Origin of the sequence: Allosphingosinicella sp., from assembly GCF_036403745.1 — a bacterium.
GTDB lineage: Bacteria > Pseudomonadota > Alphaproteobacteria > Sphingomonadales > Sphingomonadaceae > Allosphingosinicella.
This window is the reverse complement of sequence record NZ_DASWQI010000037.1, coordinates 1-110689: the sequence shown is the minus strand read 5'-3', so window position 1 is coordinate 110689 and position 110689 is coordinate 1. Positions and strand designations below refer to the sequence as shown.

Below are 110689 nucleotides of genomic sequence, written 5' to 3'. Positions count from 1 at the left end.
GCCGATATTGGCGAGGTCGTTGGGGCAGACGTCGGGGCAATGGGTGTAGCCGAAATAGACGATCCGGTATTTCCCGGCGAAATCCGTGTCGCGCACCACCCGCCCGTCTGGGCCGGCGAGCGCGAACGGGCCGCCGACTCGCGCGCCCTTCATCGGCGGGTCGGCCGCGCCCGGCGAGCAGGCGGCGGCAAGCGCCGCGAGAAGCAGCGAAAGCAGCAGCGGAATGAGGCGCTTGGGGGTTGTTTCGTTCATGGTGCTGGCAGCAGCCCTTTGCTACAGAGCGGCCACCAAGTCGAGACTATGGGGGTTGAAGGTGAGCAACGCGTCCGGCCGTATCGCACTGGCATTGGCATTGGCGGGCATCGTCGCCGCCCCGGCCGCGCCCGCCGCGGCGCAGAGCTATTCCGACGGCTACCTGTTCCTGAAGGCGGTGAGAGAAAAGGACGCCGACAAGGTCAACCAGCTCGTCGCCAGCTCGGCCAACGTCGTCCTCAATATCCGCGATCAGTCGGACGGCGAAGGCGCGCTCCACTACGTCACCCGCGAGCGGGAGATCGTCTGGCTCAACTTCCTGCTCAACAAGGGGGCCAAGGCGGACATCCAGAACAACAAGGGCGAGACTCCGCTCAGCCTTGCCGCGCAGATCGGCTGGGAGGAGGGCGCAAGCTTCCTGATTGGCAAAGGCGCCACCGTCGATCTCGGCAACCAGCGCGGCGAGACCCCGCTGATGCTGGCGGTGCAGCATCGCGACCTGCAGATGGTTCAGCTGCTCCTCGCCCACGGCGCAAACCCGAACAAGAACGACCGCGTCAGCGGCTATTCCGCCCTAGAATTCGCCAAGCGCGACCCGCGGGCCACCGCGATCGTCAAGGCCCTGACCGACAAGGCCGGACCGCCCAAGGCTGCGGCAGGACCGAAGCCCTAGCTTCACCTGCCCGCGCGGCTGAGATCCTAGCCGAATCCCGACAGCGTCGGATCGAGATCGCCGACCAGCCGCCGCGCCGCCCGGCGGGCGAAGCGCAGGGTCTCGGCCTTGCGGCGGGGCGGGGGGAGCTTGCGGAGCGGGGCCTCGCGAATCACCGCCGCCTCATAGCGGTCGGCCACCAGGAGTCCGCACAGCTCGGGGTGAAAGGCGTCGGTCTCGAACGGCGTCAGGTCGAAGCCGCCCGGCACCGCCCAGAAGAAGCGGTCGCAATAGCCGAGATAATCGAGCCACTTGCAGTCGCCCATCAGATCGGCGCGCGACACCTTGATCTCGACGATGGTGATGAGGCCGTCCGAATCGATCCCCATCATGTCTGCCCGCCGCCCGTTGGGCAGCGGAACTTCGCACAAGGCAAAGGTGTCGCGGTGGAAGAACAGCCGAGTCACCCCGCGCGCCACGTCCTGCGCCGCCGGCGGCGCGTCAGTGAAGCAGAGCTGCGGCTGGAGACTCGGGGACGCGGCCATCCGGCCAGCTAGAATGAAAAGGGAACGGGAGACAAGCCCCCGATTACGCGATCAGCGATAGAAGACGTGATTCCCGATCGCCGCGACGCGGACGAGGTGCCAGCCCGGCGAAACGCTGCGCGCATGGAAGAACAGCGCCTTGGGCGCCGGCGCCGGCGCATGGCCGGAGAGGGCGATGTCGGCGATCGCCACCGCGGTCTTCCACTGGCTGCCGCCATGGGCGATCGCCGGCAGATGGCCGCCATGGACGAACGAGAATTGGCCCGGCTGCTTGACGACGCCGCAGACGCTGTGGGCGAAGCGGCCCGAATGCACCCGGTTGAGGATGACGTGGGCGACCCCCAGCTGGCCCTTCAAGGGTTCGCCCTTGGCTTCGAAATAGACGGCGGTGGCGAGGCAGGCGCGCTCGGCATCGGCCGGCGATGCGCTGGCGCGCTCGGCGACCATTTCGCCAAGGCCCTGGTGGACGACGGCCTCCTTGGCGGCGGGAGCGACTGGTGCCGCGACCGGCTGGTCGAGTGCCGGATCCGGCAGCGCCGGCGTCTGCGCAGCGGGCGCGGCAGGCGCGGGAAGATTGGTGGTGGTGACGATTGCGGGCGTGAGCGCCGCGGGGTCGATCTGCCAGGCCCGGGACGGGGTGGCGTGGACGGTACCGAAAACGGCAAAAACAATGGCTGCGGCAATGCCCGCAGCGCCTTTGGTGCGACTCATTCAAACTTTTCATCAGTGCGGCAGGCGGTCGAAACTGGACGCACGACGAAAGAAATTCGCGTCCCTGACCGCCTTCCGACTCGCGTGGCCGACCTCCCCTTACCCCGGTTCGGACCAGCCCTCCGCTACTCGCATGAAGTGCGAGGCGGGGGCTAGGTTGTGCGGCGCAGCAGAGTCAACCGAACCCGTTCATTCCAGCGGCGAACCGTTCTGTCGACGGGATATCCAGTTCCAGCACCCACAAATCCGGGTCGGACCGCCTGCGTCGTGCGATGAGTGCCGGAACTTCCTCCGCCTTTCCACATACTTGCGGGCCCGCCGAAGCCCATTCATAGTCTCCCGAAGGCTGCAGCATGCGCTCGTAAACGACTGGATTCGCGCCCTTTTCCGTCAGCACCACGAGCACCGCGCCGGCCGTCGAATCGCCCTTGGCGAGCACCGCCGCGAATCCCCCTTCCGCCTCGGCCCGCCGCACCAGCGCGCTGACCAGCACCGAAGTGGCGAGCCGCGGCTCCATCAGCTCCGGTAGCCCGGGAGGCCCGAGAGCGGGATGTGCGACCGCATGAAGGTCCCGGTGCCCCGCCCCGCCTCCTCACCCGACGAATCGACGATCCGCGCCTCGCCGACGAACACCCGCCGCCGCCCGCTCGCCCAACGGCCTTCCGCGACAACTTCGCCAACTTTCAGCGGCCGCGTGAATAAGAGGTTGAAGGCGGTGGTGAGGAGGAAGCGGTCGGTCACCAGGCTGTTGCAGGCGTAGAAGGCCGCATCGTCCATCATCTTGAAATAGAGCGTGCCATGCGCGGCATGGGCGGCGTGGAAATGGTCCTCGCGCACTTCGAACCGGATGCGGGCAAAGCCTTCCTCGACGATCTCGAGCCGCGATTCGAACAGGCGGTTGATGGGCGCGGCGCGATAGAGCGATTCGAGCGCCCGGTAGTGGGCCGAGGCGCCGGCCTCAGGCGGCATTGAGGGTTTCGACCCCGGCGAGCAGGGCGAACATCGCATCCCGCGACCGCGCGCCGCGCAGCTTCGCCACCGTCTCCCGGTCCCGCAGCAGGCGGCTGACGCTGGCCAGCGCCTTCAAATGGTCCGCCCCTGCGTCGGGCGGCGACAGGAGCAGGAAGACGAGGTCGACCGGCATGCCGTCGACGGACTGGAAATCGATCGGCTGCGTCAGCCGGGCGAAATAACCGAACACCCGCGACAGCCCGTCGATCTTGGCGTGCGGGATCGCGGCGCCGCCGCCGAAGCCGGTAGAGCCGTGCTTCTCCCGCTCGGCCAGCGCCGTGACGATCGCTTTTGGCGGGATGCCGAGCCGGCGGCCGGCGACGGCGCCGAGCTGCTGGAACAGCCCCTTCTTGTTGGCGACGCTCAGCCCCGCGTCCACGCGCTCGATCGTCAGCAGGTCGTTCAAGTCGTTCATCGCTCACCAGATGGGGAGCGCCCCGCGCTCCCGCCAGAGGAGATTGGTCCGGAGTGCCGGAGGGAGCCTTTGGCCGAGGCCCGCGCCCGCTCAGCCGGCCCCTCGTCGCTCTGTCCCCGGCGCAGCATCCGCGAGCAGGTCGATCTCCCCGGCGCCGTGATGATCCTTGTTGCGGCCGGTGCTGCGGCGCATCTGCTTGGCGACCTTGTCGCAGGCGGTGTCGAACGCGGCGCGGGCGTCGGCGGAGCGCTCGATCGCCTTCAGGACCTGGCCGGGCGGCGCGTAGACGATGATCTCGCAGGTGAAGCCGTGATCGTGCGCGCCCTTGCCGAAGGTCACCTGCGCCGAAGTCGCGCGGACGTGGTACTTCGCGTCCGCCGCGGCGAGGCAGTCGGTGGCGTGGCCACGCAGCGCTTCGCCGACTTCCACCTGGTGACCGGAAACGCGGATATCCATGAGAGTCTCCGAGTGAAAGGCGCGCGCCGCGATTAGGCGCGGCCTCTTTGTAAGGTCAACCGCGCCCGTCGAGCCGGGCCCATATGGGGTCGGCGATGCCGGTGAGGAAGTGGGCGTGGGCGGCAAGTTCTTCCTCGGTCGGCGCGTGCGCCCGCGGCGGCCGCACTTCGATGGTGATCCGCGCCGGCTCCGCCTCGACCAGTTCGACGTCGATCGGCTCGGCGACGATGGTGTCGAGTCCGAAGCCGATCTGGCGACCGCCGGTCAGCTCGACATAGCATTGGGCGAGAAGCTGCGCGTCGATCAGCGCGCCGTGCTTGATCCGAAGGCTGCGGTCGACGCCGAAGCGGGTGCACAGCGCGTCGAGGCTGTGCTTGGCGCCCGGATGCCGCGCCCGCGCCAGCTGGAGCGTATCGACCATCCGCGTCATGCAGACCAGCGGTCGCCCGCAATTGTTCAGCTCATGGTTGAGGAACCCGAAATCGAAGCCGGCATTGTGGGCGACGAGCGGGCATTCGCCGAGGAACTCAATGAGATCCTCGACTATTTCGTGGAAGCGCGGCTTGTCGGCGAGGAAGGCATCGGAGAGGCCGTGCACCGCCTCCGCGCCCGCCGGCATGAACCGGTCCGGGTTGAAATAGGAATGGAAGGTGCGGCCGGTCTCGACGCGGTTGACCAGCTCGATGCAGCCGATTTCGACCATACGATCGCCGGCGAGCGGGCTCAGGCCCGTGGTTTCCGTGTCGAAGACGATTTCCCGCATGCGGGCGACTATGAATCCGCGCCGCCGGTGAGGCAAGCGAGGATGCGCCGAACCGCTTGTCGCGTTTCCTCGAGACTGCCGCCGGTGGGGATGACGAAGTCGGCCCGCGCGCGCTTCTCCGCATCGGGCAACTGTCGCGCGAGGATGCGGTCGAGCTTCTCTTCGCTCATGCCGGGCCGCGCAAGGACCCTGGCCCGCTGAACCTCCTCGGCCGCGGAGACGACGGCGATCTTGTCGACCTGCGCGGCACCGCCCGCCTCGAACAGCAGCGGGATGTCGAGCACTACAACCGGAGCTCCCGCGTGGTCCGCGAGAAACGCCTCCCGCTCCCGCGCCACCGCCGGGTGGACCAAGGCTTCCAGGCGCCGCAGCTTTTCGGGCTCGGCGAGCACCCGTTCCGACAGCGCTGTGCGATCCACCCCTTTGCGGCCGGTCGTGCCGGGAAACTGCGCCTCGATCTGTGCGACCAGCGCCCCGTCCGGACCCTGCAGGCGGTGGACGGCCGCATCGGCGTCGAACACCGGCACGCCTTCCGCGGCGAACATTGCCGCGACGGTCGACTTGCCCATGCCGATCGAGCCGGTGAGGCCGAGGCGGATCATCGCGTTAGGAGCTCCCGAAGGTCGGCATCGTACCCAGTCGGAGCTTCGATCCCGAAAAAGAGCCGAAATCCATGGCGGGCCTGGCCAACCAGAAGAGAAAGCCCGTCGACCGTCCTCAGGCCCTTGTCTTTCGCGGCGCGCAGCAGAGCTGTGTCTACAGGATCATAGACCATGTCGAAGATCACGGGAGCACAATCTCCCATGCTGCGGACGATGTTAAGCACGCCTTCCGGCATTGGAGGCCCACCCTGCATCCCTAACGGGCTCGCGTTGACGACGAGATACGGTGTCACGAGATTGTGCTCGTTATCCACCTCACCGACGGCGCCGCCGAAGCCCCATTCCTCCAGCAGGGCGAAACCTTTCATGCGGTCGCGGACGTTGAAGAAAACGAGAGACGTATTCAGCCGGCGGCATGCTTCGAGCATGGCGCGAGCGGCTCCGCCGGCTCCTATGATGCAGGTCTCGGGAACTGCCTCGCCAACGAAGCAATCGGCGGGCAGGATATCCAGAATGCCCAACACATCGGTATTTGCACCCAAGAGGGCGCCTTCGGACCGGTATATCGTGTTGACGGCGCCGATCTTCGCCGTTTCCGGCTGCACCGTCACACAGCCGCTCACCTTTTCTTTCAGCGGCATCGTGACGTTGCAGCCGCGCCAATCGGCATCCGCCGCTCGTTCGACGAGATACGCGCCAAGCTCATTCACTGAGACCCGGCAGCGGCGGTAACCGCCCTCCAGGCCCAGCTTCTCCAGCCAGAATTCATGGATGAGCGGCGACTTGGAATGGGCGATCGGATCGCCGATCACCTCCGCATACGGAATGCCCATCAGGCCGCGTCCGGTGTCATGGCGTCACCACATCGCGCTGACGCAGGTAGTCGAGCAGCGGCAGGAGGGGGAGGCCGAGGATGGCGAAGTGGCTGCCTTCGATCCTGTCGAACAGCTGCACGCCGGGGCCTTCGATCCGATAGCCGCCGACGCTCCAGCGGATCGCTTCCCATTCGCGCCGCAAATAGTCGTCGAGGAAGGCGTCGCTGAATGGGCGCATCGTCAGGCGGACGGTCTCACTGCCCCACCAGATTGGCTTACCGTCCTCGACGATCACCGCCGCCGAATGCAGGCTGTGGGTGGCGCCGCGGAGCGAGAGGAGCTGGTCACGCGCCTCTTGATTCGACTCCGGCTTCGAGAGCATCGAGCCGTCGTCGCGCTCCAGGACCTGGTCGGCGCCGAGGATCAGGTCGCCGGGGTTGCCCGTCGCCGAGAGCGCCTTGAGCTGCGCCAGCTCCTCGGCGACGCTGTGCGGATCGAATCCGGCGCCGCACAGACCGGCCTTGGCCTGCTCCTCCTCGAGCTCCGCCTCTGCGAGGCCGAACGGCACACCCGCCGCCTCGAGCATCGCCCGCCGCGCCGCGCTCTTCGAGGCGAGCAGCAGCCTCATGCCGGCATCTCCCGCGCCGCATCGATCCGCTCGTTGCAGAGTCGGACGATCGCGAAGGCGGTCTCCTCGATCGAGCGGCGGGTAACGTCTATCACCGGCCAGTCATTGTCGGCGAACAGGCGGCGCGCGAAGGCGAGCTCGGCATTGACCGCCTCTAGGTCGACATAGTCGGTCTCCGGTGCCTGGTTGAGCGCGAGCAGCCGGTTGCGGCGGATCTGGATCAGCCGGTCGGGGTTGGTGGTGAGGCCCACCACCATCGGATGCTTCACCCTGAAGAGGACGGGCGGCGGCGGCGCCTCCGGCACGAGCGGGATATTGGCGACCTTGTAGCCGCGGTTGGCGAGATAGATGGCGGTCGGCGTCTTGGAGGTGCGGGAGACGCCGGCGAGGAGGATGTCCGCTTCCTCCCAATTTTCGGAGCCGATGCCGTCGTCATGGGCGATGGTGAACTGGATAGCGTCGACCCGCGCGAAATAAGCCGCGTCGAGGGCATGCTGGCGCCCCGGCCGGCCCTTCGCCTCCTGGCCGAGCACCGCAGAGAGGGCGTGTACCACCGGATCGAGCACAGAGACGGCATGGATGCCGCGCCGCCGCGTCTTCTGCTCGAGTTCGCGGCGGATGTTGCTGTTGACCAGCGTGTAGAGGACGAGGCCGGGCCGCCGCTCGATATCGTCCAGCACCCGGTCGAGGTGACCTTCCGAGCGCACCATCGGCCAGAAGTGGCGGAGCACGTCGACATGCTCGAACTGGGCGAGGCAGGCCTTCGCGATCACCTCCAGCGTCTCGCCGGTCGAATCCGAGAGGAGGTGGAGGTGGAGCGGCTCCGGCATCAGAACGCGCTGTGGATAAGCATGTGGGAAGCGCTACCGTAACCCTCGGGGCGCTTGCAAGCGCGAGGCCCGTCCCCGTTACCCGTTATACCATCCACAGACTTGCAAAGGTTAACAAATGGTTGCCCACAGCCTGTGGATTCCGGGGATGGACGACGCGACTCGGCGGACTTCTGCGGGCCGCGCGGGCGTCAAGCTGTTTGCAAAATCGGGTGGAGCCAATAAACCCCCCTTTCCGCCGCCCAACAACCTTCAACTACCCTCTTCTATAAGATTCTAAATAGGAGAAGAGGGGGAGAGCCAATCGTCCTTATGCCCTCGCCGGACAAGCCTCTGCTCCGCGTCCTCAAGGGGGAAGTGCTTGAAATACCTCCCGTTTGGCTGATGCGCCAGGCGGGGCGCTATCTTCCCGAATATCGTGCGCTGAGGGCCGAGAAGGGTGGCTTCCTCGATCTCGCCACCGATCCGGAGTGCGCGGCGGAGGTGACGCTTCAGCCGATCCGCCGCTTCGGCTTCGACGGCGCAATCCTGTTCTCCGACATCCTGATGGTGCCGTTCGCGCTCGGCCAGGACCTCGCCTTCGAGGCCGGCGAGGGGCCGCGCCTGTCGCCGTCGCTGGTCGACGCGGCGCTCGGCTCTCTGGAGCGCATTCCGACTCGGCTGGAGCCGGTCTACGCCACTGTGGAGAAAGTTGCCGCCGCCCTTCCGCCACAGACCACCTTCCTGGGCTTCGCAGGAAGCCCGTGGACGGTCGCGACCTACATGGTGGCAGGCAGGGGCAGCCGCGACCAAGGCGACGCCAGGCGGTACGCGTACGGCGATCCTGAAGGGTTTCAGGCGATCATCGACGCCATCGCGGGGATGACCGTCGACTACCTCTCCCGCCAGATCGAGGCGGGCGTCGAAGCCGTGCAATTGTTCGACAGCTGGTCGGGCAGCCTCTCGCCTGCCCAGTTCGAGCGCTGGGTGATCGCGCCGACGGCCGGCATTGTCTCGGCCCTGAAGGCGCGCCACCCCGAAACGCCGATCATCGGTTTCCCGAAGGGTGCCGGCGGGAAGCTCCCTGCCTATGCGCGGGAGACGGGGGTGGACGCCCTCGGCCTCGATGAGACCGTCGATCCGGCCTGGGCCAGCGCCAATCTCCCACAGGGCCTGCCCGTGCAGGGCAATCTCGACCCGCTCGCGCTCATCGCCGGCGGCGGGGCGCTTGAAAGCGCGGTGGGGCACATCCTATCTGTGTTCCGGGGGCGGCCGCACATCTTCAACCTGGGGCATGGGATCTTGCCGGATACGCCGATCGCGCATGTCGAGCAGCTGCTGGCCCTGGTGCGCCGGTGATCTATGCGCTGCAGACGGCCCTCAGCTTGACCTACGCCTGGATCAAGGCCGGCCATGTCATCTTCGTCATCTTCTGGATGGCGGGGCTGTTCCTGCTGCCGCGCTACTACATCTACCACCAGGAGAGCGCGCCTGGATCGGCCGAGGAGAAGAAGTGGATCGAGCGCGAGCGCAAGCTGCGCAACATCATCATCACCCCGGCGATGATCCTCGTCTGGCTGTTCGGCCTGTCCTTGATGTGGACGATCCAGGCCTGGACGATGCACTGGTTCCAGGCGAAGTTCCTGATCGTGCTGGCTCTGTCCGGCTATCACGCCTTGATGGTGAGCTACGGCAAGCGGTTGGCGCGCGGCGAGCGGCCGGTCAGCGGCAAGGCCTTGAGGATCATGAACGAGATACCCGGCCTCGCCGCTGTCCTCATCGTCATCCTTGTGATCGTGAAGCCTTTCTGACGTAGAGCGTTGACTTGATTCACCCCGGAGCTTAACGCCGGTCCAGTCGTTCGCCCGCCATCCGTGTGGGCATCCAGCCGCACATTCCCCGCCTCCCCCGCGCGACCGGACGACCATCCAAAATCCGAGTATTTTCCCCATGCATCTCAAAGACCTCAAGCTGAAATCCCCCGCCGAGCTCGTTGCCATGGCCGAAGAGCTGGGCATCGAGAGCGCCTCCACGCTCCGCAAGCAGGAGCTGATGTTCTCCATCCTCAAGATCCAGGCCGAAAATGGCGAGGAGATCATGGGCATGGGGACCATCGAGGTCCTCCAGGACGGCTTCGGCTTCCTGCGGTCCCCCGAGGCGAATTATCTCGCCGGCCCCGACGACATCTACGTGGCGCCGAATCAGGTCCGCAAGTTCGGCCTGCGCACCGGCGACACGGTCGAAGGCGAGATCCGCGGGCCGAAGGACGGCGAGCGCTATTTCGCCCTGACCCGCCTCGCCAAGGTCAATTACGACGACCCCGACGCCGTCCGTCACCGCGTCAATTTCGACAACCTCACGCCGCTCTATCCGGACGAGAAGCTCACCCTCGACAGCGCCGATCCGACCCAGAAGGACAAGTCCGCGCGGGTCATCGACATCGTCTCGCCGCAGGGCAAGGGCCAGCGCGCTTTGATCGTGGCGCCGCCCCGCGTCGGTAAGACCGTGCTGCTTCAGAACATCGCCAAGGCGATCACCGATAACCATCCCGAGGTGTTCCTCATCGTGCTGCTTATCGACGAGCGGCCGGAGGAAGTGACCGATATGCAGCGCTCGGTGAAGGGCGAGGTCGTCTCCTCGACCTTCGACGAGCCGGCGCAGCGCCACGTCCAGGTCGCCGAGATGGTGATCGAAAAGGCCAAGCGCCTCGTCGAGCACAAGAAGGATGTCGTGATCCTGCTCGATTCGATCACCCGGCTCGGCCGCGCCTACAACACGGTGGTGCCGTCGTCCGGCAAGGTCCTGACCGGCGGCGTCGATGCCAACGCGCTGCAGCGTCCGAAGCGCTTCTTCGGTGCGGCGCGCAACATCGAGGAGGGCGGCTCGCTCTCGATCATCGCCACCGCCCTGATCGACACCGGGTCGAAGATGGACGAGGTGATCTTCGAGGAGTTCAAGGGCACCGGCAATTCGGAAATCGTCCTGGACCGCAAGGTCGCCGACAAGCGCATCTTCCCGGCGCTTGACGTCGGCAAGTCCGGCACCCGCAAGGAGGAGCTGCTCGTCGACCAGGCGACGCTCGCCAAGATGTGGGTGCTGCGCCGCATCCTCATGCAGATGGGCACGGTCGATGCGATGCAGTTCCTTCTCGACAAGATGAAGGACGCCAAGTCGAATGCGGATTTCTTCGCCTCGATGAACTCCTAGGCGCCGGCGGGCGTTCGCCCAGCGATGCTCGATTTCGCCGACATCTTCACCGCGGCCGGGCTGCTGACGCTCGGCCAGGTGATCCTGATCGACCTCACCATGGCGGGCGACAATGTCGTCATCATGGGTACGCTCACCTCCGGACTCCCCGGCAAGGAGCGGCGCAAGGTGATCATGCTCGGCGTCGGCATGGCGCTCATCTTCCTGATCGCCTTCGCCCTGGTCGCGACGCAGCTGCTCCGCATCACCGGCCTGCTGCTCGCCGGCGGGCTGCTGCTGCTCTGGGTGGCGTTCAACATGTACCGCGAGCTGCGGCCGCGGAGGGCGGTCGTCGAAGCGGACGATCCCGACACGGCGGCCGTGGAGGGGCCGCCGCGGAGCAAGACCTTCCTCCAGGCGGCGATCCAGGTCACCCTCGCCGACCTTTCGATGAGCCTCGACAACGTCCTCGCCGTCGCCGCCGCGGCGCGCGACCACCCGGCGGTCCTGTTCATCGGCCTCGCTTTATCGGTAACGATGATGGGGCTCGCGGCCAATCTCGTCGCCAAGCTGGTCCAGCGCTACCACTGGATCGCCTGGGGCGGCCTGCTGATGATCCTCTATGTCGCCGGCAAGATGATATGGGAGGGCCTCCACCAGTTCGGCCCCACCGCGGCGTTGCTCGCTTGACCAAGATCGTTTCAGGCTGACTCAGCCTGAAACGTGAATCTTGGTCTCACCATGAGTCGAGAGCCTGATTCACGCCATCGGCCGAAGCGCGAAGCGCTTCGACCTCAGACGATCAGGCTCTAGGGAATCAGCACCGTCGAGCCGGTGGTGGCACGCGATTCAATCGCCCGGTGCGCTTCGGCAGCGTCGCGGAGGGGGAAGCGGGCGCCGATGCGGATCTTGATGACGCCCTTCTCGATCAGTTCGAACAGTCGTGCGGCGGACGCGCGGATTTCTTCCGGGGTGCGGCAATAATCGGCGAGCGTCGGCCGGGTGACGAAGATCGAGCCGGCGCTGAGCAGGTCGAGCGGGGTGAACGGCGGGACGGGGCCCGACGCGTTGCCGTAGGTGACGATGAGGCCGCGGCGAGCCACCGAGCTTAGTGAGGCGGTCCAGCTGGCTTTGCCGACTCCATCTAGGACGATCGGCACGCCTTTGCCGTCAGTCAGCGCGCGGACTTCGGCGGCGAGCTCTTCCATCGGGCAGCAGAGGGCATGGTCGGCCCCCAATTCCTTCGCCAGTGCCGCCTTGCGGCTGTCGCCGGCATGGGCAATGACGACGGCGCCGAGATGCTTCAGCCACGGCACCAGGATCGAGCCGACACCTCCGGCCGCAGCGTGCACGAGCACCGTCTCATCGGGCTGCACGCGTGCGCAGCGTTCGACGAGATACTCCGCGGTGCAACCCTTCAGCATGGCCGCAGCAGCATCCTCGAAGGAGATCGCCTCCGGCAGCTTCACCAGCCGTTCGGCGTCCACCAGCCTGTGTGTCGCATAGGCTCCGAGAGAGCCCGAGAAGTAACCGACCCGGCCGCCGACACGAAACTCGTCGGCGCCCTCGCCGACGGCCTCGACCACACCGGCGCCTTCATTGCCGAGGCCGGTCGGAAGCGGCACCTTGTACAAGCCTGAACGGTGATAGGTATCGATGAAATTGAGCCCGATCGCTTCGTTTCGCACCAGCACTTGGCGCGGGCCTGGCGCTGGAATGGCGATCGGTTCCGACTGGAGGACCTCTGGTCCCCCGGTTTCGTGGAGGAGGAAGGCGTAAGGCTCCCTCACCCGATATGCTCCGCGAAAAACGCGTCGGTTCGCTCGTCCGCCAGCCGTGCCGCGGCGTCGCTCCTGCGCTTGCCGATCTCGGTGGCGAAGCCGTGGTCCTCGCCGGGATAGTCGTAGAGGGTGACGCGCGGATGCCCGTCGAGCGCTTCGTGCATCGCCTGCTGCTGCTCGGGGGGAACGAAATGGTCGGCCCCAGCGATGTGGAGGAGGAGCGGCTTGGCGATGGCGTTCTTCTCGTGGATGATGTTCGGCAGGCCTACGGCGTAATAGCCGACGCTGGCGTCAACGTCGGTGCGCGCCGCTGTCATGTAGGCGAGGCGGCCGCCGAGGCAGTAGCCGACCACCCCGACCTTGCCCGCTCTGTTAGCGTCGGCCGCGCTCAGCCGGCCACGGGCGGCGCGGATCGTCGCCTCGATGTCCTTCACGCCTTGGTCCTGGTCGAAGCGGCCCATCAGGTCGAGCGCGCACTTGAACTCAGGCTCGACGTCGGGATCCAGCTGGATGCCTGGCTCGAGGCGCCAGAAGAGGTCCGGCGCGATGGCGAGATAACCTTCCGCGGCGAACCGGTCGCACTTGCGGCGTATGCCTTGGTTGATCCCGAATATCTCCTGGATCACGACGATCGCGCCGCGGGGCGCTCCCTCCGGCTCTGCGACATAGGCATCGAAGCTGCCGTCGCCGTCGAGGGTTTCGATCCGCATCGTCGCCATGGGCTTCTCCTTGTCTCGGGCCGCGCTTCTATACAGATAGGGAGCGACCGCAACGCCTGAGGGAGACGAGCGCCATGAAAGTCACGATGGATGTCGATTGCACGCCGGAGGAGGCCCGCCGCTTCCTCGGCCTTCCCGATTTGACGCCGGTGCACCAGGCCTATGTTGAGCGGATGACGAAGGCGGTGACGGACGGCGTATCGCCGGAAGCCTATGCCGAACTCGCCCGCAGCTGGGGCCCGATGACCGAGACGGGAATGCAGATGTGGAAGTCGATGCTCGAGGGGATGAGCGGCCGGCGTGACGGCTGACACCATCTACGCTTTGTCCTCGGGCAGCCCGCCGGCGGCGATCGCCGTCGTCCGCATCAGTGGGCCGCGCGCGGAGGCGGCGTTGGTGGCGCTCGCCGGAAAGCTGCCGGAGCCACGGGTGGCGTCCCTGGCCCGCCTGAAGGACCCGGGCAGCGGCGAGGCTTTGGACAACGCGCTCCTGCTCCGTTTCCCCGGCCCGGCGAGCGCGACTGGCGAAGATGTCGCCGAGCTCCACCTCCATGGCGGGCGCGCCGTCGTCGCGGCCGTCTTGCGCGCTCTCGCCCGTCTGGAAGGCCTCCGTGAAGCGGTGCCCGGGGAATTCACCCGTCGGGCATTCGAGAATGGCCGCATTGACCTCGCCGAGGCCGAGGGCCTGGCCGACCTCCTTTCAGCCGAGACCGAGTCGCAGCGCCGCAATGCCATGGCCCTCGCCGGCGGTATCCTCAGCCGCCGCGTGGCAGGGTGGCAGGAGCGGCTGCTCATGCTCTCGGCGGAGATCGAAGCCGTTATCGACTTCTCCGACGAGGGCGAGGTTGGCGAAGGCATGCCGGAGGGCTGCGCTGCCGCGGCCGCAGCACTCGTCGCCGAGATGGAGGCGGCGCTGGCACGACCCCCTGCCGAGCGCCTGCGCGACGGCATCCGTCTGGTCATCGCCGGGCCGCCGAACGCTGGAAAGTCTAGCCTCCTCAACTGGTTGGCGGGGCGCCAGGCAGCGATCACATCGGCGATCGCCGGTACGACACGCGATTTGGTCGAGGCGCCAACGGCCATTGCCGGCACCCCCTTCCTGCTGGTCGACACCGCCGGCTTGCGCGACGCAGACAACGAAGTCGAGCGGATCGGCGTCGCACGGGCCCGCGAGACCCTGGGGGCTGCCGATCTCATTCTCTGGCTCGGCGCGCCGGCGGCGGCGCCGGACCCGGCGCGCGCTCTATGCGTCCAATCGAAAATCGACCTCGATCCAATCGACCCGGCGGCGGACGCCCATGTCTCGGCGGAGACAGGGGAGGGCATGGACGCCCTCGTCGCGCTGCTGATTGAACGCGCTCGCAATCTCCTGCCTACGGAAGGCGAGGTCTCCCTCAACACCCGCCAAGCCGCTGCCGTTACTGACGCCGCGGCTTCCCTGTCTGAGGCCGTCACCGGCGAAGATCCGATCATCGTCGCGGAGGCGCTCCGGCAAGCACGCCTGTCGCTGGACCGCGTGACGGGCCGCAGCGGCGTGGAGGAGATGCTCGACGCGCTGTTCGGGCGCTTCTGCATCGGCAAGTGACATGTTCCACGTGAAACATGTAAAGGCGCCGGCGTGAACGCGAACTTCGATATCATTGTTGTAGGCGGTGGCCACGCCGGCTGCGAGGCCGCGGCGGCCGCTGCGCGGATGGGCGCGAAGGTCGCCTTGGTGAGCTTCTCCCGCGAGCAGATCGGTGCGATGTCGTGCAACCCGGCCATTGGCGGCCTCGGCAAGGGACACCTCGTCCGGGAGGTCGACGCGTTTGACGGCCTCATCGCCCGCGCGGCCGATCACGCGGCGATCCACTACCGCATGCTCAATGCGAGCAAAGGCGCCGCCGTGCGTGGTCCCCGCGCTCAAGCGGACCGTCGGCGATACAAGGCGGCAGTCCGCGCAATCCTCGAGGCTGAGCCCGGCCTTACGATTGTCGAGGGCGAGGTCGGCGCGCTGCGTTTACGCGGCCGTTGCGTCGAAGGCGTTGAACTCGCCGACGGGCGGAGCGTCTCCGCCAGGGCGGTGATCCTCGCCACCGGGACCTTTCTCGGCGGGAAGCTTCACTTCGGTCTGAGCAGCTGTGCGGGCGGACGGGTAGGCGAGCGTGCGGCCACCAAGCTCGCCCATCAGCTCCGGTCCCTGGATCTGCCGCTGGCACGGCTGAAGACCGGCACGCCGCCGCGGATCGATGGCCGCACAATCGATTGGGCCGCTCTCGACCGCCAGGAGAGCGACGCGGCCCCCTGGACGATGTCGCCGGTGACGGCTGCACGGCCCGCGCCACAACTCTTCTGTGCCATCACGCGGACCAATGCGCGGACCCATGACCTTATCCGCGCCAGCCTGGACCGGTCCCCCCTCTTCGCCGGCGAGATCATGGGGACCGGGCCGCGCTATTGCCCTTCGATCGAGGACAAGGTTCATCGCTTTGGCGACCGGGACGGGCACCAGGTCTTCCTCGAGCCTGAGGGTCTCGACGATGTGGCCGTCTACCCCAACGGCATCTCCACCTCGCTGCCGGAAGACGTTCAGCGCGCCTTCGTACGGACGATGGCGGGGCTCGAGAGAGCGGAAATCCTCCAGCCCGGCTACGCGGTGGAATACGACCATGTCGACCCGCGGATCCTCGACGCCACGCTCGCCGTGCGGGATGTGGAGGGGCTGTACCTCGCAGGTCAGATCAACGGCACGACCGGCTATGAAGAGGCGGCGGCGCAAGGCCTCGTCGCAGGCCTCAACGCTGCCGCTTGGGCGGCTGGTCAGGCTCCGATCCTGCTCGACCGCAGCGAGAGCTATATCGGGGTGATGATCGACGACTTGGTCCTGCAGGGCGTCACCGAGCCTTATCGGATGCTCACCTCGCGCGCCGAGTTCCGCCTCCGCCTCCGCGCCGACAATGCCGAAGCCCGCCTGACTCCAAAGGCGATCGTGGCCGGCTGCGTCTCGCCGAAACGGAGGCGCCACTACGCTGAGCGTACGGGGGGGCGGGGGCGTATTGAGGCCCTGCTGGCTTCACCCTTCACGGCGGCGGAATTGAAGGCGCACGGTGTCTCCGCACGTGATGACGGCATCCGCCGACCCGCGGCGGAGTGGCTGCGCTTTCCGGAACTGGACCAACCGGCGTTGATCCGCGTCCTCCCCGAATTGGCGGCCGCACCCACCGCTCTGCTGGAGGAGGCGATCGAGGATCATCGCTATGCGCCCTACGTGGAGCGGCAGCAGGCGGAGGTGTCACGCCTGCGCAGCGACGACGCGGTGCGCCTTCCGGCCGGGCTCGATTATGCCGCCATACCGGGTCTCTCCAACGAAATGGTCGAGCGACTTTCGCGGGCGCTGCCGGACACCCTGGGAGCGGCGGGTCGGATTCGTGGCGTTACGCCCGCGGCGCTGGCGGCGGTACTGGTGCATGCCCGGCGCAGGGCTGCCTGATGACGGAGGACGAGGCGCGGGACGCGCTGGATGTTCCACGTGAAACAATCGCTCGGCTTGAGGCTTTCGCGGCCCTGCTGCGTGAGGAGAATGAACGGCAGAACCTCGTGTCGCGGGCCTCTCTCGACCATTTGTGGGACCGCCATATTCTCGACTCAGCTCAGCTCCTACGGTTTGTGCCGGGAGATGCTGAGACCTGGCTCGACCTCGGCACGGGGGCCGGGTTCCCGGGGCTGATCGCCGCGCTGCTTCACCCGGCGCGGGTGACCCTGATCGAGGCGCGGAAGTTGCGTACCGAGTTCCTGGTGCGCGCTGCGGCTGTGCTGGGCGTGACGCAGAAGGTGGAGATCGTCTGCGGAAGGGCAGAGGCCCTTCCGGAGCAGCGTTTCGATGTGATCAGCGCCCGGGCCTTCGCCCCGTTGGAAAAGCTGCTCTCCATCGGGAGTCGGTTTTCCACGGATGAGACTTTGTGGGTGCTGCCGAAGGGCCGAAACGCAAAGACGGAACTGGAAGCGGCCCGTGCTTCATGGCAGGGTGTGTTTCGTATCGAGCACAGCCTCACCGACCCGGATGCCGGCATCCTCGTCGCGACGGGCGTCCACCGCCGAGGGAAGGGAAACAGGCGCCGATGATCCGGATCGCCGTGGCGAACCAGAAAGGCGGCGTCGGCAAGACGACGACGGCGATCAACCTCGCCACCGCGCTTGCCGCCACCGGGTGGCGGGTGCTGCTGATCGACCTCGACCCCCAGGGCAATGCCTCGACGGGCCTGGGCATCACCCATGCGCAGCGGGGGCTCTCAAGTTACGACGTGCTGACCGGCCAGTGCGGGGCGGAGGAAGCCGTCATCCCGACGCGGGTGCCGCGGCTCGACCTCGTCCCGGCGACCGTCGATCTCTCCGGGGCCGAGATCGAATTGGTGGCGCTGGAGGAGCGGACGCACCGGCTGGACCACGCTTTGGCCGCGGTTGCCGCGCGATGGGACGTGTGTCTTATCGATTGCCCGCCGAGCCTCGGCCTTCTCACCATTAACGCGCTGGTCGCCGCGGAGTCGATCCTAGTCCCGCTGCAGACGGAATTCTTTGCGCTGGAAGGACTTAGTCAGCTCCTCCAGACGATCGAGCGGATCCGGGCGCGCTTCAATCCGGAGCTGTCGATCCTCGGCGTCGCGCTCACCATGTTCGACCGTCGCAACAACCTCTCCTCACAGGTCGCCGACGATGTCCGCGCCTGCCTGGGCAAGGTCGTGTTCGAGACGGTGATCCCGCGCAACGTCCGCCTTTCGGAGGCGCCCAGCCATGGCATTCCGGCTTTGATCTACGACCATCGCTGCCCGGGCTCCGAAGCTTATATGCAGCTGGCGCGTGAGCTGATCGGGCGGCTGCCCAAACCGGCGGCGGCGGCATGAGCGACGACGCACCCGCCGCCCGCAAGCGCCCCTCCGGCCTCGGCCGCGGCCTCTCGTCCCTCTTGGGCGAGGTGGCACAGGAGGCGCCCGTTTCGACCGGAGGCAGCGCGGCCGCCGCGCCGCGCGGCGGCATCCAGATGATGCCAGTCTCCTCGATCGAGCCGCACCTCGGCCAGCCGCGCCGCCATTTCGACGAGGCGGCGCTGGCGGAGCTCGCCGAGTCCATCCAGGTGCGCGGGCTCATCCAGCCGATCGTCGTGCGCCCGCACGGCCATCGCTTCCAGATCGTCGCCGGCGAGCGGCGGTGGCGGGCGGCCCAGCGGGCGCGGCTGCACGAAGTGCCGGTCATCGTACGCGAATTCTCGGATTCCGAGACGCTCGAGGTGGCGCTGCTGGAGAACATCCAGCGCCGGGACTTGAATGCGATCGAGGAGGCGGAAGCCTATAGCCGCCTGATGGCCGAGTTCGGCCACACCCAGGAGGATCTGGCGAAGCTCGTCCACAAGTCGCGCAGCCACATCGCCAACCTTTTGAGATTGCTCGACCTTCCGGACAGCGTACGGGCGCTGGTGGTCACTGGCGAACTCAGCATGGGACATGCGCGGGCGCTGGTGACGGCACTCGATCCGGAGGCGGTGGCGAAGGACGTCGTCGCCCGCGGCCTCTCCGTTCGCGAGACTGAGAAGCGCGCCAAGTTCGGCAAGCCCGGCCGCGAGCGCCAGCCCAAGCTCGAATATAAGGGCGCCAGCGCCGACATCGACGCGCTCGAGCGGCAATTGGGCGATATGCTCGGCCTCAAGGTCCAGATCGCGCACAAGCCCACCGGCGGCACGGTGGCGCTGCATTATTCGACGCTCGACCAGCTCGACATGATCTGCCAGCGGCTCAGCGGCGAGAAGATCTAGCTCCCGCCCTCATAAGCGGCGGCGCTGTCAGCGGAGGCGCGCGGCCTGGCGGCAGATGGCGAAGAGTTCCTCGTCGACCGCGGTCGGACCTAGGCCGCCGGACGCCTTGAGCTGGCGTTCGGCGTCCACGAGGCGGGCCACGCTCTTGGCGAGAAGGTCCGAACGCCAACGGCCCAGTTGCCGCGTCACCGCCGGCTTTTCCTTCCAGAACAAGGACTTGCCATGTGACGCCATGACGGCGTCGGCGCTCGATCCCACCTCCACCTGCGCGCGCATGCGGGCGAGGAGGCTCATCCGGCGCAGGACGGCGCGGATCAGCGGCACGCCTTCTATGCCCTGGCTCGACAGGCGGAGGAGCTCGGCCTGCAACAGGGTCGCGTCGCCGCTGCCGACGCTGTCGACGAGGCGGCTGAGATCGCCTTCCTCGGCGGCGGCACCGAGTGCGTCCAGTGCGTCATGGTCGAGTTCGCGCGGCCGCTCGGGCGCTGCGTCGAGATAGGCGGCGAACTTCGCCAGTTCCTGGGCAAGGACGGCGCGGTTGCCGGCGCAGGCGTCGGCGAGGCGGCGGGCGACGTCGGGGCGGACGATGAGCCCCTCGCTGCGCGCCAGATCCGCCGCCAGCCGCTCCGCATCCTGCCCCTCCGGCGCGTAGCTGGCGAAGGCGAGGGCGTCAGGCCGCGCCAGCGCAAGCTTGAGAAGCTTCGACGCCGGCTTCAGCGCCCCCGCAACCAGCACCACCGGATTGCCGGCTGCGGGCGCTTCGAGCAGCGCCTCGACGGCGGCGAGGGTCTCGTCCCCCGCGGGATCGACGAAGATGTAGCGGGCGCCGCCGAACAGCGAGATCGACGCCGCCTCGTCGGCGAGGCGGGCGGGATCCCCGCGCAGCTCGGAGCCCGCCAGGTCCACCCGCTCCGCCTCAGCCCCCATGGCGTTCGCGAGAAGCTTCGCCAGCGCCCGCGAGCCGCTGTCGTCGGGGCCGTAGACAAGGAAGAAGCGCTGCTCGCCGGGGTTGCGGAGGGCGCGCTCGATCTGCGCCCGGTTCGCCTTCACTGCGCCGGGCCGCCTTGGTTGCGGGCGTAGAGGGCGAGGCGGGTGACGATCTGGTCGGCGATCAACGGCGCCAGCCGCTCCAGCGCAGTCTGCTCGGCGGCGACGGTGGCATATTCGGAGGAGACCACGTCGATGCCGACGTCGGAGCCGGCGGTGGCGTCGAGGACGACCGTGCCCCGCGCCTGCTCGATCAGCTTGTAGCGCGCCCGCAGCGTCCGCCGCTCCCGCGTCGGGGCGTCGTCGGCGCGGATGCCGAAGGCGGTGATATTGTCGTCGAGCAGCACTTCCAGCCGGTAGCGCGCGCTCCCGCCCGGGCGGCCGCCGAGACGGTCCTCCAAGGCGGTGCGGACGAGCCAGCCGGTCTTGCCCTCGATCGGCGCCACCGCCACCGAGCGGAGCGACTGCGCAATCGGACCGGCGCCGCCGCCGGCGTAGAGCGGGCGCAGGCCGCAGCCGGGCAGCGCGAGGACGAGGCTCAAGGCGAGGAGCCGCTTCATGCGACGATGTTCACGAGCCGGTCGGGCACGACGATCACCTTGCGCGGCGCCTTGCCTTCGAGCTGGCGGACGATCTTGTCGGAGCTCAAGGCCATCGCTTCGAGCCGTTCCTTCCCGGCCCCCTTGGGCGCGGTGAGCGTGTCGCGCAGCTTGCCGTTGACCTGCACGGCGATGGTCACCTCGTCCTCGATGAGCAAGGCCGGATCCGCGTCCGGCCAGGGCGCATCGGCAACCAGGCCTTCCTTGCCCATCCCCGCCCAAGCCTGCTCGGCGAGGTGCGGGACCATTGGCGCGGCGAGCCGGACCATCGCCTCGACCGCCGCGCTCCGCGCCGGCGACGGCGCCGCCTTCTCGACGGCGCTGGCGAGTTCGTAGAGGTTGGCCACGGCCTTGTTGAACGACAGGCTCTCGATATTGGTCCCGACCGCCGCGATCGTCTGGTGGAGCTTGCGGGTCAGCGGCTTGTCGTCGCCGGTCTCTTCCTCGCGGCCCAGCCACGAGGAGGCGCCGCGGCCCGATTCCTCGTCGGCGAGCCGCCACAGCCGCTGGACGAAGCGCCACGCCCCCTGGATTCCGGCCTCGCTCCATTCGAGGTCGCGCTCCGGCGGGCTGTCGGACAGCATGAACCACCGCACCGCGTCGGCGCCGTACTGGTCGACGATCGGCTCCGGATCGACCGTGTTGCGCTTCGACTTGGACATCTTCTCGATGCGGCCGAGCTCGACTGGCGCGCCCGTGGCGGCGACGACGAAGCCGCCGTCTTTTTTCTCGACCTCCTCCGGCGACAGCCAGCCGTCCGGCCCGCGATAGGTTTCGTGCGTGACCATCCCTTGCGTGAACAGCCCCTGGAACGGCTCGGCGATGTCGAGACGGCCGATCCGCTGCAGAGCGCGGGTCCAGAAGCGGGCATAGAGGAGGTGGAGAATGGCGTGCTCGACGCCGCCGATATATTGGCCGACGGGCAGCCACCGCTCCGCCTCGGCGCGATCGAACGGCTTGTCCTTGGGCTGGCTGGCGAAGCGGATGAAATACCAGCTGCTGTCGACGAACGTGTCGAGCGTATCGGTCTCCCGCCGCCCCGGCCCGCCGCAGCTTGGGCAGTCGACATGCGCCCAGGTCGGATGCCGGTCGAGCGGGTTGCCGGGTATGTCGAAGCTGACGTCGTCGGGAAGCACCACCGGCAGCTGCTCGCGCGGGACCGGCACGGCGCCGCATGCCTCGCAATGGACGATCGGGATCGGCGTTCCCCAATAACGCTGGCGGGAGACGCCCCAGTCGCGCAGCCGCCAGACCGTCGTGCCCTGGCCCCAATCCTCGTCCTCGGCTCGGGCGATCACGGCGCGGATGCCCTCCTCGGCGGTCAGCCCGTCGAGAAAGTCCGAATTCACCAGGCGACCGGGCCCAGTATAGGCCTCCTCGCCGACCGGCTCGGCAGCTTCCTCGGGCGTCGGCGCGACGACACGGGTGACGGGGAGGCCGTATTTGCGGGCGAAATCGAGGTCGCGCTGATCGTGCGCCGGGCAGCCGAAGATGGCGCCGGTGCCATAGTCCATCAGCACGAAGTTCGCGACGTAGAGCGGCAGCTTCCACGAGGCGTCGAACGGGTGGAGGACCTTGAGGCCGGTATCGAAGCCCTTCTTCTCCGCCGTCTCCAGCTCCGCCGCCGTGGTGCCGCCTCGCTTGCACTCGTCGATGAAGGCGGCGAGCGCCGGGTCGTGCTCGGCAAGCTCCGTCGCGATCGGATGGTCGGCCGCAATCGCCGCGAAGCTCGCGCCGAAGATCGTGTCCGGCCGGGTGGTGAACACGTCGAAGCCGGTCATCCCGGGCAGATGGGAGGCGAGTTCGAAGCGGAAGCGCAGGCCTTGGCTCTTGCCGATCCAGTTCTCCTGCATCAGCCGCACCTTGTCCGGCCATTGGTCGAGCGTGCCGAGGCCGTCGAGAAGCTCCTCGGCGAAATCGGTGATCTTGAGGAACCACTGGCTGAGCTTGCGCCGCTCGACCAGGGCGCCCGAGCGCCAGCCGCGGCCGTCGATGACCTGCTCGTTGGCGAGCACGGTCATGTCGACCGGGTCCCAATTCACCTCGCTCTGCTTGCGGTAGACCAAACCCGCCTCGAACAGATCGAGGAACAGCGCCTGCTCATGGCCGTAATAAGCCGGATCGCAGGTCGCCAGCTCGCGGCTCCAGTCCAGCGCGAAGCCAAGCCGCTTCAGCTGCGCCCGCATCGTGTCGATGTTCGACCAGGTCCAGGCGCCGGGATGGACCTTCTTCTCCATCGCCGCATTCTCGGCCGGCATGCCGAAGGCGTCCCAGCCCATCGGGTGGAGGACCTCGAATCCCTTCATCCGCCGGTAGCGGGCGAGCACGTCGCCCATCGTGTAGTTGCGGACGTGGCCCATGTGGATGCGCCCCGACGGATAGGGGAACATCTCCAGGACGTAGGAGCGGGGCTTGGCGCTGGTGTCGGAGGCGTGGAAGGTCCCCCGATCCTCCCAGACCTTCTGCCAGTGCGCGTCGGCCTCCAGCGGGTTGAAGCGCGCAGCCATGCGGGAAAACCTCTCCTTAGCCGGCGGCGGCGGCTCGCCTGAGGTCGCGAGCGCGGGTCAGGATGATGTCCTCGAGCCGCTGGACGGTCGCCGCCGTCACCGGCGCATCGACCCACACGCCGTTGGTCAGCACCTGCCGCGAGGCGGCGACGCGCAGCGCATCGGCGCGAAGATCGCGGTCGAGGATGGTAGCGGTGACCTTTACCCGCTCGTTCGGCGTCTTGGGGCTGGCATACCAGTCGGTGACGATGACGCCGCCGTTCCCGTCCGCCTGCAGCAGCGGGGCGAAGGAGAGCGTGTCGAGGGCCGCGTGCCAGAGATAGGCGTTGACGCCGATCGTGGTGACCTGGCTGGCGGCGAGATCGGCCTGGCGGGTATTGTCCCGCTTGCCGTGGCCGAACGTCCTGCTGATGTCGTTGCGGACGAAGTTGCACCCGGAAAGGGTGACGGCGCTGGCGAGGGCGAGGCCGAGAACGGCGGGGCGGAGCATAAGGGGGTCCTTGCGACGACAGGGGATCGGGGCCGTTATAGGCAAGCAGGCGCAGGCGGCAAGCCGTCTGTGGGGGCGAAAGCGGCCGTGGAGCGCCTCTTTTGCCGCGTCCGTGGATCGGAAGCGCGGCGGCGTCGTTCCGGCGAGTTGTGGAAAAGATGCAACATGCGGCGAGGATTCACCCATCTTCATGCGGCGCTTCTGGCACATCGGCGTTCAAGCGCCTAAATCAGCATCGTTTCGGGAGTCGAATGTGCTGCGGGTGGGTTCGAAGACGGGAGTGAGCTTGACGGCCCTGGCCGCGCTTTCGCTCGTCCTCACGCCGGCCACCGCTGCCAACAATAATAACCAGCGCCTTACTCCGGTTCGTTCGGTGGCGCTGCGCGGATCGAGCTTCACGCCCGCCATCGCGGATCCGCGGCTCGCGGCCGAGCTTGCCCGCCGCGGCGTGCAGCCGAGCCTATTCCGTCTCACCCCGTCCGTTGCCCCGGGCAGCAGCAAGAGCGTGCGCGTCGCGTTGCGCGGCCGTGTCGCGACGCCGGTCGCGGCGAACCGCCGCGTCGTCGAAGCTTCGGCGAGCCAGGTCACCGCCATCACGCCCACCGTCTACAGCCTCGGCGCTTCGGTCGGCTGGAACCGCTTCGCGCTCACGGGCGACGTAGACCGGGTCGAGGGCGGCGCTGTCCGCGGCGGCCACGAGCAGGCGCAGGTCGGCGTCAGCTACAATCTGAAGCGCTTCACCGCCCGCGCCGAAGCCGGCCTCGCCCGCAGCGACACGAATACGCCGAGCGTCGTCGCCGATCCCGATTCCTACGTCGTCGGCGTCGGCGGCTCCTACCGCATCGCCCGCAACTTCGATGTGACCGGCGGCGTCCGCTACAAGATCCAGCGCGATCGCCTCGAGCCGATCGTCACCGATCAGCGCCGCGACAGCCAGTCGGTCTATATCGGCACCGCCTTCCGCTTCTAAGCGGACCAGGCGTCGATCCCCGCCCAGCCGTAAGCGCCGCGCAGCGAGCGGAAGCGCGTCTCGTTCATTCCGCCCAATGCGACCACCGGTAGCTGCGTCCGCCGGGCGAGGCTGGCGAAGCGAAGGGGTCCGAGCGGCTGCGCGTCGGCGTGCGAGCGGGTCGCGAAGACCGGCGAGAGGAAGATGAGGTCGGCACCTCTCCGCTCAGCGCGGCGGATTTCTCCGAGGCCGTGCGCGGAAGCTGTGCGGATCCCGGCGCCATGACCGTTGTGAACGCCGTCGGCGCCAGGAAACTGCGTCCCGGCGGAGAGCACCACCAGACCTCTCTCTCGCGCCGTGTGCCGGACGTCCTCGAACAGCGCCCGCCGTTCGGGTTCCGCCAGGGAATAGTGGCGGAACACGACGCCTGCCCCCTCCGGCAGGCGCGCGAGGGCGTCCCACAGGCCCTCGCCTTGCCGGTCGTCGGTCATCAGCCAGAGGCGCGGCAGAGGGTGGCGGGCTCGCATCGCCCTTCCTATAGCAGCCGCGATGAGCGCCGCATCCGCCGCAGAGAGGCTCGACGAGGTCCGCACCGCCATCGCCAGCGCCGCCGCCCTGGCGGGGCGGGCGCGCGAGGCGGTGACGCTGATCGCCGTCTCGAAGACGCATCCGACGGAGGCCATTCGCCCGCTCCTGGAGGCGGGGCAGCGCGTGTTCGGCGAGAATCGGGTGCAGGAAGCGCAGGAGAAATGGCCGGCGCTCAAGGCCGAATATCCGGGCGTGGAGCTCCACCTTATCGGCAGCCTGCAATCCAACAAGGCCGCGGAGGCGGTCGCCCTCTTCGACGTGATCCACTCCGTCGACCGCGCATCGCTCGTCGAGGCGCTGGCGGTCGCGATGGCGAAGCAGGACCGGCGGCCCGCCTGCTTCCTCCAGGTCAATATCGGCGATGAGCCCCAGAAAGGCGGCTGCGCCGTCGCCGAGCTGCCGGGGCTGATCGAGGCCGCCCGCGCGGCCGAGCTTCGGGTGGCCGGCCTGATGTGCATCCCGCCGGCCGACGTCGAGCCGGCGCCGTATTTCGCCCTGCTGGCCAAGCTCGCCCGGCGCCACGGCGTTGAAGGGCTCAGCATGGGGATGTCGGCGGATTATCCGACGGCGGTGACGATCGGCGCCACGCACGTTCGTGTCGGCACCGCCCTGTTCGGAGAGCGGCGCTGAGGTTCGGCGGTCTGATCTTCGATTTCGACGGTGTGCTGCTGGAAAGCGAATGGGCCGGCAACGCCCAGATCGCCGAGTTCCTGACCCGCAGCGGCCACCCCACCAGCGTCGCGGAATCGATGCATCATTTCATGGGCCTTGCCGGCCGTGACTTCACCGACGCGATCGAACGCTGGATCGGTCGCACGTTGCCTGAAGGATTCGCCGAGGCGCGGGCGGAGGAGGACCGGCGTGCTCTCGCGGAGGGCATCGCGGAGGTGGTGGGTGCCGTCGCCTTCGTGCGGGCCCTGCCGGCGGAACTGCCCCGCGCAGTCGCTTCGTCGAGTTCGTCCTTGTGGGTGCGCACCCACCTGCGCCACCTCGGCATCGAGGGTGCTTTCGGCGAGAATGTCTTCAGCGGCCGTGAGCACGTCGCGCGCGGCAAGCCGGAGCCGGATCTCTACCTGCATGCCGCCGAGGCCATGGGCGTTGCCATCGGCGACTGCGCAATCATCGAGGATTCACCCGTTGGGGTGCGCGGCGCGCTCGCGTCGGGCGCGACGGTGATCGGCTTCGTCGGCGGCCGCCACTGCCTCGACGGCCATGAGGAGCGGCTCCGCGCTCTGGGAGTGCGGCAGATCGCCCATGACTTCGACGAGGTGGCGGCGCTGCTCGCCTGAGCCGACGCCTAGTCCCGCCGCTCCGCGAGGAAGCGGCGCGCTCGCGACAGATCGTCCTCGTCGACCATCAGCCGGACCGGGATTGCGAAGCCGCCCCCCTCCCAGGTCATGTTGATGTCGAAGATGAAGCTCTCGACGCCTTCGGACGTGAGGAAGGATTGGACGGCGCCCGCCTCGAAGCTGTTGTAGAATTTGGCGAGCTCGACGAGCGCCATCACCAGGGGACCGGATTGCCCGCCGCGGCCTCGTCGGCGCGCGGTGGGCGGCCGAGTATCGCATTGCGATGCGGGAACCGGCCGAAGCGGGCGACGATGTCGTGATGCTGGCGGGCGTAGCCGAGAAGGTTGTCGTCGCCGAGCGCGGTGAAGAGGAGGAGCGAGCGCTCCTGGTCGGCGAGCACTTCGCTATGCTGGAACGGCATGTAGAGGAACGGCCGCCGGTCCGGCGGCAGCTGCGCATCCAGCCTGCGATCCACCGCGCCCTTCGCGACCGCCAGCGCCAGCGGATCCGTGGAGAATTGGTCGGCATGGCCGCGGAACATGTTGCGCGGGAACTGGTCGAACAGGATGACGGCGGCGAGAGCGTCGTCGGCGGTCCCCAGGAAAGCCTGCGGCACATTCTCCCGCTGTGTCTCCCACAGCGCCTCGAACCGCTCGCGGATCGCCGCGTCTAGCGCGGGATCGCTCGTCCACCATTGCTCGGGCGCGAGGCCGAACCAGAAGTCCAGCACCTCGTCCCGCCAGTCGCTCACGCGGCGGTGCCGCCGACCGTAAGGCCCTCGACCAGCAAGGTCGGCTGGCCGACGCCGGCAGGGACGGACTGGCCACCCTTGCCGCAGATGCCCACACCTTCGTCGAGCGCCATGTCGTTGCCGATCGCCGCCACCTTGGTGAGCACGGTGGGGCCGTCTCCGATCAGGGTCGCGCCCTTGATCGGCGCGCCCAGCTTGCCGTTCTCGATCCGATAGGCCTCGGTGCAGGAGAAGACGAACTTGCCCGACGTGATGTCGACCTGGCCGCCTCCGAAGCTCTTGGCGAAGATGCCGTTCTTCGCCCGCGCCAGGATCTCCGCCGGATCGTCCCTGCCGCCGAGCATGAAGGTGTTGGTCATCCGCGGCATCGGCGCGTGGGCGAAACTTTCGCGGCGACCGTTGCCGGTGGCGGCGACGCCCATCAGCCGCGCGTTCAGCCGGTCCTGCAAATAGCCTTTGAGGATGCCGTCCTCGATCAGAATGGTGCGCTGGGTCGGCGTCCCCTCGTCGTCGATGGTGAGGGAGCCGCGCCGCGCGTCCATGGCACCGTCGTCGACCACGGTGACGCCCGGCGCCCCCACGCGCTCGCCGATCCGTCCGGAGAAGGCGGACGTGCCCTTGCGGTTGAAATCGCCCTCCAGCCCGTGGCCGATCGCCTCGTGGAGCAGGACGCCGGGCCAGCCGGGGCCGAGCACCACGGTCATCTCCCCGGCCGGCGCCGCGACAGAATCGAGGTTCACCAGCGCCTGGTCGAGCGCGATGTCGATCGCCCGCTGCCAGGCGCCTTCCTCGAACAGGCTGTCGTAGAGGTAGCGGCCGCCGATGCCGTGGAAGCCGCTCTCGCGCCGGCCGTTCTGCTCGACGACGATGGTGACGTTGAGGCGGACGAGGGGCCGTACGTCATGCGCGACGAAGCCGTCGGCGCGGACGATCTCGACCACCGACCAGGATCCGGAAAGCCCGACCGTCACCTGCGCCACCCGCGGGTCGCGCGCCCGCGCGGCGGCGTCGATCTGCTGGCAGAGCGCCACCTTCTTCGCGAACGGGATCAGGCTCAGCGGATCGGCGTCGGTGTAGAGCTTGGCGTTGGTCCCCCGCGGCGGCGCCGGCCGCGCGCCCCTGGACGGGTCGAGCACCGTCATCGTCTCCGCGGCGCGGCGAATCGCGGCCTCGGACAGTTCATTGGCGTGGGCGAAAGCGGTGGTCTCGCCCGAGACACCGCGCAGGCCGAAGCCCGCATGGGTGTTGAAATCGGCGCTTTTCAGCCGCCCGTCGTCGAAGCCGAACGCCTCCGACGCCGTATATTGGAGGTAGAGCTCGCCATCGTCGAGCCCGCGCAGGGCGTCGGCGGTCAGGCGGAGCGCGGCGTCGGGCGAGAGGGCATCGTCGCGATAGAGGAAGCGGCGCGGATCGGCTGTGAAGGTCATCGCTCCGATATAGGCGCCTTCGCCGCCCCCGCCACCCCGCCGGGCTTCGCATTCGTGACTGGTGCGGCGGCGCGGCGGTTCAGAGCTTGTCGAACGCGATCGCGTGCCAGCCCCAGCCGGCGCCGTGGGCAGCCGCGATGAGGGGCGCCTTCATCTCGCTTGTATCGAATTTATAGCTGTAGACCTCGCCGAAGGAGCCGTCCTCGCGGAAAGCATAGACGGATTCGAAGCTCTTCTTCCATTTCCGGCCACGGAACCCGCCAGCGCTGAGCGAAAGTGTGGGGAACCCGTCCTGCCATGCCACCTCCCACTCCTGGTCCACCGCCCGAACCTCGCCTGCTTCCTCGTCCACCTTCATCAGCACCTTGAAGACGCGCTTGATGCCGGCCTCGGCGAAGATTTCATGCCACCTGGCGTCGACGATCTTCCATTCGGCGACGAGGTCTACCCCCTCCGGCTTCCCGTCGCGGACGTGAAACGGCGCGGTCTTGCGGTTGACGCCGAGCAGCGCCGTCCGCAGCGCCTTTTCGCTCAGCCGCTTGCGGCCGGCGGGGGCGGGCTTGATGCCCTTGATCCAGTTGAGCAGGCCCATGGCGTGCGGCCGCCGATCAGGGCCGCGGCAGGGCGTGGTCGGCGCCGCACTGCTTGAGGGGCTTGGGGCGGGCGGCTGCGATGCGCGTCACCTGGCGAGTCGCCGGATCGTGGGTCAGCGTCATGCAGGCGCAGCCATAGCCGTAGGCGCCGTTGCGCGCCTGCCACCCGGCCGTCGTCATGTCGGGCATGCGGTCGACGCCCGGTGCCTGGTAGCCGCCCTGCGCGCCGAGGAGCCACTCGCCATTGCGGTCGAACAGCTCCCAATTGCCGGGCGTCGGATTGGAGAGCCACCCGCACCGGCGCGCGGTGATGCGCGCCGCGGGGCGGCTGGAAGGCGCGGCCGGAGCGGCGGCGAGGGCGCGGCGCTGCATCTCTCCCGAGCTCATCGGCGGCGCCGCGCTGGAGATGCAGGCGCAGCCAAGGATCAAGGCTGCGTGGCGCAAGTTCCAAGACAAGACCCGTTCTCCCCTTCGCCGGACGCAAGGGGTGGAGGAGATCGGTTTCCGAGGCAAACGGTTAAACGGCCTGTTGACCAAGCGTGCGTCGCTCAGGCCTCGTCGGCCGGGCCGCCCTTCAGCACGAAGCGCTTGTCGCAATAGCCGCAGTCGACATAGCCCTTTTCGTCGATCTGCAGGTAAACGCGCGGGTGGCCGAGCGCAGCGTGGGTTTCGCTGGCGCCGTCGCAGGCGACGCGGGGGGTCGTCACAAAGGCGATTTCGGGCGTGAAGCGGTCGGTCTGCATGGCCGCGCCCTTAGCAACGGGCGCGGCCACCGCCAAGCGTCAGGTGCGGGGGGTGCGCCTGACCATCGGTCCAGTGGGCTTCACTTCGGCGGAGATGCGGTCCGCGTCGGCGGCAGACAGCCCGCTGCGGACCAGGGCCTCGGCCAGTGCCTTGTCCGCCGGGACCGCGACGTCGGGCTCGATGCCGGAGCCTTCCCAGCCCTTGCCGGTGTCCGGATCGAAGGTGCGGCCGACCGGGATGAACACCACGAACTTGTCGCCGATCGTCTCCTGGCCGCCGTAATTGCCGGCGCCCGCGGTCGCCGCGCCGACGATGGTGGCGCGGTGGGTGCGCTTGAGGGCCAGCGTCATATGCTCGGCGGCGGACGCGGTGGCGCCGGAGGTCAGGACGAAGACCTTGGCACCGAACAGCCTCTTCTCGCTTGGGTTAGGCTCGACATAATGTTCGCGGCGGACGACGTCCTCCTTCACCGGCACCAGCCGCAGCTTGGCGTCGCCCAGCGGGCTGCCGCGGGCGCGGTCGACCGAGGCGCGGGTGTCCATCGTCACCAGTGTCGTGGGCCTGGCGAACAGGTAAGGGAACATCGCGTCCATCTCGGCAAGGCCGCCGCCATGGTGGGTGCGATTGTCGAAGATGATCGTCTTCGCCTCGAGATGGTCCGCCATGAACTTGCGCACGGCCGCCACCGTCTCGGCGTCGCCCGGGAAGACGTTGAAGCGGATATAGGCGATGCCGGGGGCAAGCCAGCGCTGCTCCTCGATCGGCGTCAGCGGCACCATGCGGCGGATCGGCCCGGCTTCCGCGGAGGCGCCGGGGCGCGGCGGCGCCTCGGGCGGGCGGACGCGGACGCGCAGGTGATTGTCGGGGGAAACCGTGCGGAGGTGCGCGGTCAGCTTCTCGGCCAGCGCCTTGCCGGAGGTGAGGCCGTCATAGGCGCCGCTCCCCGCATTGGCGCGCAGCATCGCCGCATAGCGGGCCGCGACGTCCGGGAAGGCGTAGCTCTCCTGCAGCATCTGGGCGAGGTCGATCGCGGTCTTGCGCGCCTCGGCCGGGGTGACCGCGACGTCCGGGATCGGCGTCGGCGCAGGCGCCGCTGCGGGGGCCGGCGCGGGCTGGGCGGCGGCAGGCGCGGCGGCGGACGCCAGCATCAGCAGCAAAGCGGTACGAATTCTGGACATCTTCTCTTCCCCACTTTCACGTCGTCGTCCCTCGTTATGGGCAAGTCGTTGCGCCTTGTGCGGCTTTTTCTCGCCTCGGCCGTGCCAAATTTTGGCACGTGTCGTATGAGGCGACGATGCCCCGCTCGCTCGACCGCTTCGACATCGCGCTCCTCAACCGCGTGCAGGAGGATGTGCTCGCCACGGCCGAGAGGCTGGCGCGGTCGGTGCCGCTGTCGCCGTCGGCGATCGCGCGGCGTTTGCGGGGCCTGCGCAAGGCGGGGCTGATCGCCGCCGACGTCGCCATCCTCGCGCCCGCGGCGACCGCCGACCGGCTCCGCGCCATCGTCCAGGTCCAGGTCCACGAGCATGCCGAGGAGAAAGGCATTGCGGCCCTGCGCGCCCGGCTCGCCGCGGCGCCGGAGGTGCAGCTGCTCCTCAACATCGCGGGACCGGTCGACCTGATGGTGCTCGTCGTCACGCGCACGATGCGCGAGTTCAACGCCTTTGCGGATACCTATTTCGCGGCCGATCCGGCGGTGCGGCGCTACGAGACCAGCTTCGTCAAGTCCGAGGTCAAGAACCGGCCGGCGGTGCGGCTGGACGAGGGGGACGTCGCCCGCTGAGCGGCGCCGTCTCCGGCAGCGTCAGCAGCAGGGGCAGGACCGCTACCGCGACGATTGCGATCATGATGCCGGGCACGAGCGGCGATCCGGTGCGGGTGATGAGGAGCTGGGCGAGCCACGGCGTGAGGCCGCCGAAGATGGCGGTGGCGCCGGTGGCTCCGAAGGCGAGGCCGCTGACCCGCCCCTCGCCGCTGAACTGCTCGGCGGTGGCGACGGCGCCGACCGCGCTGACGCCGCCCGCGACGCAGGCCAGTACCACGGCGCCGATAAGCGCGCGGCCGCCCGAGCCGCTGGCCATCAGCGAGAAGAGCAGGATCGGCAGCAGGGCGCTCAACCCCGCGAGGACCAGCAGGACGGGCTTGCGTCCGTAGCGGTCGGCGAGGAGGCCGGTGAACGGGGTGACGAGGATTACCGCCACCGCCGCCACCGTCGACAGCCACAGCGAATCGCGCTCGATGGTCGCGCCGGTCGAGGTCAAGAAGGCGGGGACGTAGGTGATGCCGACATAATAAGTGATCGAGCCGAGGGCGGAGATGGCGAAGGCGCGGACGACGCCCTTGCGCTGCACCGTCATTGCGTGGGCGAGCGGGTTCGCGGGGATCGTCCCCTCGGCGCGCTGGCGTTGGAAATCGGGCGATTCCTCCATCGTCCGCCGGGCGATCCAGACGCTGCCCGCCAGCAGCGCGCCAACCAGGAAGGGAATGCGCCAGCCCCAGGAGTCCAGCGCCGCCGGTGCGAAGGCGCTGACGGTGATCGCCGAGACGGCGACGGCGAGGAGTGCCCCGACCTCGCTCGCCGCCGCGGCCATCGAGGTGACGAACCCGCGACGGTCCGGCCGCGCGCCTTCGACCAGATAGGCGACCACGCCGGTATATTCGCCGCCGACGGAGAAGCTCATCACGCAGCGCAACGCGAAGAGCAGCCAGCCCGCCGCCGGGCCGATCTGCGCGCCGGTCGGCAGCAAGGCGATGGCGAGCATCGCGGCGGTCATCAGCGCCATCGACAGGAGCATCATCGGCCGGCGGCCCCGCCGGTCGCCGATATGTCCGAAGACGACGGCCCCCAGCGGCCGCATCAGGTACGAGACCGCAAACCCCGCCAGCGTCGCCCCGAGCGCCCCGCCGCCGCCGCCGTAGAAGACGCGCGAGAGGGTGGTCGCGAAATAGAGGTACAGCGTGAAGTCGTACCATTCGACGATGGTCGAGAAGGCGGCGACGGCCGTGGAGCCGCGCGACACCGGCCGGTGCGGCGCGCTGGGCTCGGCCGTCGCCGCCATTCCCTCAGCTCCGCTTCTTGGCGGCGATCCAGTCGTCGATCTTGCGCTCCAGCACCTCCATCGGCAGCGCGCCGGACATCAAGACTTGGGCATGGAAGTCGCGCACGTCGAACTTCGGCCCCAGCGCCTGCTCCGCCTTGGTGCGCAGGCGGCGGATGGTGAGCTGGCCGACCTTGTAGGCGAGCGCCTGGCCCGGAATGGCGATGTAGCGCTCGACCTCGGCGGTTGCGTCGGTCGGGCTCATCGCCGAATTTTCGAGCATGTACTTGATCGCCTGGTCGCGGCCCCAGCCCATCGAATGGATGCCGGTATCGACCACCAGCCGCATCGCGCGCAGGATCTCGTCGTTGAGGTGCCCGTAATTCTGGTACGGATCAGTGAAGAAGCCGAGCTCGTAGCCCAGGCTCTCCGAGTAGAGCGCCCAGCCCTCCACATAGGCGGTGTTGCCCCCGAAGCGCTGGAAGGCGGGGAGATTCGTATTCTCCTGCGCGAGGCTGATCTGGAAGTGGTGGCCGGGCCGCCCCTCGTGGAGGAACAGCGTCTCGTAGCCCCAAGTGTAGCGCGAGGGGAGGTCGTAGCTGTTGTAATAGAAGATGCCGGGGCGAGAGCCGTCGGGGGTCCCGCTATTATATTCGCCGCCTGCCGACGTCTTCTCGCGGTACGGCGGGTCGGCGCGGACCTCTAGCGGGGTCTTGGGAATGACGGAAAAGTCGCGGCCGACAACGACGCCGACGCGGCGGTCGATGTCGATGAAGGCGTCGCGCATCGCCGCTGCCGTCGCGGGCTTGAAGCGCGGGTCGGTGCGCAGGAAGTCGGCGAACTGGTGGAGGTCGCCCTTGAAGCCGACCGCGTTCTTCACCTTCTCCATCTCGCCGTGGATGCGGTCCACTTCGCGCAGGCCGAGCGCGTGGATCTCCTGCGGCGTCATCTGCGTCGTCGTGTTCTGCTCGACGAGGTAGCGGTAGAGTGCGGGGCCGCCCTTCATCTGGCCGAGCCCCACGCTGTCGCGGGCGTGGGGGAGATATTCGGCCTTGATGAAGTCGCGCAGGTGCGCGTGGGCCGGGTTCAGCCGGTCGCGGATGAAGGCGGCATATTGGGCCTTGAGCCGCGCCTGCTCGGCGGCCGGGATGGCGGCGGGGAAGTGGGTGACGGGCTTGTAGAAGGTCGAGCCCTCGACGCCCTGGGCGACGATGCCGTCCAATTGGTCGACGACGTTCTTCATCACCAGCTTCGGATTGACGATGCCGTCGGCGAGGCCCTGCCGCATCCGCGCCGTCGCACGGTCCAGATAGACGATATAGCCTTCGAGCCGCTTCAGATTGTTCTCATAATCGGCGACCGTCTTGAACGGCGCGGCGCCTTCGCCGGAGCTCAGGTCCGGAACGAACACCTGGAAGCCCGAGAAATGGTCGATCGGCCGCTCGATCTGCACCTTGAGCAGGTCCGGGCGGTACCCCTTGAGCGTCAGCTCGGTCTGCCATTTGAACACGTCGTAAGAGATGCGGTCGTCGGCGTGGAGCTTCGCGCGGTCGATGCGGGCGAGCGCGGCGAGGTCCGCGACGCCCGCCGCCTTTTCCGCCGCCTGGTAGCGGTCGGTGATATAGTCGCCGAACTCCGGCGCGTACCGCATGTCACCCCGGAACAGCGCCTGGATGGGGTTGCGGCGCAGCTGCGACTCGTCGCTCTCGCGAAACAGGTTCGCCAGTCTCTGGCCTTCCGACGCAGCCGGCGCGGTGGCGTTATGCACCGGCGCGGGCGCGGCGAGGGCCGGCGCGGCGGCGAGCGCCGTGGCGGCGAGGAACAGGGCGCGGATCATGGGCAACTCCGAATGTTCGGGGAGGAAAAATCAATAGGGACCGGCGGGCGTCGGCGCTCCGGGCTGCGCCCCCCACGGCCGCTCCCGGTACCATTTGGTGATGATGTACTTCACCCCGGCGCCGACCGGCATGCCGGTGTGGAGCGAATAGGGGTTGGGCTGACCGTGCTCGTCCAAATTGTTCCAGGCGAGGAGGTTGCCGGTGCGCGGCGTCACCCTGACGTTCGCCTTGGTGAACCAGGTCTGCCCGCCCGCCTCGGGCTCGTTCAAAAAGATCATCGCAGTCCAGGTGCGCTGGCCGCCCATCTTCTCCTGCTCCGGCCAGTAAGGCTCCGAGACGAAGAAGAAATCGTGATGCTCCTTGAACTGCTGCCCCGCCGCGTAACGCTGGCCCTGGATGGTTTCTCCGTGGCTCGGCTGGATCCCCATCAGCCCATCGATCTTCGCCTGCACCTTGAGGTTGACGGGGTCGCTCAGCCGCAGATTGCAGCTCTCGCTGGTGCGAAATTCCGGGTCCGCGCTCGGCGCGAGCAGGCCGGACGGCACGCGGTCCTTGTCGATCAGCCCGATCAGCTGCTGGCATTCCTTGGCGCTCAGGAAGTCCCGCACGACGAACAGGTCGAGCCCCATGGCGGGGATTTTGAGGGCGTTGGGCGTCCGCGACAGCCGGTCGCGGACGGTATCGCCCACTTCGACGCGGTAGGCGAGCGACGGGTCCCAGCTTCGCGTGCTCACGGGATCGGGCGGCCTCTCACCATCACATAGTCGACATGCTCGAGGACGCGCACGTTCTTCAGCGGATCGCCCGAGACGGCGATGAGGTCGCCCGAATAGCCCGGCGCGATGCGGCCGATCTCGCGCTCGAGGCCGAGCAGCTTCGCCGCGCCGGTGGTCGCGGAGGCGATGGCCTCCGCCGGGCTCATCCCGACCAGCTCGACATATTGGGCGAATTCGCCGGCGTTGCGGCCGTGCTCGTAGACGCCTTCGTCGGTGCCGAAGATCACCGGCACGCCGGCGGCGCGGGCGAGGCGGGCGGCCTTGCCGACCTCATTGAGCGTCATCCGCACCTTTTCCTCGACGACCGGTGTGTAGACGCCCTTGCCGATGCGCTCGCGGATGCCGGTAAAGGCCATGAGCGTGGGGACGAGGACAGTGCCGCGCTGCTTCATCAGCTGGACGGTGGCGGCGCTGGCGAAGGTGCCGTGCTCAATCGAATCGACGCCAGCGCGCACCGCGGCGGCGATGCCGGCGTCGGCATGGGCGTGGGCGGCGACCTTGAGGCCGAGATTGTGGGCGGTCGAGACGATCGCCCGCATCTCCTCGTCGGTGAAGGCCTGGCCGAGGCCCTTGTCGCCCTGGCTGAGCACGCCGCCGGTGGCGTGGAACTTGATGACGTCGGCGCCGAGCTTCGCCGCCTCGCGCACCTTCGCGGCGCATTGGTCGGCGCCGGTGCAGGTGTTGTGGCCGTCGAGCGCCTCGGCCACCTCCGGCCGGAAGCCCGAGACGTCGCCATGGCCGCCGATGGTGGAGAGCGCCTGTCCCGCCGCGAGCATGCGGGGGCCGGGGATAAGGCCCTGGGCGATGCCGTCGCGCAGCGCGAAGCCGCCGAGGCGGGTCGAGCCCAAGTCGCGCACGGTGGTGAAGCCAGCGCGGGCGGTGACCAGCGCGTTGCGGGCGCCGACCAGCGCCATCCACTCGTCCGACAGCGTCGCTTCCTGCCAGAAGGGCGCGCCGGGGACGGACATGAAGTGGACGTGGGTGTCGATGAGGCCGGGAAGGACGGTCTTGTCGCCGAGCTCGACGACGCGCACGCCGGCGGGGGCGGGGGTCGTGCCGTCGGTCACCGACTGGATGCGGCCGTCGACGATAATGATGGTCGAGGGCCCGCGTGCCGGCTGGGCGGGGTCGACGATCAGACGGCCGGCGTGGACGACCACCGTGTCCGCGGCGGCCGGAGAAGCGACCAGCGCTGCGAGCAGGAGGAGAAAGCGTTTCAGCATCGACAGTGTCAGCATCGACAGGGCCCCTCGAATGAGCGGGTGTCATGCTGCCGCGACACGCACTTTGACAAGAGAAAAGCCCAGGCATCGCGCGCCGTGCCGGTCGGTGCTTCCCCGAAACCGTTGGCCCAGCCTTGCGCCGCCGCGCAGGCGGTGGGACAGGAAGGCGTGGCGCTCCTCAACCCACAGGCGAAGATCGAGACGGTCCGGCAGGGGCGCGAGGCCCAGCCGGTGATGGTGGTCGACGATCTTCTCGCGGCGCCGGGCGACTGGCGGGACCTCGCGGCAGGGCTGCCCTACGGCCGCATCGGCCCCTTCTACCCTGGGCTGCGCGCCCACCTTCCCGCCGATGCCGCCGCGGCGATACGCGGCGCGCTCGCCGCCCCGATCGGCGAGGCGTTCGGCCTCGACCCGGTGCCGCCGCTGCTCGAATGCTTCTTTTCGATCGTAACGACCCCGCCAGAACAGCTGGCGCCGATCCAGCGGCTGCCGCATTTCGACGGGCTGGAGCCGGAGCGGATCGCGATCCTCGTCTACCTCTCCGGGGCGGACCTGGGCGGCACCGCCTTCTACCGCCAGCGCGCCACCGGCTTCGAGACGGTCGATACGGCGCGCTTCCCAGCCTTCGAAGCGGCGCTCAAGGCCGGGGTGGCGGAGCACGGCCTGCCGCCGGCGGCCTACATAGACGGCGACACGCCGCTTTATGAGGAAATCGCCCGCTACGATGCGCGGCCGAACCGCGCGCTCGTTTATCGCGGCCACAGCCTTCACTGCGCCGCCATTCCGAACGGCGCCGACCTTCCCGCCGATCCCGCGCGGGGCCGCCTCAGCATCAACGCCTTCCTGTTCGATCCGGCCGGGGGCTAGAGCGGCGGGCATGATTCGCGCCCTGCACTTCCTCCCGCTCCTAGCGCTGGCCGGCTGCGGCGGTGCGCCTTCGGGCAACCAGGCCGCTCCCGCCACCAACGCGGCGACGAACACCGCGGTGAGCCGGCCGTCTTTCGATCCGCCGGTGCCGAAGAACCTGCCGGACAATGTGCGCATGCGGATCGAGACGAGCCTCGGCGCCATCGTCGTCGCGCTCGACCATCGCCACGCGCCGATCACCGTCACCAACTTCGTGCGCTATGCCGACGACCACCGCTTCGACGGCACGGCCTTCTACCGCAGCGTCCACACGCGCGGCGCGCCGCAGGAGGGGTTCGTCCAGGGGGGCATCGCCCACAGCGCCCGGCTGCTGCTGCCGCCGATCCGGCTCGAGCCGACCAGCGAGACGGGGCTGCACCATGTCGGCGGCACCATCTCGATGGCGCATTCGACCCCCGACACGGCGATGGGCGACTTCGTCCTGTGCCTCGCCGATCAGCCGGGCCTCGACGCCCACCCCGCCAAGGGAGACAAGGGCTATGCCGCGTTCGGCCGGGTGGTCGAGGGCATGGACGTCGTCCGCCGCATCCACGACGTGCCGACCGTCGCGGTGGGCGGCAAGCCGAGCGAGCGCATCGCCGCGCCGGTGCGGATCCTGAAGGTGAGCCGCGCCGGCTGACCGCCGCTCTCGCCAATCCGCGCCAGGCGGTGTAGTGACCGAGCCTCTTCCGGGGGGGAGGATCGGCAAATGAACGAAGCGACGAGAATGCGCGCGCCGTGGCACCTTTGGGTCGTCGGTGCCCTCAGCCTGTTGTGGAACGCCGGCGGGGCGGTCGACTATGTGATGACGCAGACTCACAATGCCCGCTACCTCGCCGCCTTCACGGCCGAGCAGAAAGCGTGGTTCGACAGCTTTCCGCTGTGGATGACGGCCGCCTGGGCCCTCGGCGTCTGGGGCGCGATCCTCGGCTCGCTGCTGCTCCTGCTGCGCAGCCGCTGGGCGGTTCACGCCTTCGCGGTGTCGCTGGCGGGGCTGGTCGTCGGGACGGTCTACCAATATTTCATCGGCGCGATGCCGGAGAGCCTCAAGACCAATGGCGGCATGGGCTTCACCTTCGTCCTGTGGATCGTGGCGGCTTTGCTCCTCTGGTACGCGGTCCGACAACGGGCGGCGGGGGTGCTCCGCTAAGCGGGTATTCTCTTTCGGATTTAGGGAGCCGGCCGAACGGCACGCGCCCGTTACGTCGTACCGACGAACGGCTCCAGTTGGTCGAGATGGCTGAGGCGCCGAGGACAATAGAGGCTCAAGAACGCCCAACCGACCGCGCCGCCGGCGATCAGCACGATGACCGGGAGGGTGAGCACGACCCACAAGGGCTCCCCTTCGCGCACGCTCTGGACCGTCGCCCAGGCGGTGTAGCCGAGGACCCCCAGGACGAACCCGGCGTAGACGATCGCAAATACCCAGCCGAGCCCGCCCTCGACGGCGCCGATGCCTCGCGGGCGGCGACGGCGGCGGCAAGGCCGCGGGCGACCGCAGCATAGCCCCCCATGCTATAGCGCCCGCTATGCCGAAACAGGAGGGGGCGTGGCGCGCGGCCGGTCCACAGCCGCATGTCGTAGGTGCGGACCCCCAGGCGCCCGGTGTCGTAGCCGAAGCGGGCGCGGTCAAACGCGTCCAACGGGATATCGACGCGGCGGCCGGTGGAGTCGGCGACGGTGAGGACCGAGGCGCCGAGACGGACATCGACCCAGTCGCCGGCGAGGCCGAGCTGCGCCAGGCTGCGGTTGGCAGCGGCGCGGAAGGCGGGCGCCTCTTCGGCCATGACGGCCGCCGTTCAGCCGGCGGCGCGGCCGTTTCGGTCGGCGTAGAGCAGCCCGCCGAGCACCGCCGCCACCAGCACCAGCGCCGGGACGTCGCCCATGAGGTGGCCGTGCTGCCCCGCTGCGCCCATCGCCTCGAAGGCCATGATCGCGGCATGGACGAGGCTCGACCAGATGGTGAAGAGGATCAGCGAGCGGTGCGCCGCCGGGTCCCGCGCCGCCAGGATCAGGAATATGCCGAGGGTGGCGTAGACGCCGACGATCATCAGGAAATAATCGGAATCGGCGGGCGGCCCGGCATGCCACGCCCATCCTGTCGGCCAGACGATGGCGAGCGGATAGACGAGGCAGAAGACGATCCCGAAAAGGACCAGAGCGATTTGCAGCAGCTTGTGCGGTGACATGGCCAATTCTCCCCCGAAGCCCCTTATGGAACGCCGAGGCTAAGACGTTACGGGCATGGAAGCAATCGCCGCAGAGGCGGCGACCCGGCACAGGCCTGCTACGGACCCGCACCGCCACGGTTACCGAACCGGCAGCGGCACGGATGCGCGTACCATCGATTTGCACCACTGCGCCGACCGTCATCGGCACGAATGGCATTCCCGCCGGGACAGGAGGCGAGGAACAGTTCACGCGATACTGAGCACGCGACGGATCGTGATCTGCGCGGTATCATTGTGTGCAGGATCACGCGAGATGAACAGGAAGATTCCCGCCGCCATGGAACCGCTCGGCGCCCCGATGAAAGCCGCGGGCCGGGAAGGGCCCGAGGCGCCGCCCGGCCCGCGCGCCGCTGCGGGCGAGAGTTGGGCGAGGCGATGGGCGCGCTGGGCGCTGGCGGCCGCCTACCTCCTCGCGGGCATCGCTCACCTGCGCTCCCCCGCCGGCTTCGTGGCGATCACGCCCGCCTGGGTGCCGTGGCCGCGCGGAATCGTTGCGCTGACCGGCCTGTGCGAGCTCGCCGGCGCGATCGGCCTGCTCGTCCCCTGGACCCGCCGTGCCGCCGCGATCGGCCTTGCGCTCTATGCGCTGTGCGTGTGGCCCGCCAACATCAACCACGCGCTCCACGACATCCCGCTCGGCGGCGCCCACCTCAGCTGGTGGTACCACGGCCCGCGGCTGGCGCTGCAGCCGGTGATCATCTGGTGGGCCTGGTGGGCCGGCGGCGTGACGGATTGGCCGTTCCGGCGGCGGCGTGTCACTCGATGATGTAGCCGACGATCTTCCATGTGCCGCCTTCCTCGACCAGGACCAGCCTCTCGATCGCATGAGGCTTGTTCGCGAAATCCGCCTCGAAGCGGACGAGCTGATTGCCGTCGCCCGGGCCCGGTATGTCCTCTGCGCCGAGCAGGCGACGCGACAGGACGCGGCCGAGTGGCACCCGACCCTCCACCGACGCCTTGTGCCACATCTCGTAGGTGTTGACCGTCTGGAACCTCTGCGTCGTGCCGGCGAAGCTCTCCTGCCATTTCTGCGCGTCGACCAAAGCGAGCCAGGCGCGCGCCGCCTGCGTGGCGCGGGTTTCGGCGACGGGGGCGGGGGCGCTCTGGGCGGCCGTCGCCGGCCGGTGCTGAGGGGCTGCGGAGAGAGCGAGGGCGGCGATGGCGAGCGAGAACATGGCGATACCTCCGATGGCCCAGGCGGCGCGGCGGTGCGGACCTGGCTTGGCTGTGACGCCTGCCTGACCGGGAGGAGCGGCCAGCGCATCCCCGATTCCACTGTCCCCCACCAATTGAGGGTCGGCACCCTCCGCCTCGCGCAGCAGCCGCGCCGCCTCGCGGCTGCTCGACGCGGAGAGCTTGCGGCGGGCGTCGCGCAACCGCTCGTTGATGGTGTGGACCGACAGCCCGAAATGCCGCGCCATCGACTTGGCGTCGTGGCCGGCCAGCAACAGCCGCAGCGTCTGCTTCTCCTTCTCGGTTAGTGCCTGGTAGCCGTCGGTCATGCCTTCGTCCGCTCCGCGTCGGAGGCGCAGGCTAGGGGGCGGCCGGGCCGTGCGTCACCCCTAAAGAATTGTAGGCTGTCCATGCCCGGGCCGCGCGCAGCCGAGCTCAGGCGGGATCGAACGCGTCGAGGATCGGACACGGGCCCTTCCGGCCGGCGGCGCAGCTCGAGCGGAGCCGATCGAGGGCGGCGCGGGAGGCTTCCAGTTCTGCGATCCTCGCGTTGAGCGCGGCGAGGCGGTTCGCGGCCAGTTCGCGGACGCGGGCGCGGTCGTCCGTGCGGTCGAGCGCGAGCAGCTCGGCAATCTCCTCCAGCGTGAAGCCGGCCGCCTGGGCGCGGCGGATGAAGCGGAGGCGGCGCAGATCCTCCAGCCCGTAGCGGCGGATTCCGCCGGCGCTGGGGGGGACGGCGAGGAGGCCGCGGCGCTGGTAATAGCGCACCGTCTCGACCCCGACGCCGGCCGCCGATCCGAGCCGCGCGATGGTCATGTCTTTCATGCTTGACTCCGTACCATGGTACGGGGGCTAGTACGTGATTCGCCGCAAGGCAAGCACAGGAGAAAGACCATGACCAAAGCGAACGAAACCAAGGCCGCCTGCACCTGCACCGCCGGCAAAGGCGGCTGCCGCTGCAATCCCTGCACCTGCAACAATTGCGGCTGCTGAGCCGGAAGGGTCGCGCCGCGTGGCGCGGCCCTTCTCGTAGTGCCGCGCCGGGGCCGCGGACACTTTCCAGGTTGGAAAGAAATAACTTGCCAACCCGGAAAGTGACGGCTACTCCGCTTTCCATATTGGAAAGACAGGAGACGAGACGTGGACCGGAACGAAGCTGCAGCCGCCCTTGCCGACGTGGGGCGGACCGAACACAGGCTGGCGGAGCGGGCGCATTGGCCGTTCCACCGCCACGCCATGTTCGGCCTCGCCGAGGGGCTCCTGGTGGCGGGGGTGGCCCAGCCGCTCGCAATCACCAGCGGCATGATTGTGGGGGCGCTGGCGCTGGTCGTCGTCTGCGTCACCGACGACCGGCGGCGGCACGGCATGTTCGTCTCCGGCTGGCAGGCGGGGGCGACGCGGCCGCTGACGATTGCGCTGTCGCTGTTCGTCGCCCTGATGCTCGCCGCGTCGATCGCGGTGCGCGAGACCCCCGCCGGGCAGCCGCTCGGCTTCCTGCTCGGCGCCGTCGCCTTTGCCGTCTGCACCTGGGGCAGCCTCCGCTGGGAGCGGATATACCGCGCCCAGCTTGCGCATGGGACGGACCGATGAGCGCGGGCGGCCTCGACACCGCGCTCCACGCCCCGGCCCGGCTGCAGATCGCGGCGCTGCTCGCGCGGGTCGAGGAAGCCGAGTTCGCGACCATCCGCGACATCGTCGAGGTGAGCGACTCCGTCCTCTCCAAGCATTTCGCGGCATTGGGCGAGGCGGGCTACGTCACCCTGCGCAAGGCGACCCAGGACGGGCGGCAGCGCACCTGGGCGTCGCTGACCAGGACGGGACGCAGGGCCTTCGCGGCGCACATGGCGGCCCTCCAGGCGCTGGTCGCGCATGCGCAGGCGGCGGTGGCGGCGGAGTGATGCGCCGCCGTTGCCGCCACGGCCGGCGCGATCGTGGCGGGTCGTCCCGTCGCGGCTAAGGTCACACGAAGGTCTCACCTGTAGCGCCGGCGGCCGCGTTCGCGCGCCCCGATCGGGTCCAGGTAGCGGCACATGTCGGCGAATTCCGGGCTGGAGAGGGCGCCGCCCTGCTGCTGCTTCTCCCAGGCCTCCGCGCCGCGCGCTTCCTCGGCGGCGCGCGCTTCGGCGGCGATGCGGGCTTCGGACTTGGGCGGGCGCTGCTCGGAGAGGAAGTGGGGCAGCTTGCCGTCGAGGATTTCGGCGATCTGGAGCTCGTCGGCGAGGGTTTCGGGGCCGAGCAGCTGCTCGGGCGCCTCCGGCGGCGCCGGCTCCATGGCCTTGAGGCTCGCCTCGAGCGCGACGGGCGGAGGCGCCTCCGCCGCACCCGCGTCCGCGCCCGCCGCACGCGCCGCGGCGGCGTAGCGCTCGGGCTTGAGGTGGCTGAGCAGGAACATCAGCAGGCGGTCGTTGTAGACGCGCTTGGTGCAGACCACTTCGCCATTCTCGTCATAGACGTTGTGCTCGACCCCCTCGAACGCGCGCTCGAAGGCGATGTCTTCCACCAGGCCGCCGGCATGGTGTCGCGCCATGTCCCAGGCGCGTGCGAACGCAGCGCCGTGGGCCGAGCGGCGCAGGCGGTAGGCGGTCTCGCGCGTCATCCCGACCGCCTTCGCCGCGGCGGAGACGAGGCCGGTGTCGGCGAGGACCTCGATGAAGCGGCGCTGCTTCTCCTCGGTCCAACCGTCGTAGCGCGGGCGGCGGCGGACGGGGACCCAGCGATAGTCGGCGGGGTCGTAGCCGCCGGCGGGCGGGGCGCCTTGCTCGGTTGGGTCGGCGAGGCTCGGCGGCGGCGCGGCTGCGGGCGTTGCGCAGTCCGCGAGCGGCGGGGTCTCGACGAGGCGCGGCCCGCCGGCAGGGCTGGGATCGGGAGCCTCGGCCGATGCGGCGGAGGCGGCGAAGGGGCGGTCCGAAACCGCCCGCGAATCGTGCTGCTGTTCCATCCCAATCTTAGAACATAAATGGTACGCTGTAGGAAATGTATTTTTTGCTTACCTCGCCAAGAGATTACTCCGGAATGGCTCAAGCCGGCCTGGTCCGCCGGATCGATCGGAATACAGCGAAACCTGCGGTGAGACCTGAGAGGTGGTTCCAATGACCGGGGCGGTTTACAAGAGCGGGCGGCGCAACACGCTGGAATATCGCGTCTGGTCTGAGTGGCTGGAGGCGGCGGATCGGCTGGCCAAGCGCTACTGCGGCGCGATCGATGGCGACGACCCTTTCGCCTACAACGAATGTGCCAGCGTCAGCGTCCTCGCCGCGGCGGCCGCTTGCGCCGGCTTCGTGGGTCTGGCGGAGTTCAGCACGGCCAAGGCTTCGCGAGAGAACCGGGGGCGCGCCCCGGGGCGGAGCGACTTCTGGATGAAAGCCGCAGGCCGCGAGTGGGCGTTCGAGTTCAAGCAGTGGCTGCCGGTGACAGCGCCGAAGAAGAGGCTCGAGAGCCGAATGAATGCGGCGGAGACGTGCGCAAAGCATATCCTGTCAGGCAGCGCCGATGCCGCCGTCGCGGGGCTGATCGTGCCGCTGTACTACATCGTGGACGGCGTCCGCGCGAATCGCGAGCAGGTCATCGAGAGGGCGCGGAAGAACCTCGGCGAGTTCGCCAAAACGTGTGATTTCGCATGGACCGTCGGTGGCGGTAAGAAGGGGCTGGAGACGTGGCTGCTGTTCAGGGTCGCGAGGCGCTGGCACTAACGCAGCCGGTGCTCGCTAACTCAACGAGGTCCCAGAGGTTGCCGTAGAGGTCCTCGAAGACGGCGACCTTGCCGTAGGGGTGCTCAGCGGGCGGGCGGACGAAGCGGAGGCCGCGGGCGCGGTAGGCGGCGTAGTCGCGGTCGAAATCGTCGGTCTTCAGAAACAGGAAGACGCGCCCGCCAGCCTGGTTGCCGATGAACGCCTCCTGCTCCGGCGAGGCGGCGCGGGCGAGGAGGAGGGTGGCGGCGCCTGGCCCGGCGCCGGGCGGCGCGACGAGGACCCAGCGCTTGTCCTGCTCGGGCTGGTACTCGTCGGCGACGAGGGTGAAGCCGAGCACGCCCGTGAACCAGGCGATCGCCTCGTCATAATCGCGGACGATGAGGGCGATGTGGGCGAGGGATAGGGGCATCGGCTTCCTTGTTGAAGAAAATCGGCACCACTACAATTATATAAATTTGTAGGTGGTGCTTGCCTGTTCCACGACCGTCTGGTACCAGGGCCGTGAGGCTAGGGAGCCATCTCTTCGATGGACAGGCTGCCGTGGTGGCAGTCGCATCGATCGAAGGCCACGCCTCAAGGAGAAAGACCATGATTAACGCACGCGTGATTGGCCACGTCGAAGAAAATCGTATCTACCAGGCAGCGCTGACGCCGCCCAAGGCGAAGGAGCTCTTCTTCGTTTCGACCTACAATTCCGCCGATCCGCTTTCGAACGCGTTCGATAAGCACGGCTATCAGCGGCCGCCATCCCCGGAGCGCTTCGCCGAGATCGGGCGCTATTACGCCGAGGGGAACAACAGGCACAAAATTCCCCCCATCATCATTTCCGTGCGTCTTTCGGACCCCGTCGAGATCAAGCGGTTCCTGAAGCTGCTCGACGCCGGAGACATTGACGGTATCAAGGCGGCATTCGGCGCCTTCGTCGCCTCGGTGATCGACGGCCAGCATCGTTTCCATGGCTTGATCGCCGCTTGGGCCAAAGATGCCGAGTTTCTCCCTCAGATCCCGTGCACGTTGTACTTCGGATTGAGCTTCATCGAGGAAGCAACGATGTTCAACACGATCAACGCCACGCAACGCAAGCTGCCCAAGGCGCTGATCGAAACGACGCGGGGGGACATCACGGAGGCGGCGGACTCCACCTACGCTCAGCAGATTCGCCGGATTACCTTCAGCTTGTGCCGCGATGACGGTTCGGTTTGGGGGCCCATCGACGGCATCGAGCAAATCAACATGACGGGGGTTCGGGATCCGAACCGTCAGGTCACGTACGAAGGGTTGCGCCGATCGACCTCGAACATGTTCCCGGTACAGCTGCTCAGCCGCCTTTCGGCAATCGACGAGCACCTGCCTCTGAAGTACGCGAAGCGCTACTGGGCTGCGGTGGCGAAGGCCTGCGTCGAGGCGTGGAACGGAATGCCCGAGAAGCGGACTGTCGTCGATCCCGACACCGGCGTGGTCACTTTCGAGAAGATCAAGTACCGGATCAAGGACCTGGTTGGCGTCGCCTCGCTGGCCAAGCTCGGGAAGGACGTCATCACGACCCACATCGACTCCGGGAAAGCGACCAAGCTCGAGGAACTCGTGGACAACCTCGCAGTGGTCGACTGGGAGAAGTCGCCCACCAACAAATGGATGCGTAGCCAGGCCGGGTTCGCTGGGCAGAAGGAGCTGTACACCCTTCTCTATGAGCTGGCCTACAATGGGGCCGAGCCGGAGAGCACTGATTTCGGCGAGCTCGAAGGCGAGGTGTTGGAAGACGCCTGAGACGTCTCAACAGGCAAACGGAAAGGGCCGCGCGAGCGGCCCTTTCTTTTACGCTTAGTCGTGCTCGCGGCCGCCGGCTCCGACGTAGAGCTCCGAGCCGGTCTCCCGAAACTTCTCGCTCATCTCGGCCATCCCGGCTTGCGCCTCCGTCGCCTCTAGGAAGGTGTCAGCGGTGGCGTTCTGCTTCGCGGCGAAGTCGCGCACCTCTTGGGTGATCTTCATCGAGCAGAACTTCGGGCCGCACATCGAGCAGAAATGCGCCGTCTTCGCGCCCTCCGCCGGCAACGTCTGGTCGTGATATTGCTCCGCCGTGTCGGGGTCGAGGCTGAGGTGGAATTGGTCGCGCCAGCGGAATTCGAACCTTGCGCGTGACAGGGCGTCGTCGCGCATCTTGGCGGCCGGGTGGCCCTTCGCCAAATCCGCCGCGTGGGCGGCCAACTTGTAGGTTACGACGCCGACCTTGACGTCGTCGCGGTCGGGGAGGCCGAGATGTTCCTTGGGGGTGACGTAGCAGAGCATCGCGGTGCCGAACCAGCCGATCATCGCGGCGCCGATGGCCGAGGTGATGTGGTCGTAGCCGGGGGCGATGTCGGTGGTGAGGGGCCCCAATGTGTAGAAGGGGGCTTCGCCGCAGGCTTCGAGCTGCTTGTCCATGTTGGCCTTGATCTTGTGCATCGGCACGTGGCCGGGGCCTTCGATCATGACCTGGACGTCGTGCTTCCAGGCGATCTGGGTGAGCTCGCCGAGCGTCGCCAGCTCGGCGAATTGCGCCTCGTCATTGGCGTCCGCAATTGAGCCTGGCCTCAGGCCATCGCCGAGGCTGAAGGCGATGTCGTACGCCTTCATGATCTCGCAGATCTCCTCGAAGCGGGTGTAGAGGAAGCTCTCCTTGTGGTGGGCGAGGCACCATTTGGCCATGATCGAGCCGCCGCGGCTGACGATGCCGGTGACGCGCTTGGCGGTCATCGGGATGTAGGGGAGGCGGACTCCGGCGTGGATGGTGAAATAATCGACGCCCTGCTCGGCCTGCTCGATCAACGTGTCGCGGTAGATTTCCCAGGTGAGGTCCTCGGCGACGCCGCCGACCTTTTCCAGCGCCTGGTAGATGGGGACGGTGCCGATCGGGACGGGGGAGTTGCGGACGATCCATTCGCGGGTGTCGTGGATGTTGCGGCCGGTGGAGAGGTCCATGACCGTGTCGGCGCCCCAGCGGATCGACCAGACCATCTTGTCGACCTCGGCGGCGACGTCGGAGGCGACCGCCGAGTTGCCGATGTTCGCGTTGATCTTGACGAGGAAGTTGCGGCCGATCGCCATCGGCTCGGACTCGGGGTGGTTGATGTTGTTGGGGATGATGGCGCGGCCGCGGGCGACCTCGTCGCGGACGAATTCGGGGGTGACGTAGTCGGGGATCGAGGCGCCGAAATCCTGGCCGTCGCGGATTTGGGCCGCGATGGCATCGCGGCCCAGGTTCTCGCGGACGGCCACATATTCCATTTCGGGGGTGATGATGCCCTTCCGGGCGTAATGCATCTGGCTGACGTTGGCGCCGGCCTTGGCGCGCAGCACCTTGCGGCGGACGTTCGGGAAGGGCGCTACGCCGCCCGAACGATCGGGGCCGAGCTGGCCGTTATCCTCGGGCCTGACCTCGCGCTGGAGGACCTCCTCGACGTCGCCGCGGGCGCGGATCCAGTCGCGGCGGAGTTCGGGCAAGCCGGCCATGATGTCGATCGTGGTCGCGCCGTCGGTATAGGGGCCGGACGGATCGTAGACCCTGAGGGGCGGCTCGCCGCAGCCCGGCTCGAGGTGGATCTCGCGCATCGCGACCTTGAGCGGGCCGACATGGACCTTGCGGCTGCCGCGGATCGGGCCGGTGGTCACTTTCAGTTCGGTGCGGGCGGGGACGTCGGCCATGTGTCGCTCTCCAAATCGGAGGGAGAGCGGGCGGGCCGCCTCTCCCTCCCTACGCCGGTGTAAGCCGGATCAGGTTCGACGGGTCTCGGCTGCCAGGCCGACTCTCAACCGCAGGCGTCAGCGGTTCCCCGGGGAATGGCTCTCGCTTAGGCCGTCCGGAGCGCCTGCGGAAGGGGCAGGCGCTTGATCGAAGCGGTTTTCTGGTGTGTCATCGCGCGAAAGGGGGCTCACCATGCGCATATCGATGATGCTTGCCGCTGCGGCGCTAACCGCGGCGCCCTTGGTCGCCGCCGCTCCGCCGCCCGCTTCGACAGTCTCCCTCGCATCCGGTGAGTCGATCGTCGTTCGCGTCGACTCCGACGGCGCCGTCACGGCGGCAGCCCCGGTACCGGCCCCTCCATTGACCGATTTGGACGCCTATTCGCTGGGGAAGATTGCCAGCACGGAGGTGCCCCAGGACGCCAAGGTCCTGGCACCGGCCTTCACGCTGAAGGGCGAGGGGCCGCCTCCCACCCGCATCGCCCGCGGCCAAATTCGCTTCACCTTCCGCGACGTCGCCGGCAGGACACCGCACGAGGCCCTGCTCACGATCGAGAACGGCTATCGGCAGGGGCTGACCTATACGGCGGTCATAGGGCTCGGCGGCCGCTCGAAGCCGACGGACGTGTGCCTCGTCTTGCCCGGCAAGCGCGGCTACGAGCATTGGCCGTTTCCGCTCGACAGGATCGAACTCGCCAACCTTCGCCTGCGGCCGTGGAGGGAAGGAGATGCGGTGACCTGCCGGTGAGTATCTGCCCCAGGCGTTGAGTTTCTATTATGTTCTGTTATTACGCGCCACATGCGACTCGCCGCTCGCCTTGGCGACGACTACGGGGAGGCAGTGACCTCTCCGCTTTCGATTCTCCAGCGCACCTTCGGCTTTCCTTCCTTCCGCGGCGTGCAGGAGGCGGTGGTGGACCGCGTCATGGCGGGGCGGCACACGCTGGCGGTGATGCCGACGGGGGCGGGCAAGTCGCTCTGCTACCAGCTGCCAGCGCTGGCGCGGGAGGGGACGGCGCTCGTCGTCTCACCGCTGATCGCGCTGATGCACGACCAGATTCGCTCGGCCGATGCGTTCGGGATGCGGGCGGCGTCGCTCACGTCCGCAGACCCGGAGGAGGAGCGGCAGCAGACGCTGGCGCGGCTGAAGCGCGGCGAGCTCGATCTGCTCTACGTGGCGCCGGAGCGGGCGAGCACGCAGGGGTTCCGGGAGCTGGCGGCGCGCACGCCTCTGTCGCTGATCGCCGTCGACGAGGCGCATTGCGTCTCGGAATGGGGGCACGATTTCCGGCCGGACTATCGCCTGCTGCGGCCGCTGCTGGACGCGTTTCCGGGGGTTCCGCGGCTGGCGCTGACGGCGACGGCGGACAAGGCGACGCGGGCCGACATCCTCGTCCAGCTCGGCATTCCGGACGACGGCCTGATCGTCGCCGGCTTCGACCGGCCCAACATCCGCTACCATGTCCGGCCGCGCGACGGGGTGGGGCAGCAGCTGAAGGCTTTGCTTGCCGAGCAGCCGGGGCCGGGAATCGTCTACGTGACCAGCCGCGACAAGGCGGAGAAGCTCGCCGAGCAGCTCGGGAGCGGCGGGCGGCGCGCGCTGCCCTATCATGCCGGGCTCGACCCGCGGGTGCGGGCGCGCAACCAGGCGGCGTTCGTCGCGTCGGAGGACATGGTGATGGTGGCAACCGTCGCCTTCGGCATGGGCATCGATAAGCCCGACGTGCGCTTCGTCGCCCATGCCGGCATCCCGAAATCCGTCGAGGCCTATTATCAGGAGACGGGCCGCGCCGGGCGCGACGGCGATCCCGCCGAGGCGTGGCTGTTCTGGGGCGCCGAGGATTTCGCCCGCGCCCGCTCGAGGCTCGAAAGCGAGGTGCCGGAGGAGAGGCGGGGCGGGGAGCGGCAGCGGCTCAATGCGCTGGCGGCGCTCGTCGAGACGGGCGCGTGCCGGCGGGCGCTGCTCCTCCGGCACTTCGGCGACGAGGCGCCGGAGCAATGCGGCAATTGCGACAATTGCCTCAGCCCGCCGACGACGGTGGACGCGACGCAGACGGCGCAGAAACTGCTCTCCGCCGCCTTCCGGACCGAGATGCGGTTCGGCGTGCAGCATCTGACCGACGTGCTCGCCGGGAAGGATACCGAGAAGGTGCGCTCGTTCGGGCACGACCGGTTGTCGGTGTTCGGCATCGCGGACGAGGAGGAGCTGGCGCTGGTCAAGCCGGTGGCGCGGGCGCTGATGGCGCGGGACGCGCTGCGCGCCGATGCCTATGGCGGCCTGTCGTTCGGGCCGGGGGCGAAGCCGATCCTCAAGGGGGAGCAGCGGCTCGATCTCGTCGTGCAGCCGAAGCGCGAGCGGCGGCGGCGGGCGAACCGGGACTCCAACCCCGAGGGCGATCCGCTGTTCGACGCGCTGAGGGCCTGCCGCCGCGACCTCGCCGCCGCGCAAGGGGTGCCGCCCTACGTCATCTTCCACGATTCGACCCTGCGCGAGATTGCGGCGGTGAAGCCGACATCGCTGCAGGCGCTGTCGCGTGTCTCCGGGGTCGGGGCGGCGAAGCTCGACAAATACGGGGCTGCCTTCGTCGAGGTGGTGCGCGGCTTCGAATAACCCATCGTTCGATGAGGCGCATCGGTGCGTTGAAATCCGTCGGCAGAGGGAGATAGGTTCGCGCCATGAGGATCATGCCCCGCATCGCCCGTCTCGCCGCCACCTGCGCCTCCGCCGTCGCGCTGGCTTGCCCCGCTCCGGCGGCGCCCGCCCAGGATCTGCCCACCGGACAGCGCCTGACGCCGACGGCGGCGCCGGACGCGCGGTTCGAGCCGCTCGTCGTCCGCACCGGCCCGAACCCCGGCTACGTCGCCGACGGCGCGGCGGCGATCGCCACCAGCCCCGACGGGCGGGAGATGCTCGTCCTGACCAGCGGCTACAACAAGTTCAACGGGCCGGACGGGAAGGCGATCCCGGCGCAATCGGTGCAATATGTGCTCCGCTATGCGGTCGATGCGGCGGGCAGCCGCTGGGTGCAGACGCTGACGGTGCCGAACAGCTTCGGCGGCATCGCCTGGCGCCCCGACGGCAGCGGGTTCGTGGTCGGCGGCGGCGTCGACGACGTGGTGCATGTGTTCGTGCGGCAGGGCGACACTTTCGCCGAGCGCGGCACCATCCCGCTCGGCCACAAGGAAGGCCTCGGCGCGGACGTCAAGCCGCAGGCGGCGGGGATCGCGGTCAGCCCGGACGGCCGCCGCGCCCTCGTTGCCAATTATTTCAACGATTCCGTCAGCCTCGTCGATCTTGACGGGCTGCGGGTGGTGGCCGAGCAGGACCTGCGGCCGGGCAAGATCGACCCCCGGCGGGCAGGCGTGCCGGGGGGCGAATATCCGTTCGCAATCGCCTGGACCGATCCCGCTCACGCCTGGGTCTCGGCGCCGCGCGACCGCGAGCTGGTCCGCCTCGCGGTGGCCCCGACCGGCCTCGCCGTGGACAGAAGAGTGCCCACAATCGGCGAGCCTACCGCCTTGCTAGCCGACCCGCGTAGCGGGCGGTTGTACGCGGTGGAGGACAATGACGACCGCCTCGCCATCGTCGATGTTGCGCGCCAGCGACTGGTCGCACAGCCGCGGCTCGCGCTCCCCGATGCGCTGGGCGCGCCCAAGCTCGGCAAGGGGCTCAATCCCAACGCGCTCGCCCGGCTCCCCGACGGACGACTGCTCGTCACCCTGGGCGGCATCAACGCGGTCGCCATCGTCGCACCGACGGCGGACGGGGCGGCCGTCGAAGGGCTGGTGCCGACCGGCTGGTATCCAAGCGCCGTCGCCGTCGCGGGTAATGCGCGGGTATTCGTCGCCAACCGCAAGAGCCCGCCTGGCCCGAACCCGCAGGGCTGCGCGCCCAAGCTCGCCATCTACCGCGGCCAGCCCAATGCCTGCGGGGCGGCGAACCAATATATCTTCCAGCTGGAGAAGGCCGGCCTGCTGCAATTCCCGCTGCCGGCGGGCAAAGCGCTGGCGGCGGCGACCCTGCAGGTGGCGAGCAACATCGGCCTCGCCGACGCCGCCGCCCGCGCCGCGGCCGAAGCGCGAATGGCGGCGATCCGGGCGCGCATCCGGCACGTCGTCTTCATCATCAAGGAGAATCGCACCTACGATCAGGTGCTCGGCGATCTTGACGTGGGCAACGGCGATCCGCGCCTCGCCATCCTCGGCAAGCCGCTGTCGCCCAACCACCATGCCTTGGCGCGGCAGTTCGTGACGCTCGACAATTTCTACGATTCGGGGGAGCAGTCGAGCACCGGCTGGAGCTGGTCGACCGCCGCGCGGGCCACGGATCTGCTCGAGAAGACGGCGCCGGTAAACTATGCGAGCCGCGGCCTCGCCTACGAATCGGAGGAGACCGACCGCTTCATTCCGACCCAGCTGAGCCCCGCCGAGCGGCGCGCCGCCAATCCCAAATTGTCGGCCGACCCCGATCTCTTGCCGGGGCCCGCCCTGCTCGTCGCGCCCGATCCCGAGGACGACGACAAGCCCGGCCAGGGCTTCCTGTGGGATGCGGCGATCCGCGCCGGGCTATCGGTGCGCAATTACGGCTTCTCCGATGCGTCGAACTACGATTCCGGCGAGCCGGGGTCTGTCCCCGTGATCCGCGAGCCGTTCAAGGAGAAACGGCGGGTCTACACGCCCGGCGACCGGCTGCTCGCCCGCCGCAGCGACCCCTATTTCCGCGGCTTCGACCAGAAGCTCGCCGATTATTGGCGCGTGCTCGAATGGCAGCGGGAGTTCGATGCGCAGGACGCCGCGGGAAATGTGCCGGCGCTGACGCTGATGCGCCTCAGCCACGATCATTTCGGGGATTTCGACAAGGCGCTGGACAAGGTGAACACGGTCGAGACGCAGATGGCGGACAATGATTATGCTTTAGGGCTGGTGGTGGAGCGCATCGCCCGCAGCCGCGCCGCCGGATCGACACTGGTCTTCGTCATCGAGGACGATGCGCAGAACGGCGCCGACCATGTCGACGCGCGCCGGTCGCTGGCGCTGGTCGCAGGACCCTATGTCCGGCAGGGTGCCCTGGTCTCGACCCGCTACACCACGGTGAACCTGCTCCGCACCATCGAGGCGGTGCTTGGGCTGAGGCCGCTCGGGCTGAACGACGCGCTCGCGCTGCCGATGGCGGACCTGTTCGACCCAGCGCAAGCGGGCTGGACCTACCGCGCCCAAGCCGCCGATGTGCTGCGCACGACCCAGCTGCCGATTCCGGCGGAGCGCTACGCGGCGCGGACGGCGGCCGCGACCGCCTGCACGGGCCGGAGCGCCGCGTGGTGGGCCGAGGCGATGCGGGGGCAGGATTTCCGCACCGAGGACCGCCTCGACACCCGCGCCTTCAACGCCGCTTTGTGGCGGGGCCTCGGCGACGGCCCCGAGCCAGCCGCGGCGACGGGCGCCGACCTGCGGGGCGGCCGCGATCGGCTGCTGGCTTTGGTGGGTAGCAGCGTGCATTGCCCGTCGCCGCAATGAAGAAGCTCTCCGAGGATGTCTGGGTTGCGGGGCAGATCTTGCCCGGAGACGTGGCTGCGGTAGCGGCGGCGGGGGTGCGGACGATCGTCAACAATCGACCGGATCATGAGGAGCCGGGGCAGCCGCTTGGCGCCGACATCGAGGCGGCGACGACGGCAGTGGGGCTTGGCTACCGGCACATTCCGGTGGCTGGCGGCTTTTCCCCTGCGCAGGTCGAAGCGATGGCGGAGGCGCTGGAGGCGGGGCCGGTGCTGGCATTCTGCAAGTCCGGCACGCGTTCGACCTATTTGTGGGCGCTGTCCGAGTCCGGTCGGGGCGTTCCGTCTGCGGAGCTTCTGGAAGCCGCGGCGGGCGCTGGCTACGATTTGCGGCCGATCCTGCCTTATCTCGGCGGAGGCTGACCGGCCGCTGGCGTCAGTTGATGTCCTGGCGGCGGAAGGCGACGAAGGTGCCTGCTGTGAGCGCGGCGATCCAGGCGGCGGCGACGGCGAGGGAGGTGGTCCAGCCGAGCGCGACGATGCGGCCGTCCGGGAACGGCGCCTTGTGGGCGACCCCGTCGCTGATCCACGAGGCGAGGTTGACGAGGTGGTAGCCGGGGAGGGCGTGGTAGAGGGTCCAGATCAGGCCCGGCGCGTAGGGCGCAAGGAACGGGCCCAGGCCCACGAAAAGCTTCTCGACGATGGCGATGACGACGCCGATGACCAGCGCCGCGACCATCGAGCGGGTGAGGACGGCGGCGAGGCTGATCGAGCCCAGCGTGAAGAGGAAGGGCGCGAGGCCCGCGAGCGCGGTGCGGCCATGCGCATCGAGGAGGGCCGCGGCGGTGACGCCGTCGGGAACCGCGCGGCCCCGCACGGCGCCCTCAAGCCAGGTGAAGACCAGCGAGATGATTGCGGTGAGCGCCAGCGCGGCGACGAGCAGCAGGAAGATCGTCGCCAGCTTGGCGGCGACGAGGGTGATGCGGGAGCGGTGCGGGACGACCAGCTTCCAGGTGTTCCAGCCATATTCGCCGGCGAACACGACGGCGACATAGGCGGCGATGAGGATGCGGCCGATCGACTGGTCGGGGAGCTTCCAGATGAGCGCCGTCTGCTGGATCCAGGCGGCGGCGGTGACCGGCTTGGCGGTGTCGGGGCCGGAATGGGCGAGGCCGACCGCGACCGAAATCCCGAAGCCGATGAGGAACAGCGCCGGGTAGAGCCAGACCAGGAACCAGGTAGCCTTGTGGCGGGTGAGCTTCAGGCGCTCGGCGGCTATGGCGTCAAGCATCGGGCGCCTCCGGCTGGGTGATCGACAGGAAGACGTCTTCCAAGTTCCGCTGCTCGGCGGCGAGGGCGAAGAGGTTGGCGCCGGCGCCGATCAGGCGGCGGGCCACCTCGGGCGCCTCGTCCTTCGTCGCATCGACGAGCAAGGCGTCGCCGGAGCGCTCGACCTTCCAGCGGGCAGTCAGCGCGGCTTCGGCGATATCGAGCGGCGCCGCCTCGACCCGCAGGCCCGCATCCTGGCGAAGCAGCTCGGCAATGCCCGATTCGCGCACCACCTCGCCCTTGCTGACGATGGCGACGCGGTCGCAGACCTGCTGGACTTCGTGGAGCAGGTGGCTGGAGAGGAAGACCGACTTGCCGCGGTCGGCGGCGAGGCCGCGGATCAGGGCGCGCATCTCCTGGATGCCGGCGACGTCGAGGCCGTTCACCGGCTCGTCGAGGATGACGATGTCGGGGTCGTTGAGCAGGGCCGCGGCGACGCCGAGGCGCTGGCGCATGCCGGTCGAATAGCCCTTCACCTTGCGCTTCGCGTCCTTGGCGAGGCCGACCTGGTCGAGGAGCTCGTCGATGCGGGCGCCGTCGCCGCCGTGGGTTTTGGCCACGACTTCGAGGTTCCGGCGCCCGGAGAGGAAGGGGTAGAAGGCGCCGCCGTCGACGAGGGAGCCGACGCGGCGGAGCACCGACGGGTTGCGGCGCAAATCCTCGCCGAACAGCCGGACTTCGCCGCCGCTCGGGGCGATGAGGCCGAGCATCATGCGGATGGTCGTGCTCTTGCCGGCGCCGTTGGGGCCGAGGAAGCCGTAGACCTCGCCCGGCGCGACGGTGAGGCTGACGCCGCGCACGGCACGAACGCCGCCGCCGCGGCGGCCGTAGGTCTTGCTGACGTTCACCAGTTCGACGACCGGCGGCGCGTTCTCACTCATCGGCTACGTCGTTTTCCTGCTGCGGCACCGAAGTGTATTAGAGCCGCGATACAGTGTGGGTGTCAAGTCTCGGCCTCTCGTCCTCCCTGTCGCGAAGCGATGGGGAGGGGGACCGCACGAAGTGCGGTGGAGGGGCCTTGCGGAGTCCGAGGAGGCCCCTCCACCATGCTTCGCATGGTCCCCCTCCCCATGAGGCTTCGCCTCACGGGGAGGACTGGGATGACCTCATGGCGTCAGAGCTGGTGGCCGCTCCGGAGGCGCTTGGTGTCGAGATAGGCTTGGTTGTGGCGATTGCCGCCGGTCCTGAGGGGGACCTGCTCGACCACCCCGATCCCCGCCGCCTCCAGCCCCGCCACCTTGCGGGGATTGTTGGTGAGGAGGTGGACCTCCTCCTGGCCGAGCAGGCGGAGCATGGCGGCGGCGACGCCGAAGTCGCGCTCGTCGTCGGCGAAGCCGAGGCGCAGGTTCGCGTCGACCGTGTCGAAGCCCTGGTCCTGCAGCGCGTAGGCCCTGAGCTTGTTGACGAGGCCGATGCCACGGCCCTCCTGCCGGAGGTAGAGGAGGATGCCCCAGCCGGCGGCGGCGATGGCGGCAAGGGCGGCGTCGAGCTGCGGGCCGCAGTCGCACTTCAGGGAGCCGAGCACGTCGCCGGTCAGGCATTCGCTGTGGAGGCGGACGAGCGGCGGCATGCCGTTGGGAGCGCCGATGAGGAGGGCGACATGTTCGGCGGCATCCTCTTCCGCGCGGAAGGCGACGATCTCGGCCTTCTCCGCCGCGGCCGTCGGCAGCTTCGCGCGGGACGCGATGCGGAGGGCGGGGATGTGCTCGAACTGCTCGACCTCCGCCGGGGTCACGGCCGGCGCCCCCTCGCCGGCGCGGCCGCCGATGAAGAAGGCGGGGAGGAGGCCGGCGCGGCGGGCGAGGACGATTGCGGCGAAGGCGGCGCGGTCGCAGGCGAGCGGGACCGTGCGGAACGGGCCCTTCAAGGGCTTGGCGAGGTCGAGCGCGGGGTCGGCGATGGCGGTCGCTTCGGCGAGGTCGACCCAGGAGGTGCGCAGGATCCGCACCGGACCGGTGGGGGTGCCGTCGCGCTGGTTGGCGAGCTTCAGCGTCACGGCGCGGTTGCCGGAGACGAGGAGATCGGCCGGCCCGTCCGCGTCGAAGGCGGCGAGGGCCGCGTCGTCGGCGGTTTCGACGGCGAGGAAGGCGGTGCCGTCGATTGTCACCGGCCAGCCGCGCCGGAGCGCGTCGATGGCATGGGCGACGGCGCGGCTGGCGCTCACACGGCGAACTCGGTGACGAGCGGCACGTGGTCGGACGGCCGCTCCCAGTTGCGGCAGGGCTCGTGGACGTGGTGGCCGACGGAGAGCTTAGCGACGTCGGGCGTCGCCCACATATGATCGAGCCGGCGGCCGCGGTCGTTCTTCGTCCAGTCGGGTGAGCGGTAGCTCCACCAGGTGTGGAGGCGCGTGGGGGCGGGATGGAAGTGGCGGCCGAGATCGACCCAGCCGTTGCTCGCCTGGAGCGCGGTGAGGGCGGCGACTTCGATGGGCGTGTGGCTGACGACGTTGAGGAGCTGCTTGTGGCTCCAGACGTCGCATTCGAGCGGGGCGACGTTGAAGTCGCCGACGATGATGGTCGGCGCCGCGCAGGCTTCGGACCAGCGCGTCATCCGCTCGATGAAGTCGAGCTTCTGGCCGAACTTGGGGTTCACATTGCGGTCCGGCACGTCGCCGCCGGCGGGGACGTAGACGTTCTCGAGGCGGATGCCGTTGGGCAGGCGGACGCCGATGTGCCGCGCCTCGCCGTTCGCCTGCCAGTCGTGGCGGGCCTCTTCGACGAGCGGGATCTTGGAGAGGATCGCGACGCCGTGGTGCATACGCTGGCCGCAGACGATGCGGTGCACGTAGCCCAAGCGGTGGAAGCCTTCGCCGGGGAAGAGGTCGTCGGTGACCTTCGTTTCCTGGAGGCAGAGGATGTCGGGCGCTTCCTCAGTGAGGAACTTCTCGACGATGCCGAGGCGCGCGCGGACGGAATTGATGTTCCAGGAAGCGATCTTGAGGGGCATGCGGGGGATGTAGTGTCAGGCGCGGCGGGTGTCGATGATTGTGCCTCCCCATCCGCAGGATGGGGAGGGGGACCACCGCAGGTGGTGGAGGGGTATTCGTGGATTCGGCGCCTGCTAAATACCCCTCCACCACCCTTCGGGTGGTCCCCCTCCCGATCTGGCGATGGGGAGGCATAAAAGCAAAGGCCCCCGCTCCGGGGGCGTGGAGCGGGGGCCAACCAGGCGTTATTCACGCGAGGCTCGATCGCAGGGGGCCTCGTCAGGCAACAGGGGGAAATCCCAACGGCGACTCCCCGCGACCGCATGGCCTTATCTAGTGCCGGCTAGCTGTCGCGAGGATGAATGGAGTCAACCAATCACACGCCCGGTGCGCGGATCCGTCCACCGGAATGCGGTGGCGGAGACCGGCGCGTTGAAGCGCTGGTTGGAGAGCCGGACGATCGTCTGATTGTTCTGCGAATCGAGGACCGTCCACCCCTGGAGGGTGAGGCCGGCGGGGCCGTGACCCTTGGCGAAGGCGACGGTGATGGTGCCGAATTCCGGCCGCTGCGGATCGCGCGCCGAGATGACGATGCTGCCGCCATCGTCGCGCACTACGCGGGCGATGCGGGAGAGGTCGGGGCGGGCGTTGAGCAGCACCGACAGCGGCGAATTGACGATCGGCACGCGCTGCACGCGTTTCACCTGATAGTCGATGACGTGGATCGCCTTGTCGTCGCCGATGACGAGGAGCGGCACGCCCTTCTGATATTCGAAGCGCAGCCGCCCGGGGCGCTTTAAGGTGAGGGTACCGGTCAGCGTCTGGCCGCGCCGGTCGGTCTGGGCGAAGCTCGCGGTCATGGAATCGACCGCGCGGAAATGGGCCTGGACCTGCGCCAGGGTCTGCGACGGCTGGGCGGCGACGACCGGCGCGGGCGCCAGCGCGACGGCGGCGGCCGCCGGCATCGCGGCGAGGAGAAGCGTCTTCAAACGCACCATGAGGAACTCCGTGGGATAGGGATTTCGAGGCGAGCGCCTATCGTTACGCCCTTGAATGCGGTGTGAACCCGCCGGGTTCCATCGCTCAGCCGAAGGCGAGCCGGCAGCGGCCGCTGCGCCAAAGCTCTAGGTCGCACTGCCGGAGGATGTCCATTCCGATGAGAGCGTCGAACTCGAACGCGTTCGTAAGTTCGATGCCGATCACTTCGTCGAACACGAAGGGGAAAGCCGGCGCGCCGGACATCGCTGCGTCGGGGGGCAGGCCGATCCGGAACGCGTAGCGCTCAACCTGTCCCTCGCCTTGTGCGCATGTGAGCGGCGTTTGCCGAGACCCGTCAGCTGCAGCTTCTCGGCCAAGCGGCGGGACACACCACTGATGGACGAGCCCGTGTCGAGAAGCGCGCGGCCTTCGATTCCGGTCAGGTGGGTGACGGGGAACGGCGCGAGAACCAGTGCCGGGAGGAGAATACGCCGCTGTTCGCGCTTCCACTCAATGGCCGACATGCGACCAGAAGCCGAGGTCAATCGGCTCGTCCGTTACCTCCTGGATCGAGAAAATACCGTCTGGGAACAGTTGGACGGCGGCACCGAGTGCCGCGCGCGGTGTATCGAAATAATCCACGATTCGGCCCTCGCGCATGAGGGCCAGCTGGTCCCGGTGCTCCGGCAGGATCGTTCCAAGCACACGGACGAACGCATCATAGTTACGATCGACTTCCTGGCGCTGGCGCTCGCTCGTCATGTCGGTCCTCCACGTGCTTAGTAGCACGGGCGCGATATTCCCGTCGGGGCGAGAGTCGAGCCGTGCAGGAAACGAGTCGAGCCGCTCACCCGATCGGCCGGCCTTCCGGGTCGACCAGCACTTCGCGGCGGCCGACATGGTCGGGGACGCTGACGATGCCGTCTTTCTCCATCCGCTCGATGAGGCGCGCGGCATTGTTGTAGCCGACGCGGAGCTGGCGCTGGAGGTAGGAGGTGGAGGCCTTCTGGCTCTCGGCCACCGTCTGGATCGCCTTGCGGTAGAGCTGGGCCTCCGGGTCGTCGTCGCCGGTCGGCTGGCCTTCGAACATGTAGCCGCCGTCCTCGGGCTCCTCGGTCACCGACTGGACGTATTCCGGGCGGCCCTGGCCCCGCCAATGCTCGGCGACGGCGCGGACCTCTTCATCCGAGACGAAGGGGCCGTGGACGCGGGCGATCTGCTTGCCGCCGGGCATGTAGAGCATGTCGCCCTTGCCCAGGAGCTGCTCGGCGCCCTGCTCGCCGAGGATGGTGCGCGAATCGATCTTCGAAGTGACGGCGAACGAGATGCGGGTCGGCAGGTTCGCCTTGATGACGCCGGTGATGACGTCGACCGACGGGCGCTGCGTCGCCATGATCAAATGGATGCCGGCCGCCCGCGCCTTCTGGGCGAGGCGCTGGATGAGGAACTCGACCTCCTTGCCGGCGGTCATCATCAGGTCGGCGAGCTCGTCGACGATGACCACGATCTGGGGGAGGACGTCGTAGTCGAGCTCCTCCATCTCATAGGTCGGCTGGCCGGTCTCGGCGTCGTAACCGGTCTGGACACGGCGGCCCATCGACTGGCCCTTGGCCTTCGATTCGCGCACCTTCGCGTTGAAGCTCGACAGTTGGCGCACGCCGACCGATGCCATCATCCGGTAGCGCTCCTCCATCTGCTCGACCGTCCATTTCAAGGCGCGGATCGCCTTGGCGGGCTCGGTGACGACCGGGGAGAGGAGGTGGGGGATGTCGTCGTAGATGCTGAGTTCCAGCATCTTCGGGTCGATCATGATCATTTTGCACTGCTCGGGCGTCAGCCGGTATAGCAACGACAGGATCATGCAGTTCAGGCCCACCGACTTGCCCGAGCCGGTGGTGCCGGCGACGAGCAGGTGGGGCATCGGCGCGAGATCGGCGACGACCGGGTCGCCGGCGATATTCTTGCCCAGCACGATGGGAAGCTGGGCGACCTGGTCCTCGAAGGCGTGGCTGGCGATGAGCTCGGACAGCGACACCATCTCGCGCTTCGGGTTCGGTAGCTCGATGCCGATGACGGAGCGGCCGGGGATGGTGGCGACGCGGGCGGAGAGCGCCGACATGTTGCGGGCGATGTCGTCGGCAAGCTGGATGACCCGGCTCGCCTTGATGCCGCTGGCCGGCTCCAGCTCGTACATGGTGACGACGGGGCCTGGGCGGACCTCGACGATCTCGCCCTTCACCGAGAAGTCCGCCAGCACGGTCTCGAGCAGGCGGGCGTTGCGCTCGAGGCTGGCTTTGTCGAGCGTCGTGTTGCTGTGCTTGGGCGCCGGCGCGAGGAGGTCGAGGCCCGGCAGCTGGTAGGAATCGCCGAGCGCGAGGGAGGCCTGGCGGTCGCGCGCCGGGCGGCGGGCGGGCTCCGGGCCGCGGACGCGGTCGGCGATGACGGTGCGCGGCGGCTCGGCGGGGGCGACGACCGGCGTGCGGGCCGGCCGCTCGGGGCGCGGGAGGTCGTCCTCCTCCTCGTCGTCGAACATGGCCGGCGAGGGCAGCGCACGCTGGCGCTTGGGGAGGCGGCGGCTCGCGATCCACTCGCGCTCCTCGGTGCGCAGGGCAAGCCCGAACCAGGCGAAGGTGAGGCCGCCGGCGGTGAGCAGCACCATCGCCGCGATCCGGAACGGCTGGACGATGGCGGCGTCACCGATCTTGCCCAAGCCGGCGCCGATCAGGCGGGCCAGCGACAGGCCGAGCGCGCCGCCCCAGGCCGCGGGAAGCCCGTTGACGGCGCCGCCCACCAAGAGTCCCGCGGCGGCGCCGATCAGCACCATCGCGACGAGGGTGAGGAGCAGCGAGCGAACCCAGCGGCCGGCGCTGCCCAGCCGCGCGATGCGGAAGCCGGCGAGGCCTATGAGCGGCAGCAGGAGAAGCGACGGCGGACCGAACAGCGCGAGCAGCAGGTCTGACGCATAGGCGCCGGGGCGGCCGATCCAATTGCCGACGGGGCCCGCCGCGGCGGTGTCGAGCGACGGGTCGGTCGGCTTGTAGCTGACCAGGGCAAGGAACAGCAGCAGCGCGAGCGCGCCCAAAGCGCCGCCCAGCAGGAGCCGGCCAGTGCGCTGCATTCCCTTGCGCATGCCGGTGCGCCATTGCGCCAGTTTGTCCTGGCGGGCGCCTGCCGCGACCGTCGCCATACCCCGTGCCCCTATTGTTCCGACCTTGGTTCATGCGCCTTCGCGGAGTCCGCGGTCAAGCGCTTGGCGTTGCATCCTTGCATCGGTAAGGCGGCAAAATGGAGCGAAGCGACGTCATCATCCTCGGCGGCGGCCTCGTCGGCCTCACCCTTGCCCTCGCGCTGGACCGCCACGGCCTGTCCGCGGCAATCGTCGACCCCGCCGATCCCGCAACCACCACCGCGCCCGCTTATGACGGCCGCGCTACCGCCATCGCCAGCGCCTCGTGGCGGATGTTCGAGACGCTCGGCATCGCCGACCGCCTGGAGGGCGAGGGCTGCGCGATCCGCACGATAAGGGTGAGCGAGGGCCTTTCGCCCGGCGGCATCGTCTTCGACGCGCCGGAGGAGGACGATCCGCTCGGCATCATGGTCGAGAATCGCCGCCTGCGGCAGGTGCTGCGCGAGGCGGCTGGGGTGGCGGAGCATGTCCGGCTGCTGATGCCGGCCCGCGCGGCGGACGTGGTGCGCGACGAAGCCGGGGTGCGGGTGGCGCTGGACGACGGGCGGGCGCTGACGGCGCCCTTGCTGGTCGGCGCCGAGGGGCGAAACTCGCCGACACGGGAGACGGCGGGCATCCAGGTCGCGCGCTGGCAATATGACCACCACGCCATCGTCGTGACGGTCGAGCATGAGCGGCACCACGAAAATACCGCCTACGAGATTTTCTACCCGACCGGGCCGTTCGCGATCCTGCCGATGCTGCCGGGCACCCGCTCGGCGATCGTCTGGTCGGTGCCCGCCGCCGACGCCGCCGCTTATGTCGACCTGCCCGACCGGGCGATGGCGCACGAGATCGAGAAGCGGATGGGCGGCTTCCTCGGCGCGGTGACGTTGGCCGGGCCGCGCTGGACCTACCCGCTCGGCTTCCACCACGCTGCCGTCATGACGTCGCAGCGCCTCGTTCTCGCCGGCGATGCGGCCCACGGCATCCACCCGATCGCCGGACAGGGGCTCAACCTCGGCCTGCGCGACGCGGCCGCGCTGGCGCAGGTGCTGGTCGAGGGGGCGCGGCTCGGCCTCGACCTCGGCGACGCGCAGCTCCTGTCGCGCTACGAGCGGTGGCGCAGCCTCGACACGTTCATGGTCGCCGCCGCCACCGACGGGCTGACCCGCATCTACGGGGTCCCCGGCCGCACCGCGGCGGCGGTGCGCCGCTTCGGCATGGGGCTGATCCAGAGAATCGGGCCGCTCAAGGAGCAATTCATGGCCGAAGCGCGCGGCGAGAGCGGGGAATTGCCGCTGCTCCTGCGCGGGCTCAGCATCTGATCTTGCCTCCCCACGCGCAGCGTGGGGAGGGGGACCAGCGAAGCTGGTGGAGGGGTATTCGCGGGCTCTGGAATTTGTCGCCGCGGGACGCCGTGCCCTTCGCCATACCCCTCCACCACCTTCGGTGGTCCCCCTCCCCATCCTCTGGATGGGGAGGGGGAGTTAGCGCCGCACCGTCTCCGCCGCGCGGCGCTCTTCCTCCGCCTCCGCGGCGCCTTCGCGGACCATGAGGAAGGTGCCTTTATGCTCGCCCGGGATGGTCCAGGTGCCTTCGATCTCGTTGCCGCCTTCCGTCAGGGTGCCCGCATAGTGGATCGAATAGGCTGCGAGCGCGACCTCGTCATAGGTCTTGGCGAAATCGACGGCGTTGCCGTTGCGGCGGCCTTCCAGCTGGGCGGTGAGGGTGCTTCCGGGGCTCGGGCCGAAGGCGGCGATCTCGAAGGTCACGCCGACCAGCTCGCCATTATGGTCGCGCAGTTCCGCCTCGAACGGGCAGGCGTGGGCGTGGCCGCCATAGGAATAGAAACCGTGCCAGCGCCCGCCGAGGTCGGCCTCGCTCATTCGTGCGTCTCGGCAAGCCAGGCGTGGATGGCGGAGACCACCACGGAGCCTTCGCCGACGCCGGAGGCGACCCGCTTGGTGGAGCCGGCGCGGACGTCGCCGACGGCGAAGATGCCGGCGCGTTCGGTGGTGTAGGGGGAGGTCAGCGCGATGCCGTTGCCGTCCTGGCCGGTATAGACGAAGCCGCCGCGATCAAGCGCGACGCAGCCGTCGAGCCATTCGGTGTTGGGCGACGCGCCGATCATCACGAACAGATTGCCGATCGCCCGCATCTCCTCGGCGCCGCTTTGGCGGTCCCGCCACGTCACCTGCTCAAGGTAGCGGTCGCCGGCGAGGGCGACGATTTCGGTGTGGGGGTGGAGACTGATGTGGGCGGAGGCGTCGATCCGCTGGATGAGGTAATCGGACATGGTGGCGGCGAGGCCGGGGCCGCGGACCAGGATGTGGACGTGGCGGGCGTGCTGCGAGAGGAAGATTGCGGCCTGGCCGGCGCTGTTGCCGCCGCCGACCACCACCACCTCTTCATTCGCGCAGAGATTCCCTTCGAGCCAGGTGGCCGCATAGTGGATGCCGCAGCCTTCGAACCGCTCGTAATCGGGGACGTCGAGCCGGCGGTAGCGGGCGCCGGTGGCGATCACCACCGCGCGGGCCGCGACGCGGGCGCCGCCTTCCAGCTCCAGGCAGTAAGGCGTTTCGGCGCAATCGAGCTTCACCACCTTGCGGGAGATGGCGAGACGGGCGCCGAACTTCTGCGCCTGCACCTGCGCGCGGCCGGCGAGGGCCTGGCCGGAGATGCCGGTGGGGAAGCCGAGATAATTTTCGATGCGGGAGCTGGTGCCGGCCTGGCCGCCCGGCGCGAGCGCCTCGATGACGATCGTGTCGAGCCCTTCCGACGCGGCGTAGACGGCGGCGGCGAGGCCGGCGGGGCCGGCGCCGACCACGGCGACGTCATGGACGCGGGCGGGATCGAAATCCTCGGTGAGGCCGAGGCGGTCGGCAAGGTCGGGCGTGGCGGGGTTTCGCAGCGCCTCGCCGCCCGGGAGGATCACCGCGGGCAGATCGCCATGGCCGAGCGACAGGCATTGGGTGAACCCCTCGGCGTCGGGATCGCGGTCGCTGTCGATGACGCGGTGCGGATAGCCGTTACGGGCGAGGAAGCGCTCGATGCGCAGCATCTCGGCATCGTGCGGGGAGCCGATCAGCAGCACGCCCGATTGGGCGTGGAGCATGAGGCCGACACGGCGCAGGATGAAGGCGCGGGTGATGATCTCGCCGATGTCGGGCTCGGAATCGAGCATGCGGCGGAAGGCGCGGCGGGGGACGCGGAGGATGCGGCTGTCGGCGCCGGTGCGGGCGCCGACCAGCACCGCGCGGTTGTTGAACAGGTCGAGCTCGCCGGCGAACTGGCCGGGGCCGTGGACGGTCAGCACCTCGGCGCGGTGGTCGGTGCCCTCGTCCACGATCTCGATCGCGCCTTCCAAGACGACGCGGAAATCCACCGCGCGGTCGCCGCGGCGGACGAGGATCGTGCCGGCGGGGAGGTCTTCGACGGTGCCGAAGGCGGCGATGCGGTCGATCTGCTCGGCGGTGAGCTCCGGGAAGGTCTGCGCCTGGCGCAGCCACGGGTCGGAGGGATCGTAGGCGCGGTCTGCGGCGGCGTCGGACATCGTCTCCCCCTCGTTCAGCCGGTGCGGCGCGCCTCTTCGACCAGCATGACGGGCACGCCGTCCCGCACCGGATAGGCGAGGCCCGCGGCCTCCGAGACCAGCTCCTGCCGCTCGGCGTCCCAGCGCAGCGGCGTGCGCGTCAGCGGGCAGACGAGCGTGTCGAGGAGCGCCTGGTTCACTGCATCGTCTCCGGCCCGTCGGCGCCGCCCGGCACCATGCGCTGGAACTGCATGAACTGGACGAGGAGGTCGCAGCGCTCGGCGATGTCGGGCGCTTCGAGCAAAGCCTGCTTCGAGCCGACGTCGAGCGGCGCGATCTGGGCGATGCCGTTGACCAGCATCTCATCGTCCAGCCGGCCGACCGCCTCCCAATCGACCGAATAGCCCAGGGCATCGGCGTAGCGCCGCGCCTCGCGCTCCAGCTCGGCACGTTGGGCGAGGCCGAGCGGATCCGGCTCCTCGCCGTCGGCAAAGCCGCTGCGGTCGGCGTCGACCTGGCGGTACGGCGTCTCGACCGCCGCCTCGCGGGCGATGCGGAAGCGGCCGAGGCCTTCGAGGACGATGTTGTAGCGGCCGTCGTCCAGCTCCTCGGCCGAGGCGATGCGGCCGAGGCAGCCCACTTCGAACAGGGCTGGCGGATCGCGCTGGTCGCGCGGCTGGACCATGCCGATCAAGCGGTCGCTGGCGAGCGCGTCGCGGACCATAGAACGGTAGCGCGGCTCGAAGATGTGGAGCGGGAGCTGGGCGCCGGGAAACAGCAAGGCGCCCGCGAGCGGGAAGATCGGCACGCGAAGGAGCGCGGTCTCCGGCATCAGGTGAAGAGGATCGCGGAGAGGCGGCGGCGCTGCGCGCCGGCCCAGGAATCCTCCAGCCCGACCACTTCCATGAACTGGAGCAGGCGCTTCCTCGCCGCGCCCTCGTTCCATTCGCGGTCGCGGCGGATCGATTCGAGGAGCTGCTCGGCGGCCTCGTCGCGCCGCCCAGCCGCCATCAGGGCGGCGGCGAGCTCGTAGCGCGCGTCATGGTCGTCGGGATCGGCGGCGATGCGGCGCTCGAACTCGGCTGTGTCGGCGCCGGGCTGCGCGACCTCGGCGAGGGCCAAAGCGGCGCGGGCGCGGGCGATGGCGGGGTCGTTCGCCGCCTTCTCGGGCACCGCGTCGAGCACCGCCCGCGCCTCGTCGGCACGTCCGGCGGCGACGAGCGCGCGGGCGAGGCCGGAGATGACCTCCGCATTTTCGGGGGCCATCTCCAGAATCTGCTGGAAGATGCTGGCCGCGCGTTCGCCGTCGCCGCCGGCCAGCACCTCCTCGCCCATCGCGATCAGCGGCTCGATCTCGGCCTCGACCTGCTTCGCCTCGCCTCCGACGGGGAGCTGGGCGAGGATCTGGTCGAGAATGCGGGTGAGTTGCCCCTCGGTGCGGGCGCTGGTGAGGTCGGCGACGAGCTGCCCTTGGAAGATGGCATAGACCGTCGGGATCGACTGGACGCGGAACTGGGCGGCGACGATCTTGTTCGCGTCGACATCGATCTTGACGAGCTTGACCGCCCGCGCGGCATAATCGGCGGCGACTTTCTCGAGGATCGGGCCAAGCTGCTTGCACGGCCCACACCACTCCGCCCAGAAATCGAGGATGACGAGCGCATCCATCGACGGCTCGACCACGTCGCGGCGGAACGCCTCAAGCGCTTCTTTTTCGGCCGCGCTCATGCCCAGGGTCGCCACGTGGATGCTCTCCGCACTCGAATCGTTTCGCTACGCCCTATGTGGGATCGCTCCCCCGCCTGCCAACCCTTGCGAAAGGCCCGCTTCGGGAGACGCGGGGATAATGCGCCGGCGGCGACGGCGGCCCTTACAAGGGGCGGCGGCCGTGATACTCCGGCGCAAACAGGAGAGCGGGCATGGGTGGTTTTTCGATTGTTCACTGGCTGATCATCCTCGTGCCGGTCGCCATCGTCGTCGCCGTCCTGCTGAGCCAGCGCCGCCGCCGGTGATGCGAAACCGCCGGCCGGCGGTCGGGCAGGGCGGCGCATCACAGGACTTGCGGGGGCAGGACGGGGATGCTAGCAGCCGCCGCCTCACCTCGGCCGAGGCCGCGTCTCGTACGCGAATCGGCTCCACGCACGAGCGGGCGTAGCTCAGGGGTAGAGCACAACCTTGCCAAGGTTGGGGTCGAGGGTTCGAATCCCTTCGCCCGCTCCAGTCTTTCCGCGTGTGAGGTCGAACCCCCGAGTCTTTGTGTCGCTCCGCCCAACAGGGCTGCGCGAGGGTTCGAATCCCTTCCCCGGCGCTCCAGGCTTTCGGCGTGTGAGGTCTAGCCCTCGGACATATAGCGTCGCTCCGCCCAACAGGGCTGCGCGAGGGTTCGAATCCCTTCGCCCGCTCCAGCGACCCAGTCCCCACACCAAGTCCCTGTGATTTCGCATTTTTGCTGACGTCGGTGGACGGCGCTTGCTAAAGTCCCGCCACTTTAAGGGGGCAATCCGAGTCATGGCAATTTCGATGTGGGTCGCTGCGGCGGCAGCGGCCGTTCAGGCGGCAGCGGCGGCGCCGGTGGGGCAGGGCATCCAGCAGCAGTTCGACGCGGCGAGCGCCGCGCTCGACAAGGCCCAATGGGACGAGGCGGCGCGGCTCTACGAGGGGCTCGAGGCGCGGCTCGGCGCTGCGACGCCCGCCGCCGCGCGCAGTCGCGCCATCGTCCGCATCCGCAAGGCGCACGCGCTGGTCAATTTGCATCGCTGGGGCGAGGCCGAGACGGCCCTCCGCCAGGGGCTGGCGGCCTTGCCGGCGAGCGATGCATCGGTGCGCGAGGACCGTGCGCTCGGCCTCCTCGACATGGGGGAGCTTTCCGAGCGGGCGCTCGATTATGGCGAAGCATTGAAGGATTACCGGGCGGCCGAGCCGGCTTTGCCCGGCAGCTTCCAGGTGCGGGCGCTGCGCGGGCTTATCCAGACGGGGATGTTCTACGATGCCCAGCAGGCGCTCGCCGATGCGGAGCGGGGCCTCGCCCTCGCCGCGACCGACCCCGCCAACAAGCGCCGCGAGGCGGTGTTCCGGACGTTGCGCGGCCGCGTCCTCCTCAACCTCGGCCGGACTCCCGAGGCGCGGCAGGATTTCGAGAAGGCGGTGACCTTGCTCGGCGGGCTCACTGAGCATGTCGACATCAACGATCTCGCCGCCCGCTCCGATGCGGCTATCGCGGCAAGGATCGCCGGCGATCAGGAGGCGGCGCGCAAATATCTCGCCTGGACCGGCGCCGGGCATTTCGACACCCCCTTCCCCTCGGCGATCGACATGGCGCCGCCGCCGTGCGGCGAGGAGCTGAAGCCGGACGACGTGGCGGTGGTCGAGCTCGCAATCGCACCCGACGGCAGCGTTGCGGAGGCGACGCCGATCTACGCCTCGCGCCAGGGCACCAGCGCGCTGCTCTTCGCCCGTGCCGCAGGCGCCTGGTCGTGGCACCCCGAGGATCTCGCCAAGATCCCACCGCTGTTCCGCGCCCTCACGCGGCTGGAAATGCGCTGCTCCACCGCGGCGCGGCACCCGGGAGTGGCGGAGCTGCTGCGGCCGGAGGTCGACGAATGGCTGCAGCAGCAGCATGTCGAGCCGCTCGATTCCGGCGATGTCGGCCAGGCGGCGCGTCTCAAGCCGCTGCAGGCGGAATTGGCGCGGCGCGAGGCGGCGGCGGGCCCGGCGTCGGTGGCGCTGGTGCCGGTGCTGGTCGCGCTCGCCCGCAACCCCTTGGTCGGCAACGAAGACACAAGGGCCGATCTCGACCGCGCGCTGGCGATCGCGACGGCGGCGAGGGCGCCGGGGCCGGTGGTCGCCTATCTCGGCATCTTCCGGGCGCTCGCCGTGGACTGGCGGGCGCTCCATGCCGGCCGGGCGGACGCGCCGCTTCGCGCGCTTCTCGCCGATCCGCGGGTCGCGGCCGACCCCCGCGCCTCGACGGCGGTTCGCCTTGCGGTGGCGGCGCGGCTTGCGGCCACCAAGGCCGGCCGGGCGGAGGCCATGGCGCTGCTCGACGAGACGGCGAAGACGCCCGGCCTCCCGCCGCAGGACCCGATGCGGGCGGCCGCTTTCGCCCGTCTCGCCTCCTTGAAGCTCGCGAATGGTGAGACCGAGGCGGCGCGCGCCACCTATGCCGCGTCCGGCCTCAGCGCCGACCAATGCGCCCTTCTCGACGCGACGCCGCGGCTGAAGCGCGGCGGCGGAGCGTCGAGCGGCGATTTCCCGCAGGAGGCGTATCGCTGGGGCTTCGAAGGCTGGGCCAAGCTCGAATACGATCTCACCGCCGCCGGCGTCACTACCAACATCCGCCCGACCGTCGCGTATCCGCCCTTCATCTTCGGCAAGGCCGGCTCGGAGATCGTCCAGCGCCTGCGCTACGATGCGAGCTTCCGCCCGGACGGCAGCCTCGGCTGCGGCGGCATGTCGCAGTCGATCCACTTCAGGCTGGGGCGTTAGGGTGGCGCGGCCGATGTTGCCGGCCCTGAGCACAGCCGCTAGGGGCCGGGCATGATCCTCCTCGCCCTCGCCCTCGCCGCCGCGCCGGCTTCGTCCCACGCCGCGCCCGCGCCGATCCCGACCCGCGGCGTCGTCACCACCGCTTCCGGCCTCCGCATCCGCACGCTGAAGCCGGGCAAGGGCGGCGCGCCGGCGCGGGAGGACAGCGTCATCATCGATTATGTCGGCCGGCTCACCAACGGGACCGTGTTCGACCAGGCGAAGAATGCGAGCTTCCCGGTCTCGCGGGTCGTCCCGGGCTTCACCGAGGCGCTGCTGTTGATGCGCCAGGGCGGCACCTACCGGGTCTGGATCCCGCCCCAGCTCGCTTATGGCGACAAGGGCGCCGGCGGCGGCGTCGTACCGCCGGGCGCGACGCTCGATTTCACCGTGACGCTGAGCGCGGTCGTCAAGGCGGCGGCGCAGGCCGCCTCGAACTAAAGCTTCGCCTCCCAGGATTGTTCACGGCAAGGAACGGGCGCATCATAGCGCCGCCTTTGCATGGGAGCAGGACATGGCGGAGTATGCCTCGAAGGGTCCGACCGGCACGCGGGTTGCCGCCCAAGCGGCGTCGCCGGCCGCGCCTCGGACCCGAGCGGGGCCGAACCGCCTCGCTGCGCTCTCCGAGACGATCAGCCGGCGCCCCCCGGTCCCGCAACTGACGCCGTCGCCGGGCCGATCGGGTTCCGGGCTTCCCGCCCCTCTTCTCCGCGGCATCGAGCGGCTTTCGGGGCTTAGCCTGGAGGGGGTCCGCGTGCACCGCGGCTCGACCCGGCCCGCCACGCTCGGGGCGCGCGCTTTTGCCCAGGGCAACGATATTCATCTCGGCCCCGGCCAGGACCGGCATCTGCCGCACGAGGCGTGGCACGTTGTTCAGCAGCGGCAAGGGAGGGTGCGCGCAACCACGCGGCGGCACGGAGCGGCGATCAACGACGACAGCGGCCTGGAAAGCGAAGCCGACCGTCAGGGAGCGGAAGCGGCGCGGATCGGCGGAGGCAGCGGTGCGCCGGCCGTGGCGCAGGCATTCGCAACCGGGCCGGTGAGCGGCGCGATCCAGTTGCTGACTGAGGCGGAGATCACGAAGTCCTTGGCCAACGTCGCCAGCTATTCGCCCGACACGATCGGCTATTATACCGAACCAGTGGTCCGCGCGACGCTGATCGAGTTCAACCTGACCGTCCGCGGCCACGCCAGCGGCGGCGCAGGGGACAACCAGAATGCGCAGACCACCGCCGATCTTCGCGTCCTGACGCAGCGGCTGCGGGAGCGCGCCAGCGCGGCCCGCCGCGACCAGGGCAACAACAATAACAGCGCTAGCAGTTCCTCCTCCAGCTCCGGCTCACGGCATTCGAAGGAGCAGGAGGAGAAAACCGCCAGGGAAAAGGCAGAGCAGAAAAAGGCGAGGGAAAAGGCCAAGCAGGATGCCTGGCAGCAGAAGCAGGGCCCGAAAAAAGACGGGGGCGGGAAGGGCGACGGCGCAGGCGCAATCGGCGTCTAAGCACCCCGGCCGCCATGCGCCGCGGGACTGCGGGGAACCGCAGCCGCTCCGGCTTTGTTACGGGGGCGATGTCCCACCCCGTTGAAACCCTCGATTCCGCCATGTTCGAGCCGCCGCCCGAGGCGATCGACTTCTATGTCGAGAGCCTGAAGCTGCTCAAGGAGTCCGGAATTCCGTTCCTGCTCTCCGGCACCTACGCGCTCGCCTGCTTCACCGGCATCACCCGGCCGACCAAGGACCTCGACGTCTTCTGCAAGCCGTCCGACGCGCCGCGCATCCTCGCCTTCTTCCAGGAGAAGGGGTTCCGGATCGAGGTCGAGGACGTTCGCTGGATCGGCAAGGTCTGGCAGGGCGACAATTTCTTCGACGTCATCTTCAACATCTCCTCGGCCTCGATCCCGATCACCGACGAGTGGTTCGCCGACGTCTATGAGGCGGAGGTGTACGGCACCACCGTGCGGGTGACGCCGCCGACCCAGTTCATCCTCTCCAAGCTCTTCCTGCAGACCCGCTACCGCTACGACGGCGCCGATATCGTCCACGCCATCCTCATCAAGCATGACGAGATCGACTGGAAATGGATGCTCTCCAACATGGAGCTCTATTGGGAGGTGCTGCTGATCAACATTTTGAATTTCCGCTTCGTCTACCCGACCGAGCGCGACCTCATCCCGCGCTGGCTGTACGACGAATTGCTCACCCGCCTCAAAAACCAGGACGCGATGCCGCCGGCCCAGGTCAAGATCTGCCGCGGCCGGCTGATCAGCCCGACCGACTATGTCGTCGACGTCACCGAATGGGGCTTCGCCGATGTCGTCGGGAAGGGCGTGGACGAGAAGCATGAGCCCCACCACTGAGGGCGCGCCCGGCGCGATCCGCATCGCCGCGATCGGCGATCTCCACGTCAGCGAGACGTCGCAGGGCCGCTACCGCGCGCTGTTCGAGGAGATGTCGGAGGCCGCCGACGTCATCGTCCTGTGCGGCGACCTTACCAATTTCGGCAAGGTGAGCGAGGCCGAGATCCTCGCCGAGGATTTGCGCGGGGCGACCGCGCCGATGGTCGGCGTGCTGGGCAACCACGATTATGAATGCGGGTGCGCCGGCGAGGTGACGAAGATCCTCGAGGAGGCCGGGCTAAGGATGCTCGGCGACCAGGCGACGGTGATCGAGGGCGTCGGCTTTGCGGGCGTGAAGGGCTTCGTCGGCGGCTTCGGCCGCGGCGAGCTCGGCGCGTTCGGCGAGCAGGCGATCAAGGCGTTCGTCGACGAATCGCGCGAGGAGGCGCGGCGGCTCGAAAATGCGCTGCGGTCGCTGCGCACCGAGCGGACGCTGGCGGTGCTCCATTACGCGCCGATCCCGGAGACGGTCGAGGGCGAGCCGCTCGAAATCTACCCGTTCCTCGGCTCCTCGCGCCTCGCCCATGCGGTGGACCGCTTCGACAACGTCAAGGCCGTGGTCCACGGCCACGCCCATCGCGGCCGCTACGAGGGCAAGACCCCGGGCGGAATCCCCGTCTACAATTGCGCCCAGTTCGTGGTGGAGCCCGCCTTCGGCCGGCCTTACGCCCTGCTCGACATCTAGCGCTTGGCGGCGGGGTGGGGCGCGGCCTGCGGCTGGACCACGGGGGCAGCGGGCGCCGAGGCGGGCGGCGCGGCGGGCGGCGGCTCCATCAGCGCCGCCGTCTCGATCGTGTCGAGGGCCTGGCGGGCGGCGACGTAACGTCGCGCCTTTTCGATCCAGCCGGCGGCGTTCGCGCGGCCGGGGAGGCGCATGACCTCAACCAGCGCGACCTCGACCTGGCCGGCCTGCAGGCTCGACTGGGCGCGGCGGAGATGCTCGGAAGGAAGCGGGGATGGCGTTCCCTCCTTGCGCACCGAGATCAGGCCGGAAAGCTCGGTGCGGAACGCCTGCCACCAGCCCTGGTCCGGGCCGCCGCCGGTGAGCTTCGGGGACAATTCCTGCAGCTCGCCTTGGAGCTGCTCAAGGGTGACGGGCGCGCGGGCGGCGGTGAAGATCGTCGCCACCGCCTGCGCCTGGCTGCCGGCGAAGCGCTGGCGCAGCAGAGTTTCGAGATAACCGAGGCCGAGGCCGCGATCGAGGGCCCGGCGCGCGGCAAAGGCGACGAGCAGGGATTCGGCGCGGTCGGCATTGCCGACGGCGGCGCGCGACTGGAGATCGAGCTGCCCGACCCTCTCCTCCATCCGGTTGACGCGGCGGAGAAGCTCCGGATCGGCCGCAGTGGCGGCGCCGTCCGAGGGCGGCGAGGCCGGCGCAACCTGGGCCGGCGCCTGCTGCTGGACGATGGGTTCAGGCGGCGGGGCAGGCTTGGGCAGTTCGGCCTTTGGGACGAGGCCGAGCCAATGGTCGGCCGTGCCGGAGCGGGTCAGCACCCAGCCCATCAAGGCGAGGCCGCCGATAAAGGCGAGCAGCGGCACGAACAGGAGCGACACGAGCGAGCGCCGCCGCTGCACACCAACGCTTTCCGGCTGATACTCCGTCACGAACCCGCTCCCGCCGCGTCAGGCGGACCGTTCTTGCACAGCGCGCGCGCAACCTCCAGCAAAGCCTCGTCCCCCGGCCGCGGCGCCGTAACCTTGGCGGCCCAGCCTTCGCCGGCGGCCTGCGCGACGGCGGGGCTGATGGCGGCGAGGCAGACTGCGCTGCGCGCGACGAAACGGCTCGCAAAGGCCACCGCAGCGCGGGGGGAGTGGAGGAGGACGACCGCGTCGGCAGGCACCTCCAGCGGTCCGGCGATCTCGTCGGCGGCGTAGGCGATGCGCTGGTCGATGACGATGTCGGGATGGCGCAGCGCGATATTGTCGCGGCCGCACAGGTGCAGCGCGCGGCGAACGCCGGCCCGCGCTGCCGCCTCGGTAAGCGCCGCTCCGTCGGCGCTGCCGGTGCGAACGTTCGTGAACCCGGCGGCTTCGAGGGCGGCGGCGGTGCTCTCCCCGACGGCGTAGGCGGGCAAGGCGGCGAGCGCGCCCAGTCCTTCGCCGCCGAGGCGCGCGGCGTTGGCGCTGGTGAAGAATGTGGCGTCATAGCGTCGGGGGTCCGGGACATCCCACCGAACCGGGGATATTTCGAAGAGCGGCCGCACCACCGGCTCCAGGCCCATTGCCCTGGCGCGGGCTGCGGTTTCGCTCGCACCGGGCTCGGGGCGGAGGATGAGGACCCTCCCCGTCAACCGGCGAACAGGCCCCGGATCGCCGGCGCCGCCCGCGCCAGCATCTGGCGGGCGATGTCGCCGGGCGCGGCGATATCGTCGGCCGGAAAGCGCGTGTCGACGCGCTCGACCTCGCGGCCGTCGGCGCTGAGGATCTCGGCGCGCAACCGGATATGGCCGTCCTCCAGCGTGGCGAGGGCCGCGACGGCGGAACGGCAGGAGCCGCCGAGCCCCTCCAGCAGCCGGCGCTCGGCCGTGACGCAGGTGTGGGTGGCGGCATGGTCGATCGGGCGGAGGAAGCCCTGGACCCTCTTGTCGCTCGTCCGCGCCTCGATGCCCACCGCGCCCTGGGCGGGGGCGGGGAGGAGGTCGTCGAGCACCGTTCCGATGTCCCGGTGGCCGAGGCGGATGAGGCCGGCGGAGGCAAGCAGGGTGGCGTCGGCCTCGCCCAAAGCGATCTTGCGCAGCCGCGTCTCGACGTTGCCGCGGAAGGTGACGATGTCGAGGTCCGGCCGCCGGGCAAGGAGCTGCGCGGCGCGGCGCGGCGACGAGGTGCCGAAGCGGGCGCCGTTGGGGACCGCGAGCAGGCTTTCGGCGCCGATCAGCCGATCGGTCACGTCTTCCCGCGGCAGCATCGCCACGATCGTGAAGGTGTCGGGGCGGATCGTCTCGACGTCCTTCATTGAGTGGACGGAGATGTCGGTCAGCCCTTCCGCCAGCGCCCGGTCGAGCTCCTTGGTCCACAGCCCCTTGCCGCCGACTTCGGCCAGCGGTCGGTCGCGTATCTGGTCGCCGGTGGTGGTGATCGGCACGATCTCGATCAGCTCCGGCCCCCAGCCATGGGCGTCGCGGAGCGCAGTCGCGACCATCCGCGCCTGGGCGAGGGCGAGCGGCGAACCGCGGGTGCCGAGGCGGAGGGGCGGCATCATCGGGCGCTTGTGCTAGCCGCTACCGCGGTGGCAGGGAAGCGGGGATGAGCCTGATCCTCGGCATTGAATCCTCCTGCGACGAGACGGCGGTCGCTTTGGTCACGGACGACCGGCGCATCCTCGCCAGCCGCGTCGCCGGCCAGGAGGCGGCGCATTCGCCCTTCGGCGGCGTGGTGCCGGAGATTGCGGCGCGGGCGCATGTCGAGATTCTGCCGGGGCTGATCGAGGCGACGCTGGCGGAGGCCGGGGTTGCGCTGTCCGAGGTCGATGCGGTGGCTGCGACTGCCGGGCCGGGACTGATCGGCGGCGTCATGGTGGGTCTGGTGACGGCGAAGGGGCTGGCCTTGGCCGCGGGCAAACCGCTCGTGGCGATCAACCACCTCGAAGGCCATGCCCTCTCGCCGATGCTGACTGCGCCCGATCTCGCCTTTCCCTACCTGCTGCTGCTCGTGTCGGGCGGGCATTGCCAGCTGCTGTTCGTAGAGGGACTCGGCCGCTACCGCCGCCTCGCCACGACGATCGACGATGCCGCGGGCGAGGCGTTCGACAAGACGGCGAAGCTGCTCGGTCTCGGCTTTCCCGGCGGGCCCGCCGTGGAGCGGGCGGCGGCGACGGGTGATGCGAAGGCGGTCCCGCTGCCGCGCCCGCTGCTCGGGTCGCCGGAGCCGCATTTCTCCTTCGCCGGCTTGAAGAGCGCCGTCCTGCGGGCGCGGGAAAGCGGGCACTACCGTGCCGAGGATATCGCTGCCTCCTTCCAGCAGGCGGTGGTGGACTGCCTCGTCGACCGCACCGCCCGCGCCCTCTCCGCCGTACCCGAGGCGACGGCGCTGGTCGTCGCCGGCGGCGTGGCGGCGAACACGGCGGTGCGCGGCGCCCTAACCGGCTTGGCGCAGCGCCACGGCCTGCCGTTCGTCGCGCCGCCGTTGTGGCTGTGCACCGACAATGCGGCGATGATCGCCTGGGCCGGGGCTTTGCGCTTCGAGGCCGGGCTGGTCGACGGCCTCGAAGCCCCGGCGCGGGCGCGGTGGCCGCTCGACCCCGATGCCGAGCGCGTGCGTGGGGCGGGGGTGAAGGCGTGAGGGTCGGAATTCTCGGCGGGGGGGCCTGGGGCACTGCACTGGCACAAGTCTGTGCCGAGGGCGGCGAGACGCTGCTGTGGGCGCGCGAGCCGGAGGTGGTGGAGACCGTCAACGCCCGGCACGAAAACGCATTGTTCCTCGCCGGCGTACCGCTCGACCCGGCGATCCGCGCCACCTCGGACCTTCGCGATCTGGCTGGTTGCGACGCCCTCCTCGTCGTCACGCCGGCGCAGCATATGCGCTCGGTCCTCGCCGGCATGCCGCGCCTGTCGATGCCCCTCATCCTCTGCGCCAAGGGGATGGAGGAGGCGACGATGAAGCTGATGCACGACGTCGCCCACGAGGCGCAGCCCGATGCGCCGGTGGCGGTGTTGTCGGGCCCGACCTTCGCGCACGAGGTGGCGGCGCGGCTGCCGGCGGCGGTGACTTTGGCGGTGGAGGACCGCGCGGTGGGCGAGCGCCTCCGCGCCCGCATCGCCCGGCCATGGTTCCGGCCGTATCTTTCCGACGACGTCGCCGGGGCGGAGATCGGCGGGGCGGTTAAGAACGTGCTCGCCATCGCCTGCGGCGTGGTCGAGGGGCGGCGGCTCGGCCTCAACGCGCGCGCGGCTTTGATCTCCCGCGGTTTCGCGGAGATGACGCGATTCGGCCTGGCGAGAGGCGCCCGCGCGGAGACGCTGGCGGGGCTGTCCGGTCTCGGCGACCTCGTCCTCACCTGCTCATCGACGAGCTCGCGCAACTTCAGCCTCGGCAAGGGCCTGGGGGAGGGGCGGACCGCTGCCGAGCTTCTGGCGGATCGCCGCACCGTCGCCGAAGGAGCCTTCACCGCGCCGGTGCTGAATCGCGCCGCGCGCGCCGCGGGGGTCGACATGCCGATCATCGCTGCGGTGTGTGCGTTGCTGGCGGGCGAGGCGAGCGTTGAGGAGGTGGTGGAGCGGCTCCTGTCGCGGCCATTACGGCCAGAAGGGATATAACGTCATCCCGGAAAAGCCGGGATCTCCCTGCGGCAAAGGCGTCATTCCTTTTCACCCCACGAGATTCCGGCGCCGGGATGACGGTTGGAGGGCTGGGCGGCTGGGCGGGTGACGTCAGAAATCCCAGGCGCGGCCGTGATTCTCCCAGTCGCCATAGCGGGTCGGCTCCTCGCCCTTGGGCCCGCCTTGCTCCTCCGCCTCGACGGGAGGGGCGGGCTCCGGAGGCTCGCTGCGGGTCCAGTGTTTCGGCGGCTGCAATTGGGGCGGGCGCTGGCCCATGGCGCATCTCCTAGACCGCGCATGTCGGCTGTGGCAGGCGCACATGCAAGATGGATGAAGCCCAGGGCACCGCCTCCCGCCGCGCCGCGATGCGCCTTCTCGAGGCCGTGCTCCGCAAGGGGCTGCCGCTCGAGGCGGCGCTCGACGTCGCTGCGCGCGATCTCGAACGCGCCGACGACCGCGCCTTCGCCCACGCCATCGCCGCCGAGGCGCTGCGCCGGCTGCCGGACCTCGACGCCCTGATCGACGGCGCGACGAAGAAGCGCCTGCCCGATGACGCCAAGGCGCGGTTCGCGCTGCGCATCGCGCTGGTCCAGGCGCTGGCGATGGGGACGCCGGCCCATGCCGCCATCGCCACCGTGCTGCCGCTGGTCGAAGGCGGTCCGAAGCGGCTGGTGCACGGCGTGTTCGGCGCGCTGTCCCGGCAGCAAGCGGGGCTGCCCGAAGTGCCGACCCTTCCCGCCCGCGTGGGCGACCGCTGGGAGCGCAATTGGGGCGCGACCGTCGCCGAAGCGGCCGCGCGGCTCCTCGCCGTGCCGCCGCCCCTCGACCTGTGCTTCGCCCCCGTTGCCGCGCCCGAGATGGAGGGGCTGAGCCTGATGCCGGGCCACCTCCGCCTGCCGTCGCGGACGGCGGTGGCGGGGCTCACCGGCTATGGCGAGGGGCAATGGTGGGTCCAGGACGTCGCCGCCTCGATCCCGGCGCGGCTGCTTGGCCCGGGCGGGGGGCGGACGGCGCTCGACCTGTGCGCCGCGCCGGGCGGCAAGACGATGCAGCTCGCCTCCGCCGGCTTTGCAGTCACCGCCGTCGACGCCTCGCAAAGTCGTCTCGCACGACTCAAGGAGAATATGGCCCGCACCGGCCTCGCCGCCGAGGTGGTCGTGGCCGATCTCCTCAAGTGGCAGCCGCCCGAGCCGGTCGATGCGATCCTCCTCGACGCGCCCTGCTCGGCGACCGGCATCTTCCGCCGCCACCCCGAAGTGCTCCACCGCGTCCGCGAGCGCGCCATTGCCGAGCTCGCCGAGGGACAGGCGGCTATGCTGGCCCGCGCGGCGGAGTGGCTGAAGCCGGGCGGAACCCTCGTCTATTCGGTCTGCTCGCTGGAGCCCGAGGAGGGCGAGGAGGTGATCGCCGCCTTCCTCGCCGCCCGCAGCGACTTCCGGGTGGTGCCAGTCGGGCCGGGTGAGCTTCCCGCGGAGGTGCCGACGCCAAACGGCTGCGTCCGCACCCTCCCCGGCCTGTGGCTGGAGCAGGGCGGCGCCGACGGTTTCTTCATCGCCCGCTTCACCCGTTCTTAGCGGGGGATAAGTCGCGGCGGCTTCCTTGCCGCGCCCACCGCACACGGTTAATCCTTTGCGCGTGCAGCAGCCCGTCCGCATCGCCCCCTCGATCCTCTCGGCCGATTTCGCCCGGCTCGGCGAGGAGGTGCGCGCCGTCGACGCGGCCGGGGCGGACTGGATCCATGTCGACGTCATGGACGGGCATTTCGTCCCGAACATCACCATCGGCCCTTCCGTGGTGAAGGCGCTGCGGCCGCACACGGCGAAGACGTTCGATGTCCACCTGATGATTTCGCCCGTGGACCCCTTCCTCGAGGCCTTTGCCGAGGCGGGGGCGGACATCATCACCGTCCATCCCGAGGCCGGGCCGCACCTCCACCGCACGCTGCAGGGGATCCGGGCGCTGGGAAAGCGCGCCGGGGTGGCGCTCAATCCCGCGACGCCCGCGAAGATGCTGGATTACGTGCTGGAGGAGGTCGACCTCGTCCTGGTGATGAGCGTCAATCCCGGCTTCGGCGGGCAGAGCTTCATCGCCTCGCAACTCCGCAAGATCGAGGCCATCCGGAAGCAGATCGACAAGCTCGGCAAGCCGATCGACCTCGAAGTCGACGGCGGCATCGACGCCGAGACGGCGCGGCAGGCGATCGAGGCGGGGGCGGACGTGCTGGTCGCCGGCACCACCACCTTCCGCGGCGGACCCTCGGCCTATGCGGCGAACATCGCAGGGCTGCGGGGATGAGCCTGCTCGAGAAGATCGGCCCGGGCGGCGAGGCGCCGATCGATTCCGCCCGCCAAATGATCCGCGCCGGCGACGAGGGCGGCACCGGTTTCTTCGACCGGCTGGCATGGCGCCTCCGCCGCTTCGCCCTGCCGACGATCGGCCGCCGCCCGCCGCTCAAGCTGGTGGCGGTGCCGAAGGACCCCGTCGCCGGGGACAAGGCCGCGGGCGAGGCGCTGCTCAAGGGCGCGCTGCTCCATCGCGGCGACCGCATCCCGGTCGAGCGGATCGACTTCGCCCGCACCGGCGACATGCCGCGCGACCTCGCCGACCGGATCCACAGCTTCGCCTGGCTGCGCGATCTCGCCGCCGCCGCGACCCGCGAGCGCGGCTCGAAGCGCGCCGAGCGGATCGTCGAGGCCTGGCTCAGGGTCCACGGCGAGGAGGCGGCCGAGCCCGCCTGGCGGCCCGACAATGCCGGGCGCCGCATCCTGTTCTGGGCTGCTTACGCGCCGTACATCCTGTCGAGCCGCGATGCCGCCTATCGGACCGCGGTGCTGCGCCACCTCGCGAAAGTGAGCCGCCATATCGGCAAATACGCCGACCGCCCGGCGCCGGGCCTTGGCCGGGTCACGGCCTGGGCCGGCCTCGCCGCGTCGGCGCTCGTCCTGCAAGGCGGGCCGGCCCGCCTCGGCCGCGCCGAAGCGGGGCTGGTGCGGGCGCTGGAGGCCTCGCTGACCGAGGATGGCGGCCTCGTCAGCCGCTCGCCGGTCGAGCAGCTCATGCTCGTCGAGACGCTCGCCCAGCTCCGCGCCGCCTACAATGCGGGCCAGGCCGAGCTGCCGGACGCGGTGGCGGATGCGATGGCCGGCGCCGTCGCGGCCCTGCTGGGGACGACGCTGGGAGACGAAGCCCTGTCCAGCTGGCAGGGCGGCAATCCCCTCTCCAGGCGGCGCATCGCCGCGGCCGTGGAAGGCTCAGGCGTCCGCGCCCGGCCGCTGCGGCAGGCGCGGGGATGGGGGTATCAGCGGGTTGAGGCGAAAGGCAGCGTGGTCATCGTCGACGCGGCGCCGCCGCCGGCGGGGCATGGGCCCTCGTCCGCCTCGGCCTCGACGCTGGCCTTCGAAATGAGCGACGGCGCCCACCGGATCATCGTCAATTGCGGCGGTCCCGGCGTTGCCGCCGACGCGCTGCCCGCCGACCTCACCAGGGCGCTGCGCACAACGGCGGCCCATTCGACGCTGACGCTCGGCGACCGCAACTCGACCGCCATCCTCGAGGACGGCTCGCTTGGCAAGGGCGTCACGCAGGTCGAGCTGGTCCGCGACGAGACCGGCGGAGTCGCGACGGTGGAGGGGATGCACGACGGCTATGTCCGCCGCTTCGGCCTCACCCACCAGCGCCAGCTCACCCTCTCGGCGGACGGGCGCGAGCTGCGCGGCCAGGACGTGCTCGCCCCCGCCGGCCGCCGCAGGAAGGGCGACGCGGTGCCGTTCACCGCCCGCTTCCATCTCGCCCCCGCGGTCGAGGCGGCGAGCACCGCCGACGGCCAGGGCGCTTTGCTGCGGGTGCGGGGCGGTACGGTGTGGCAGTTCCGCTGCCGCGGCGGGCGGCTGACGATCGAGGACAGCTTGTGGATAGACGGCGAGGGCGCCCCGCAGGCCGGGTCGCAACTGGTCATCGCGGGCGAGACTCCGCTCGACGGCACGACCATCGGGTGGGTATTGCGCCGCGCAAGCTGACGACGGGAGTGAGTGCGTGCCGGACCAGGTGAAAGTGAAGCGCGCTCTGCTGTCCGTTTCCGACAAGACCGGCCTTGCCGATCTCGGCCGGGCGCTCGCGCGGCACGGCGTGGAGCTGGTCTCGACCGGCGGCACCGCGAAGGCGCTGCGCGAGGCGGGCCTCGACGTGCGCGACGTCTCCGAGCTGACCGGCTTTCCCGAGATGATGGACGGGCGGGTCAAGACGCTTCACCCGAAGGTCCATGGCGGGCTCCTGGCGGTGCGCGACGATGCCGAGCACGCCGCGGCGATGGAGGCGCACGGCATCGGCGCGATCGATCTCGTGGTCGTCAATCTCTACCCCTTCGCGCAGACGGTGGCGCGGGGCGCGAGCCGGGACGAGGTGATCGAGAATATCGACATCGGCGGACCCTCGATGGTCCGCTCGGCCGCGAAGAACCACTTTTATGTCGCGATCGTCACCGATCCCGGCGACTATGAGGCGCTGATCGGTGCGCTGGACGAGGGTGACGGCGTGACGTCATTCGAGTTCCGCAAGTATCTGGCGGCGAAGGCTTTCGCCGCGACGGCCGTCTACGATTCGATGATCGCCCAATGGTTCGCCTTCGGGGACCAGGGCCAGTTCTTCCCCGATGTTCTGCCGCTGACGATGAAGCGCGGGCAAAACCTGCGCTATGGCGAGAACCCCCACCAGCAGGCGGCGCTCTACCTCCCGATCGGCCCCCACGGCCGCGGCATCGCCCAGGCGGAGCAGGTGCAGGGCAAGGAACTGAGCTACAATAATTACAACGATGCCGACGCGGCGCTCGAGCTGGTCTCGGAATTTCGCGACGGCGATCCCGCCTGCGTCATCGTCAAGCATGCCAATCCCTGCGGCGTCGCCCGCGCCGCCACTCTCGTCGAAGCCTATGAGGCGGCGTTCGCCTGCGACACCGTGTCGGCCTTCGGCGGCATCATTGCCGTGAACCGGCCGATCGACGCCGCGGCGGCCGAGGCGATGACGCAGATCTTCACCGAGGTGGTGATCGCGCCCGACGCCGACGAGGCGGCGCGGGCGATCTTCGCGCGCAAGAAGAATCTGCGGCTGCTGCTCAGCGGCGCGCTGCCTGATCCGGCGCGGCCCGGCCTGACGCTGAAGGCGATCGCCGGCGGCTATCTCGTCCAGACCCGCGACAATGGCCGCGTGACGGAGGAGGCGCTCAAGGTGGTGACGAAGCGGGCCCCGACCCCGCAGGAGCTCGCCGACTGCCTGTTCGCCTGGACCGTCGCCAAGCACGTCAAGTCGAACGCGATCGTCTACGCGAAGGGCGGCGCCACCGCGGGCATCGGCGCCGGGCAGATGAACCGCCTCGAAAGCGCCCGCATCGCGGCGTGGAAAGCGCGCGACGCGGCCGAGAAGGCGGGCTGGGGCGAGCCCCGCACCATCGGCTCGGCGGTCGCCTCGGACGCCTTCTTCCCCTTCGCCGACGGCCTTCTCGCCGCCGTCGAGGCGGGGGCAACGGCGGTGATCCAGCCCGGCGGCTCGATCCGCGACGACGAAGTAACCGCCGCAGCGGACGAAGCCGGCCTCGCGATGGTCGTCACCGGGATGCGCCACTTCCGGCATTGACGTCACGAGGGCGAAGCGCGCGGGTGTAGTCGAGGCGGCCCTTCTGCCTCCCCATCGCCAGATGGGGAGGGGGACCACCGAAGGTGGTGAGGGGTAACCGCAGGAGCATCAACGTTTCTCGCGCCAGGCGGCGACGGCAGGGGCACTGACCCCTCCACCACCTTCGGTGGTCCCCCTCCCCGCCGCCGCGCGGCAGGGAGGCAGAAGAGGGGCCGTCGTCCTGAGCGCTCTAAGGCCCCGGCGTCTCCGGGGGGCGGACCGAGCGGAACAGCACCCGGTCCTCGTGGGTGAAGCCGCGCTTCCACACGATGATGGCGAAGGTAGCGAGGATGCCGGGCACGCCGATGGCGAGGTCGATCCAGACCAGGCTGTTGGGAAGCAGGCTGAACAGCCATCCGACCAAAGTCGCCCCCGCCGCGGCCCAGAAGAGCGGCCAGCGCCACGGCTGCACCGGCGCCTCGAGCAGCCGCGACAGCAGCCGCGCCTTGAGGATTGAGCCGAGCCCAAGGGCGAGGAGGAGCGCCAGCGCGGCCGAGGCGGCCTGCCAGCTTTCCGGAAGCCCGGCCGCGCGCGCGGCGAGGATGAAGCCGGCGGCGAGCACCGCCTCGACGGCGATGACGAGCAGCGAGATCATCAAATTGCGGTGCCGGGCGACGTAGACCAGGGCCGATTCGGACACTGCCGCCGTCGCCGCTGCGATTTCGCCGGCGAGGAGGAAGACCAGGGCCGCGGTGCCGGCGACGAACTTGGCGCCGATCAGCGCCATCACCGCCTTGGCCGGGATGCCGAGCGCCAGCGCCACCCCGGTCTGCGCGGCGACGATCCAGAAGCCGACCTGCCGCACCTGCCGCGCCACTGCCGGGCGGTTGCCCTCGGCCAAGCGCTTGGTGATGACCGGGGCGAGGATGGGGTCGAAACTGGTCTTGAGCTTCTGCGGCAGCGTCGCGACCTGCTGCGCGATATAATAGACGCCGACATAATAAGGGGCGACTGCGACCGGCAGGAGCAGGCTCAGAATCGCGATGTCGAGCCGCCGCGATCCCCATTCGATGGCGTCAGCAGCGGCGAGCGGCACGTTGCGCCGCGCCACCGCAAGGAGCTTGCCGGGATGCGGCTTCCAGCCTCGCGGCAGCCCATAGCTGCGCAGCAGCGGCACGACGGCCGCGGCCAGCGCCGCCACTTCGGACAAAGCGTAGGCGATGATGAGACCGTCGCGCGGCGTGATGAAATAGAGAAGGCCGGCGCCGATGCTGATCGTCCACGGCTCGACCAGAGCCCGCGCCGTCACCGTTGCCCGGACGTTGTGGCGGTAGGCGAGCGCCGCCAGCGCGATGTCGCACCCGGCCACCGGAAAGACGACGAGGGGAAGCAGCCACTCGCTGCCGTGCATGACGCCATGGGGCGGATAGACCGCCTGCGGGAACACGATGAGGAGGATCGACGCCGCCCCCGAGGCGATCAGCGCCGCCAGCATCGCGTCGAAGACGATGCAGACGTGCGGCTGGTCGGTCTCGGCCAGCTGCTGGGCGAGCCCGCGCTTCAAGCCCAGCGTGGCGACCTGGGCAGCGAACTCGACGACGATGACGGCATAAGCGAAGCGGCCGAGCAGCTCCGGCCCGTAGAGCCTTCCCGCGATGAACAGGAAGGGAAGCCGCGCCGCGAGCCGCAGCACGAAGCCGAAGAAGTTGGTGCGGCCGCCGCGGGCGAGGGCGGCGATATCGTCGGCAGGCGCGGCCGGGGCCGCCGTCAATGCGCCGCGCCCCAGTTCAGCCCGGTGCCGATATCGACGCCGAGCGGCACGTCGAGCGTCACGGCCGGCTCGGCGGCGCGCTCCATGACGCGGCGGATGGTCGCGGTCGCGGCCTCCACTTCGGCTTCGGGGACTTCGAAGACCAGTTCGTCATGGACCTGCATCAGCATGCGCGTGCCGTGGAGGCCTTCGGCGCGCAGGGCGGGGCCCATCCGCACCATGGCGCGCTTGATGATGTCGGCGCTGGTGCCCTGGATCGGCGCGTTGATCGCGGCGCGCTCGGCGCCCTGGCGCTCGCCCTGGTTCTTGGCGCGGATAGACGGGAAATGGGTCTTGCGGCCGAACAGGGTGGTGGTGAAGCCGGTCTCGCGCACCGAGCTCAGCGTGGCGTGGATATAATCGCGGATGCCGGGGAAGCGCTCGAAATAGCGGTCGATCATCGCCTGCGCTTCCTCGGCGGTGATCGAGAGGCGGCCGGCGAGGCCCCACCGCGATATGCCGTAGAGTATGGCGAAGTTGATCGTTTTCGCCGACGCGCGGGTGTCGCGGGTGACCTCGCCGAACAGCTCCTGCGCGGTCAGGGAATGGATGTCGGCCCCTTCCGCGAAGGCCTGCTTCAGCTGCGGCACGTCGGCCATGTGCGCGGCGAGGCGGAGCTCAATCTGGCTGTAGTCGGCCGAGAGCATGACGTGGCCCGGTTCCGCGATGAAGGCGTCGCGGATGCGGCGGCCGATCTCGGTGCGGATCGGGATGTTCTGCAAATTGGGGTCAGTCGAGGACAGCCGCCCCGTCTGCGCGCCGGAGAGAGAGTAGGAGGTGTGGACCCGCCCCGTCTCCTTGTTGATCTGCTGCTGGAGCGCGTCCGTGTAGGTCGACTTGAGCTTGGAGAGCTGCCGCCATTCGAGCACCAAGGCCGCGATCGGCACCCCTTCGCGCGACAGCCGCTCGAGCTCGGTGACGTCGGTCGACCAGGTGCCGGACTTGCCCTTGCGGCCGCCCTTCAGCCCCATCTGGTTGAACAGGACATCGCCTAGTTGCTGGGGGCTGCCGATGGTGAACTGGCAGCCGGCATGGCCGCAAATCTGGTCCTCGAGGGCAGCGATCTGCGTGGTGAATTCCTGGCTGAGCCGCCCCAGTTCGTCGCGGTCGACCTTGACGCCCTCGCGCTCCATCCGCGCCACCACCGGCACCAACGGCCGGTCGACGCTCTCATAGACCTGCGTCACCCGCTCATAGGGAAGCCGCGCCTTGAAGCGCTTCCACAGCCGCATCGTGACGTCGGCGTCCTCGGCGGCATATTCGGTGGCGCGGTCCAATGGCACCTGGTTGAACTTGATCTGCTTCTGGCCTGAGCCGCAGACGTCCTTGTAGGCGATGCACTGGTGATCGAGATGCTTCTTGGCGAGATCGTCCATGGCGTGGCTGTTGAGCCCGCCGGCGTCGAGGTCGAAGCTCATCACCAGGCTGTCGTCGATGGGCGTTACGCAGATGCCGCGGCGGTCGAAAACAATCCAGTCGAACTTGAAATTGTGGCCGACCTTGAGGATCGCCGGATCCTCGAGCAGCGGCTTCAGCCGCGCCAGCGCCTCGGCGGCGGGAATCTGCTCGGGCCGCTCGGAGAGCAGATCGTGGCCGCCATGTTCGAGCGGGACATAGCAGGCCTTGTTGCACTCGGTGGCGAGGCTGATGCCGACGAGTTTTGCCGTCACGCAGTCATAGCCGTCGGTCTCGGTATCGACGGCGACGAAGCCCTGCGCCCGCGCCTCAGCGATCCAGCGGTCGAGGTCGGCCAAGGTCGTCACCGTTTCGTAGAGCGCGCGGTCGATCTTCGGCTCCGGCCGCACCTCCCGCTGGCGGGGCGTCTCGGACGGGGAGGTGGAGGCCGCCTGCGACGCCGATTGGGCGCCGCCGTTCAGCCGGTTGATCAGCGCCTTGAAGCCTTGCTCCTCGAGGAACTCGCGCAGTGGCCCGTCGGGTATGCCCTTCATCTCCAGCGCGTCGAGCGGCTCCGGCAGCGGCGAATCGCAGACGAGGCGGACGAGCTCCCGGGACAGCCGCGCCTTTTCGGCATGCTCGATCAAATTCTGCTTGAGCTTGGGCTTCTTGATCTCTTCGGCATGGGCGAGGACGTTTTCCAGGTCGCCATAATCCTGAATGAGCTGCGCCGCGGTCTTCGGCCCCACCCCCGGCACGCCCGGAACGTTGTCGACGCTGTCGCCCATCAGCGCCAGCACGTCGCCCAGTTTCTCGGGCGGCACGCCGAACTTCTCGACGACATAGTCGCGGCCGATCCGGCGGTCGTTCATCGTGTCGTAGAGGTCGAGCCGGCCGTCCTCGACGAGCTGCATCAGATCCTTGTCGGACGAGACGATGGTGACCTTCCACTCCTGCGCCAGCGCCGCCTTGGCGTAGCAGGCGATGATGTCGTCGGCCTCCAGCCCCTCCTCCTCGATGCAGGGCAGGGAGAAAGCGCGGGTGGCGTCGCGGATCAGCGGGAATTGCGGCACGAGGTCCGGCGGCGGCGGCGGCCGCTGCGCCTTGTACTCAACGTACATCTCGTTGCGGAAGGTGTGGGAGCCGGCGTCGAAGATCACGGCCAGGTGCGTCGGTCCTTCCTCCTTGTGGAGGCTCTCGGCGAGCTTCCACAGCATCGTCGTATAGCCGTAGACCGCGCCGACGTTGAGGCCGTGGCGGTTGGTCAAAGGCGGCAGGCGATGATAGGCGCGAAAGATGTAGCTCGAGCCGTCGACCAGGTAGAGATGGGGCATGGACGAGGATTTAGCCGATATGGCCGGTGAAACAACCATCCGGCGGGCAAGGGGCTGAGCGCGGGCGATGCACGTCCTCGATTTCCCGCGGCTCGGCCTCATCCTGTTCGTCGCCTGCCTGGTAGCGATGATCACGCGGCGGCTGAAGCTGCCCTACAGCGCCGGGCTGGTGGCGGCGGGGCTGGCGCTGGCGCTGCTGCCGATCGGCTTCGACGTCCGGCTGACGCCGGAGATGATCTTCACCCTGTTTCTGCCGCCGCTCATCTTCGAGGCGGCGATTCAGATCCCCTGGAAGCCGCTGCGCCGCGAGCTGCCCCTGCTCGGCGTGCTGGTGACGATCGGGGTGCTGCTGGCGGCCGCGGTGGTGGCGGTGGGGATGCATTACCTGATCGGCTGGTCCTGGCTCGGTGCCGCGTTCTTCGCGATCCTCGTCGCCGCCACGGACCCCGTGTCCGTCATCGCCATGTTCAAGGAAGTGCCGGTGGAGCCGCGGCTTCACCTCCTCGTCGAGGCGGAGAGCCTGTTGAACGACGGCGTCGCCGCCGTGGTCTTCGCGGTGCTGGTGGTGATCGCCGGCGGCGCGGAGGTGACGGTGCCGGTGGTCGGGACGAAGCTGCTCGTCACTTCGCTCGGCGGGATCGCGGCGGGGGCGGCGGTGTCGCTCCCCCTCCTGCTCATCGCGGGTCGGACCAGCGACCGCCTCGTCGAGATCACCCTCACCACCCTCGCCGCCTTCGGCTCGTTCCTTCTCGCCGAGCATTTCCACACCTCCGGCGTGCTCGCCGGGCTGACGGCGGGGCTGATCGTCGGCAATATCGGCTGGGCCGGTTCCATCTCGGATGAGAGCCGGCCGAATATCCTCTATTTCTGGGACTATGCCGCCTTCCTCGCCAACTCCTTCATCTTCATCCTGATCGGCGGGACGGAGGCCGGAACGCCGATCCTGCCGGTGCTCGCCGCCGCGGCCGTCGCCATCGTGCTGGCGATGCTGGGCCGGGCAGCGACCGTCTACCCCGTCGCGCTCGTCTTTCGCCGCACCGCCTTGTGCGTGCCGGGCCCGTACCAGCACGTTTTGTGGTGGGGCGGCCTGCGCGGCGCCCTGGCGCTGGGGCTGGCGCTGGCGATCCCCGCCTCGGTGCCGGAGCGGAACCAGATCATACCGGTCGCCTTTGCCATCGTCGCCTTTTCCGTCTTCGTGCAGGGCCTGACCATGGCGCCCTTGGTCCGCCGCCTGAAGCTGCTGCGCGACGACACGCCCGGCTAATCCCCCGTTCAAGCCCCGTGCGTTATGACATCATGGTGAAAGCGCTCGCCCCCCTCCTCGCGGTCCTGCTTGCCCCTCCCGCTGCGGTCCCCGCCGCGCCGACCGCAGTGGCGGCGCCAGCGTTCGTCCCGACCCGCTTCACGGTCGAAGTGGTCGGCGACGGGCCAGACGTCATCCTGATCCCCGGCCTTACCGCATCCAAGGACGTGTGGCGCGGCGCGGTCGCTGCCGTACCGGGCTATCGCTACCACCTCATCCAGGTCTCCGGCTTCGCCGGCGCCCCCGCGCGCGGCAATAAGCAGGGGCCGGTGGTGGAACCCCTTGCCGAGGAAATCGCCCGCTACATTCGCGCCAACCGCCTGCGCCGTCCGGCTGTGGTCGGCCATTCGATGGGCGGCACGCTGGCGCTGATGCTCGCGGCGCGGCACCCGGAGCTGGTCGGCAAGGCGATGGTGGTCGACATGCTGCCGCAGCCGGCGGAGCTGCTCGGCTCGAGCGCCAGCGGCATCCGCGGCCTCGCCGACATGCTGGAGAGCGTCTCGGGAACAGGCTTCGGCCAGGGCCTCATCGATTCGGCGGTCCGCATGTTCGGCAACGACGCGCCCGTGAACGTGCGGAGCGACCGCGACGTCGTCGCCCGCGCCGCCCACGAGCTGGCGCTGACCGACCTCACGCCAGAGCTGCCCCGCATCCGCGCGCCACTGACGGTGGTCTATGCCAACCCCGCCCCGCCCCTCGCGGCCACCGCCGACGGAGTCTACCGCCGCGCCTATGCGGCCGATCCCGCCGCAACCTTGGTGCGCCTCGACGGCAGCGGCCACATGGTCATGGCCGACCAGCCGCAAAGGTTCGCGGAGGAGCTGCGGCGTTTCTTAACTCCATAAACCGCTTCCCTTCGCACCCGCCCCGGGCCAGAATTCTGGCGCACAGGCCGAGGGGGCTGCATTGAGGAAGCACTTTTGGATCATTTTCTGGAGCGTTGCCTTGGCAGCCCAGCCGGTAGTCGCGCAGAATCGGGAATCCGGGTCACTGGATCAGGAGATAAGATCTTCCGGTCTCAATGACCTTAGTCCCGAGCAAATGTCTGTCGTTAGGAGGCTCCTTACTGCTGCGCTGACAGCGCGGGGATCCGCCACGGAACTTTCCCCATCTGCCGAGGCGTTCATACGGCACCAAGGTTTTGAGAATTGCGAGATGAGCGTCGTCACGGCCAATGGTGAGCGTTGGCTGGTGGCGAAGACAGGATTTAGGACGCGCGCGACCAAGGACCTTCCCTTGCAAATCGGTAGTTTTGGGTTCCGGAACGGAGCGTATTTCTGCAAGCCAGCCATTCTAGGGGGTGTACGAGAGTTCATCGACGACCAAGGCGAAGTGCAGACATTCCTCTTCGCAAACTGGATTGAACTTCACTAGCGACAGGTGGTCAGGGCACCAGCACCGTGTCCTTCGCTTCCGGCAGCAACTCGGGGTAATCGAGCGTATAGTGAAGGCCGCGGCTTTCTTGGCGCGTCAGGGCGGAGCGGACGATCAGCTCCGAGACGGTGACGAGGCTGCGGAGCTCGATGAGGTCGGCGGTGACGCGGAAGTGGCCGTAATAGTCTTCTGTCTCCTGGCGGAGCAGGGCAACGCGGTTGAGGGCACGTTCGAGCCGCTTGGTCGTGCGGACGATGCCGACATAATCCCACATGAAGCGGCGGATCTCGCGCCAATTGTGATGGACGACGACCTCCTCGTCCGAATGGGTGACGCGGCTTTCGTCCCACGGCCTGATCGCCGGCGGCGTCAGCAGGTCGTCCCAGGAGCCGTTGATATGTTCGGCCGCGGCGACTCCGAAGACGAGGCATTCGAGGACGGAGTTGGAGGCGAGGCGGTTGGCGCCGTGGAGGCCCGACATGGTCACCTCGCCCGCCGCATAGAGACCGTCGAGGTCGGTGCGGCCGTCCAGGTCCACCATCACCCCGCCGCACGTATAATGGGCGGCGGGGACGACCGGGATCGGCTCGCGGGTGATGTCGATGCCGACATCGGGCTCGGCCAGGCGCGCGGCGATGGTCGGGAAGTGGGCGAGGACGAAGTCGCGGTCGCGATGGCTGATGTCGAGGTGGACGTAGTCGAGGCCGAGCCGCTTCAGCTCGTGATCGATCGCCCGCGCGACCACGTCGCGGGGGGCGAGTTCGGCGCGCGTGTCGAAGTCCGGCATGAAACGGTGGCCGCTGCCGGGGAGGCGGAGATGGCCCCCCTCGCCGCGCATCGCTTCGGTGATCAGGAGATTCTTGACGTCATGATTGTAGAGGCAGGTCGGGTGGAACTGGTTGAACTCCATGTTCGCCACCCGGCAGCCGGCCCGCCAGGCCATGGCGATGCCGTCCCCGGTCGAGCCCTTGGGGTTGGTAGAGTAGAGCCAGGCGCGGCTCGCGCCGCCGGTGGCGAGGATCGTGGCGCGGGCGGTGAACAGCTCCACGCGGCCGCTCCGCCTGTCGAGCGCGTAGACGCCCCAGGCGCGCTTCTCGCCCGAGCCTGAGACGGTGTGGCGGCCGGTGGCGAGGTCGATCGCCGCCCGGTCCGGCACGAGGGTGATGTTGGAGCGGGCGGCGACCGCCTGCTCCAGCGCCTGCTGGACCGCGCGGCCGGTGGCATCGGCGACGTGGACGATGCGGCGGTGGCTGTGCCCGCCCTCACGGGTGAGGTGCCACCCCGCCTCGCCGCCCTCATCAAAGGGGACGCCCATCGCCGCCAACCGGTCGATCGCGGCGGGCGCGTTCTCGACGACGAACTCGACGGTGCGGCGGTCGTTGAGGCCGGCGCCGGCGACGATCGTATCCTCGACATGGCTTTCGAACGTGTCGCCCGGCTCCAGCACCGCGGCGATCCCGCCCTGCGCCCAGGCGGTGGAGCCTTCGGAAATCTCGCCCTTCGCCAGCACCGCCACCCTGAGGTGCGGCGCCAAGGTCAATGCGGCGGACAGGCCGGCGGCGCCGGAGCCGACGATGACGACGTCGAAATCATGCTGCTGGCTCACGACACCCCTCGCTTCGACAAGGGGTTGCGCAGGGCTCAATCCGCCGCCGCATCCGCGGCGCGGGTCAGGTTGAGGAAGACGTCTTCAAGGTCCGCCTCGCGGGTTGAGACGTCGACGATGCCGAGGCCCTCGCGCTGCAGGGCGGCGAGCACCTCGCCAGCATTCACCTTGTCCTTGCGGTAGGTGATGGCGAGGGTGCGGTCGCCCTTGCGCTCGATCTTCTCGAAGCAGCTTGCGTCGGGCGCGTGGATGATGTCGCGGTCGAAGGTGACCTCGACCGCTTTCTCCTGCGCCATGCCGACGAGGGTGCGGGTCTCCTCGTTGGCGATCAGGCGGCCATGGTTGATGATGGCGATGCGGTCGCAGAGATTCTCCGCTTCCTCGAGATAATGGGTGGTGAGGACGATGGTCACGCCCTGCTCGTTCAACTGGCGCACATAGGCCCAGAGCTGCTGGCGAAGCTCGATGTCGACGCCCGCGGTCGGCTCGTCGAGGACGAGGATGGGCGGCGAATGGACCATCGCCTTGGCGACCAGCAGCCGCCGCTTCATGCCCCCGGAGAGCGTCCGCGAATAGGCATTCGCCTTGTCGGTGAGGTGCATGGCGCGCAGCAGCTCGGCGGTCTGGCGCTTGCCCTTCGGGACGCCGTAGAGGCCGGCCTGGATCTCGAGCGTCTCGGAGGGGGTGAAGAAGGGGTCGAAGACGATCTCCTGCGGCACGATGCCGATCGACACCTTGGCGTTGCGCGGATGCGCGTCGATGTCGAAGCCCCAGATCGTCGCGGTGCCGCCGGATTTGTTCACAAGGCCGGCGAGGATGTTGATCATCGTCGACTTGCCGGCGCCGTTCGGGCCGAGGAGGCCGAAGATCTGCCCGCGCGGTACTTCGAGGCTCACCCCGTCGAGCGCGCGCTTGCCGCCCGCATAGGTCTTCTCGAGGCCGACGATCGAGATCGCGCTTTCGGTCATGGACCCCGCCCTAGTCCCGGCCGGAGGCGGAAGCGAGCGCTTCGGCGATCAGGCGGCGGCTGTTCTCGACGCCGTAGAGGGCGATGAAGCTTCCCATGCGCGGGCCCTGGTCGCTGCCGAGCAAGGTCTCGTACAGCGCCTTGAACCAGTCGCGCAGGCGCTCCTTGCCGTAATGGAGCTTGCCGATCTCGTAGATGTGGTTCTGGAGGATCGTGGCAGGATCCTCCTCGCCGTGACCGGTGCCAGCATTGTCGGCCAGGAGCGCGTCGAGTTCGCGCAGGGCCGTTGCCTCCTCCGAGGTGGGCGGGCGGCGGCGCAGCGACGGGGTGACGAAGCGCGCGCCATATTCCACCGCGTAGCCGACGAGCTTGTCCAGCTCCGGATTGCCCTCGGCCGACAGGGCTGGATTGTAGCGGTGGAGGAAGCTCCAGATCGTGCTGCGATCACCCACGCCGGGCAGGCTCGCGATGTTGAGCAGCAAAGCGAAGCTTACCGGCAGGCGTGCCTCGGGCACCTTGCCGGCATGGATGTGGTGCACGGGATTGCCGAGCTGCTTGTCCACCGCCTGCGTCGGATAGAGGGCCAGCGCCTGGTAATATTCGTCCACGGCGCGCGGGATGATGCCGAAGCTCAGCTGCTTCGCCCGCTTTGGCTCGCGGTAGAGGTAGAAGACGAGGCTCTCTTCGGGCGCGTAGGTCAGCCATTCGTCGATGGTGACGCCGTTGCCGCGGGTCTTCGAAATCTTCTCGCCATTCTCATCGAGGAACAATTCGTAGTTGAAGCCCTCCGGCGGGCGGGCGCCGAGGATGCGGACGATCTTGGAACTCTGGGTAACGCTGTCGATCAGATCCTTGCCGGACATCTCGTAATCGACGCCGAGCGCGTACCAGCGCATCGCCCAGTCGACCTTCCACTGCAGCTTGGCGCCGCCGCGGAGCGCCGACTGCTCGACCGCTCGCCCCGTCGCAGGGTCGGTGTAGCGGATGAGGCCGGCTTCGGCGTCTACCACCTCCACCGGCACCTGCAGCACCACCCCGCTGTCGGCGCTGATCGGCAGGATCGGCGAATAGGTCTGCCGCCGTTCCTCGCGCAGCGTGGGCAGCATCACGTCCATGATGGCGTCATAGCGCCGCAGCACCTGCCGCAGCGCCGCGTCGAATCGGCCGCTGGTGTAGCAGTCGGACGAGGACAGGAATTCATAGTCGAAGTCGAACCGGTCGAGGAATTGCCGCAGCAGATTGTTGTTGTGCGCGGCGTAGCTCGCATGGCCGCAGCCATAGGGGTCCGGCACGCGGCTCAGCGGCTGGTCGAGATGGGCGTGCATCATATCCTGCTGCGGCACGCCGGGCGGGACTTTGCGCATGCCGTCCATGTCGTCGGAGAAGGCGATGAGGCGGCTCGGCCAATCGACCATCTCGGAGAGGGCGTGGCGGACCATCAAGGTCCGCGCCACCTCCTGGAAGGTGCCGAGGTGCGGCAGGCCCGAGGGGCCGTAGCCGGTCTCGAAGACGATCTCGCCCTTCTCCGGGCCGTTCGGGTAGCGCTTGAGGATCTTGCGCGCTTCCTCATACGGCCAAGCCTTGGAGACGAGGGCGGCTTCGCGCAGTTCGGGGGGAACGGTCATGGCCGCGCTCCTAGCGAAGCGGGGGGCGCTCGGCTAGAAGCGGACGCGCCATGGGCTCCCTCCCCGCAATTCGCGAATATGAAGGCGTCGACCGCGCCCGGTTCGAGGCGGAGATCGTGCCGGCGGGGCGGCCGGCTGTGCTCCGCGGGCTCTGCGCCGGCTGGGCGGCGGTGGCCGCGGCACGGACATCGGACGAGGAGGTAGCCGACTATCTCCGCGCCCGCGGCGACGAGGTGCCCTTCGAAGCGTGGTTCGGCGCCCCGGAGATCGGCGGTCGCTTCGGCTATTCCGAGGACTTCCAGGGCTTCAACCACGACCGCCGCCTCGCCACCGTCGGTCAGCTCCTCGACCTGCTCCTCCGCCAGCGCGGCCACGCTTCGCCCTATTCGATGTACGCCGGCGCGATTCCGGTGGCGAAGCACCTCCCGCGCTTCCGCTCCGAGATCCCGATGCCGTTGCTGGACGAGGGCCGCGACATGCTCGTCTCGCTCTGGCTCGGAAACCGCACGCGGACGGCGGCGCATTGGGACCTGGCGCAGAACCTCGCCTGCGTCGTCGTCGGCCGCCGCCGCTTCACGCTGTTTCCGACGGACCAGCTGCCCAACCTCTATGTCGGGCCGCTCGAATTCACGCTGGCGGGGCAGCCGACCAGCCTCGTCGACATCGACGCGCCGGATTTCGAGCAACACCCGAGGTTCCGCGAGGCCCTCGCGCATGCCGAGGTGGCGGAGCTAGGCCCGGGCGACGCGCTCTATCTGCCGAGCTTGTGGTGGCACGCCGTCGCCGGCCGCGACGAGGTCGGCGCGATGGTCAATTTCTGGTGGCGCGACGGCGATCCGCCGCGCCTCACGCCGCTCAACGCGCTGTACCACGCGATCATGACCATGCAGGGCATGCCGGAGCGGGAGCTCGCCGCGTGGCGCACCCTGTTCGACCATTATGTCTTCCGCACGGACGGCGACCCGGTCGCGCACCTGCCGGAGCAGGCCCGCGGCATTCTCGGACCCCGCTCGCGGGAGACGGTGGCCAAGCTGCGGGAATTGCTGGCGAAGGCGCTCGGGCGCTAATCTCCCGTTTTGCTTCCGTTCCTACGCCTCTATAGCGATCCCGATGCCTTCCCCGCTCCCCTACCCCGCGCTGCACGCAACCCATGGCGGCATCTGGCTCGCCACCTCCGACGGCACCCGCGGGCTCGGCCGGGGCGAGGCGATCGCGCGGGCGGCGGAGACGCCGGCGATCATGCTCAACGCGCCGCTCGTGGGGCAGCGGCTCGGCTATCCGGAGCTGTCAGGCCTCGACCTCCTCGAACTCTACGCCTTCGTCCACCCCGCCCGCTTCGCCGTGCCGACGCCGAAGGGGATGGCGCACGCGCTGAGCATCGAGGCGCCAGAGACCGACGCCGAGGCGCCCGCCTTCCTGCTTCGCGCCGCGGAGGTCCTGCTGGCGACACTGGAGGGGGAGTGGCCGGAGCGGGAGGGCGCCTGGACCTCGGCGCAGTCGCTCGCTCGCCTCCGCTGGACCTGGTCGCCCGTCGTCGCCGAACGGCTGAAGCGGCCGGAGCGGGACGAGCGCTGGCTCTTCTCCCGCCTGCCCGAATGGGAGGAAAATGGCGGCCGCCCCGCTCCCGCCACCGTGCGTGTCGGAGCCCAAGACACCGCGCAACGGCTGGAGCGGCTGGTCGGCCAGGGCGCCGAAGTGCGGCAGGGCCAGCGCGATTATGCCGCCGCCGCCGCGCAGGTCTTCGCCCCGCGCACCGCACAGGGCCAGCCCAACATGCTCCTCGCCGAGGCGGGGACCGGTATCGGCAAGACATTGGGCTATCTCGCTCCCGCCTCGCTGTGGGCGGAGCAGGCCGACGGCGCCGTCTGGGTCTCGACCTTCACCAAGGCACTGCAGCGCCAGCTCGACCGGGAGAGCGCGCGGCTGTTCCCCGACGCGGCGGTGCGGCGCAAGAAGGTCGTCGTCCGCAAGGGCCGCGAGAATTATCTCTGCCTGCTGAACCTCGAGGACGCGCTGCAGGGCGGCTTTGCCGGCCGCGCCGCGATCCTCGCGCAGCTGGTGGCGCGCTGGGCGGGCTATTCGAAGGACGGCGACATGGTCGGCGGCGACCTGCCCGGCTGGCTCACCAGCCTGTTCCGCCGCGCCGGCGCCACCGCGCTCACCGATCGGCGCGGCGAGTGCGTCTATGCGGGCTGCCCGCATTACCGCAAATGCTTCATCGAGCGGGCGGCGCGGGCGAGCCAGGATGCCGACATCGTCATCGCCAACCACGCCCTCGTCATGGTCAACGCCGCCCGCGGCCGCGACGGCGGCAACGGCCCGGAGCGAATCGTCTTCGACGAGGGCCACCACCTGTTCGACGCCGCCGATTCCACCTTCGCCGCCGCTTTGACGGGGCAGGAGGCGATCGAGATGCGCCGGTGGATCGTCAGGCCTGAGGGGAAGAGCCGGGGCCGGCGGCGGGGCCTCGCGGCGCGGCTGATGGACGTCGCCTCCTATGACGAAGCGGGCGCCGCCGCCCTCGAGCAGGCGGTGGACGCGGCGCAGCTGCTGCCGAGCGACTCCTGGCTCGGACGGATTGCCGAAGGAATGCCGTTCGGCCCGGTCGAGAAGCTCCTCGCCGCCGTTCGCGCCACCGTCTACGCCCGCGCCACCGCGCAGGATGCCGGCTACGGTCTTGAGACGGAGATGGCCGAATTGGACGGGCCGATCGTCGAGGCGGCCGCCCCCGCGGTCGAGGCGCTGGAGCGGCTCGTCCGCCCGCTCACCGCGCTCGGCAACCGGCTGCAGGCGGTGCTGGAGGATGGGCCCGACTGGCTCGACGGCCCGGCGCGCGCTCGCATCGAGGGGGCGATCGGCGGCCTCACCTGGCGCACCCAGACACTCGCCGCCTGGATCGGCCTCGCCGCCCGCATCGGCGGTCCCGCCGATCCGGATTATGTCGACTGGATGGCGGTGGAGCGGGTCGACGGGCGTGAGTATGACATCGGCCTCCACCGCCACTGGCTCGACCCAACGCGCCCCCTCGCCGAGGCGGTGCTGAAACCGGCGCACAGCGTCGTCGTCACCTCGGCGACGCTGCGCGGCTCCGAGGGTTGGCACGCGGCGGAGGCCCGGACTGGGGCGTGCCATCTGCCCGCCTCGGCCGCGCGGTTCGAGGCGGAGAGCCCGTTCGATTACGCGGCGCAGAGCGAGGTGCTGGTCGTCACCGACGTCAAGCGCGGCGACATTCCGCAGCTCGCCGGCGCCTATGCCAAGCTCATTGAGGCGGCGGAGGGCGGCACGCTCGGCCTGTTCACCGCGATCCAGCGACTGAAGGCGGTCCACGCCCGCATCGCCGACCGCCTGGCCCGTGCCGGGCTGCCGCTCTACGCCCAGCATGTCGATCCGATCGACACCGGCACCCTCGTCGATATCTTCCGCGACGATCCCCGCGCCTCCCTCCTCGGCACCGACGCGCTGCGTGACGGCGTCGACGTGCCCGGCGAATCGCTCCGCCTCGTCGTCATGGAAGGCGTGCCCTGGCCCCGCCCCACCGTGCTTCACGCTGCACGGCGGGCGGCGGGGGGCGGCACCGCCTATGACGACCGGGTGGTGCGCGCGCGCCTCGCCCAGGCATTCGGGCGGCTGATCCGGCGGCAGGGGGACCGCGGGCTGTTCGTCCTCCTCTCCTCGGCGACGCCGTCGCGGCTGCTCACCGCCTTTCCGCCGGGCGTCACCGTGCGCCGCCTGCCGCTCGACCAGGCGATCGCGCGGGTGCGGGAGCGGCTTTCAACCGCGCCGGCTTTCGGGCATCAGTCCGACGAGGCGAGGAAGGCCGAAGAGGCGCGATGAAGGTCCTGACGTTGCTGCGCCACGCCAAATCGGGCTGGGACGATCCCGTCCTGCGCGATTTCGACCGGCCCCTGAACCCGCGCGGCCGCCGCGCCGCCCGCACCGTCACCCGCGAGATCCGCAGGCTCGGCCTCGGCTTCGACCGTGTGCTTGCCTCGCCGGCGCGGCGGGTGATCGAGACGCTGGAGGAGGTCGGCCAGTCGGTGCCGCTCGCGCCGGATTATGACCAGCGGCTCTACCTCGCTTCCTCCGAGGCCCTGCTCGAGCTGGCGCGCGGAACCAAGGACGGTGTCGATCGGCTCCTCCTGGTCGCACACAATCCCGGACTCGAAGAGTTGGCGCTCCGCCTGTCGGGGGCGGGGGAGCTGCGAGACGAGCTGGCGCTCAAATACCCCACCGCCACCCTCGCCGAGTTGGAGTTCGATGTGGCGTCGTGGCGTCAGGTGCGCGACGGCGGTGCCATTCTGACCCGCTTCATCCGACCCCGCGACCTCGATCCGGCGCTGGGGCCGGAGGACTGAGGCGCGCCGCGGAATCGATTCGCCTCCGATTCGTCCACAGCTTGGTTCCGAATCGCGCAAGTTCCATCGGCTGATCCCGCCCGACCAACAGCCCATCGTCGTTAACGATTGGTTTCGTTGACGTGTGGGCCCGGCATGCGCAGGTTCGACTCATTCGAGGGGGTGCAGCCGCAGAGCGGGGACGCGAAACGCGGCGCACCAGTCGGGGAGTTGCCAAGGGCCGATTACGGCGCCCGGGTGCAGCCGACCGCAAAGATCTGGGATTGCATGTTCGGAACTATCCGGGCCCGCTTCATTGCGGCCGCCACGCTCGCCTTGTCGTTCCTGCTCGCCGCGCCGGCCGCGGCTGCGGAAGCGGGGCCCCGTCTCCCGGACATGGCGAACCTCGCCCCGGCGGTGACGATGCCGGCCCCAGCCCAGCCCAGCCTCGCCGACCTCGTCCGCACCGCCCCCGCCTCCGCGACCACCCCCGTCACCGCCACCCCGGCCGTCGCTCCGGCCCGGCAGCCGCCGCTCACGCTGGCGGGCCGCTCGCTCCACGACCTCGTCATCGCCTTCGTCAATTACGGCAACCAGGACGAGCAGGAGCTCTGCCTCGCCAAGGCGATCTATTTCGAAGCACGCGGCGAGACGCTCGAGGGCCAGCTCGCCGTCGCCGAAGTGGTGCTGAACCGGGCCCGTTCCGGCCGCTTCGCGTCGAGCGTGTGCGGCGTTGTGACGCAGCCGGCGCAATTCTCTTTCATCCGCGCCGGCAGGTTCCCCACGGTCAACGAGTCCAGCGATTGCTGGAAGAAGGCGCTCGCCATCGCCGAGGTCGCCTCGAAGCACATCGCGACCAGCCTGGCGCCGAACGTCCTGTGGTACCACGCCACCTACGTCGCCCCCGCCTGGGGCCGCCAGAAGACGCGCGCCGCCCAGATCGGCACGCACATCTTCTACAGCTGAGCGGCGCTAACCTCCCGATTTACGGGCCTTTCCGGGCGGTCTCAGCTCGGCTCGCCGCAGCCGGAGAATCCTTCGGCGCATTTCCGTCCGGCGCCCATCGCTTCCGCCCCACTTCCGTTCCAGCATCGCCCAAAGCGGCTTGGGAGGGCGGCGCGACGTGCTCAACATCCTGATCATCGAGGACGAGCCGCTGCTGGCGCGGACGCTCGCGCATCTCATCGAGCTGAACCCGCGCTATCGCGTCACCGGCACGGCCGAGGATCTGACCAGCGCGCTGGAGGCGGTGGAGGCGCAGCGGCCCGATCTCGCCCTCGTCGACCTTCGCCTCGCCAATTCCACCAGCGGCTTCAGCGTCGCCGCGAAGCTGCAGGAGCTCGGCATCCTGTGCCTCTTCACCACCGGCAACGCCCCCGGCTTCCCGGTGCCGGACCTCGCCATCGGCTGCCTGTCCAAGCCGTTTCAGGAAGCGGACCTCGTCCGCGCCCTCGCCGAGGCGGAGGACATCCTGCGCGGCCGCCAGAAGCTGGTGCTGCGCCGCCGCCTGCCCGAGCAGCTGCAGATCTACTCGGACGCGCTGCCGCCGCAAGACGAGCAGCCCGCGGGCTGGGTCCGCCACCTCACGCGCCGCACCTCGCCCTTCTCACGGCTTTGGAAGCTGGTCCGCCGCGCGGATCACTATCGCAGCGCCGCGCCGCGCGCGTGACATTCCTGCACTCGTTCTGACCCAGAATTAACTTGAAGCAGGTTCGGCGCGGGCGCATGCCGCCGCGCTCTTCGGGGGTCCTGCGTCCATGACTGCCACCATCGCGCCCGTATTGGAGGGCGTCGCCGGCGATTTCCGCCCGGCCCGGGGCGAGGCGCGCCGCACCGCATGGCTCTCGCTTGGCGCCCTCGGCATCGTCTTCGGCGACATCGGCACCAGCCCGCTCTACGCGCTCAAGGAGACGTTCGTCGGCCACCACCATATGGCGGTCGATCCCACCCGCGTGTTCGGCGTCTGCAGCATCATCTTCTGGACGATGATCCTGGTCGTGACGCTCAAATACGTCGCCATCATGATGCGCGCGGACAATAAGGGGGAGGGGGGCAGCCTCTCGCTCCTCGCCCTCATCTCGCGCCATTCGGGGCCCGGGAAATGGACGGCGGGGCTGACGATGCTCGGCGTATTCGCCACCGCCTTGTTCTTCGGCGACGCGATGATCACGCCGGCGGTCTCGGTCCTGTCGGCGGTCGAGGGGCTGGAAATCCTCGACCCGGCGTTTGAGCGCTTCGTCATCCCCGGCTCAATCGCCATCCTCATCCTGCTCTTCGCCATCCAGAAGCGCGGGACGGAGAAGGTCGGCGCCGTGTTCGGGCCGATCATGCTGGTCTATTTCGCCGTGCTGGCGGTGCTCGGGCTGCGCTCGATCCTCGCCACCCCGGAGATTTTCGCGGCGCTGCTGCCGATCTGGGGCATCCGCTTCATCGCCACCGACCCGGTGCTCGCCTTTTTCGCCTTGGGCTCGATCGTCCTGGCCGTGACCGGCGCCGAGACGCTCTACGCGGACATGAGCCATTTCGGCCGCCGCCCGATCCGCCTCGCCTGGCTGCTCGTCGCCTTCCCGACCCTCATGGTCAATTATCTCGGTCAGGCCGCCCTGCTGCTCCGCCAGCCGGGCGCGGTCGAGAACCCCTTCTACCTCCTCGCCCCCGACAGCTGGCGCTTTCCGCTCGTCATCCTCGCCACGATCGCCACGGTGATCGCCAGCCAGGCGGTGATCACCGGCGCCTATTCGGTCATTCGCCAGGCGGTGCAGCTCGGCCTCTTCCCGCGCCTCAAGGTGCTCCACACCAGCGCGCGCGCCGAGGGGCAGATCTACATCCCGATGGTGAACTGGGCCCTGCTCGTCACCGTCGCCCTCCTCGTCCTCACCTTCCGCACCTCGTCCAACCTCGCCTCGGCCTACGGCATCGCCGTCACCGGCACGATGTTCATCACCACCGTCATGCTCGCCGTGGTGCTGCGCCGGCTGTGGAAGTGGCCGCTGCTTCCCGCGGCGGCCCTGGTGCTGCTGTTCGGCATCGTCGACGGCGTCTACTTCCTCTCGAACCTCACCAAGTTCGCGGACGGCGGCTGGTTTCCTTTGCTCGTCGCGGCGATCGCCTTCACCCTGCTCACCACCTGGGCGCGAGGACGGACGCTGGTCCATCGCCGCCTCGGCCATGCCAACATGCCGATGCCGATCTTCGTCAAATCGGTCGAGCACGGCATCCACCGCGTCCGCGGCACGGCAGTGTACCTCACGGCGTCCAAGGAAGGCGTGCCCCCGTCGCTGCTCCACAATCTCAAGCACAACCAGGTGCTGCATGAGAGCATCCTGCTGCTCACCGTCTCGGTGCTCGACGTGCCGCATGTGCGGGAGGAGGACCGGGTCGACGTCGAGGAAATGGGCTGCGGGATGAAGCGGGTGATCCTGCGCTACGGGTTCAGCGAAGATCCGGACATCCCAGCCGCGCTCGCCGCCGCCAAGCCGATTCTCGGCCCGCTGCCGCCGATGACGACCAGCTATTTCATCTCCCGCCAGACGGTCATCGCCGCCAAGAAGCCCGGCATGGCCAAATGGCGGGAGCGGATCTTCGCCTGGATGGTCCGCAACAGCGCCACGGCGATGGAATTCTTCAAGCTGCCGCCGAACCGGGTCGTCGAGCTCGGCAGCCAGGTCGAAATCTGAGCGCGCCGCACGTGACGGCTGCGCAGCTTCGGCGAATAGGCTAACGCCTTGCGCGCGGAGCCAAAGGGAGACCGGAGGCGTTCCTTTTTGAAACCTGGCCTTTTGAGACCTGGGAAGACGACCGGCAGCGCATGAACGAAGAGCAGAGCCTCACCCCGAGCCCCGCCGACGCCGACGGGGCGGCCGTGACGCTCACCGAGGCCAGCCGCGTCCCCGCTGCCGACGGCAGCACGCTCGAGCCGTCGATCGCGCCGATCCCGGCACTCCGCCCCGAGGAGCCCTATGCGCGCGACGAACTGCTTCACGAGCTGTTCGACGAGAAGGCGCGGCAATTTTCCGACCGCTGCGCGCTCCGCCTCGTGGGGTTCGGTGCGGAGTACGACCGCCGCACCAGCCTTACCTATTCCGAACTGCGCGAGCGGAGCCTGCGCCTCGCTCACCAGCTCAGGACCATGGGGATCGGGCGGGGCGACCGCGTCCTCATCTGCCTGCCGCGCGGACTCGACCAATATATGGCGATCCTCGGCATCCTCTGGTCCGGCGCCGCCTACGTCCCCGTCGACTGGGGTTATCCCCGGGACCGCATCGAGTTCATCGCCGAGGACAGCGGCGCCAAGCTCATCCTCACCTTCCACGAACGCGCCGGCGAGATGGCGATCGAGACCCTGGTGCTCGACGACGTGCTCGGCGACGTCGCCGCTGAAAGCGCCGCGCCTCTGACGCGCGAGGAGACCGGCGCGACGCCCGACGACATCGCCTACATCATCTACACGTCCGGCACGACGGGCCGGCCGAAGGGCGTGATGATCCGCCATTCGAACGCCTGTCACCTCGTCCGCTCCGAAAGCGCGGTCATCGCCCTAGGGCCGACCGACATCTGCTACGGCGGCTTCAGCCTCGCTTTCGACATGTCGGTCGAGACGATGTGGACCGCCTGGTTCGTCGGCGCAGTCGTGCTCGTCGCGTCCGATTCGCTGACCAAGGCGGGCCCGGACATCGCGCCCTCCCTCGAGGAGGAGGGGGTGACCGTCTGGCACGTCGTTCCCTCGCTCCTCACGCTCGTCGAGCACGACATGCCGACGCTGCGGATCCTCAACCTCGGCGGGGAGGCCTGTCCGCCCGGCCTCGTCGCACGCTGGGCGCGGCCGGGGCTCACTATCTACAACACCTACGGGCCCACCGAGACCACGGTTACCGCCACCTGGACCGAGGTGCAGCCCGGCCGCCGCATTACCATCGGCCGCCCGATTCCGGGTTACACCGCGTGGATCGTCGACGAGAAGCTCCGGCCCGTCCCGGCCGGTGCCGAAGGGGAGCTGGTGCTCGGCGGCCCCGGCGTCGGCGCGGGCTACGTCAACCGGCCGGAGCTCACCGCCGAGAAGTTCGTGATGACGCCGTTCAACGGCCCGTCGGGCGCGCCGGAGCCGATCTACCGCTCGGGCGACCTCGTCCGGCTCGATGCCGCCGGTGAGATCGACTTCATCGGCCGCATCGACACGCAGGTGAAGATTCGCGGCTTCCGCGTCGAGCTCGCCGAAATCGAGGCGGTGATCGCCGAGGATGCGGCGGTCGCGCAGGCGGTGGTGGAATTGTTCAAGGACGAGGACGGCTCCGAATTCCTTGCCGCGTTTTTCGTTGCCGCCAAGGGCACGGCCATCGACATGGACCGGATCCGCAAGAACGTGGCGGAGCGGCTGCCCAATTACATGCGCCCGGCGGCCTATGAGCAGCTCGACCGGATGCCGACGCTCCCCGCCTCCGGCAAGGTCGACCGCAAGGCGCTGACGCGGCCGGCGGCGCACGAGGCCGCGGAGCGCGAGATCGTGCCGCCCGCCACCGAGATGGAGGCGATGCTCCACGCCGTCTGGGCCGAAGGCTTCGCGCCGCAGCCTGTCTCGGTGCTCGACGATCTCTTCGAGGATCTCGGCGGCCACAGCCTCAAGGCCGCGCGCCTGGTCTCGGCGGCGCGCAAGGTGCCGGGGCTCGAGGGGCTGTCGATCGACGACGTCTATTCCGCGCCGACCATCCGCGGCCTCGCCGCCCGCCTCGGCGATGCGGGCCCCACCGAGCGGCTGGACGAGACCAGCTTCTACCGTACCGCCGGCTGGAAGAGGTGGCTGTGCGGGGCGGCGCAGACGGTGGCCCTGGTTCCGATCTTCAGCGTCGCCGGCCTGCAATGGTTCTTCCCCTATCTCGCTTATTCCTGGCTCGCGGGGCGCATGGAGCGGCTCGACGCTCTGCTGCTGAGCGGCCTCTCCTTCATCCTCATCCCGCCGCTCGCCATGTTCGTGTCGATCGCCGTCAAATGGCTGGTGATCGGCCGCTTCCGCGCCGGCGATTATCCACTGTGGGGCTCCTATTATTTCCGCTGGTGGTTCGTCCGCCGCTTCTCCGACGTGATCGCGACGCCCTACATTTCCGGCACGCCGATGATCCGCACCTATTACCGCCTGCTCGGCGCGAAGGTGGGGGACAAGGCGCATATCGGCAGCGGCGGCATCGACGCGCCGGACCTCGTCTCGATCGGCGAGGACGCGATCGTAAGCGATTATTCGATCCTCGCCACCACCTCGGTCGAGCGCGGACTGCTCCGGCTCGGCCGCGCCGATATCGGCGACCGCGCCTTCCTGGGCTCGATGGCGGTAATGGGCCGCAATTCGCGGATCGAGGCCGACGGCGTGCTGGAGGATCTCTCCGCCCTCTCCGCCGGCATGACCATTCCCGCCGGCGAGCGCTGGGGCGGGTCGCCCGCCAAGCCGCGCGGCAAGGCGCCGGAGCGCGAGCCGCCGCCGCGCGTCACCCGCGCCAAGCGCTTTCTGATCAGCCTCGGCCTCACCATCGCGGCCCTGTTGCTGCCGCTGTTCGCGATCCTGCCGATTGCGCCCGGCATCATCGCGATCATCGAGATTGACTGGTCGACCGCGGGCTATCGCTATTTGCTGCTCGAGCCGCTGCTGGCCGCGACCTACGTCCTGCTGATGTGCGTGATCACGGTGGCGGCGAAGCGCCTGCTGCTCGGCAAGGTCCGGCCCGGCCGCTACCCGAAGGCGAGCTGGTTCTACATACGCTACTGGTTCCTGCAGCAGATCAACGACCTGGCGCTGCGCTTCGTCCACCCGATCTACGCGACCCTGTTCGTTGCCCCCTGGTATCGCGCGCTCGGCGTGAAGGTCGGGCGGCGGGCGGAGATCTCGACCGCCGCGGCGATCGTGCCGGACCTCGTCGAGATCGGCCCGGAAAGCTTCATCGCCGATGCCGTGGTGTTCGGTGCCGCCCGGGTCGAGCCGGGCTACATCAACCTCGAGCGCACCAGCATCGGCCGCCGCACCTTCATCGGCAATTCGGCTTTGCTTCCGGCCGGCACCCATGTCGGCGACGAGGTGCTGATCGGCGTGCTCTCCAAGCCGCCGGAGGAGGAGAAGGCGGCGATGAAATCGGGCACGACCTGGTTCGGCTCGCCCGCAATCTGCCTCCCGGCCCGCCAGAGCGTCGGCCTGTTCGACGAGGGCGCCCGGTTCAATCCCTCGAAGCGGCTGTGGACGACGCGGCTGGTCATCGAGAGCATCCGCGCTATCCTGTCGCTGACCATCTTCCTCTCCTTCTTCAGCCTTATGCTGTCGGTGGTCGGCGACCTCTCGGACCTGCCGCACGGCGCCTGGCTGATCCTCGCCGCCTTCCCCTTCCTCTATGTCGGCTTCGCGATCGCCTGCGGCCTGTCGCTGGCGGCGATCAAATGGCTGGTGGTCGGGCGCTACAAGCCGACGACGGCGCCGCTGTGGAGCACCTTCGTCTGGCGGAGCGAACTGGTGACGGCGACGTATGAGAACCTCGCCGTGCCCAACCTCCTCGAGCCCCTACGGGGCACCTTCTGGCTCCCCGCTTACCTGCGCCTGCTCGGCTGCCGGATCGGCAAGCGCTGCTACATCGACACCACCGACATCACCGAATACGATCTCGTCGAGATCGGCGACGACGTCGCGCTCAACGATTATGCCGGCCTCCAGACCCACCTGTTCGAGGACCGGGTGATGAAGGTGAGCGGCGTCGTCGTCCGCGACCGCGCGACCATCGGCTCGCTCGCCATCGTTCTCTACGACGCCGAGATCGGTGAGGATGCCCAACTCGGCGACCTTTCCGTCGTGATGAAGGGCGAATCGCTGCCGTCCGGCACCTCCTGGGAAGGCTCTCCCGCCCGCATCGCGAGGAACGGCTGACGGACCCGCTCTGGCACGATGGCCCCCTCGAAGCGCTGCCGGCGCTTCTGTCGGGGCCGGTGGTCTGGAGCGTCCGGCTCGACAGCGATGCCGCGGCTGCGGCGCTCGCTTTGTCCCGCCACACGGACCGGGACCTCGCGGACTTCGCCGCCGCTCCCGACGCCGGCAATCGCCTCCTCCGACGCCGGCTGACACGCGCGTTGCTCGGGCACGTGAGCGGCTTCGGGCCGTCAGAGATCCTCTTCGGCCGAACGTCCGAGGGCGCTCTCTCGGTACTGTCGCCGAAGGCCTGGCACCTCAGCGTCGCGGGCCGCGCCCCACTGTGCCTCATCGGCATCTCGCCTGCGGCCATCGGTGTCGATGTCGAGCCGTTCGACGAGTCCCCGCCTCTGTGGGACATGCTCACCGCAGCCGAGGGCGTTGAGATCGAGCAGCTCCCGCCGGCAGAGCGGCCCCACGAATGGCTCCGCCGCTGGGCCGCGAAGGAGGCGCATGCCAAGCGCTTCGGCTGCGCCCGCCGGGCGGATCCGGCTGTGATCGAGACACAGCCGGTCGGTGCGGACCGGTTGAAGGTAAGCTCGGAGAAAGGGATTTCGGACTGCCGGCTGCGCAGCGTCGGCGGGAGGATCGAGGCGGTCGCCCTCTAGAGCGCGCTCTCCTCCAGCGCCGCGACCAGGGTGGCGCGAATCGCACGGAGGCGCTCGAAGGGGACAGAGCCGCTCTCGTTCGCCGCTTCGGGAGGCGCGGGCGGTGCGGCCACGCTGTCCGCGTCGCCGCCGCCATCGAGCAATTGCTGGACGCCGCGGATCGTGTAGCCGTCCTGGTTGAGCAGGCGGTGGATGCGCCGGACCAGCTGGACGTCGGCGGGCCGGTAATAACGGCGGTTTCCGGCGCGCTGCAGCGGCTTGAGCTGCGGGAAACGAGTCTCCCAATAACGCAGGATGTGCTGGGGCACGCCGAGCTCGCCCGCGAGCTCGCCGATGGTGCGGAAGGCCTGGTCGCTCTTTGCGGTCGCGTTCGCCATCGGATGCGCCCTCAGGCGCCCTTGGCGATCCGCTCGCGGGTCATCTGGCTGGCGCGGAAGGTGAGGACCCGCCGCGGCGCGATCGGCACCTCGACGCCCGTCTTCGGATTGCGCCCGACCCGCTCGCCCTTGTCGCGCAGGATGAAGCTGCCGAAGCCCGAAATCTTGACGTTCTCCCCGTCCGACAGCGCCGCGCACATATGGTGGAGGATGCGCTCGACGATGCCCGCGGATTCGGCGCGCGAGAGGCCCATCTCGCGATGGACGACATCGGCCAGATCGGCGCGTGTCAGAGTTCCGGCGTCGATCCGCCTCATCGTTCCAGCGTCAGCCATAGTGACTCCCTCCCCCCGAGGCGAAATAGGACCATAATCGTATCTACTTGGATGTGCAAACCGCCTTTGTGCGTAGTCGTCTCAGTAACGGACCAACGCCGCGCCCCAAGTGAATCCGCCCCCCATCGCCTCGAGCACGAGGAGGTCGCCTTTCTTGATCCGCCCGTCTTTCACGGCCGTGTCGAGCGCCAGGGGCACGGACGCGGCGGACGTGTTGGCATGCTGGTCGACGGTGACGACGACGCGCGCCGGATCGAGCCCCAGCTTCTTCGCGGTGGCGTCGAGGATGCGCTTGTTCGCCTGGTGCGGCACCACCCAGTCGACGTCGCCGCTGACATGGCCGCCCGCCACCAGCACTTCCTCGAGCACCGCGGCGAGGTTCACCACAGCGTGGCGGAATACCTCCTTGCCCTTCATGCGCAGCTTGCCGATCGTGCCGGTCGTCGAGACGCCGCCGTCGACATAGAGGAGATCGTTGTGCCGCCCGTCGGCGTGGAGCTTGGTCGCGAGCACGCCGCGGTCCTCGGTTTCCTGCGCCTGGAGCAGGATCGCGCCGGCGCCGTCGCCGAAGAGGACGCAGGTCGCCCGGTCCTCCCAGTCGAGGATGCGGCTGAAGGTCTCCGAACCGATGACGAGCGCATAGTCGGCCATGCCGCCCTTGATCATATTGTCCGCCACCGAGAGGGCGTAGAGGAACCCCGTGCAGACCGCCGAGACGTCGAAGGCGATGCAGTCGTTGATGCCGAGCGCGGTCTGGACGCGCGTGGCCGAGGCCGGGAAAGTCTGATCCGGGGTCGCGGTGGCGAGGACGATGAGCCCGACCTTCTCCGCGGAGACGCCCGCAGCGTCGAGCGCCTTCTTTGCGGCTTCGGTGGCGAGGGTCGCGGTGGTCTCGCCGTCGGCAGCGATGTGGCGTGCTTCGATGCCGGTGCGCTCGACGATCCACTCGTGGGTGGTCTCGACCCGCTCGGCGAGTTCGGCGTTGGTGACGCGGCGCGGAGGGAGCGCCGAGCCGGTGCCGATGATGACCGCGCGCCGGCTCATTGCGCCGCCGCCTCGATGCGGGACGCGGCGACGCGGTCGAGATCCTCGGAAATCTTCCGCGTGAGGTCTTCGCGCACCATCCGCGCTGCCACCCTGATGGCATTCGCCACGCCCTTGTCGGTGGCGCTGCCGTGGCTCTTCACCACCAGACCGTTCAGACCGAGAAAGACTGCGCCATTATGGTTGTTGGGGTCGAGATGGTGGCGGAGCAATTCCGTCGCCGGGCGCGAGATGAGGAAGCCGATCTTGGAGCGGATCGAACTGGTGAAGGCGCGGCGGAGGAGATCTGTGACGAAGCGGGCGGTGCCCTCCAGCGATTTCAGCGCGATGTTGCCCGAAAAGCCGTCGGTCACCACCACATCGACATCGCCGCGCGACAATTTGTCGCCCTCGATAAACCCTTCGAAGCGCATGCCGAGCGTCTCCGCGCCCCGCAGGACGGCGGCAGCGCCCTTCAGTTCGTCCGTGCCCTTCATTTGCTCCGTGCCGATGTTGAGGAGCTGCACGCGCGGCTTGGCGAGATCGAGGACGACGCGGGCATAGGCCGCGCCCATCACTGCGAACTGGACGAGGTTCTGCGCGTCGCATTCGGTGTTGGCGCCGAGATCGAGCATGACCACGTCATTCTCGCCGAGCGTCGGCAGCAAGGCGGCGAGCGCGGGGCGGTCGATGCCACGCATCGTGCGGAGCGCGAGCTTCGACATCGCCATCAGCGCGCCGGTATTGCCGCCGGAGACCATCGCGTCGGCCTCGCGGGCCTTCACCGCGGCGATCGCCTGCCCCATCGACGTGGTCTT

At 69.2% G+C, this 110689-nt stretch carries 113 protein-coding genes, 1 tRNA gene and 1 riboswitch (1 of these 115 cut by a window edge); of the genes, 51 read left to right on the top strand and 63 right to left on the bottom strand.

Features of this window, described 5'->3' with window-relative positions:
- A protein-coding gene (locus VGC56_RS05290; RefSeq protein ID WP_464123689.1) for an SCO family protein crosses the window boundary here: on the bottom strand, positions 1-252 show its 5' portion. Its footprint begins 354 nt before the window's first position; 252 of the gene's 606 nt are visible here — the first part of the coding sequence; it begins with the start codon at positions 250-252; its stop codon lies beyond the left edge, outside the window.
- A 61-nt stretch (positions 253-313) separates the two neighbouring features.
- Between VGC56_RS05290 and VGC56_RS05285 the strand changes: the two genes are divergently transcribed.
- The gene (locus VGC56_RS05285; RefSeq protein WP_464123688.1) at positions 314-925 is read left to right on the top strand and encodes an ankyrin repeat domain-containing protein; all 612 of its coding nucleotides are present in this window, start codon (positions 314-316) and stop codon (positions 923-925) included.
- A gap of 26 nt (positions 926-951) precedes the next feature.
- On the opposite strand, the gene VGC56_RS05280 is transcribed toward VGC56_RS05285, so the two are convergent.
- The 11 genes from VGC56_RS05280 to VGC56_RS05230 all read right to left on the bottom strand — a co-directional run bounded on the left by VGC56_RS05280 (position 952) and on the right by VGC56_RS05230 (position 7680).
- Entirely contained in the window at positions 952-1449 is a 498-nt protein-coding gene (locus tag VGC56_RS05280; RefSeq protein ID WP_464123687.1) for an MmcB family DNA repair protein, read from the bottom strand.
- Between the two features lie 51 nt (positions 1450-1500).
- A complete protein-coding gene (locus VGC56_RS05275) occupies positions 1501-2160 on the bottom strand; it encodes a cell wall hydrolase (protein WP_464123685.1) in 660 nt (219 codons plus the stop codon).
- Positions 2161-2335: 175 nt separating this feature from the next.
- Positions 2336-2677, bottom strand: coding sequence for a DUF1491 family protein (locus VGC56_RS05270; RefSeq protein ID WP_464123683.1), 342 nt, complete (start codon positions 2675-2677; stop codon positions 2336-2338).
- Positions 2677-3129, bottom strand: coding sequence for a PaaI family thioesterase (locus VGC56_RS05265; protein ID WP_464123682.1), 453 nt, complete (start codon positions 3127-3129; stop codon positions 2677-2679). The genes VGC56_RS05270 and VGC56_RS05265 overlap by 1 nt, the downstream gene beginning before the upstream one ends.
- Positions 3119-3586 (bottom strand): PTS sugar transporter subunit IIA, encoded by a 468-nt coding sequence (locus tag VGC56_RS05260; protein ID WP_464123680.1) that lies wholly within the window; start codon positions 3584-3586, stop codon positions 3119-3121. Before VGC56_RS05260 ends, VGC56_RS05265 begins: the two co-directional genes overlap by 11 nt.
- Positions 3587-3676: 90 nt before the next feature.
- Positions 3677-4042, bottom strand: coding sequence for a ribosome hibernation-promoting factor, HPF/YfiA family (gene hpf, locus VGC56_RS05255; RefSeq protein ID WP_464123677.1), 366 nt, complete (start codon positions 4040-4042; stop codon positions 3677-3679).
- A 55-nt stretch (positions 4043-4097) separates the two neighbouring features.
- Positions 4098-4805: a DNA polymerase III subunit epsilon gene (dnaQ, locus tag VGC56_RS05250; protein WP_464123675.1), complete on the bottom strand. Its 708-nt coding sequence runs from the start codon at positions 4803-4805 to the stop codon at positions 4098-4100.
- 8 nt (positions 4806-4813) lie between these two features.
- Positions 4814-5407 carry a dephospho-CoA kinase gene (gene coaE / locus VGC56_RS05245; protein WP_464123672.1) on the bottom strand — a complete coding sequence of 198 codons (594 nt, stop codon included), beginning with the start codon at positions 5405-5407 and terminating at the stop codon, positions 4814-4816.
- On the bottom strand, positions 5404-6240 hold the full coding sequence (locus VGC56_RS05240; RefSeq protein WP_464123670.1) for a shikimate dehydrogenase family protein: 837 nt from the start codon (positions 6238-6240) through the stop codon (positions 5404-5406). The genes coaE and VGC56_RS05240 overlap by 4 nt, the downstream gene beginning before the upstream one ends.
- Before the next feature lie 16 nt (positions 6241-6256).
- The gene (locus VGC56_RS05235) at positions 6257-6850 is read right to left on the bottom strand and encodes a Maf family protein (RefSeq protein ID WP_464123667.1); all 594 of its coding nucleotides are present in this window, start codon (positions 6848-6850) and stop codon (positions 6257-6259) included.
- Complete coding sequence (locus VGC56_RS05230; protein ID WP_464123665.1) at positions 6847-7680, bottom strand: pyruvate, water dikinase regulatory protein; 834 nt, start codon at positions 7678-7680, stop codon at positions 6847-6849. Before VGC56_RS05230 ends, VGC56_RS05235 begins: the two co-directional genes overlap by 4 nt.
- Positions 7681-7992: 312 nt before the next feature.
- On the opposite strand from VGC56_RS05230, the gene hemE reads away from it, so the two are divergent.
- The 4 genes from hemE (at position 7993) to VGC56_RS05210 (ending at position 11535) form a co-directional block, all read left to right on the top strand.
- Complete coding sequence (gene hemE, locus VGC56_RS05225; RefSeq protein ID WP_464123663.1) at positions 7993-9018, top strand: uroporphyrinogen decarboxylase; 1026 nt, start codon at positions 7993-7995, stop codon at positions 9016-9018.
- A complete protein-coding gene (locus tag VGC56_RS05220) occupies positions 9015-9470 on the top strand; it encodes a CopD family protein (RefSeq protein WP_464123661.1) in 456 nt (151 codons plus the stop codon). The genes hemE and VGC56_RS05220 overlap by 4 nt, the downstream gene beginning before the upstream one ends.
- A 139-nt stretch (positions 9471-9609) precedes the next feature.
- On the top strand, positions 9610-10866 hold the full coding sequence (gene rho / locus VGC56_RS05215; RefSeq protein ID WP_464123659.1) for a transcription termination factor Rho: 1257 nt from the start codon (positions 9610-9612) through the stop codon (positions 10864-10866).
- Positions 10867-10890: 24 nt separating this feature from the next.
- Positions 10891-11535, top strand: a complete 645-nt coding sequence (locus tag VGC56_RS05210) for a YjbE family putative metal transport protein (RefSeq protein ID WP_464123657.1) — start codon at positions 10891-10893, stop codon at positions 11533-11535.
- 119 nt (positions 11536-11654) lie between these two features.
- Here VGC56_RS05210 and VGC56_RS05205 read toward each other — a convergent pair whose 3' ends face one another.
- Together VGC56_RS05205 and VGC56_RS05200 are read right to left on the bottom strand one after the other, a co-directional pair.
- A complete protein-coding gene (locus VGC56_RS05205; protein WP_464123655.1) occupies positions 11655-12635 on the bottom strand; it encodes a quinone oxidoreductase family protein in 981 nt (326 codons plus the stop codon).
- Positions 12632-13345 carry a dienelactone hydrolase family protein gene (locus VGC56_RS05200; RefSeq protein WP_464123654.1) on the bottom strand — a complete coding sequence of 238 codons (714 nt, stop codon included), beginning with the start codon at positions 13343-13345 and terminating at the stop codon, positions 12632-12634. Before VGC56_RS05200 ends, VGC56_RS05205 begins: the two co-directional genes overlap by 4 nt.
- A 74-nt stretch (positions 13346-13419) precedes the next feature.
- Between VGC56_RS05200 and VGC56_RS05195 the strand changes: the two genes are divergently transcribed.
- From VGC56_RS05195 to VGC56_RS05170, 6 genes are read left to right on the top strand one after another with little or no spacing between them, the layout of a single operon-like run.
- Positions 13420-13656 (top strand): DUF6489 family protein, encoded by a 237-nt coding sequence (locus VGC56_RS05195; protein ID WP_464123653.1) that lies wholly within the window; start codon positions 13420-13422, stop codon positions 13654-13656.
- Positions 13646-14929, top strand: coding sequence for a tRNA uridine-5-carboxymethylaminomethyl(34) synthesis GTPase MnmE (gene mnmE, locus VGC56_RS05190; protein WP_464123652.1), 1284 nt, complete (start codon positions 13646-13648; stop codon positions 14927-14929). The genes VGC56_RS05195 and mnmE overlap by 11 nt, the downstream gene beginning before the upstream one ends.
- A 33-nt stretch (positions 14930-14962) precedes the next feature.
- The gene (gene mnmG, locus VGC56_RS05185; RefSeq protein WP_464123651.1) at positions 14963-16813 is read left to right on the top strand and encodes a tRNA uridine-5-carboxymethylaminomethyl(34) synthesis enzyme MnmG; all 1851 of its coding nucleotides are present in this window, start codon (positions 14963-14965) and stop codon (positions 16811-16813) included.
- Positions 16813-17445, top strand: a complete 633-nt coding sequence (rsmG, locus tag VGC56_RS05180) for a 16S rRNA (guanine(527)-N(7))-methyltransferase RsmG (protein ID WP_464123650.1) — start codon at positions 16813-16815, stop codon at positions 17443-17445. The genes mnmG and rsmG overlap by 1 nt, the downstream gene beginning before the upstream one ends.
- The gene (locus tag VGC56_RS05175) at positions 17442-18221 is read left to right on the top strand and encodes a ParA family protein (RefSeq protein ID WP_464123649.1); all 780 of its coding nucleotides are present in this window, start codon (positions 17442-17444) and stop codon (positions 18219-18221) included. Before rsmG ends, VGC56_RS05175 begins: the two co-directional genes overlap by 4 nt.
- Positions 18218-19126 (top strand): ParB/RepB/Spo0J family partition protein, encoded by a 909-nt coding sequence (locus VGC56_RS05170; protein ID WP_464123648.1) that lies wholly within the window; start codon positions 18218-18220, stop codon positions 19124-19126. Before VGC56_RS05175 ends, VGC56_RS05170 begins: the two co-directional genes overlap by 4 nt.
- Positions 19127-19153: 27 nt before the next feature.
- Here the strand turns inward: VGC56_RS05170 and holA are convergent, their stop codons facing one another.
- From holA to VGC56_RS05150, 4 genes are read right to left on the bottom strand one after another with little or no spacing between them, the layout of a single operon-like run.
- Positions 19154-20176 carry a DNA polymerase III subunit delta gene (gene holA / locus VGC56_RS05165; RefSeq protein ID WP_464123647.1) on the bottom strand — a complete coding sequence of 341 codons (1023 nt, stop codon included), beginning with the start codon at positions 20174-20176 and terminating at the stop codon, positions 19154-19156.
- Entirely contained in the window at positions 20173-20673 is a 501-nt protein-coding gene (lptE, locus tag VGC56_RS05160) for an LPS assembly lipoprotein LptE (protein WP_464123646.1), read from the bottom strand. The genes holA and lptE overlap by 4 nt, the downstream gene beginning before the upstream one ends.
- The gene (gene leuS, locus VGC56_RS05155; RefSeq protein ID WP_464123645.1) at positions 20670-23219 is read right to left on the bottom strand and encodes a leucine--tRNA ligase; all 2550 of its coding nucleotides are present in this window, start codon (positions 23217-23219) and stop codon (positions 20670-20672) included. The genes lptE and leuS overlap by 4 nt, the downstream gene beginning before the upstream one ends.
- A 16-nt stretch (positions 23220-23235) precedes the next feature.
- Positions 23236-23709, bottom strand: coding sequence for a DUF3576 domain-containing protein (locus tag VGC56_RS05150; protein ID WP_464123644.1), 474 nt, complete (start codon positions 23707-23709; stop codon positions 23236-23238).
- Positions 23710-23995: 286 nt separating this feature from the next.
- Between VGC56_RS05150 and VGC56_RS05145 the strand changes: the two genes are divergently transcribed.
- Positions 23996-24679: a porin gene (locus tag VGC56_RS05145; RefSeq protein WP_464123643.1), complete on the top strand. Its 684-nt coding sequence runs from the start codon at positions 23996-23998 to the stop codon at positions 24677-24679.
- Here VGC56_RS05145 and VGC56_RS05140 read toward each other — a convergent pair.
- The gene (locus tag VGC56_RS05140) at positions 24676-25185 is read right to left on the bottom strand and encodes a thiamine phosphate synthase (RefSeq protein ID WP_464123642.1); all 510 of its coding nucleotides are present in this window, start codon (positions 25183-25185) and stop codon (positions 24676-24678) included. The two genes, VGC56_RS05145 and VGC56_RS05140, sit on opposite strands and share 4 nt — an antisense overlap.
- A gap of 22 nt (positions 25186-25207) precedes the next feature.
- On the opposite strand from VGC56_RS05140, the gene VGC56_RS05135 reads away from it, so the two are divergent.
- A complete protein-coding gene (locus tag VGC56_RS05135; RefSeq protein ID WP_464123641.1) occupies positions 25208-25876 on the top strand; it encodes a YggS family pyridoxal phosphate-dependent enzyme in 669 nt (222 codons plus the stop codon).
- Positions 25873-26535 carry an HAD family hydrolase gene (locus tag VGC56_RS05130; protein ID WP_464123700.1) on the top strand — a complete coding sequence of 221 codons (663 nt, stop codon included), beginning with the start codon at positions 25873-25875 and terminating at the stop codon, positions 26533-26535. Before VGC56_RS05135 ends, VGC56_RS05130 begins: the two co-directional genes overlap by 4 nt.
- Positions 26536-26543: 8 nt before the next feature.
- Here the strand turns inward: VGC56_RS05130 and VGC56_RS05125 are convergent, their stop codons facing one another.
- The 7 genes from VGC56_RS05125 to VGC56_RS05095 form a co-directional block, all read right to left on the bottom strand.
- Positions 26544-26750, bottom strand: coding sequence for a putative signal transducing protein (locus VGC56_RS05125; RefSeq protein WP_464123698.1), 207 nt, complete (start codon positions 26748-26750; stop codon positions 26544-26546).
- Positions 26750-27286 carry a DUF924 family protein gene (locus tag VGC56_RS05120; RefSeq protein WP_464123640.1) on the bottom strand — a complete coding sequence of 179 codons (537 nt, stop codon included), beginning with the start codon at positions 27284-27286 and terminating at the stop codon, positions 26750-26752. Before VGC56_RS05120 ends, VGC56_RS05125 begins: the two co-directional genes overlap by 1 nt.
- A complete protein-coding gene (gene tldD, locus VGC56_RS05115) occupies positions 27283-28713 on the bottom strand; it encodes a metalloprotease TldD (RefSeq protein WP_464123639.1) in 1431 nt (476 codons plus the stop codon). Before tldD ends, VGC56_RS05120 begins: the two co-directional genes overlap by 4 nt.
- Positions 28714-28792: 79 nt before the next feature.
- Entirely contained in the window at positions 28793-29305 is a 513-nt protein-coding gene (locus VGC56_RS05110) for a hypothetical protein (RefSeq protein ID WP_464123638.1), read from the bottom strand.
- A gap of 16 nt (positions 29306-29321) precedes the next feature.
- Entirely contained in the window at positions 29322-29750 is a 429-nt protein-coding gene (locus VGC56_RS05105; RefSeq protein ID WP_464123637.1) for a DUF4087 domain-containing protein, read from the bottom strand.
- 104 nt (positions 29751-29854) lie between these two features.
- Entirely contained in the window at positions 29855-30049 is a 195-nt protein-coding gene (locus tag VGC56_RS05100) for a zinc-finger domain-containing protein (protein WP_464123636.1), read from the bottom strand.
- A 39-nt stretch (positions 30050-30088) separates the two neighbouring features.
- A complete protein-coding gene (locus tag VGC56_RS05095; RefSeq protein WP_464123635.1) occupies positions 30089-31228 on the bottom strand; it encodes a S41 family peptidase in 1140 nt (379 codons plus the stop codon).
- A gap of 116 nt (positions 31229-31344) precedes the next feature.
- Here VGC56_RS05095 and VGC56_RS05090 point away from each other — a divergent pair, with 116 nt between their 5' ends.
- On the top strand, positions 31345-31833 hold the full coding sequence (locus VGC56_RS05090; RefSeq protein ID WP_464123634.1) for an Lrp/AsnC family transcriptional regulator: 489 nt from the start codon (positions 31345-31347) through the stop codon (positions 31831-31833).
- On the opposite strand, the gene VGC56_RS05085 is transcribed toward VGC56_RS05090, so the two are convergent.
- The 4 genes from VGC56_RS05085 to VGC56_RS05070 are packed head-to-tail and all read right to left on the bottom strand — an operon-like array spanning position 31784 to position 36940.
- Positions 31784-33109 (bottom strand): MFS transporter, encoded by a 1326-nt coding sequence (locus VGC56_RS05085; protein WP_464123633.1) that lies wholly within the window; start codon positions 33107-33109, stop codon positions 31784-31786. The genes VGC56_RS05090 and VGC56_RS05085 overlap by 50 nt on opposite strands.
- A 4-nt stretch (positions 33110-33113) precedes the next feature.
- On the bottom strand, positions 33114-34925 hold the full coding sequence (locus tag VGC56_RS05080; protein ID WP_464123632.1) for a DUF885 domain-containing protein: 1812 nt from the start codon (positions 34923-34925) through the stop codon (positions 33114-33116).
- Positions 34926-34955: 30 nt separating this feature from the next.
- Positions 34956-35660: a prolyl hydroxylase family protein gene (locus tag VGC56_RS05075; protein WP_464123631.1), complete on the bottom strand. Its 705-nt coding sequence runs from the start codon at positions 35658-35660 to the stop codon at positions 34956-34958.
- On the bottom strand, positions 35657-36940 hold the full coding sequence (locus tag VGC56_RS05070; protein ID WP_464123630.1) for a metal-dependent hydrolase family protein: 1284 nt from the start codon (positions 36938-36940) through the stop codon (positions 35657-35659). The genes VGC56_RS05075 and VGC56_RS05070 overlap by 4 nt, the downstream gene beginning before the upstream one ends.
- Positions 36941-37048: 108 nt before the next feature.
- Between VGC56_RS05070 and VGC56_RS05065 the strand changes: the two genes are divergently transcribed.
- The 3 genes from VGC56_RS05065 (at position 37049) to VGC56_RS05055 (ending at position 38981) form a co-directional block, all read left to right on the top strand.
- The gene (locus VGC56_RS05065) at positions 37049-37792 is read left to right on the top strand and encodes a DUF6445 family protein (RefSeq protein WP_464123629.1); all 744 of its coding nucleotides are present in this window, start codon (positions 37049-37051) and stop codon (positions 37790-37792) included.
- A 10-nt stretch (positions 37793-37802) separates the two neighbouring features.
- Complete coding sequence (locus VGC56_RS05060) at positions 37803-38471, top strand: peptidylprolyl isomerase (protein WP_464123628.1); 669 nt, start codon at positions 37803-37805, stop codon at positions 38469-38471.
- 69 nt (positions 38472-38540) lie between these two features.
- Positions 38541-38981 carry a hypothetical protein gene (locus VGC56_RS05055; protein WP_464123627.1) on the top strand — a complete coding sequence of 147 codons (441 nt, stop codon included), beginning with the start codon at positions 38541-38543 and terminating at the stop codon, positions 38979-38981.
- Between the two features lie 148 nt (positions 38982-39129).
- Here VGC56_RS05055 and VGC56_RS05050 read toward each other — a convergent pair whose 3' ends face one another.
- Together VGC56_RS05050 and VGC56_RS05045 are read right to left on the bottom strand one after the other, a co-directional pair.
- Entirely contained in the window at positions 39130-39618 is a 489-nt protein-coding gene (locus VGC56_RS05050) for a hypothetical protein (RefSeq protein WP_464123626.1), read from the bottom strand.
- Positions 39619-39630: 12 nt separating this feature from the next.
- Positions 39631-40020, bottom strand: coding sequence for a DUF6632 domain-containing protein (locus VGC56_RS05045; RefSeq protein ID WP_464123625.1), 390 nt, complete (start codon positions 40018-40020; stop codon positions 39631-39633).
- 340 nt (positions 40021-40360) lie between these two features.
- Between VGC56_RS05045 and VGC56_RS05040 the strand changes: the two genes are divergently transcribed.
- Complete coding sequence (locus VGC56_RS05040) at positions 40361-40828, top strand: DoxX family protein (protein WP_464123696.1); 468 nt, start codon at positions 40361-40363, stop codon at positions 40826-40828.
- On the opposite strand, the gene VGC56_RS05035 is transcribed toward VGC56_RS05040, so the two are convergent.
- On the bottom strand, positions 40818-41564 hold the full coding sequence (locus tag VGC56_RS05035; protein WP_464123624.1) for a helix-turn-helix domain-containing protein: 747 nt from the start codon (positions 41562-41564) through the stop codon (positions 40818-40820). The two genes, VGC56_RS05040 and VGC56_RS05035, sit on opposite strands and share 11 nt — an antisense overlap.
- A gap of 106 nt (positions 41565-41670) precedes the next feature.
- Positions 41671-42060 carry a MerR family DNA-binding protein gene (locus VGC56_RS05030; RefSeq protein ID WP_464123623.1) on the bottom strand — a complete coding sequence of 130 codons (390 nt, stop codon included), beginning with the start codon at positions 42058-42060 and terminating at the stop codon, positions 41671-41673.
- Between the two features lie 315 nt (positions 42061-42375).
- Between VGC56_RS05030 and VGC56_RS05025 the strand changes: the two genes are divergently transcribed.
- A complete protein-coding gene (locus VGC56_RS05025; RefSeq protein WP_464123622.1) occupies positions 42376-42825 on the top strand; it encodes a hypothetical protein in 450 nt (149 codons plus the stop codon).
- Positions 42822-43133 (top strand): transcriptional regulator, encoded by a 312-nt coding sequence (locus VGC56_RS05020; protein WP_464123621.1) that lies wholly within the window; start codon positions 42822-42824, stop codon positions 43131-43133. Before VGC56_RS05025 ends, VGC56_RS05020 begins: the two co-directional genes overlap by 4 nt.
- Positions 43134-43207: 74 nt before the next feature.
- Here the strand turns inward: VGC56_RS05020 and VGC56_RS05015 are convergent, their stop codons facing one another.
- Positions 43208-44173 (bottom strand): hypothetical protein, encoded by a 966-nt coding sequence (locus VGC56_RS05015; RefSeq protein ID WP_464123620.1) that lies wholly within the window; start codon positions 44171-44173, stop codon positions 43208-43210.
- 151 nt (positions 44174-44324) lie between these two features.
- On the opposite strand from VGC56_RS05015, the gene VGC56_RS05010 reads away from it, so the two are divergent.
- A complete protein-coding gene (locus VGC56_RS05010; protein ID WP_464123619.1) occupies positions 44325-44924 on the top strand; it encodes a hypothetical protein in 600 nt (199 codons plus the stop codon).
- Here VGC56_RS05010 and VGC56_RS05005 read toward each other — a convergent pair.
- Positions 44899-45333, bottom strand: a complete 435-nt coding sequence (locus tag VGC56_RS05005) for a VOC family protein (RefSeq protein ID WP_464123618.1) — start codon at positions 45331-45333, stop codon at positions 44899-44901. The two genes, VGC56_RS05010 and VGC56_RS05005, sit on opposite strands and share 26 nt — an antisense overlap.
- Before the next feature lie 179 nt (positions 45334-45512).
- Here VGC56_RS05005 and VGC56_RS05000 point away from each other — a divergent pair, with 179 nt between their 5' ends.
- Positions 45513-46691: a DGQHR domain-containing protein gene (locus VGC56_RS05000; RefSeq protein ID WP_464123617.1), complete on the top strand. Its 1179-nt coding sequence runs from the start codon at positions 45513-45515 to the stop codon at positions 46689-46691.
- A gap of 54 nt (positions 46692-46745) precedes the next feature.
- Here the strand turns inward: VGC56_RS05000 and thiC are convergent, their stop codons facing one another.
- Positions 46746-48605: a phosphomethylpyrimidine synthase ThiC gene (gene thiC, locus VGC56_RS04995; protein WP_464123616.1), complete on the bottom strand. Its 1860-nt coding sequence runs from the start codon at positions 48603-48605 to the stop codon at positions 46746-46748.
- A 29-nt stretch (positions 48606-48634) separates the two neighbouring features.
- Positions 48635-48746: riboswitch (TPP riboswitch) on the bottom strand.
- A gap of 91 nt (positions 48747-48837) precedes the next feature.
- Here thiC and VGC56_RS04990 point away from each other — a divergent pair.
- From VGC56_RS04990 to VGC56_RS04975, 4 genes are all read left to right on the top strand, one after another.
- Positions 48838-49392, top strand: a complete 555-nt coding sequence (locus VGC56_RS04990) for a hypothetical protein (protein WP_464123615.1) — start codon at positions 48838-48840, stop codon at positions 49390-49392.
- A 51-nt stretch (positions 49393-49443) separates the two neighbouring features.
- Positions 49444-51255, top strand: coding sequence for a DNA helicase RecQ (gene recQ / locus VGC56_RS04985; protein WP_464123614.1), 1812 nt, complete (start codon positions 49444-49446; stop codon positions 51253-51255).
- Positions 51256-51320: 65 nt separating this feature from the next.
- Positions 51321-54158 (top strand): hypothetical protein, encoded by a 2838-nt coding sequence (locus VGC56_RS04980; RefSeq protein ID WP_464123613.1) that lies wholly within the window; start codon positions 51321-51323, stop codon positions 54156-54158.
- Positions 54155-54559 (top strand): protein tyrosine phosphatase family protein, encoded by a 405-nt coding sequence (locus tag VGC56_RS04975; RefSeq protein WP_464123612.1) that lies wholly within the window; start codon positions 54155-54157, stop codon positions 54557-54559. Before VGC56_RS04980 ends, VGC56_RS04975 begins: the two co-directional genes overlap by 4 nt.
- Before the next feature lie 13 nt (positions 54560-54572).
- On the opposite strand, the gene VGC56_RS04970 is transcribed toward VGC56_RS04975, so the two are convergent.
- From VGC56_RS04970 to VGC56_RS04935, 8 genes are all read right to left on the bottom strand, one after another.
- Positions 54573-55427: an ABC transporter permease gene (locus VGC56_RS04970; RefSeq protein WP_464123611.1), complete on the bottom strand. Its 855-nt coding sequence runs from the start codon at positions 55425-55427 to the stop codon at positions 54573-54575.
- The gene (locus VGC56_RS04965) at positions 55420-56346 is read right to left on the bottom strand and encodes an ABC transporter ATP-binding protein (RefSeq protein ID WP_464123610.1); all 927 of its coding nucleotides are present in this window, start codon (positions 56344-56346) and stop codon (positions 55420-55422) included. Before VGC56_RS04965 ends, VGC56_RS04970 begins: the two co-directional genes overlap by 8 nt.
- Before the next feature lie 233 nt (positions 56347-56579).
- Positions 56580-57629, bottom strand: coding sequence for a GTP cyclohydrolase II (gene ribA, locus VGC56_RS04960; RefSeq protein ID WP_464123609.1), 1050 nt, complete (start codon positions 57627-57629; stop codon positions 56580-56582).
- The gene (locus VGC56_RS04955; RefSeq protein ID WP_464123608.1) at positions 57626-58414 is read right to left on the bottom strand and encodes an exodeoxyribonuclease III; all 789 of its coding nucleotides are present in this window, start codon (positions 58412-58414) and stop codon (positions 57626-57628) included. The genes ribA and VGC56_RS04955 overlap by 4 nt, the downstream gene beginning before the upstream one ends.
- Before the next feature lie 348 nt (positions 58415-58762).
- On the bottom strand, positions 58763-59392 hold the full coding sequence (locus VGC56_RS04950; RefSeq protein WP_464123607.1) for a LolA family protein: 630 nt from the start codon (positions 59390-59392) through the stop codon (positions 58763-58765).
- A gap of 85 nt (positions 59393-59477) precedes the next feature.
- Positions 59478-59636 carry a hypothetical protein gene (locus VGC56_RS04945; protein WP_464123606.1) on the bottom strand — a complete coding sequence of 53 codons (159 nt, stop codon included), beginning with the start codon at positions 59634-59636 and terminating at the stop codon, positions 59478-59480.
- A gap of 246 nt (positions 59637-59882) precedes the next feature.
- The gene (locus VGC56_RS04940; RefSeq protein ID WP_464123605.1) at positions 59883-60134 is read right to left on the bottom strand and encodes a hypothetical protein; all 252 of its coding nucleotides are present in this window, start codon (positions 60132-60134) and stop codon (positions 59883-59885) included.
- Between the two features lie 85 nt (positions 60135-60219).
- Positions 60220-62559, bottom strand: a complete 2340-nt coding sequence (locus VGC56_RS04935; RefSeq protein ID WP_464123604.1) for an FtsK/SpoIIIE family DNA translocase — start codon at positions 62557-62559, stop codon at positions 60220-60222.
- Between the two features lie 98 nt (positions 62560-62657).
- On the opposite strand from VGC56_RS04935, the gene VGC56_RS04930 reads away from it, so the two are divergent.
- Entirely contained in the window at positions 62658-63866 is a 1209-nt protein-coding gene (locus tag VGC56_RS04930; protein ID WP_464123603.1) for a UbiH/UbiF/VisC/COQ6 family ubiquinone biosynthesis hydroxylase, read from the top strand.
- Between the two features lie 162 nt (positions 63867-64028).
- Here VGC56_RS04930 and VGC56_RS04925 read toward each other — a convergent pair whose 3' ends face one another.
- From VGC56_RS04925 to VGC56_RS04905, 5 genes are read right to left on the bottom strand one after another with little or no spacing between them, the layout of a single operon-like run.
- Positions 64029-64427 carry a hypothetical protein gene (locus VGC56_RS04925; protein WP_464123602.1) on the bottom strand — a complete coding sequence of 133 codons (399 nt, stop codon included), beginning with the start codon at positions 64425-64427 and terminating at the stop codon, positions 64029-64031.
- Positions 64424-66094: an FAD-dependent oxidoreductase gene (locus tag VGC56_RS04920; protein WP_464123601.1), complete on the bottom strand. Its 1671-nt coding sequence runs from the start codon at positions 66092-66094 to the stop codon at positions 64424-64426. The genes VGC56_RS04925 and VGC56_RS04920 overlap by 4 nt, the downstream gene beginning before the upstream one ends.
- A 14-nt stretch (positions 66095-66108) precedes the next feature.
- Positions 66109-66273, bottom strand: a complete 165-nt coding sequence (locus tag VGC56_RS04915; protein WP_464123600.1) for a Trm112 family protein — start codon at positions 66271-66273, stop codon at positions 66109-66111.
- Positions 66270-66905: an LON peptidase substrate-binding domain-containing protein gene (locus VGC56_RS04910; RefSeq protein WP_464123599.1), complete on the bottom strand. Its 636-nt coding sequence runs from the start codon at positions 66903-66905 to the stop codon at positions 66270-66272. Before VGC56_RS04910 ends, VGC56_RS04915 begins: the two co-directional genes overlap by 4 nt.
- On the bottom strand, positions 66905-67801 hold the full coding sequence (locus tag VGC56_RS04905) for a tetratricopeptide repeat protein (protein WP_464123694.1): 897 nt from the start codon (positions 67799-67801) through the stop codon (positions 66905-66907). The genes VGC56_RS04910 and VGC56_RS04905 overlap by 1 nt, the downstream gene beginning before the upstream one ends.
- 417 nt (positions 67802-68218) lie before the next feature.
- Here VGC56_RS04905 and VGC56_RS04900 point away from each other — a divergent pair.
- The 6 genes from VGC56_RS04900 to VGC56_RS04875 all read left to right on the top strand — a co-directional run bounded on the left by VGC56_RS04900 (position 68219) and on the right by VGC56_RS04875 (position 73676).
- A tRNA-Gly gene (locus VGC56_RS04900) sits at positions 68219-68293 on the top strand.
- A gap of 288 nt (positions 68294-68581) precedes the next feature.
- On the top strand, positions 68582-70558 hold the full coding sequence (locus VGC56_RS04895) for an energy transducer TonB (protein ID WP_464123598.1): 1977 nt from the start codon (positions 68582-68584) through the stop codon (positions 70556-70558).
- Positions 70559-70609: 51 nt separating this feature from the next.
- On the top strand, positions 70610-71038 hold the full coding sequence (locus tag VGC56_RS04890) for an FKBP-type peptidyl-prolyl cis-trans isomerase (protein ID WP_464123597.1): 429 nt from the start codon (positions 70610-70612) through the stop codon (positions 71036-71038).
- A 73-nt stretch (positions 71039-71111) separates the two neighbouring features.
- The gene (locus VGC56_RS04885; RefSeq protein WP_464123596.1) at positions 71112-72095 is read left to right on the top strand and encodes an eCIS core domain-containing protein; all 984 of its coding nucleotides are present in this window, start codon (positions 71112-71114) and stop codon (positions 72093-72095) included.
- 68 nt (positions 72096-72163) lie between these two features.
- Positions 72164-72952, top strand: a complete 789-nt coding sequence (locus VGC56_RS04880) for a nucleotidyltransferase family protein (RefSeq protein WP_464123595.1) — start codon at positions 72164-72166, stop codon at positions 72950-72952.
- Positions 72936-73676 carry a metallophosphoesterase family protein gene (locus VGC56_RS04875; RefSeq protein WP_464123594.1) on the top strand — a complete coding sequence of 247 codons (741 nt, stop codon included), beginning with the start codon at positions 72936-72938 and terminating at the stop codon, positions 73674-73676. Before VGC56_RS04880 ends, VGC56_RS04875 begins: the two co-directional genes overlap by 17 nt.
- Here the strand turns inward: VGC56_RS04875 and VGC56_RS04870 are convergent.
- Genes VGC56_RS04870 through hemC form a run of 3 tightly spaced genes read right to left on the bottom strand, consistent with a single transcriptional unit; the run spans position 73673 to position 76190 of the window.
- Positions 73673-74596, bottom strand: coding sequence for a hypothetical protein (locus VGC56_RS04870; protein WP_464123593.1), 924 nt, complete (start codon positions 74594-74596; stop codon positions 73673-73675). The two genes, VGC56_RS04875 and VGC56_RS04870, sit on opposite strands and share 4 nt — an antisense overlap.
- Positions 74593-75282, bottom strand: coding sequence for a uroporphyrinogen-III synthase (locus VGC56_RS04865; RefSeq protein ID WP_464123592.1), 690 nt, complete (start codon positions 75280-75282; stop codon positions 74593-74595). The genes VGC56_RS04870 and VGC56_RS04865 overlap by 4 nt, the downstream gene beginning before the upstream one ends.
- A complete protein-coding gene (hemC, locus tag VGC56_RS04860; RefSeq protein ID WP_464123591.1) occupies positions 75279-76190 on the bottom strand; it encodes a hydroxymethylbilane synthase in 912 nt (303 codons plus the stop codon). The genes VGC56_RS04865 and hemC overlap by 4 nt, the downstream gene beginning before the upstream one ends.
- A 44-nt stretch (positions 76191-76234) precedes the next feature.
- On the opposite strand from hemC, the gene tsaD reads away from it, so the two are divergent.
- Positions 76235-77269: a tRNA (adenosine(37)-N6)-threonylcarbamoyltransferase complex transferase subunit TsaD gene (gene tsaD / locus VGC56_RS04855; protein ID WP_464123590.1), complete on the top strand. Its 1035-nt coding sequence runs from the start codon at positions 76235-76237 to the stop codon at positions 77267-77269.
- On the top strand, positions 77266-78243 hold the full coding sequence (locus VGC56_RS04850) for an NAD(P)H-dependent glycerol-3-phosphate dehydrogenase (protein ID WP_464123589.1): 978 nt from the start codon (positions 77266-77268) through the stop codon (positions 78241-78243). The genes tsaD and VGC56_RS04850 overlap by 4 nt, the downstream gene beginning before the upstream one ends.
- Before the next feature lie 114 nt (positions 78244-78357).
- Here VGC56_RS04850 and VGC56_RS04845 read toward each other — a convergent pair whose 3' ends face one another.
- On the bottom strand, positions 78358-78522 hold the full coding sequence (locus tag VGC56_RS04845) for a DUF1674 domain-containing protein (RefSeq protein WP_464123588.1): 165 nt from the start codon (positions 78520-78522) through the stop codon (positions 78358-78360).
- 50 nt (positions 78523-78572) lie between these two features.
- Between VGC56_RS04845 and VGC56_RS04840 the strand changes: the two genes are divergently transcribed.
- The 4 genes from VGC56_RS04840 (at position 78573) to purH (ending at position 83871) form a co-directional block, all read left to right on the top strand.
- A complete protein-coding gene (locus VGC56_RS04840; RefSeq protein ID WP_464123587.1) occupies positions 78573-79820 on the top strand; it encodes an RsmB/NOP family class I SAM-dependent RNA methyltransferase in 1248 nt (415 codons plus the stop codon).
- Positions 79821-79881: 61 nt separating this feature from the next.
- Positions 79882-80541 carry a ribulose-phosphate 3-epimerase gene (rpe, locus tag VGC56_RS04835; RefSeq protein WP_464123586.1) on the top strand — a complete coding sequence of 220 codons (660 nt, stop codon included), beginning with the start codon at positions 79882-79884 and terminating at the stop codon, positions 80539-80541.
- A complete protein-coding gene (locus tag VGC56_RS04830; protein ID WP_464123585.1) occupies positions 80538-82262 on the top strand; it encodes a heparinase II/III family protein in 1725 nt (574 codons plus the stop codon). The genes rpe and VGC56_RS04830 overlap by 4 nt, the downstream gene beginning before the upstream one ends.
- A 16-nt stretch (positions 82263-82278) precedes the next feature.
- Complete coding sequence (gene purH, locus VGC56_RS04825; protein ID WP_464123584.1) at positions 82279-83871, top strand: bifunctional phosphoribosylaminoimidazolecarboxamide formyltransferase/IMP cyclohydrolase; 1593 nt, start codon at positions 82279-82281, stop codon at positions 83869-83871.
- A 229-nt stretch (positions 83872-84100) separates the two neighbouring features.
- Here purH and VGC56_RS04820 read toward each other — a convergent pair whose 3' ends face one another.
- Positions 84101-85621: a lipopolysaccharide biosynthesis protein gene (locus VGC56_RS04820; protein WP_464123583.1), complete on the bottom strand. Its 1521-nt coding sequence runs from the start codon at positions 85619-85621 to the stop codon at positions 84101-84103.
- Positions 85618-88389, bottom strand: coding sequence for a DNA polymerase I (polA, locus tag VGC56_RS04815; RefSeq protein WP_464123582.1), 2772 nt, complete (start codon positions 88387-88389; stop codon positions 85618-85620). Before polA ends, VGC56_RS04820 begins: the two co-directional genes overlap by 4 nt.
- Positions 88390-88456: 67 nt before the next feature.
- Between polA and VGC56_RS04810 the strand changes: the two genes are divergently transcribed.
- The 3 genes from VGC56_RS04810 (at position 88457) to VGC56_RS04800 (ending at position 91066) form a co-directional block, all read left to right on the top strand.
- Entirely contained in the window at positions 88457-89653 is a 1197-nt protein-coding gene (locus VGC56_RS04810) for a cation:proton antiporter (RefSeq protein ID WP_464123581.1), read from the top strand.
- 32 nt (positions 89654-89685) lie between these two features.
- The gene (locus tag VGC56_RS04805; protein WP_464123580.1) at positions 89686-90537 is read left to right on the top strand and encodes an alpha/beta fold hydrolase; all 852 of its coding nucleotides are present in this window, start codon (positions 89686-89688) and stop codon (positions 90535-90537) included.
- 310 nt (positions 90538-90847) lie between these two features.
- Positions 90848-91066 (top strand): hypothetical protein, encoded by a 219-nt coding sequence (locus VGC56_RS04800; protein WP_464123579.1) that lies wholly within the window; start codon positions 90848-90850, stop codon positions 91064-91066.
- 10 nt (positions 91067-91076) lie between these two features.
- Here the strand turns inward: VGC56_RS04800 and nadB are convergent, their stop codons facing one another.
- From nadB to VGC56_RS04785, 3 genes are read right to left on the bottom strand one after another with little or no spacing between them, the layout of a single operon-like run.
- Positions 91077-92672 carry an L-aspartate oxidase gene (gene nadB, locus VGC56_RS04795; protein ID WP_464123578.1) on the bottom strand — a complete coding sequence of 532 codons (1596 nt, stop codon included), beginning with the start codon at positions 92670-92672 and terminating at the stop codon, positions 91077-91079.
- Positions 92673-92707: 35 nt separating this feature from the next.
- Positions 92708-93640, bottom strand: a complete 933-nt coding sequence (locus tag VGC56_RS04790; protein WP_464123577.1) for an ABC transporter ATP-binding protein — start codon at positions 93638-93640, stop codon at positions 92708-92710.
- 10 nt (positions 93641-93650) lie between these two features.
- Positions 93651-95264, bottom strand: coding sequence for a lysine--tRNA ligase (locus VGC56_RS04785; protein WP_464123576.1), 1614 nt, complete (start codon positions 95262-95264; stop codon positions 93651-93653).
- 50 nt (positions 95265-95314) lie between these two features.
- Between VGC56_RS04785 and VGC56_RS04780 the strand changes: the two genes are divergently transcribed.
- The 8 genes from VGC56_RS04780 to VGC56_RS04745 all read left to right on the top strand — a co-directional run bounded on the left by VGC56_RS04780 (position 95315) and on the right by VGC56_RS04745 (position 108136).
- The gene (locus VGC56_RS04780; protein WP_464123575.1) at positions 95315-96331 is read left to right on the top strand and encodes a cupin-like domain-containing protein; all 1017 of its coding nucleotides are present in this window, start codon (positions 95315-95317) and stop codon (positions 96329-96331) included.
- Positions 96332-96374: 43 nt separating this feature from the next.
- Positions 96375-99098, top strand: coding sequence for an ATP-dependent DNA helicase (locus VGC56_RS04775; RefSeq protein ID WP_464123574.1), 2724 nt, complete (start codon positions 96375-96377; stop codon positions 99096-99098).
- Positions 99095-99619: a SixA phosphatase family protein gene (locus VGC56_RS04770; protein ID WP_464123573.1), complete on the top strand. Its 525-nt coding sequence runs from the start codon at positions 99095-99097 to the stop codon at positions 99617-99619. Before VGC56_RS04775 ends, VGC56_RS04770 begins: the two co-directional genes overlap by 4 nt.
- A gap of 267 nt (positions 99620-99886) precedes the next feature.
- The gene (locus VGC56_RS04765; RefSeq protein ID WP_464123572.1) at positions 99887-100564 is read left to right on the top strand and encodes a cell wall hydrolase; all 678 of its coding nucleotides are present in this window, start codon (positions 99887-99889) and stop codon (positions 100562-100564) included.
- Positions 100565-100721: 157 nt separating this feature from the next.
- Positions 100722-101267, top strand: coding sequence for a LytR/AlgR family response regulator transcription factor (locus VGC56_RS04760; RefSeq protein ID WP_464123571.1), 546 nt, complete (start codon positions 100722-100724; stop codon positions 101265-101267).
- Between the two features lie 88 nt (positions 101268-101355).
- A complete protein-coding gene (locus VGC56_RS04755) occupies positions 101356-103275 on the top strand; it encodes a potassium transporter Kup (RefSeq protein ID WP_464123570.1) in 1920 nt (639 codons plus the stop codon).
- A gap of 131 nt (positions 103276-103406) precedes the next feature.
- Complete coding sequence (locus VGC56_RS04750) at positions 103407-107489, top strand: Pls/PosA family non-ribosomal peptide synthetase (RefSeq protein WP_464123569.1); 4083 nt, start codon at positions 103407-103409, stop codon at positions 107487-107489.
- A gap of 59 nt (positions 107490-107548) precedes the next feature.
- Complete coding sequence (locus VGC56_RS04745; protein WP_464123568.1) at positions 107549-108136, top strand: 4'-phosphopantetheinyl transferase superfamily protein; 588 nt, start codon at positions 107549-107551, stop codon at positions 108134-108136.
- Here the strand turns inward: VGC56_RS04745 and VGC56_RS04740 are convergent.
- The 4 genes from VGC56_RS04740 to plsX all read right to left on the bottom strand — a co-directional run.
- On the bottom strand, positions 108133-108513 hold the full coding sequence (locus VGC56_RS04740; protein WP_464123567.1) for a MerR family transcriptional regulator: 381 nt from the start codon (positions 108511-108513) through the stop codon (positions 108133-108135). The two genes, VGC56_RS04745 and VGC56_RS04740, sit on opposite strands and share 4 nt — an antisense overlap.
- Before the next feature lie 11 nt (positions 108514-108524).
- Positions 108525-108848 (bottom strand): integration host factor subunit alpha, encoded by a 324-nt coding sequence (locus VGC56_RS04735; protein WP_464123566.1) that lies wholly within the window; start codon positions 108846-108848, stop codon positions 108525-108527.
- An 81-nt stretch (positions 108849-108929) separates the two neighbouring features.
- Positions 108930-109892, bottom strand: coding sequence for a beta-ketoacyl-ACP synthase III (locus tag VGC56_RS04730; protein WP_464123565.1), 963 nt, complete (start codon positions 109890-109892; stop codon positions 108930-108932).
- Positions 109889-110689 (bottom strand): phosphate acyltransferase PlsX (plsX, locus tag VGC56_RS04725; RefSeq protein ID WP_464123564.1); only part of this gene is annotated, 801 nt, incomplete at its 5' end. The genes plsX and VGC56_RS04730, both read right to left, overlap by 4 nt.

Bases quoted from the DNA above. Each gene is read 5' to 3' on its own strand.
- VGC56_RS05280 (WP_464123687.1), bottom strand. From the start codon at position 1,449: ATGGCCGCGTCCCCGAGTCTCCAGCCGCAGCTCTGCTTCACTGACGCG.
- VGC56_RS05275 (WP_464123685.1), bottom strand. From the start codon at position 2,160: ATGAGTCGCACCAAAGGCGCTGCGGGCATTGCCGCAGCCATTGTTTTT.
- VGC56_RS05270 (WP_464123683.1), bottom strand. From the start codon at position 2,677: ATGGAGCCGCGGCTCGCCACTTCGGTGCTGGTCAGCGCGCTGGTGCGG.
- VGC56_RS05265 (WP_464123682.1), bottom strand. From the start codon at position 3,129: ATGCCGCCTGAGGCCGGCGCCTCGGCCCACTACCGGGCGCTCGAATCG.
- VGC56_RS05260 (WP_464123680.1), bottom strand. From the start codon at position 3,586: ATGAACGACTTGAACGACCTGCTGACGATCGAGCGCGTGGACGCGGGG.
- hpf (WP_464123677.1), bottom strand. From the start codon at position 4,042: ATGGATATCCGCGTTTCCGGTCACCAGGTGGAAGTCGGCGAAGCGCTG.
- dnaQ (WP_464123675.1), bottom strand. From the start codon at position 4,805: ATGCGGGAAATCGTCTTCGACACGGAAACCACGGGCCTGAGCCCGCTC.
- coaE (WP_464123672.1), bottom strand. From the start codon at position 5,407: ATGATCCGCCTCGGCCTCACCGGCTCGATCGGCATGGGCAAGTCGACC.
- VGC56_RS05240 (WP_464123670.1), bottom strand. From the start codon at position 6,240: ATGGGCATTCCGTATGCGGAGGTGATCGGCGATCCGATCGCCCATTCC.
- VGC56_RS05235 (WP_464123667.1), bottom strand. From the start codon at position 6,850: ATGAGGCTGCTGCTCGCCTCGAAGAGCGCGGCGCGGCGGGCGATGCTC.
- VGC56_RS05230 (WP_464123665.1), bottom strand. From the start codon at position 7,680: ATGCCGGAGCCGCTCCACCTCCACCTCCTCTCGGATTCGACCGGCGAG.
- hemE (WP_464123663.1), top strand. From the start codon at position 7,993: ATGCCCTCGCCGGACAAGCCTCTGCTCCGCGTCCTCAAGGGGGAAGTG.
- rho (WP_464123659.1), top strand. From the start codon at position 9,610: ATGCATCTCAAAGACCTCAAGCTGAAATCCCCCGCCGAGCTCGTTGCC.
- VGC56_RS05210 (WP_464123657.1), top strand. From the start codon at position 10,891: ATGCTCGATTTCGCCGACATCTTCACCGCGGCCGGGCTGCTGACGCTC.
- VGC56_RS05200 (WP_464123654.1), bottom strand. From the start codon at position 13,345: ATGGCGACGATGCGGATCGAAACCCTCGACGGCGACGGCAGCTTCGAT.
- VGC56_RS05195 (WP_464123653.1), top strand. From the start codon at position 13,420: ATGAAAGTCACGATGGATGTCGATTGCACGCCGGAGGAGGCCCGCCGC.
- rsmG (WP_464123650.1), top strand. From the start codon at position 16,813: ATGACGGAGGACGAGGCGCGGGACGCGCTGGATGTTCCACGTGAAACA.
- VGC56_RS05175 (WP_464123649.1), top strand. From the start codon at position 17,442: ATGATCCGGATCGCCGTGGCGAACCAGAAAGGCGGCGTCGGCAAGACG.
- VGC56_RS05170 (WP_464123648.1), top strand. From the start codon at position 18,218: ATGAGCGACGACGCACCCGCCGCCCGCAAGCGCCCCTCCGGCCTCGGC.
- lptE (WP_464123646.1), bottom strand. From the start codon at position 20,673: ATGAAGCGGCTCCTCGCCTTGAGCCTCGTCCTCGCGCTGCCCGGCTGC.
- leuS (WP_464123645.1), bottom strand. From the start codon at position 23,219: ATGGCTGCGCGCTTCAACCCGCTGGAGGCCGACGCGCACTGGCAGAAG.
- VGC56_RS05150 (WP_464123644.1), bottom strand. From the start codon at position 23,709: ATGCTCCGCCCCGCCGTTCTCGGCCTCGCCCTCGCCAGCGCCGTCACC.
- VGC56_RS05140 (WP_464123642.1), bottom strand. From the start codon at position 25,185: ATGCGAGCCCGCCACCCTCTGCCGCGCCTCTGGCTGATGACCGACGAC.
- VGC56_RS05135 (WP_464123641.1), top strand. From the start codon at position 25,208: ATGAGCGCCGCATCCGCCGCAGAGAGGCTCGACGAGGTCCGCACCGCC.
- VGC56_RS05125 (WP_464123698.1), bottom strand. From the start codon at position 26,750: ATGGCGCTCGTCGAGCTCGCCAAATTCTACAACAGCTTCGAGGCGGGC.
- tldD (WP_464123639.1), bottom strand. From the start codon at position 28,713: ATGACCTTCACAGCCGATCCGCGCCGCTTCCTCTATCGCGACGATGCC.
- VGC56_RS05110 (WP_464123638.1), bottom strand. From the start codon at position 29,305: ATGGGCCTGCTCAACTGGATCAAGGGCATCAAGCCCGCCCCCGCCGGC.
- VGC56_RS05100 (WP_464123636.1), bottom strand. From the start codon at position 30,049: ATGCAGACCGACCGCTTCACGCCCGAAATCGCCTTTGTGACGACCCCC.
- VGC56_RS05095 (WP_464123635.1), bottom strand. From the start codon at position 31,228: ATGTCCAGAATTCGTACCGCTTTGCTGCTGATGCTGGCGTCCGCCGCC.
- VGC56_RS05090 (WP_464123634.1), top strand. From the start codon at position 31,345: ATGCCCCGCTCGCTCGACCGCTTCGACATCGCGCTCCTCAACCGCGTG.
- VGC56_RS05085 (WP_464123633.1), bottom strand. From the start codon at position 33,109: ATGGCGGCGACGGCCGAGCCCAGCGCGCCGCACCGGCCGGTGTCGCGC.
- VGC56_RS05080 (WP_464123632.1), bottom strand. From the start codon at position 34,925: ATGATCCGCGCCCTGTTCCTCGCCGCCACGGCGCTCGCCGCCGCGCCG.
- VGC56_RS05070 (WP_464123630.1), bottom strand. From the start codon at position 36,940: ATGCTGACACTGTCGATGCTGAAACGCTTTCTCCTCCTGCTCGCAGCG.
- VGC56_RS05060 (WP_464123628.1), top strand. From the start codon at position 37,803: ATGATTCGCGCCCTGCACTTCCTCCCGCTCCTAGCGCTGGCCGGCTGC.
- VGC56_RS05055 (WP_464123627.1), top strand. From the start codon at position 38,541: ATGAACGAAGCGACGAGAATGCGCGCGCCGTGGCACCTTTGGGTCGTC.
- VGC56_RS05050 (WP_464123626.1), bottom strand. From the start codon at position 39,618: ATGGCCGAAGAGGCGCCCGCCTTCCGCGCCGCTGCCAACCGCAGCCTG.
- VGC56_RS05045 (WP_464123625.1), bottom strand. From the start codon at position 40,020: ATGTCACCGCACAAGCTGCTGCAAATCGCTCTGGTCCTTTTCGGGATC.
- VGC56_RS05040 (WP_464123696.1), top strand. From the start codon at position 40,361: ATGAAAGCCGCGGGCCGGGAAGGGCCCGAGGCGCCGCCCGGCCCGCGC.
- VGC56_RS05035 (WP_464123624.1), bottom strand. From the start codon at position 41,564: ATGACCGACGGCTACCAGGCACTAACCGAGAAGGAGAAGCAGACGCTG.
- VGC56_RS05030 (WP_464123623.1), bottom strand. From the start codon at position 42,060: ATGAAAGACATGACCATCGCGCGGCTCGGATCGGCGGCCGGCGTCGGG.
- VGC56_RS05020 (WP_464123621.1), top strand. From the start codon at position 42,822: ATGAGCGCGGGCGGCCTCGACACCGCGCTCCACGCCCCGGCCCGGCTG.
- VGC56_RS05015 (WP_464123620.1), bottom strand. From the start codon at position 44,173: ATGGAACAGCAGCACGATTCGCGGGCGGTTTCGGACCGCCCCTTCGCC.
- VGC56_RS05010 (WP_464123619.1), top strand. From the start codon at position 44,325: ATGACCGGGGCGGTTTACAAGAGCGGGCGGCGCAACACGCTGGAATAT.
- VGC56_RS05005 (WP_464123618.1), bottom strand. From the start codon at position 45,333: ATGCCCCTATCCCTCGCCCACATCGCCCTCATCGTCCGCGATTATGAC.
- VGC56_RS05000 (WP_464123617.1), top strand. From the start codon at position 45,513: ATGATTAACGCACGCGTGATTGGCCACGTCGAAGAAAATCGTATCTAC.
- thiC (WP_464123616.1), bottom strand. From the start codon at position 48,605: ATGGCCGACGTCCCCGCCCGCACCGAACTGAAAGTGACCACCGGCCCG.
- VGC56_RS04990 (WP_464123615.1), top strand. From the start codon at position 48,838: ATGCGCATATCGATGATGCTTGCCGCTGCGGCGCTAACCGCGGCGCCC.
- recQ (WP_464123614.1), top strand. From the start codon at position 49,444: ATGCGACTCGCCGCTCGCCTTGGCGACGACTACGGGGAGGCAGTGACC.
- VGC56_RS04980 (WP_464123613.1), top strand. From the start codon at position 51,321: ATGAGGATCATGCCCCGCATCGCCCGTCTCGCCGCCACCTGCGCCTCC.
- VGC56_RS04975 (WP_464123612.1), top strand. From the start codon at position 54,155: ATGAAGAAGCTCTCCGAGGATGTCTGGGTTGCGGGGCAGATCTTGCCC.
- VGC56_RS04970 (WP_464123611.1), bottom strand. From the start codon at position 55,427: ATGCTTGACGCCATAGCCGCCGAGCGCCTGAAGCTCACCCGCCACAAG.
- VGC56_RS04965 (WP_464123610.1), bottom strand. From the start codon at position 56,346: ATGAGTGAGAACGCGCCGCCGGTCGTCGAACTGGTGAACGTCAGCAAG.
- VGC56_RS04955 (WP_464123608.1), bottom strand. From the start codon at position 58,414: ATGCCCCTCAAGATCGCTTCCTGGAACATCAATTCCGTCCGCGCGCGC.
- VGC56_RS04950 (WP_464123607.1), bottom strand. From the start codon at position 59,392: ATGGTGCGTTTGAAGACGCTTCTCCTCGCCGCGATGCCGGCGGCCGCC.
- VGC56_RS04945 (WP_464123606.1), bottom strand. From the start codon at position 59,636: ATGTCCGGCGCGCCGGCTTTCCCCTTCGTGTTCGACGAAGTGATCGGC.
- VGC56_RS04940 (WP_464123605.1), bottom strand. From the start codon at position 60,134: ATGACGAGCGAGCGCCAGCGCCAGGAAGTCGATCGTAACTATGATGCG.
- VGC56_RS04935 (WP_464123604.1), bottom strand. From the start codon at position 62,559: ATGGCGACGGTCGCGGCAGGCGCCCGCCAGGACAAACTGGCGCAATGG.
- VGC56_RS04930 (WP_464123603.1), top strand. From the start codon at position 62,658: ATGGAGCGAAGCGACGTCATCATCCTCGGCGGCGGCCTCGTCGGCCTC.
- VGC56_RS04925 (WP_464123602.1), bottom strand. From the start codon at position 64,427: ATGAGCGAGGCCGACCTCGGCGGGCGCTGGCACGGTTTCTATTCCTAT.
- VGC56_RS04920 (WP_464123601.1), bottom strand. From the start codon at position 66,094: ATGTCCGACGCCGCCGCAGACCGCGCCTACGATCCCTCCGACCCGTGG.
- VGC56_RS04910 (WP_464123599.1), bottom strand. From the start codon at position 66,905: ATGCCGGAGACCGCGCTCCTTCGCGTGCCGATCTTCCCGCTCGCGGGC.
- VGC56_RS04905 (WP_464123694.1), bottom strand. From the start codon at position 67,801: ATGAGCGCGGCCGAAAAAGAAGCGCTTGAGGCGTTCCGCCGCGACGTG.
- VGC56_RS04895 (WP_464123598.1), top strand. From the start codon at position 68,582: ATGGCAATTTCGATGTGGGTCGCTGCGGCGGCAGCGGCCGTTCAGGCG.
- VGC56_RS04890 (WP_464123597.1), top strand. From the start codon at position 70,610: ATGATCCTCCTCGCCCTCGCCCTCGCCGCCGCGCCGGCTTCGTCCCAC.
- VGC56_RS04885 (WP_464123596.1), top strand. From the start codon at position 71,112: ATGGCGGAGTATGCCTCGAAGGGTCCGACCGGCACGCGGGTTGCCGCC.
- VGC56_RS04880 (WP_464123595.1), top strand. From the start codon at position 72,164: ATGTCCCACCCCGTTGAAACCCTCGATTCCGCCATGTTCGAGCCGCCG.
- VGC56_RS04875 (WP_464123594.1), top strand. From the start codon at position 72,936: ATGAGCCCCACCACTGAGGGCGCGCCCGGCGCGATCCGCATCGCCGCG.
- hemC (WP_464123591.1), bottom strand. From the start codon at position 76,190: ATGATGCCGCCCCTCCGCCTCGGCACCCGCGGTTCGCCGCTCGCCCTC.
- tsaD (WP_464123590.1), top strand. From the start codon at position 76,235: ATGAGCCTGATCCTCGGCATTGAATCCTCCTGCGACGAGACGGCGGTC.
- VGC56_RS04845 (WP_464123588.1), bottom strand. From the start codon at position 78,522: ATGGGCCAGCGCCCGCCCCAATTGCAGCCGCCGAAACACTGGACCCGC.
- VGC56_RS04840 (WP_464123587.1), top strand. From the start codon at position 78,573: ATGGATGAAGCCCAGGGCACCGCCTCCCGCCGCGCCGCGATGCGCCTT.
- VGC56_RS04830 (WP_464123585.1), top strand. From the start codon at position 80,538: ATGAGCCTGCTCGAGAAGATCGGCCCGGGCGGCGAGGCGCCGATCGAT.
- polA (WP_464123582.1), bottom strand. From the start codon at position 88,389: ATGCCCCATCTCTACCTGGTCGACGGCTCGAGCTACATCTTTCGCGCC.
- VGC56_RS04810 (WP_464123581.1), top strand. From the start codon at position 88,457: ATGCACGTCCTCGATTTCCCGCGGCTCGGCCTCATCCTGTTCGTCGCC.
- VGC56_RS04805 (WP_464123580.1), top strand. From the start codon at position 89,686: ATGGTGAAAGCGCTCGCCCCCCTCCTCGCGGTCCTGCTTGCCCCTCCC.
- VGC56_RS04800 (WP_464123579.1), top strand. From the start codon at position 90,848: ATGAGCGTCGTCACGGCCAATGGTGAGCGTTGGCTGGTGGCGAAGACA.
- VGC56_RS04790 (WP_464123577.1), bottom strand. From the start codon at position 93,640: ATGACCGAAAGCGCGATCTCGATCGTCGGCCTCGAGAAGACCTATGCG.
- VGC56_RS04785 (WP_464123576.1), bottom strand. From the start codon at position 95,264: ATGACCGTTCCCCCCGAACTGCGCGAAGCCGCCCTCGTCTCCAAGGCT.
- VGC56_RS04780 (WP_464123575.1), top strand. From the start codon at position 95,315: ATGGGCTCCCTCCCCGCAATTCGCGAATATGAAGGCGTCGACCGCGCC.
- VGC56_RS04775 (WP_464123574.1), top strand. From the start codon at position 96,375: ATGCCTTCCCCGCTCCCCTACCCCGCGCTGCACGCAACCCATGGCGGC.
- VGC56_RS04770 (WP_464123573.1), top strand. From the start codon at position 99,095: ATGAAGGTCCTGACGTTGCTGCGCCACGCCAAATCGGGCTGGGACGAT.
- VGC56_RS04765 (WP_464123572.1), top strand. From the start codon at position 99,887: ATGTTCGGAACTATCCGGGCCCGCTTCATTGCGGCCGCCACGCTCGCC.
- VGC56_RS04755 (WP_464123570.1), top strand. From the start codon at position 101,356: ATGACTGCCACCATCGCGCCCGTATTGGAGGGCGTCGCCGGCGATTTC.
- VGC56_RS04750 (WP_464123569.1), top strand. From the start codon at position 103,407: ATGAACGAAGAGCAGAGCCTCACCCCGAGCCCCGCCGACGCCGACGGG.
- VGC56_RS04740 (WP_464123567.1), bottom strand. From the start codon at position 108,513: ATGGCGAACGCGACCGCAAAGAGCGACCAGGCCTTCCGCACCATCGGC.
- VGC56_RS04735 (WP_464123566.1), bottom strand. From the start codon at position 108,848: ATGGCTGACGCTGGAACGATGAGGCGGATCGACGCCGGAACTCTGACA.
- VGC56_RS04730 (WP_464123565.1), bottom strand. From the start codon at position 109,892: ATGAGCCGGCGCGCGGTCATCATCGGCACCGGCTCGGCGCTCCCTCCG.